This is a genomic window from Dyella dinghuensis (assembly GCF_003977615.1).
Classification (GTDB): Bacteria; Pseudomonadota; Gammaproteobacteria; order Xanthomonadales; family Rhodanobacteraceae; genus Dyella_B; species Dyella_B dinghuensis.
This window is the reverse complement of record NZ_RYZR01000006.1, coordinates 461,374-576,716: the sequence shown is the minus strand read 5'-3', so window position 1 is coordinate 576,716 and position 115,343 is coordinate 461,374. Positions and strand designations below refer to the sequence as shown.

The 115,343-nt window shown below is 60.4% G+C and carries 93 protein-coding genes (2 of these 93 only partly in view); 37 read left to right on the top strand and 56 right to left on the bottom strand.

What is annotated here, in order from left to right; genetic code table 11:
* The 3 genes from EKH79_RS13515 to EKH79_RS13505 form a co-directional block, all read left to right on the top strand.
* On the top strand, positions 1-2,028 hold the 3' portion of the coding sequence (locus tag EKH79_RS13515; protein ID WP_126674338.1) for an efflux RND transporter permease subunit. The gene continues 1,134 nt to the left of window position 1, outside the view; only the last 2,028 of its 3,162 coding nucleotides appear in the window; its start codon lies off the left edge, out of view; it ends in the stop codon at positions 2,026-2,028.
* Positions 2,029-2,270: 242 nt separating this feature from the next.
* Positions 2,271-5,450, top strand: coding sequence for an efflux RND transporter permease subunit (locus EKH79_RS13510; RefSeq protein WP_126674337.1), 3,180 nt, complete (start codon positions 2,271-2,273; stop codon positions 5,448-5,450).
* A gap of 280 nt (positions 5,451-5,730) precedes the next feature.
* On the top strand, positions 5,731-8,901 hold the full coding sequence (locus EKH79_RS13505; RefSeq protein ID WP_126674336.1) for an efflux RND transporter permease subunit: 3,171 nt from the start codon (positions 5,731-5,733) through the stop codon (positions 8,899-8,901).
* 70 nt (positions 8,902-8,971) lie between these two features.
* Here EKH79_RS13505 and EKH79_RS13500 read toward each other — a convergent pair whose 3' ends face one another.
* Positions 8,972-14,833, bottom strand: a complete 5,862-nt coding sequence (locus EKH79_RS13500) for a fibronectin type III domain-containing protein (protein WP_158621251.1) — start codon at positions 14,831-14,833, stop codon at positions 8,972-8,974.
* A gap of 272 nt (positions 14,834-15,105) precedes the next feature.
* On the opposite strand from EKH79_RS13500, the gene EKH79_RS13495 reads away from it, so the two are divergent.
* Genes EKH79_RS13495 through EKH79_RS13480 form a run of 4 tightly spaced genes read left to right on the top strand, consistent with a single transcriptional unit; the run spans position 15,106 to position 17,295 of the window.
* The gene (locus tag EKH79_RS13495; RefSeq protein ID WP_126674334.1) at positions 15,106-15,612 is read left to right on the top strand and encodes a phage tail protein; all 507 of its coding nucleotides are present in this window, start codon (positions 15,106-15,108) and stop codon (positions 15,610-15,612) included.
* Between the two features lie 23 nt (positions 15,613-15,635).
* Complete coding sequence (locus EKH79_RS13490; RefSeq protein ID WP_126674333.1) at positions 15,636-16,163, top strand: phage tail protein; 528 nt, start codon at positions 15,636-15,638, stop codon at positions 16,161-16,163.
* Between the two features lie 38 nt (positions 16,164-16,201).
* A complete protein-coding gene (locus EKH79_RS13485) occupies positions 16,202-16,735 on the top strand; it encodes a phage tail protein (protein WP_126674332.1) in 534 nt (177 codons plus the stop codon).
* Positions 16,732-17,295: a GNAT family N-acetyltransferase gene (locus EKH79_RS13480; RefSeq protein ID WP_126674331.1), complete on the top strand. Its 564-nt coding sequence runs from the start codon at positions 16,732-16,734 to the stop codon at positions 17,293-17,295. The genes EKH79_RS13485 and EKH79_RS13480 overlap by 4 nt, the downstream gene beginning before the upstream one ends.
* On the opposite strand, the gene EKH79_RS13475 is transcribed toward EKH79_RS13480, so the two are convergent.
* From EKH79_RS13475 to EKH79_RS13455, 5 genes are all read right to left on the bottom strand, one after another.
* Positions 17,292-17,585 carry a DUF6916 family protein gene (locus tag EKH79_RS13475; protein WP_126674330.1) on the bottom strand — a complete coding sequence of 98 codons (294 nt, stop codon included), beginning with the start codon at positions 17,583-17,585 and terminating at the stop codon, positions 17,292-17,294. The genes EKH79_RS13480 and EKH79_RS13475 overlap by 4 nt on opposite strands.
* A gap of 150 nt (positions 17,586-17,735) precedes the next feature.
* Entirely contained in the window at positions 17,736-19,058 is a 1,323-nt protein-coding gene (locus EKH79_RS13470) for a hypothetical protein (RefSeq protein WP_233590307.1), read from the bottom strand.
* A 233-nt stretch (positions 19,059-19,291) separates the two neighbouring features.
* Positions 19,292-19,735: a hypothetical protein gene (locus tag EKH79_RS13465; RefSeq protein WP_126674328.1), complete on the bottom strand. Its 444-nt coding sequence runs from the start codon at positions 19,733-19,735 to the stop codon at positions 19,292-19,294.
* Positions 19,736-19,818: 83 nt separating this feature from the next.
* The gene (locus EKH79_RS13460; RefSeq protein ID WP_126674327.1) at positions 19,819-21,852 is read right to left on the bottom strand and encodes an alkaline phosphatase family protein; all 2,034 of its coding nucleotides are present in this window, start codon (positions 21,850-21,852) and stop codon (positions 19,819-19,821) included.
* 209 nt (positions 21,853-22,061) lie between these two features.
* Positions 22,062-23,720, bottom strand: coding sequence for a multicopper oxidase family protein (locus EKH79_RS13455; RefSeq protein ID WP_126674326.1), 1,659 nt, complete (start codon positions 23,718-23,720; stop codon positions 22,062-22,064).
* A gap of 561 nt (positions 23,721-24,281) precedes the next feature.
* Between EKH79_RS13455 and EKH79_RS13450 the strand changes: the two genes are divergently transcribed.
* Complete coding sequence (locus EKH79_RS13450; RefSeq protein WP_233590306.1) at positions 24,282-27,317, top strand: ligand-binding sensor domain-containing diguanylate cyclase; 3,036 nt, start codon at positions 24,282-24,284, stop codon at positions 27,315-27,317.
* 55 nt (positions 27,318-27,372) lie between these two features.
* Here EKH79_RS13450 and glnA read toward each other — a convergent pair whose 3' ends face one another.
* The 4 genes from glnA to EKH79_RS13430 all read right to left on the bottom strand — a co-directional run bounded on the left by glnA (position 27,373) and on the right by EKH79_RS13430 (position 32,532).
* Positions 27,373-28,785, bottom strand: coding sequence for a type I glutamate--ammonia ligase (gene glnA, locus EKH79_RS13445; protein ID WP_126674324.1), 1,413 nt, complete (start codon positions 28,783-28,785; stop codon positions 27,373-27,375).
* A gap of 363 nt (positions 28,786-29,148) precedes the next feature.
* Positions 29,149-29,991: an aldose 1-epimerase gene (locus tag EKH79_RS13440; RefSeq protein ID WP_233590305.1), complete on the bottom strand. Its 843-nt coding sequence runs from the start codon at positions 29,989-29,991 to the stop codon at positions 29,149-29,151.
* Position 29,992: 1 nt separating this feature from the next.
* Positions 29,993-31,009 (bottom strand): glycoside hydrolase family 43 protein, encoded by a 1,017-nt coding sequence (locus tag EKH79_RS13435; protein WP_126674322.1) that lies wholly within the window; start codon positions 31,007-31,009, stop codon positions 29,993-29,995.
* A gap of 38 nt (positions 31,010-31,047) precedes the next feature.
* The gene (locus tag EKH79_RS13430; protein ID WP_126674321.1) at positions 31,048-32,532 is read right to left on the bottom strand and encodes an MFS transporter; all 1,485 of its coding nucleotides are present in this window, start codon (positions 32,530-32,532) and stop codon (positions 31,048-31,050) included.
* Between the two features lie 355 nt (positions 32,533-32,887).
* Between EKH79_RS13430 and EKH79_RS13425 the strand changes: the two genes are divergently transcribed.
* Entirely contained in the window at positions 32,888-33,874 is a 987-nt protein-coding gene (locus EKH79_RS13425) for an endo-1,4-beta-xylanase (protein WP_126674320.1), read from the top strand.
* Positions 33,875-33,889: 15 nt separating this feature from the next.
* Here EKH79_RS13425 and EKH79_RS13420 read toward each other — a convergent pair whose 3' ends face one another.
* On the bottom strand, positions 33,890-36,577 hold the full coding sequence (locus EKH79_RS13420; RefSeq protein WP_126674319.1) for a glycoside hydrolase family 3 protein: 2,688 nt from the start codon (positions 36,575-36,577) through the stop codon (positions 33,890-33,892).
* A 16-nt stretch (positions 36,578-36,593) separates the two neighbouring features.
* Complete coding sequence (locus EKH79_RS13415; RefSeq protein ID WP_199754328.1) at positions 36,594-38,576, bottom strand: sialate O-acetylesterase; 1,983 nt, start codon at positions 38,574-38,576, stop codon at positions 36,594-36,596.
* A 194-nt stretch (positions 38,577-38,770) separates the two neighbouring features.
* Between EKH79_RS13415 and EKH79_RS13410 the strand changes: the two genes are divergently transcribed.
* Positions 38,771-39,853 carry a LacI family DNA-binding transcriptional regulator gene (locus EKH79_RS13410; RefSeq protein ID WP_126674318.1) on the top strand — a complete coding sequence of 361 codons (1,083 nt, stop codon included), beginning with the start codon at positions 38,771-38,773 and terminating at the stop codon, positions 39,851-39,853.
* Between the two features lie 3 nt (positions 39,854-39,856).
* On the opposite strand, the gene EKH79_RS13405 is transcribed toward EKH79_RS13410, so the two are convergent.
* From EKH79_RS13405 to xylB, 3 genes are all read right to left on the bottom strand, one after another.
* Positions 39,857-41,296 (bottom strand): sugar porter family MFS transporter, encoded by a 1,440-nt coding sequence (locus tag EKH79_RS13405; protein WP_126674317.1) that lies wholly within the window; start codon positions 41,294-41,296, stop codon positions 39,857-39,859.
* Positions 41,297-41,446: 150 nt separating this feature from the next.
* Positions 41,447-42,778 (bottom strand): xylose isomerase, encoded by a 1,332-nt coding sequence (xylA, locus tag EKH79_RS13400; RefSeq protein WP_126674316.1) that lies wholly within the window; start codon positions 42,776-42,778, stop codon positions 41,447-41,449.
* Positions 42,779-42,832: 54 nt separating this feature from the next.
* Entirely contained in the window at positions 42,833-44,344 is a 1,512-nt protein-coding gene (gene xylB, locus EKH79_RS13395) for a xylulokinase (RefSeq protein WP_126674315.1), read from the bottom strand.
* Positions 44,345-44,798: 454 nt separating this feature from the next.
* Between xylB and EKH79_RS13390 the strand changes: the two genes are divergently transcribed.
* Both EKH79_RS13390 and EKH79_RS13385 read left to right on the top strand, forming a co-directional pair.
* On the top strand, positions 44,799-48,026 hold the full coding sequence (locus tag EKH79_RS13390; protein WP_233590304.1) for a TonB-dependent receptor: 3,228 nt from the start codon (positions 44,799-44,801) through the stop codon (positions 48,024-48,026).
* Positions 48,026-50,260, top strand: a complete 2,235-nt coding sequence (locus tag EKH79_RS13385) for a cellulase (protein WP_233590303.1) — start codon at positions 48,026-48,028, stop codon at positions 50,258-50,260. Before EKH79_RS13390 ends, EKH79_RS13385 begins: the two co-directional genes overlap by 1 nt.
* Before the next feature lie 131 nt (positions 50,261-50,391).
* On the opposite strand, the gene EKH79_RS13380 is transcribed toward EKH79_RS13385, so the two are convergent.
* The 3 genes from EKH79_RS13380 to EKH79_RS13370 form a co-directional block, all read right to left on the bottom strand.
* Positions 50,392-51,558 carry a XylR family transcriptional regulator gene (locus tag EKH79_RS13380; RefSeq protein ID WP_126674314.1) on the bottom strand — a complete coding sequence of 389 codons (1,167 nt, stop codon included), beginning with the start codon at positions 51,556-51,558 and terminating at the stop codon, positions 50,392-50,394.
* Between the two features lie 82 nt (positions 51,559-51,640).
* Entirely contained in the window at positions 51,641-52,600 is a 960-nt protein-coding gene (gene tal, locus EKH79_RS13375) for a transaldolase (RefSeq protein WP_343192850.1), read from the bottom strand.
* A 111-nt stretch (positions 52,601-52,711) separates the two neighbouring features.
* Complete coding sequence (locus EKH79_RS13370; protein WP_126674312.1) at positions 52,712-53,473, bottom strand: bestrophin-like domain; 762 nt, start codon at positions 53,471-53,473, stop codon at positions 52,712-52,714.
* 159 nt (positions 53,474-53,632) lie between these two features.
* Between EKH79_RS13370 and EKH79_RS13365 the strand changes: the two genes are divergently transcribed.
* Positions 53,633-54,430 carry an undecaprenyl-diphosphate phosphatase gene (locus tag EKH79_RS13365; protein ID WP_126674311.1) on the top strand — a complete coding sequence of 266 codons (798 nt, stop codon included), beginning with the start codon at positions 53,633-53,635 and terminating at the stop codon, positions 54,428-54,430.
* Positions 54,431-54,446: 16 nt separating this feature from the next.
* On the opposite strand, the gene EKH79_RS13360 is transcribed toward EKH79_RS13365, so the two are convergent.
* A complete protein-coding gene (locus EKH79_RS13360; RefSeq protein WP_126674310.1) occupies positions 54,447-55,421 on the bottom strand; it encodes a LysR family transcriptional regulator in 975 nt (324 codons plus the stop codon).
* A 146-nt stretch (positions 55,422-55,567) separates the two neighbouring features.
* Between EKH79_RS13360 and EKH79_RS13355 the strand changes: the two genes are divergently transcribed.
* The 3 genes from EKH79_RS13355 to EKH79_RS13345 all read left to right on the top strand — a co-directional run bounded on the left by EKH79_RS13355 (position 55,568) and on the right by EKH79_RS13345 (position 61,628).
* A complete protein-coding gene (locus tag EKH79_RS13355; protein WP_126674309.1) occupies positions 55,568-56,818 on the top strand; it encodes an efflux RND transporter periplasmic adaptor subunit in 1,251 nt (416 codons plus the stop codon).
* 174 nt (positions 56,819-56,992) lie between these two features.
* Positions 56,993-60,181, top strand: coding sequence for an efflux RND transporter permease subunit (locus EKH79_RS13350; RefSeq protein WP_126674308.1), 3,189 nt, complete (start codon positions 56,993-56,995; stop codon positions 60,179-60,181).
* Position 60,182: 1 nt separating this feature from the next.
* Positions 60,183-61,628, top strand: a complete 1,446-nt coding sequence (locus tag EKH79_RS13345) for an efflux transporter outer membrane subunit (protein WP_126674307.1) — start codon at positions 60,183-60,185, stop codon at positions 61,626-61,628.
* Between the two features lie 138 nt (positions 61,629-61,766).
* Here the strand turns inward: EKH79_RS13345 and EKH79_RS13340 are convergent, their stop codons facing one another.
* From EKH79_RS13340 to EKH79_RS13315, 6 genes are all read right to left on the bottom strand, one after another.
* A complete protein-coding gene (locus tag EKH79_RS13340; RefSeq protein ID WP_126674306.1) occupies positions 61,767-62,924 on the bottom strand; it encodes an AI-2E family transporter in 1,158 nt (385 codons plus the stop codon).
* Positions 62,921-63,229 (bottom strand): hypothetical protein, encoded by a 309-nt coding sequence (locus EKH79_RS13335; RefSeq protein WP_126674305.1) that lies wholly within the window; start codon positions 63,227-63,229, stop codon positions 62,921-62,923. Before EKH79_RS13335 ends, EKH79_RS13340 begins: the two co-directional genes overlap by 4 nt.
* Entirely contained in the window at positions 63,226-63,696 is a 471-nt protein-coding gene (locus EKH79_RS13330; RefSeq protein WP_126674304.1) for an ABC transporter ATP-binding protein, read from the bottom strand. Before EKH79_RS13330 ends, EKH79_RS13335 begins: the two co-directional genes overlap by 4 nt.
* Positions 63,697-63,722: 26 nt before the next feature.
* A complete protein-coding gene (locus tag EKH79_RS13325) occupies positions 63,723-64,094 on the bottom strand; it encodes an ElaB/YgaM/YqjD family protein (protein ID WP_126674303.1) in 372 nt (123 codons plus the stop codon).
* A 71-nt stretch (positions 64,095-64,165) separates the two neighbouring features.
* Positions 64,166-64,321, bottom strand: coding sequence for a DUF1328 domain-containing protein (locus EKH79_RS13320; RefSeq protein ID WP_126674302.1), 156 nt, complete (start codon positions 64,319-64,321; stop codon positions 64,166-64,168).
* A 144-nt stretch (positions 64,322-64,465) separates the two neighbouring features.
* Entirely contained in the window at positions 64,466-65,089 is a 624-nt protein-coding gene (locus EKH79_RS13315) for a YbhB/YbcL family Raf kinase inhibitor-like protein (RefSeq protein WP_126674301.1), read from the bottom strand.
* 154 nt (positions 65,090-65,243) lie between these two features.
* Here EKH79_RS13315 and EKH79_RS13310 point away from each other — a divergent pair, with 154 nt between their 5' ends.
* On the top strand, positions 65,244-66,725 hold the full coding sequence (locus EKH79_RS13310) for an AAA family ATPase (RefSeq protein ID WP_126674300.1): 1,482 nt from the start codon (positions 65,244-65,246) through the stop codon (positions 66,723-66,725).
* Positions 66,726-66,767: 42 nt separating this feature from the next.
* On the opposite strand, the gene EKH79_RS13305 is transcribed toward EKH79_RS13310, so the two are convergent.
* From EKH79_RS13305 to EKH79_RS13285, 5 genes are all read right to left on the bottom strand, one after another.
* On the bottom strand, positions 66,768-68,363 hold the full coding sequence (locus tag EKH79_RS13305; RefSeq protein ID WP_126674299.1) for an MBL fold metallo-hydrolase: 1,596 nt from the start codon (positions 68,361-68,363) through the stop codon (positions 66,768-66,770).
* Between the two features lie 138 nt (positions 68,364-68,501).
* Positions 68,502-69,797 (bottom strand): glycosyltransferase, encoded by a 1,296-nt coding sequence (locus EKH79_RS13300; RefSeq protein WP_158621250.1) that lies wholly within the window; start codon positions 69,795-69,797, stop codon positions 68,502-68,504.
* A gap of 68 nt (positions 69,798-69,865) precedes the next feature.
* Complete coding sequence (locus EKH79_RS13295; RefSeq protein ID WP_126674297.1) at positions 69,866-70,885, bottom strand: YheT family hydrolase; 1,020 nt, start codon at positions 70,883-70,885, stop codon at positions 69,866-69,868.
* Entirely contained in the window at positions 70,882-71,679 is a 798-nt protein-coding gene (locus EKH79_RS13290) for a lysophospholipid acyltransferase family protein (protein WP_126674296.1), read from the bottom strand. The genes EKH79_RS13295 and EKH79_RS13290 overlap by 4 nt, the downstream gene beginning before the upstream one ends.
* A gap of 29 nt (positions 71,680-71,708) precedes the next feature.
* Positions 71,709-72,185, bottom strand: coding sequence for an Lrp/AsnC family transcriptional regulator (locus EKH79_RS13285; RefSeq protein WP_126674295.1), 477 nt, complete (start codon positions 72,183-72,185; stop codon positions 71,709-71,711).
* Between the two features lie 135 nt (positions 72,186-72,320).
* Here EKH79_RS13285 and phhA point away from each other — a divergent pair, with 135 nt between their 5' ends.
* The gene (phhA, locus tag EKH79_RS13280; protein ID WP_126674294.1) at positions 72,321-73,214 is read left to right on the top strand and encodes a phenylalanine 4-monooxygenase; all 894 of its coding nucleotides are present in this window, start codon (positions 72,321-72,323) and stop codon (positions 73,212-73,214) included.
* 45 nt (positions 73,215-73,259) lie between these two features.
* Here phhA and EKH79_RS13275 read toward each other — a convergent pair whose 3' ends face one another.
* The 12 genes from EKH79_RS13275 to EKH79_RS13220 form a co-directional block, all read right to left on the bottom strand.
* Positions 73,260-73,925, bottom strand: a complete 666-nt coding sequence (locus tag EKH79_RS13275; RefSeq protein ID WP_126674293.1) for an SGNH/GDSL hydrolase family protein — start codon at positions 73,923-73,925, stop codon at positions 73,260-73,262.
* 154 nt (positions 73,926-74,079) lie between these two features.
* A complete protein-coding gene (locus tag EKH79_RS13270; protein ID WP_126674292.1) occupies positions 74,080-74,772 on the bottom strand; it encodes an RES family NAD+ phosphorylase in 693 nt (230 codons plus the stop codon).
* Between the two features lie 116 nt (positions 74,773-74,888).
* Positions 74,889-75,287 carry an MbcA/ParS/Xre antitoxin family protein gene (locus EKH79_RS13265; RefSeq protein WP_126674291.1) on the bottom strand — a complete coding sequence of 133 codons (399 nt, stop codon included), beginning with the start codon at positions 75,285-75,287 and terminating at the stop codon, positions 74,889-74,891.
* A gap of 68 nt (positions 75,288-75,355) precedes the next feature.
* Positions 75,356-76,069: a hypothetical protein gene (locus EKH79_RS13260; protein WP_126674290.1), complete on the bottom strand. Its 714-nt coding sequence runs from the start codon at positions 76,067-76,069 to the stop codon at positions 75,356-75,358.
* Positions 76,070-76,111: 42 nt separating this feature from the next.
* The gene (locus EKH79_RS13255; protein ID WP_126674289.1) at positions 76,112-77,890 is read right to left on the bottom strand and encodes a DUF885 domain-containing protein; all 1,779 of its coding nucleotides are present in this window, start codon (positions 77,888-77,890) and stop codon (positions 76,112-76,114) included.
* Positions 77,890-79,539, bottom strand: a complete 1,650-nt coding sequence (locus tag EKH79_RS13250; RefSeq protein ID WP_126674288.1) for a SulP family inorganic anion transporter — start codon at positions 79,537-79,539, stop codon at positions 77,890-77,892. The genes EKH79_RS13255 and EKH79_RS13250 overlap by 1 nt, the downstream gene beginning before the upstream one ends.
* A complete protein-coding gene (locus EKH79_RS13245) occupies positions 79,536-80,150 on the bottom strand; it encodes a ParB-like protein (RefSeq protein ID WP_126674287.1) in 615 nt (204 codons plus the stop codon). The genes EKH79_RS13250 and EKH79_RS13245 overlap by 4 nt, the downstream gene beginning before the upstream one ends.
* 90 nt (positions 80,151-80,240) lie before the next feature.
* The gene (locus EKH79_RS13240) at positions 80,241-80,945 is read right to left on the bottom strand and encodes a helix-turn-helix transcriptional regulator (protein ID WP_126674286.1); all 705 of its coding nucleotides are present in this window, start codon (positions 80,943-80,945) and stop codon (positions 80,241-80,243) included.
* 124 nt (positions 80,946-81,069) lie between these two features.
* On the bottom strand, positions 81,070-81,699 hold the full coding sequence (locus tag EKH79_RS13235; protein ID WP_126674285.1) for a glutathione S-transferase family protein: 630 nt from the start codon (positions 81,697-81,699) through the stop codon (positions 81,070-81,072).
* A gap of 25 nt (positions 81,700-81,724) precedes the next feature.
* Entirely contained in the window at positions 81,725-82,129 is a 405-nt protein-coding gene (locus EKH79_RS13230) for a GFA family protein (protein ID WP_126674284.1), read from the bottom strand.
* 38 nt (positions 82,130-82,167) lie between these two features.
* Positions 82,168-82,437 carry a hypothetical protein gene (locus EKH79_RS13225; protein ID WP_126674283.1) on the bottom strand — a complete coding sequence of 90 codons (270 nt, stop codon included), beginning with the start codon at positions 82,435-82,437 and terminating at the stop codon, positions 82,168-82,170.
* A 10-nt stretch (positions 82,438-82,447) separates the two neighbouring features.
* Complete coding sequence (locus EKH79_RS13220; RefSeq protein ID WP_126674282.1) at positions 82,448-83,068, bottom strand: DJ-1/PfpI family protein; 621 nt, start codon at positions 83,066-83,068, stop codon at positions 82,448-82,450.
* 151 nt (positions 83,069-83,219) lie between these two features.
* Between EKH79_RS13220 and EKH79_RS13215 the strand changes: the two genes are divergently transcribed.
* Entirely contained in the window at positions 83,220-84,236 is a 1,017-nt protein-coding gene (locus EKH79_RS13215) for a class 1 fructose-bisphosphatase (RefSeq protein WP_126674281.1), read from the top strand.
* Between the two features lie 49 nt (positions 84,237-84,285).
* Here the strand turns inward: EKH79_RS13215 and EKH79_RS13210 are convergent, their stop codons facing one another.
* Both EKH79_RS13210 and EKH79_RS13205 read right to left on the bottom strand, forming a co-directional pair.
* Positions 84,286-85,188 carry a 2OG-Fe(II) oxygenase gene (locus EKH79_RS13210; protein WP_126674280.1) on the bottom strand — a complete coding sequence of 301 codons (903 nt, stop codon included), beginning with the start codon at positions 85,186-85,188 and terminating at the stop codon, positions 84,286-84,288.
* Between the two features lie 157 nt (positions 85,189-85,345).
* Positions 85,346-87,403: a M3 family metallopeptidase gene (locus tag EKH79_RS13205; protein ID WP_126674279.1), complete on the bottom strand. Its 2,058-nt coding sequence runs from the start codon at positions 87,401-87,403 to the stop codon at positions 85,346-85,348.
* A gap of 125 nt (positions 87,404-87,528) precedes the next feature.
* On the opposite strand from EKH79_RS13205, the gene EKH79_RS13200 reads away from it, so the two are divergent.
* Positions 87,529-89,295, top strand: coding sequence for a patatin-like phospholipase family protein (locus tag EKH79_RS13200; protein WP_126674278.1), 1,767 nt, complete (start codon positions 87,529-87,531; stop codon positions 89,293-89,295).
* A 9-nt stretch (positions 89,296-89,304) separates the two neighbouring features.
* Complete coding sequence (locus tag EKH79_RS13195; protein WP_126674277.1) at positions 89,305-89,838, top strand: gamma carbonic anhydrase family protein; 534 nt, start codon at positions 89,305-89,307, stop codon at positions 89,836-89,838.
* A 16-nt stretch (positions 89,839-89,854) separates the two neighbouring features.
* On the opposite strand, the gene EKH79_RS13190 is transcribed toward EKH79_RS13195, so the two are convergent.
* The 4 genes from EKH79_RS13190 to aroE form a co-directional block, all read right to left on the bottom strand.
* Positions 89,855-90,391 carry a hypothetical protein gene (locus tag EKH79_RS13190; RefSeq protein ID WP_126674276.1) on the bottom strand — a complete coding sequence of 179 codons (537 nt, stop codon included), beginning with the start codon at positions 90,389-90,391 and terminating at the stop codon, positions 89,855-89,857.
* Between the two features lie 131 nt (positions 90,392-90,522).
* Positions 90,523-90,819, bottom strand: coding sequence for a hypothetical protein (locus EKH79_RS13185; RefSeq protein WP_126674275.1), 297 nt, complete (start codon positions 90,817-90,819; stop codon positions 90,523-90,525).
* Between the two features lie 98 nt (positions 90,820-90,917).
* A complete protein-coding gene (locus EKH79_RS13180; protein ID WP_126674274.1) occupies positions 90,918-92,696 on the bottom strand; it encodes a peptide-N4-asparagine amidase in 1,779 nt (592 codons plus the stop codon).
* Between the two features lie 190 nt (positions 92,697-92,886).
* Positions 92,887-93,723 carry a shikimate dehydrogenase gene (aroE, locus tag EKH79_RS13175; RefSeq protein WP_126674273.1) on the bottom strand — a complete coding sequence of 279 codons (837 nt, stop codon included), beginning with the start codon at positions 93,721-93,723 and terminating at the stop codon, positions 92,887-92,889.
* A 356-nt stretch (positions 93,724-94,079) separates the two neighbouring features.
* Here aroE and EKH79_RS13170 point away from each other — a divergent pair, with 356 nt between their 5' ends.
* A complete protein-coding gene (locus EKH79_RS13170; RefSeq protein ID WP_126674272.1) occupies positions 94,080-94,337 on the top strand; it encodes a hypothetical protein in 258 nt (85 codons plus the stop codon).
* 158 nt (positions 94,338-94,495) lie between these two features.
* On the opposite strand, the gene EKH79_RS13165 is transcribed toward EKH79_RS13170, so the two are convergent.
* Positions 94,496-95,980, bottom strand: coding sequence for a RimK family protein (locus EKH79_RS13165; RefSeq protein WP_126674271.1), 1,485 nt, complete (start codon positions 95,978-95,980; stop codon positions 94,496-94,498).
* 242 nt (positions 95,981-96,222) lie between these two features.
* Between EKH79_RS13165 and EKH79_RS13160 the strand changes: the two genes are divergently transcribed.
* Positions 96,223-96,699, top strand: a complete 477-nt coding sequence (locus EKH79_RS13160; protein ID WP_126674270.1) for a GNAT family N-acetyltransferase — start codon at positions 96,223-96,225, stop codon at positions 96,697-96,699.
* A gap of 47 nt (positions 96,700-96,746) precedes the next feature.
* On the opposite strand, the gene EKH79_RS13155 is transcribed toward EKH79_RS13160, so the two are convergent.
* On the bottom strand, positions 96,747-97,025 hold the full coding sequence (locus EKH79_RS13155; RefSeq protein WP_126674269.1) for a hypothetical protein: 279 nt from the start codon (positions 97,023-97,025) through the stop codon (positions 96,747-96,749).
* Between the two features lie 200 nt (positions 97,026-97,225).
* Between EKH79_RS13155 and EKH79_RS13150 the strand changes: the two genes are divergently transcribed.
* Positions 97,226-97,552, top strand: a complete 327-nt coding sequence (locus EKH79_RS13150; protein WP_126674268.1) for a hypothetical protein — start codon at positions 97,226-97,228, stop codon at positions 97,550-97,552.
* Between the two features lie 9 nt (positions 97,553-97,561).
* Here the strand turns inward: EKH79_RS13150 and EKH79_RS13145 are convergent, their stop codons facing one another.
* Positions 97,562-98,251, bottom strand: coding sequence for a hypothetical protein (locus tag EKH79_RS13145; RefSeq protein ID WP_126674267.1), 690 nt, complete (start codon positions 98,249-98,251; stop codon positions 97,562-97,564).
* 111 nt (positions 98,252-98,362) lie between these two features.
* On the opposite strand from EKH79_RS13145, the gene lptM reads away from it, so the two are divergent.
* From lptM to EKH79_RS13110, 7 genes are all read left to right on the top strand, one after another.
* Positions 98,363-98,581, top strand: a complete 219-nt coding sequence (gene lptM / locus EKH79_RS19150; RefSeq protein ID WP_126674266.1) for an LPS translocon maturation chaperone LptM — start codon at positions 98,363-98,365, stop codon at positions 98,579-98,581.
* An 18-nt stretch (positions 98,582-98,599) separates the two neighbouring features.
* Complete coding sequence (gene dapF, locus EKH79_RS13135; RefSeq protein ID WP_126674265.1) at positions 98,600-99,448, top strand: diaminopimelate epimerase; 849 nt, start codon at positions 98,600-98,602, stop codon at positions 99,446-99,448.
* Positions 99,449-99,520: 72 nt separating this feature from the next.
* Positions 99,521-100,204, top strand: a complete 684-nt coding sequence (locus EKH79_RS13130; RefSeq protein WP_126674264.1) for a DUF484 family protein — start codon at positions 99,521-99,523, stop codon at positions 100,202-100,204.
* A 6-nt stretch (positions 100,205-100,210) separates the two neighbouring features.
* The gene (gene xerC, locus EKH79_RS13125; RefSeq protein WP_126674263.1) at positions 100,211-101,098 is read left to right on the top strand and encodes a tyrosine recombinase XerC; all 888 of its coding nucleotides are present in this window, start codon (positions 100,211-100,213) and stop codon (positions 101,096-101,098) included.
* A gap of 117 nt (positions 101,099-101,215) precedes the next feature.
* On the top strand, positions 101,216-101,749 hold the full coding sequence (hslV, locus tag EKH79_RS13120; protein WP_126674262.1) for an ATP-dependent protease subunit HslV: 534 nt from the start codon (positions 101,216-101,218) through the stop codon (positions 101,747-101,749).
* A 134-nt stretch (positions 101,750-101,883) separates the two neighbouring features.
* Entirely contained in the window at positions 101,884-103,224 is a 1,341-nt protein-coding gene (gene hslU, locus EKH79_RS13115; protein ID WP_126674261.1) for an ATP-dependent protease ATPase subunit HslU, read from the top strand.
* Positions 103,225-103,335: 111 nt separating this feature from the next.
* A complete protein-coding gene (locus EKH79_RS13110) occupies positions 103,336-103,950 on the top strand; it encodes a hypothetical protein (protein WP_126674260.1) in 615 nt (204 codons plus the stop codon).
* Positions 103,951-104,187: 237 nt separating this feature from the next.
* Here EKH79_RS13110 and EKH79_RS13105 read toward each other — a convergent pair whose 3' ends face one another.
* On the bottom strand, positions 104,188-104,874 hold the full coding sequence (locus tag EKH79_RS13105) for a glutathione binding-like protein (RefSeq protein WP_126674259.1): 687 nt from the start codon (positions 104,872-104,874) through the stop codon (positions 104,188-104,190).
* Positions 104,875-105,088: 214 nt separating this feature from the next.
* On the opposite strand from EKH79_RS13105, the gene EKH79_RS13100 reads away from it, so the two are divergent.
* A complete protein-coding gene (locus EKH79_RS13100; protein ID WP_126674258.1) occupies positions 105,089-105,571 on the top strand; it encodes a hypothetical protein in 483 nt (160 codons plus the stop codon).
* Positions 105,572-105,685: 114 nt separating this feature from the next.
* Positions 105,686-106,582, top strand: coding sequence for a ribokinase (gene rbsK / locus EKH79_RS13095; protein WP_126674257.1), 897 nt, complete (start codon positions 105,686-105,688; stop codon positions 106,580-106,582).
* Here the strand turns inward: rbsK and mnmE are convergent, their stop codons facing one another.
* From mnmE to rpmH, 4 genes are all read right to left on the bottom strand, one after another.
* A complete protein-coding gene (mnmE, locus tag EKH79_RS13090) occupies positions 106,583-107,935 on the bottom strand; it encodes a tRNA uridine-5-carboxymethylaminomethyl(34) synthesis GTPase MnmE (RefSeq protein ID WP_126674256.1) in 1,353 nt (450 codons plus the stop codon). It abuts the gene before it with no gap.
* 50 nt (positions 107,936-107,985) lie between these two features.
* Positions 107,986-109,671 (bottom strand): membrane protein insertase YidC, encoded by a 1,686-nt coding sequence (gene yidC / locus EKH79_RS13085; protein ID WP_126674255.1) that lies wholly within the window; start codon positions 109,669-109,671, stop codon positions 107,986-107,988.
* 61 nt (positions 109,672-109,732) lie between these two features.
* Positions 109,733-110,113 (bottom strand): ribonuclease P protein component, encoded by a 381-nt coding sequence (rnpA, locus tag EKH79_RS13080; RefSeq protein WP_126674254.1) that lies wholly within the window; start codon positions 110,111-110,113, stop codon positions 109,733-109,735.
* 11 nt (positions 110,114-110,124) lie between these two features.
* Positions 110,125-110,259, bottom strand: coding sequence for a 50S ribosomal protein L34 (gene rpmH / locus EKH79_RS13075; RefSeq protein ID WP_008211413.1), 135 nt, complete (start codon positions 110,257-110,259; stop codon positions 110,125-110,127).
* A 180-nt stretch (positions 110,260-110,439) separates the two neighbouring features.
* On the opposite strand from rpmH, the gene dnaA reads away from it, so the two are divergent.
* From dnaA to gyrB, 4 genes are all read left to right on the top strand, one after another.
* Positions 110,440-111,783: a chromosomal replication initiator protein DnaA gene (gene dnaA / locus EKH79_RS13070; RefSeq protein WP_126674253.1), complete on the top strand. Its 1,344-nt coding sequence runs from the start codon at positions 110,440-110,442 to the stop codon at positions 111,781-111,783.
* A gap of 244 nt (positions 111,784-112,027) precedes the next feature.
* Positions 112,028-113,128 (top strand): DNA polymerase III subunit beta, encoded by a 1,101-nt coding sequence (dnaN, locus tag EKH79_RS13065; RefSeq protein ID WP_126674252.1) that lies wholly within the window; start codon positions 112,028-112,030, stop codon positions 113,126-113,128.
* Between the two features lie 90 nt (positions 113,129-113,218).
* On the top strand, positions 113,219-114,301 hold the full coding sequence (gene recF, locus EKH79_RS13060) for a DNA replication/repair protein RecF (RefSeq protein WP_126674251.1): 1,083 nt from the start codon (positions 113,219-113,221) through the stop codon (positions 114,299-114,301).
* A gap of 75 nt (positions 114,302-114,376) precedes the next feature.
* On the top strand, positions 114,377-115,343 hold the beginning of the coding sequence (gene gyrB, locus EKH79_RS13055) for a DNA topoisomerase (ATP-hydrolyzing) subunit B (protein ID WP_126674250.1). The gene runs 1,448 nt beyond the window's last position; the window shows 967 of its 2,415 coding nt (coding positions 1-967); its start codon is at positions 114,377-114,379; its stop codon lies beyond the right edge, outside the window.

Here is a 115,343-nt window from a genome sequence, read left to right as displayed (position 1 = left end):
CTGGGGTTCACGCTCAACACCTTGTCGTTGATCGCGCTGGTGCTGTGCGTGGGTTTCGTCGTCGACGATGCGATCGTGGTGATCGAAAACATCGTGCGGCACATGGAACACGGCATGGAGCCGCTGGAATCTGCGCTGCTCGGCGTGCGCGAGATCGGCTTTACGGTCATTTCCATTACCGTTTCGCTGGTCGCCGTTTTCGCCCCGATGGTATTCGGCAACAACACGCTGGTGATGTTGATGCGCGAATTCTCGGTGACGTTGATTTCGACCATCGTGATTTCGGCGCTGGTATCGCTGACACTGACGCCCGCGCTTTGCGGCCGTTATCTGCTGGAGGAAAAACCCGGCGAGCGCCGTCCCGGCAGGATTGAAGCATTCTTCGAACGCTTCGATCGCTCTTTGCTATGCATTTACGAACGCGGTCTGGATTGGGCGATGCATCATCGCCGCGTCATGCGCTGGCAGCCGTTGATTCTATTGTTGCTGACCGTGGGGCTCGCCATCTTCGTCGCGAAGACCGCCGGCGGCGCAATCATGCCGAAGGAAGACACCGGCATGTTGATCTTGCAGATGACGTCCGATGCGAATATCTCGCCGTCCCTGATGGCTACGCGCACGCAGGCCGTCGCCAGCATCATGCAGGCCGACCCGGATGTCGTCGACGTCACGACTATTCTCGGCGGCAATAACAACAATGGCGCGGTGGGCAATCAGTCGACGCTGTTCGTCGATCTCAAGCCGCTTGGCAAAGGCCCGGGCATGCGACCCGATTCGCTGGACAAAGTGATCGAGCGCCTCGACAAGCAATACAAAAAGCTGCCGGATATGCAGATCACCATGCGTGGCCTGCAGTTCCTTGGCGGCCCCAGCAACAAAGGCGGCGGCGAATACGCATTCGATCTGGACAGCACGACCGGTGCGCCACTGCAGGAAGCCACGCTGCGGCTGGCGCAGGTGATGCGCAAGATGAAGCAGTTCAACAACGTCACTACCAGTTACGACAGCATCGGCAAGCAGCAATTGCTGGAAGTCGATCGCAATGCGGCGTCGCGTCTGCAAGTGGGCATGGGACAGATCGATCAGGCGCTCGTCGATGCGTTTGGGCAAAATCCCGTGTCGGTGATCTATTCGGATATCAATCAATACCGCGTGGTGCTGTCGGCCAGCAATGCCGACTCGCTGAGCCCGGATACGCTGCTGAACACCTACGTGCGCAGTACGCAAAACAAGATGGTGCCGTTATCGGCGATGGCGCATATCAAGCCCTTCATTACGCCGATCGATGTGCAACATTTCAACCAGACGGAATCGTCCACGATCAGCTACAACCTTTCCGATGGCATCACGCAAGCCGATGGTTTGAAGTTCGTCGATCAGGCGATGTTTGCGGCGCAATTGCCGCCGGGCGTGACCAAGCGCTACACCGGCGACAATCAGCGCTTGATCGAAGCACTGGAGAACGCGCTGATTGTTTTTGCGGCGGTGATTCTGGTGATGTACATCGTGCTGGGCATTCTCTATGAAAGCCTGATTCATCCGCTCACGATCCTCTCCACGCTTCCGGCCGCTGGCATGGGGGCATTCCTTGCGATGCTGATTACGCATACGCAGCTCACCACCATGTCGGTCATCGCGGTGCTGATGCTGATCGGCATCGTGAAGAAGAACGCCATCTTGATGGTCGACTTTGCGCTGGTCGCCGAACGCGAACGCGACCTGCCGCCGCCCGAGGCCATTCGCGAGGCCGCCATGGTGCGCTTTCGCCCGATCACCATGACCACGTTGGTGGCGATGGGTGCGGCACTGCCGCTGGCGATCGGCTTCGGTATCGGTTCGGAGATGCGCCAGCCGCTGGGTATCGCCATTCTGGGCGGCCTGTTCGTGTCCCAGCTGCTGACCTTGCTCAGCACCCCGGCGATTTATCTCTGGCAGCACGATCGCCGCATAAGCAAGGCGAAGCGCAAGCAGCGCCGGGCGGAGCGACGGCTGCGCAAACTGGGGGGACAGATTCCGGCAGCGGATTGAGTCCGGCCGCCGGATCGTTCGATTCCTGGCCGGCAGTCGCGCCAGCCGGGAACTAAATCGCCCGTGTGTGGACCATGACACGGGCGCCTGTCTTTCGGCACGGCTGGACTTCAGGCACATTTGCAGAGTCGGCCAGGAGGGTATGAAACCGTTATGGATATGACTCTGTACCGTGGCCGCCCCGCCGAGGGCCGGCCCTTAGATCGACTGTGTGCGCCCAACCTGGAAGGGCGTGCCGTCGCATGAATATTTTCGCACCGATCATTCGCCGGCCTGCCGGTACATCGCTGCTCGCTATCGGCGTGCTGATTGCCGGCATTTGCGCGTACATCGAGCTTGGGCTGGCCGCCTTTCCGTCGCTGCAATTTCCGGGCATCGCCGTGGCGGCGCAGATGTCCGGCGCCAGCGCGGAGACCATGGCCACCACGGTCACCGCGCCGCTGGAGCGCCAGCTCGGCCGCATCCCCGGTGTCGAGGAAATCGATTCCGATACCAACGAAGGTGCCACGCAGATCATCATCCAGTTCGACATGGGCACCAATGTCGACCGGGCTGCGCGCGATGTGCAGGCGGCGATCAATGCCGCTATGCCGCAGTTGCCGCAGCAGATGGCGTCTTCGCCGCCGCAGTATTTCAAGTTCGACACCTCGCAGATTCCGGTACTGCTGCTCGAAGTGACGTCCACCAGCATGGCGCCGGACAAGCTTTACGATCTGGCCGACAGTTACATGAAGCCGCTGGTCTCGCAGATCGATGGCGTCGCGCAAGTACAGGTGCAAGGCGGCGCACCTCACGCGGTGCGTGTCTCGCTCAATAGCGCGGCGCTGACCGCCAAGGGTTTAGTCGCCAACGATGTGGCGAACGTGTTGCGCGCTGCCAACGTCACCTCGCCGCAAGGTGTGCTGTCGGACGGCGTACGCCAGATGACCGTCACCGCCAACGACTCGCTGCGCAACGCCAGCGATTTCGCGTCGCTGGTCATCGCCAATCAAAAAGGGATTCCTGTCCATCTCTCTGACGTCGCCACTGTTGAAAGCGGTCAGCAGGATATCTATCAAGCTGCGTGGTTCAACACGCAGCACGCGGTCGGGCTGAACATCAACAAGCGTCCCGAAGCCAATGCGGCGGCGTTGGTGAAGCAGATCAAGGACTCGATACCGCGGCTGAAGGCGACACTCCCCGCCGATGTACAGATCACGCCGATTTTCGATCTCACGGCATCGACGACCTCCGCGCTGCACGAAGTCGAGCTGGCGCTGCTGCTCAGTATCGTGATGGTGGCGCTGGTGATGTTGGTGTTCCTACGCCGCGCGCGGCCGACCGTGATTGCCATGTTGAGCGTGCCGCTGTCGCTGGCTGGCGCGTTCGTGGTGATGTGGGGCTTCGGCTTCACGCTGAATATGTTGTCGCTGATCGCACTGGTGCTATGCATTGGCTTCGTGGTCGACGATGCCATCGTGGTGATCGAGAACATCTTTCGCCATATGGAGGCAGGTACAGAACCGCTGGAAGCCGCGCTGATAGGTGTGCGCGAAATCGGCTTCACCGTCATCTCCATCACACTCTCGCTGATCGCGGTGTTCGCACCGTTGCTGTTCGGTCACAGCGGCCTGGTGATGGTGATGCGCGAATTTTCGGTCACGCTGATTTCCACCATCATCATTTCCGCGGTGGTCTCGCTCACGCTGACGCCTGCACTGTGCGGCCGCTATCTCACGCGCGAACAACCCGGTCAACACGAACCGGGCCGGCTGGAGCAGACCGCCGAACGGTTCGATCGCTGGATGCTGGCCATTTACGAAAAAGGCCTGAATTGGTCCATGCGCCATCGCCGCATCATGCGTTGGCAACCGATCCTGCTGCTGGTGTTGACGGTCGTGTTGGCAGTGGCGGTGGTGAAGACTGCCGGTGGCGATTTCATGCCCAAGAGCGATTCGGGCATTGCGCAAGCGTTCCTGATCGCCGATGCCAATATCTCGCCCGAAAAGCTGACCAAACTCACGCAGACCGTCTACACCACGATCCTTGCCGACCCCGCCGTACAGGACGTCGCCAGCGTGCTCGGTGGCGGAAACAGTGGTGGCAGTGTCGGCAATCAAGCCTCGTTTTTCATCGATCTCAAACCGAAAGGCACCGGGCCGAATGATCGCCATGATTCGGCAGACAAGGTCGCTGCACGTCTGAGCGAAAAGTTCAAGAAACTGACCGATGCCGACGTATCGGTGACGAGTTTGCAGTTGTTCGGCAACAACGGTGGCGCGTTCGGCGGCGCCAAGGGGCAATTCACCTTCAACCTCACCAGCAATAGCGGCGATTCGTTGCAGGAACCCACACTGCGCATGGCGCGCGAAATGCGCAAAATGAAGCAGTTCCGCGATGTGTCCACCAGCTTCGACAGCATCGGCAAGCAGCAGTTGATCGAGGTGGACCGCAACGCGGCTTCGCGCATGCAGGTGAACATGGGCCAGGTCGATCAGGTGTTGTTCGATGCCTTCGGCCAGACGCCGGTGTCGGTCATCTACTCGGACGTCAACCAGTACCAGGTGATTCTGGTCGCCGACAACGCCGATTCGCTGCGGCCGGAAACGTTGTTGAATCTCTACGTGCGCAGCACGCAAAACAAAATGGTGCCGCTCTCGGCCATAGCGCATATCAAACCGTATATCGCGCCGATCGACGTGCAGCACTACAAGCAGCTCGAAGCGGCATCGATCAACTACAACGTCGCCGATGGCGTAACGCAGACCGACGCACTGAAACTCATCGATGTCGCCATGCTCAACGCGCAGGTGCCACCCGGCATCACCAAACAGTACACGGGCGACAATCAGCGGCTGCAGGAAGGCGGCGTCAATTCGTTGCTGCTGCTCGTTGCGGTGATCATGGCGATGTACATCGTGCTGGGCATTCTCTACGAGAGCTTGATCCATCCGTTGACGATTCTTTCCACGCTTCCTGCCGCGGGCATGGGTGCGTTCCTGGCGATGCTGGTGACGCAGACGCAGCTCACCACCATGTCGGTGATCGCGGTGCTGATGCTGATCGGCATCGTGAAAAAGAACGCGATCCTGATGGTGGACTTTGCCCTCGTCGCCGAGCGCGAACACGGGCGCAGCCCACCGGAAGCGATTCGCGAGGCGGCCTTGGTGCGCTTCCGTCCGATCACCATGACAACACTCGTGGCGATGGGTGCAGCGCTACCGCTGGCGATCGGTTTCGGCATCGGTTCGGAGATGCGCCAGCCGCTTGGCATCGCCATCCTCGGCGGTTTGCTTGTGTCGCAATTGCTGACGCTGCTCAGTACACCGGCGATTTATTTGTGGCAACACGATCGCCGCGAGCGCAAAGCCGCGCGCAAGGCACGGCGGGCTGAGAAACGACGCCTGCGCGAATTGGGGCGTCAGATTCCGGCAACGGAATAAGTCTTTACCGCTCTTGAGAACGTCATCCTGGCGCAAGTCAGGGTGACGTTTTGCTACATCTCTGTAACACCCGGAAACAAAAATTCAACGCGATCGTTCGCGCATCCATAACAGATGCACATGCCTTCTGGCATGGACGGACTAAAGGCACATTTGCCGGGCCGCCTGCACGCGTATGAAGTGTTCTGGGATTGACCTTTCACCATGGCATGACGTGCGGCGCGCGAGGTCGTCGCCCACTTCGCCGTCCGGCGGTTGATATGAACCTGGCAGTGAGCGCATGAATATTTTTGAGCCGATCATCCGTCGCCCCGCCGCCACGTCGTTGCTGGCGATCGGGCTGATCATTGCCGGCTTCTGTGCGTACCTGGTGCTGGGTTTGGCAGCGTTTCCCTCCATGCAGTTTCCGGCCGTCACAGTGCAGGCACTGCTTCCCGGGGCGGATGCGCAAACGGTCGCGGCAACGGTGACAGCGCCATTGGAGCGCCAGTTCGGCCGCATTCCCGGTATCCAGCAAATGACTTCGGATGCCAATCCCGGCGGTACGCAAATCCAGATCCTCTTCGACACATCGCGCAGCGCGGATGACGCTGCGCGCGACGTCGAAGCGGCGATCAATGCGGCGATACCCGATCTGCCCGCCGTGATGGCGTTGTCGCCGCCGCAGTTGTTCAAGGCCGACACCACGCAGATACCCGTGTTGCTGATGTCCATGACGTCCACCAGCATGGCGCCAGACAAACTCTACGATCTCGCCGACACGCTGATGCGTCCGGCAATTGCCCAAATCCCCGGCGTCGCGCAGGCACAGCTGATCGGTGGCACGCCGCATGCGGTGCGTGTGTCGCTCAACAGCAGCGCGCTGACGGCGAAAGGACTTACCGCCAATGACGTCGCCAATGTGCTGCGTGCGGCGAACGTCACGTCACCGCAAGGCATTCTCAGCGATGGCGTCACGGAAATGACCGTGAGCGCCAACGATGGATTGATCAGAGCGCGCGACTTCGCGTCGCTGGTGATTGCCAATCAGAAGGGCATTCCGGTACGGCTCTCCGATGTGGCGACCGTGACCGACGGCCAACAGGATGCGTACCAGGCGGCATGGTTCAACAACCAGCACGCGGTGATCTTGCAGGTGATGAAGCGTCCGGAAGCCAACGCCGTGCAGCTCGCGCAAAACATCCGCGTTACGGTACCGCGGTTGCAGGCACTGGTGCCGGCCGATGTGCAGATCACGCCAATCTTCGACCTGACCGATTCCACCAAGTCGACACTGCGCGAAGTAGAAGTGGCGCTGATGCTCAGCGTGTTGATGGTCGCTGCGGTGATGCTGGTGTTTCTGCGCCGTGTACGCCCGACCGTCATCGCCATGCTGAGCGTGCCGTTGTCGCTGGCCGGCGCGTTCGTGCTGATGTATGCGCTGGGCTTCACGCTCAACATGTTGTCGCTGATCGCGCTGGTGCTGTGTATCGGCTTCGTGGTGGACGATGCCATCGTGGTGATCGAAAACATCTTTCGTCACATGGAGCAAGGCACCGACCCACTGCAGGCATCGCTCATTGGTGTGCGCGAGATCGGCTTTACGGTGATCTCCATCACCCTGTCGTTGATTGCGGTATTTGCGCCCATGGTGTTCGGGCATAACGCGATGGTGATGCTGATGCGTGAGTTCTCGGTCACGCTGATTGCGACCATCGTGATTTCCGCGTTGGTCTCCCTCACACTTACGCCTGCACTTTGCGGGATTTACCTGGTGCGGGAGGAATCCCGCGCGCAGCCGGGAAAACTGGAGCGAGCAGTAGAACGCTTCGACCGAGGCCTGCTGCGCATCTATTCCGCCGGGCTGGACTGGGCGATGCGCCATCGCCGGATCATGCGCTGGCAACCGCTGCTGCTGCTGATCCTGACAGTCGTATTGGCCGTGGCGGTGGCGGAAACAGCCGGCGGTACGCTGATGCCGGAAGGCGATACGGGCAAGATCGAAGCGGATCTTGTTGCGGATGCCAACATCTCGCCGGATCTGCTCGCCAAACGCACACAGGCGCTCGAGAAGGTGATGCTGGCCGATCCGGCCGTGCTCGATGTCACCTCGTTTCTTGGCGGCAACAACACCAACGGCGCGGTTGCCAATGAAGCGACGTATTTCATCGACCTCAAGCCGCGCGGTAACGGTCCGGGCCAGCGTCCGGATCCGGCAGACAAAGTCATTGCGCGATTGAACAAGCAATACGAGAAACTGACCGACGTACAAATCACGCTTACCAGCATCGGCTTTTTCACCAGCGGTACCGGCAGCAAAGCAAAAGGCAAATTCGCCTTCGACCTGACGAGCACGACGAGTCAGGCACTTCAGCAACCCACGCTAAAACTCGCGCAAGTCATGCGCAAAATGAAACAGTTCCGCGACGTCAGCACCAGCTTCGACAGCATCGGCAAGCAGCAGCGACTGGAAATCGATCGCAATGCCGCCTCGCGCCTGCAAGTGGGCATGGGCCAGATCGACCAGCTGCTGGCCGATGCCTTCGGTCAGACGCCCGTGTCGGTGATCTACTCGGATCTCGATCAATACCAGGTGATCCTGATCGCCGATGATGCCAATTCATTGAGCCCGCAAACGCTCTTGAACATGTACGTGCGCAACAGCCAGAACAAGATGGTGCCGCTGTCGGCGATGGCGCGCATCCGGCCCTTTATCGAGCCGATCGACATCCAGCATTACAACCAGCTTGAATCGGCAACGATCAACTACAACCTGGCCGACGGCATCACGCAAGCCGATGGCCTGACGCTGATCGATCAGGCGATGTTTGCGGCGCAACTGCCGCCAGGCGTGATGAAGAAATTTACCGGCGACAATCAAAAGTTGGTCGATGCGGCCACCAATGCAGCGATCATCTTCATCGCGGTCATCCTCGCGATGTACATCGTGCTCGGCATTCTCTACGAAAGTCTGATCCACCCACTGACCATTCTTTCCACGTTGCCCGCGGCGGGCATGGGCGCGTTCCTCGCCATGCTGATCACCCACACGCAGCTATCGACGATGTCGGTGATCGCCGTGCTGATGCTGATTGGCATCGTGAAGAAGAACGCGATCCTCATGGTGGACTTTGCACTGGTCACCGAACGCGAACACGGCCGCACACCACCGGAAGCGATTCGTGAAGCTGCACTCGTTCGTTTTCGCCCGATCACCATGACCACACTTGTTGCAATGGGCGCGGCACTGCCGCTGGCCATCGGTTTCGGCATTGGTTCGGAGATGCGCCAGCCGTTAGGCATCGCGATTCTCGGCGGCTTGTTTGTCTCGCAGCTGCTGACGCTGCTCAGTACGCCAGCCATTTATTTGTGGCAACACGATCGCCGTGAGCGCAAGGCCGCGCGCAAAGCACGGCGTGCGGAAAAACGCAGGCTGCGGAAATTGAAGCAATCTCCAGTCATCGCGGGCTGACCATCGCAAGCAAGATAGGCGTTGCTGTTGCGCCGTACTTCCCGCAGGAAAGCACGGCGCAACGTATGTACTACCAGTGCTTTTTCAGCCCGAACCTGATCATCTGATCGTGCGCGTGCGGCTGCATCAGGTAATCGTATTCCGTCGTGATAAGCCAGTCGCCCCACAGGCGCAGATCGCTGCCGAAGCCCAGTTGCGCACTGTTGCCGTTAGCGCTGTACGGATTGGTCAGCACGTTCCAGGAACCCGCGGAAGGAATAAACGCGTAGCTCAACGTGGTATCGGTCGTGCCCTGGAAATCGTGGCCCAATTCGAGTCGGAAGTGCGGAATCAGCACACCCCAGCTCTCTTTGTACTCGGCACTCGCGCGTATCCCCAGAATTGCTTGTGAAGTACGTACCTGTTCGCTTCCGTAAGTAAGCGCGTCCACAGCATCGCCCGTTTCGGAAAAGCTGTTCAAGCGCGACAACGACCATTGCAGACTGCCGTACGGCGACAACAGCCAGTTGTTCCACTTGTATTCGTAGCCGCCCGTCAACGATGCAAACCACTGATCGCCGTTGCGGTGGCCCTGCAGATAATCGCCGTTGTCGGCGTCATGGCGCTGACTGTCGAAGCTCAGACCGCCGCCGCCGAGCACAGCGTCGATATACGTCTTCTCCGATGGGGCAAAGCTGCCGTAAACCGCTGCGCTGTAGCCTTGCGCGATGCTATGCGTGCCGTCGTTGGAAATGTCGCTGTTGTCGTGGTCGTAACCGAGGCTTAGACCGATCACGCCCTGGGTGCCGATACGTTGATCGACACCGGCCGTCACAGCGATGTTGTCGGAATCGAATCCGGCTGCCTGGCGATAAGCATCGAACGATCCGAAGTTTGCCGTGCCGCCAATCCAAACACCCAATCCTTGCGGACCTTTCAGGTTGCTGGCGGCCGTTGGCTGGCTGCTCTGTGTATCCGACGACAGAAGCGTACCGTCCGGTGCATCGGCGGTACCGATGCCTTGACGCATGAAGCCGCTCGCCTGCGGCCACGATGCATTCCCCGGCGCTCCGTTTGTTTGCGGCTGACCCGGCAGCGCGTTGGCACCGCCGCCGCCCAACGGCTTCCCATCAAGGCTGACAGACAAGCTGTTGCTGAAGAGTGAGCCACCGCCATCGTGCAGGTTTTCCAGGCGACCGCGAATATTGTCGAGCTGGCTCTGCGCGAACATCTCCGCTTCCGTCGTTTGCGCATTGATCAGTCCGAGCACGTCCGGATTCTTGGATGGGTCGGGCTGCCTGGTTACCAGCACCAGGACATCGACGGTCACCGGACTGCCATTGGTCGATGCAAGCACCGCCGTGATCTGTACCAAGCCGGTGAAATTGCTCGTCGGCGTAAACGTCAACGCGGTGGGCTGATTGAGCGACACGCTGCCCGCACCGCCAGGCGACTGGCCCAGCAAGGTCGATCCGGTGTAACTGCCCGGAACAATGCTGCCCAGATTCACTGACACCGGTGTGCCGGGCGACGTAATGACCGTCTTGGTATGGCCGGCAGCGCTGCCCGCCGCCGTGACGGTAACAGTGATAGTTGCCGGCTGTGATTCGCCAAAATGATTGGACACGAAGTAAGTGAACGTGTCGGTGCCCACAAACCCGGCTGCCGGCGTGTAAGTAATCTGCTCCCCGTTTGCCGTCGCACTGCCGTGCGAAGGTTGCGTGGCAACGCCGACACCAACGAACGGTTGCGGACCGGTTGCACCGGACTCGGCCTCGATCGACACCGGCGTGCCAGCTGTCGTTGCAACGGTATCTGCTGCAGCTACCGGTACGGCAGATGGCACGACGGTGATCGTCACCGCCGCAGGCGACGACGTGCCACCGGGATTGGTCGCGGTGTAAGTAAAGCTGTCAGTGCCGCCGTAGAAGGTGGGCGAAGGCGTATAGGTGACGCTCTCGCCCGACACCGTCGTCGTGCCGTGCTGCGGTGTTTTCGCGATCGCCACAGAGGTGACGTCGATGCCTGCGATCGCACTGCTCAGATTGATGGTGGCGACGGTGTTGTAGTTGGTATTCGCGCTGACGTTGCTGGCGGTGGGCGGCGGCGGATTGCTGATCGTCACCGCAAGGTTCACCTGCGCCGCGGCGGTATGACTGCCATCGCCGGCCTGGTTAGCCGTAACCGTGCATGTTCCTGCCGAAAGCGTGGTGACCGTGCTGCCCTGAATCGTGCATACCGCGTTCGATGATGAAGCAATCGCAAACACCAGTGGGCTGCTCGAGCCCGTGCCCGTTGCGGATACGGTAAACGTACCGCTCGGCTTGAACACTGGCGCCGCCGGGTTGGCGACAAAATTCGTGATCGCGCCAGTGGCCTTGGGTGTAACGCTGTTGGATGCCGCCGATGCCACGCTCGTTCCGGCTGCATTGGTCGCCGTTACCGTTAAGGTGTACGCGGTGCCATTGGTCAGCCCGGTTACTGTGCAAGGCGATGCGGCGCAGGTACCGGTCAGGCCACCCGGATTGCTCGTCGCGGTGTAGCCCGTAATGGCATCGCCACCGGTAACGGTCGGCGGCGTAAACGTCACGCTTGCCTGCGCACTACCGGCCGTTGCCGTACCGATAGTCGGTGCGCCAGGCGCAACGCCCGCGATCGCGAACGATTGACTCACTTGCGGTGCAGCTAGGTACGTGTTGTTGCCCGCCTGATTCGCGTTGATGGTGCACGTTCCCGGCGTCACCGTCGTCAGCACGCCGCCACTGGTGATGGTGCAGACCGCGGTCGTGCTCGAGGAGAACGTCACCGGCAATCCGGATGTTGCCGTGGCGGTCAACGTTGGCGTGGTGCCGAAATTCTGTGTGCCGGGATTGGCGAAGGTGATCGTCTGATTGCCTTTCGGCGTAATCGCGTTTGATGCGGCCGATGCCGCGCCGGTGCCAACACCATTGGTCGCCGTTACTGTGAACGTATAGGCCGTGCCGTTGGTAAGGCCGGTCACGGTACAAGGTGAATTGGCACACGTGCCGGTGAAACCGCCCGGGCTGCTCGTGGCGGTGTAAGCGGAGATCGGCGAGCCACCCGATGATGCTGGTGCAGTGAAGTTCACCGTCGCTTGCTGGTCGCCCGCTGTCGCCGTGCCGATGGTGGGAGCGCCCGGCACAATCCCGTTGACGGTGAACGACTGACTCACCTGCGGCGCAGCCGAGTAAGTACCATTGCCGGCCTGATTGGCGTTGATGGTGCATGTTCCCGCGGTGATAAAGGTGAGCGTGCCGCCGCTGGTAACCGTACACACCGCTGTCGTGCTCGATGTAAACGTCACCGTCAATCCAGAGGTCGCGCTAGCTGTAAGCGTTGGCGTGGTGCCGAAGTTTTGCGCGCCCGGGTTGGCGAACGTGATTGTTTGTGCAGCCTTAGGCGTCGCACTGTTGGACGCCGCCGATGGTGCGCCCGTGCCTGCCGAGTTCGTCGCCGTCACAGTGAACGTATAGGCAGTGCCGTTGGTAAGACCCGTCACTACGCAGGGAGTAGAGGCACATGTACCCGTAAGGCCGCCCGGGCTGCTGGTGGCGGTGTATTGGGTGATCGACGCACCACCCGTGAATGCCGGCGCAGTGAAGCTGACCGATACTTGCCCCGAACCCGCCGTGGCGGTGCCGATGGTGGGTGCACCCGGCACCACCGTTCCGACAGCAAATGTCTGGCTCACTTGCGGTGCTGTAGCGTAGACACCATTGCCCGCCTGATTCGCATTGATGGTGCAGCTACCGGAATCAAGGAAGGTAAGCGTGCCGAAGTTGGTGATCGTGCACACCGCCGTCGTGCTCGAGGTGAAAGTAACGGTCAGGCCAGACGTGGCAGTAGCCGTCAGCGTCGGCGTGGTGCCGAAATTCTGCGGGCCCGGATTCGCGAACGTAATCGTCTGTGCCGCTTTCGGCGTCACGCTGTTCGATGCTGCCGACGGCGCGCCCGTACCCGCCGAGTTCGTCGCGGTCACAGTGAACGTGTAGGCGGTGCCATCGGTGAGGCCGGCCACGGTGCATGGTGTGTTGGCGCACGTGCCGGTGAGGCCACCCGGACTGCTGGTGGCGGTGTATTGGGTGATCGACGCACCACCCGTGAATGCGGGCGCCGCAAAGCTGATCGTTGCCTGCGCATCGCCCGCCGTGGCCGTGCCGATGGTCGGTGGGCCCGGCACCGCCGGGGCGACGGCAAATGATTGCGAGACCGTCGGCGCCGCGGAATACGTGCCGTTGCCGGCCTGGTCCGCATTGATGCTGCAGCTGCCGGCCGTGATGAAGGTGAGCAAACCACCGCTGGTGATCGTACACACCGCGGTAGTGGTCGAGCTGAAGGTCACCGTCAAACCCGACGTGGCGGTTGCCGTGAGTGTGGGCGTGGTGCCGAAGTTCTGCGTGCCGGGATTGGCGAAGGTGATCGTCTGCGTCGCTTTTGGCGTGACGCTGTTCGATGCAGAGGATGCCGGGCCGGTACCGTCCGCATTGGTCGCCGTGACGGTGAACGTGTACGCGGTGCCGTTGGTGAGTCCCGTTATCACGTGACTGAGCGCGGTCGTACCGGCGTTGGAGTCGACGCCGCCGGCAGGACTGGATGTCACTGTGTAGCCCGTGATGGCCGAGCCGTTGTTGTTGGCAGCAGCAAACGTAACAGTCGCCTGCGCAGGCGTTGTACTTGTGGCGGAGACACCCGTTGGCGCACTGGGTACGCTCGATGGCGTGACACTGTTGGACGCGGCGGACGGCGAGCCCGTGCCCACGGAATTGGTGGCGGTGACGGTGAACGTATAAGCCGTGCCGTTGGTAAGGCCGATCACGGTACACGGCGACGTGCTGCACGTGCCTGTCAATCCGCCGGGACTGGATGTAGCGGTGTAACCGGTGATCGTGGCGCCACCATTGCTGGCAGGTGCAGTGAAGGCCACGCTGGCCTGCGCATTGCCGGCCGTCGCACTCGCGCCCGTAGGCGCGCCCGGCACCGTCGCGGTGGCCACGGTGAGGGTATAGTTATGTGCGCCAAAGTACGTGGTCGGCGTGCTGCTGTCGGCCATCTGCACGGTGAAGTTGAATGCTCCCGCCGCGCTGGGCGTACCGGATAGCACACCGCTTGAGCTGAGCGTCAGTCCACTGGGCAAAGCTCCCGAGCTGACGGCGAAGTTGCTGTACGGCAGGGTGCCACCGGACACCTGGATCGTCTGGTTATAGGGCACACCGACAGCCGGTGCCGGCAAGGGCTGAAACGTGAAAGTCGGCGCAGGGACGTCCAGCGCATAACTCTTGGTCGTACTCAAACCGACCGAATCGGAGATCTTGATCGTGACGTCGAAGCTGCCGTCTTCCGTCGGCGTGCCGGAGAACGTGCCGTTGGAGAAATTCATACCCGGCGGCAGCGAGCCGCTGGTTTCGGTATAGGTATATGGAGCGGTTCCGCCGGTCGCGCTCATGGTGACGGGCGTAAACGCCGTACCTACTTGTGGCGTCGGCAACGATGCTGGCGTTACCGTGATCGGCGATGTCACGGCGGCGATCGATACGGTAACGGTGATCGCCGTGTTGTTGCTGTCCGCGAACGTGAACGAGTCGGTGGTCGCTCCGTCGCCGTTGTTGGTGTAAGTGACGATATCGGTAACGCTGTTTGCAGTGGCCGACCCATGCGACGGCTGCGTGATGATGTTGCCGATACCAACAATGCCGGGAGCGGAATCGCACGCCGACGCGTTGATGCTGATCTCGGTGTCCGATGCCATCGGCGACGTGGATGGCGTGGTGTTCGCATCGGGCACGTTGAAGTTGGGACATAGCGGCGCAACCGCACGCGCCATGCCCGGCCACATCAATGCAATGAACAATAACGCGAGCAAGCCGCGCCAATAGTCGTAACGGCCGACACGGCGCGCCATCGCCGATCCATGCGAATGGAAAACCTGCTGCATATTGTCACCCCTGTGTGGCACCCGCCGCGTCATGGTGGCGGGCGCACTGACGAATATCGCGAAACAGTCGTTTGGCCGTCTCTACGCATATGCGTGTCTACGCAATGTGAAGACGGCGTATACGGACTATACAAACATCACGATCATGTCACATCGCAAGTGGATCATACCGCTCCAACCGGCGAATACTTGTCAAGCAGGCATCGATGGGATCAGAGTTGTAGCAGGCGGCACCGGCTCGGTCGCATCGCCTTCACCAGGGGGAAAATTTCATGGCAGAAGTTTTTATCGGGCAAGTCATGCTCAGCGGATACAACTTTGCGCCCAGAGGTTTTGCGCTGTGCAATGGACAGACCTTACCCATCGCGCAAAACAATGCGCTATTCGCTTTACTCGGCGTGCAGTTCGGCGGCAACGGCGTCAGCACTTTCATGCTGCCGGATTTGCGTGGGCGCACACCTCTCGGCAGTAACGCCAACTATCCGGTGGGAACCGTGGCCGGCGTTGAAAACGTGAGCCTCACGACGCAAACACTGCCGCAGCACACGCATCTGGGCTACGGCACGACCGTGGCAGGCACGGAGCGCAATCCGGTCAACAACTTTTACGGCAGCGTCGCAAGCGAAGCGTTGTATGCCCCGGCTAGCGGTTCGCAGGTGTCTCTTAACGCCGCCACGTTATCGACGACCGGTGGCGGACAGCCGCACGCAAATATGCAGCCTTTCAGCGTGATCAATTTTTGCATCGCGCTAAACGGCGTCTTTCCTTCGCGTAACTGATACCCGCGCATCGGAGCATTGCCATGAGTACACCTTTCGTCGGTGAGATCCGGCTGTTTTCCTTTACCTTCGCCCCGGTCGGCTGGCAGTTGTGCGACGGGAGCCTGCTAAGCATTTCCTCGAACGAAGTGCTGTACACCCTGCTCGGCACTACTTACGGTGGCGACGGCGTTTCCACCTTCGCGGTGCCCGATCTGCGCGGACGCGTCCCCGTTCACCAGGGCACCGGCAACGGCCTGACGCCGCGCGTGATCGGCCAGATCGCAGGCACAGAGAGCGTCACCATCCTCAATGCACAAATGCCCGCGCACACGCATCCGTTTATCGCGGCCACCAGCATTGCGACCCTCAATGCGCCAGCGGCGACCGCGGAGCTTGGCGGCCTGGGTGCCGACACCATGTATTCGGCGACGAGCGCCGCCACGATCGTTTCGCCGGCGAGTGCCACGGTCTCGCAGATTGGCGGCAACCTTCCGCACGACAACCTCATGCCCACACTCACCGCGAGTTTTTGCATCGCGTTGAGCGGGATATTTCCGTCGCAGGGCTGATCGGCGCTGTTTTCCGCGCGCCACAGGGAGAATTCAGCATGACTACACCGTATCTCGGCGAAGTTCAGATTTTCGGTTTCAACTATGCGCCGTATCAATGGGCGATCTGTGCTGGGCAGCTTATGCCCATTCAGCAAAACACCGCATTGTTTTCACTGCTCGGCACCAACTTCGGCGGTGACGGCAAATCCAATTTCGGTCTACCGAACTATGGCGGCACCACGGCGTGCGGACAGGGACAGGGGCCAGGGCTCACCCAGCGCGTCGTTGGTGAATCGTTCGGCAGCGAAAGCGTGACCTTGCTGCAGTCGGAAATACCGGGGCACAACCACACTCTGAACTTGCACGGTCAGCAGGATCAGAGCCTGCGCCATGGCATACCGGCAAATGGCGATTTCTTGCTGCTGCCCGCCAACGCCACGCCATTCGTTTCGCAACCACAGCCCAACGTCAACTTTGCGCCGAGCATGATTGGCACCGCAGGGCAGGGCCAGCCGCACGAAAATCGTCAACCGCTCCTCGCCTTGAATTTCTGCATTGCGTTGTCAGGCCTGTTCCCGCCGCGGCCGTGAGCGCACTCTCGCTGAGCGATCTGGAGTTTCCGCCATCGCGCCAGCCCACGATCCCGTTTTCCGAAGCCCTGCGCCAGCGGGGCTTCGGATGGCGCTCAGCGGAACAAGGCGACGTGGACTTCATGCGCCGCTTGTATGAGACGCTGCGCGCGGATGAAATGGCTTTGATCGCATGGCCCGAGAACACTCGCGCATCTTTTCTCGACAGCCAGTTCGTTCTGCAGCATCGGCATTTCACCACGCACTTCGAGCACGCTGAGTTTCTTGTGCTGGAGCACGCAGGGACGTCTATCGGCAGGCTCTATCTGCTACGCGCGCCGCCGCGTTGGCTGATTGTCGATATCGGATTGTTGCCGACGTGGCAGAACCATGGCCTGGGCGGGGCGCTGATACAGCAGCTGCAGCAAGAAGCGCGCAATGCCCGTGCACAGGGATTGTCTCTACACGTTCGACTCGATAATCCACGTGCCCATGCGCTGTATCTGCGGCTGGGTTTTCAAAATGAAGGTGTCGATGGCATGCATTTGCTCATGCATTGGGATGTGCCAGCGGCCACTTAGTTGAACACGGCCTGATACACGAATCCGTCGTGATTGCGCGCTACCGGCACCAGAAAAATGCCGAAATCGCCGATGCCCGGGCTCTCCATCTGATAGATGCGCTGCGGGAACAACACGGCCGAGGCGTGATGAAACAGGAGCGAGAAAGGCGACCGCACCGCACCCTGCATTGTCAGTGCCGGTAACGGCCTTGCCTCGACCAAAACGAACGGCGACTTGCCGTGCCCAAGATCGACCGTGAAAGTCTCATTGATGCGACTGGCGAAATGTTCGAGCGTGAGAATCTGCATGGCCACACCCCCTGCGGTTCTGCAAAACGTAAGTGTCGCATGGAAGCAACGAACACGACAGCCTGCGCAGAACGATACGCACGTAAATACGCCGGAGAGGATCATGCCGGTCCGATCGGTATCGCGATCAGACCGGCATGAATACAGCGCTTAGTGCAACTGATTGAGCGACGGATCGCGCTCGACCTTGAACACCTTGGCCGGCGGTGTAATCGACTTCATCAGCTTCAGCTTGTTCTTCGTCTGCTGGCAGGCATTGCCGCCTTGAACGAACACGCCGTCCTGCGTGCACTTCCAGTCGTAGAAATTCTGGATGCCGCCAGCGAGCTGCAAGCTGAAATCGGTGCTGAGTGCACCGGTGTCGAACGGCTTTCCTGCCGGTTCATTCTGGAACCAGCGCATCCACTCCTTCGAACCAACCGGTGGCACTTTGTCGGGCGCCTGGAAAGTCGGATTCATCGGCGACAACTGCGGACTTTCCGCGGTCATGTGACAACTCAGGCAGGCACTCACCGGATTGTCCACCGGGCCATCCAGACGTCCGTTCCAACCGAGATGCGTTGGCGGTAACTCGGAAGTCTTGGCATTGATCGCCGTCTCCATGATCGTCGGATTGATCTTGGTCACCGTCGGTTGCTTGTTGGTGTAATCGTTGCCGGTGTTTTCCGGATCGTTGCCCCACATCAGCCCGACCGGCACCAGGTTGTCCCAACTCGGTTTACCGGTGATCTGGCCGTTGTATTGGAACGTTCCGAAAATCCAGCCCGTGCCGGGAATGCGCGTGTCGCGGATGGCAAAGTCCATCTGGATCAACGCCACGTTCTTGATCTCGCGATTGGCCGAATCGAAGCTATCGGTCACGTAGGCTTGCCACAGCACCGGATTCACCAGGAACGGCACTTGTTTGAGATCGACATCCGCGAACAACGGTTTGCACACCACCGTGCCGTTGTGAAAACTGTTCGGTTGCGATGTCACGCTCGGGTCGGGATTTTGCGGATCTTTCCACACCTGGCCGATGGTGTAACCGCCGATATCGTTGTAGATGCCCACGGCGAATGTCTGACCGGTGGTGATCTGCGTCTGCGCCAACTGCTTCGACTGGATCTGCGCTTCTTTGGTGAGCCCATGGATGCCTTCGCGTCCCAACGGGCCGTAGTGCTGCCAAGGTGCGTGATACCAATTGCGGACCTTGTTGTTCTGCACATACCAATCGCTTTCGACATTGCCTTCCAGGCAGTACTTCTTTACTGCATCGACGTACACGCGCCACTGTTCGAAGTCGTTGGTCAGCTTCGGCGGCAGCAGTTTGAAGAAGGCCGGAAGCGGCCCGGTGGGAAGTGTTTTCGGATAGTTCTGGCTTAGCTGGAAGATCGGCCCGGTGTAACTCGCGGGCGGCTGGTATCCATAGTCCGGAAAGGTGCCCGCATGTGCGGCACCCGCCATCATCACGAGCGCCGCGACGGCACTCATGATCCTGCTTTTCTCGAAAAGCATGATGTATCCCCTGTTGAACGTGTGATTCCCTCACACGAGTGTTACGCCCCTGTGCGAACGGTGTCCGGCGTAGAAAGGACATACGTCCGCGGTTTAGCGGGCATAACATCACCATACACGTGTGGGGAACACGTGAATTTCGCGCGAACCGAATGTGTAGGCGATTTGCTTACGTTTTTGACGATGCAGTTACAGCGCAAGAACTTTTTTCAGTCGCTCGGACCGGTACACGCCGCATAGCGCTGCGCCTCGATCTGCAACGCATCTTGACCGTTCAACACGACGTCGCCGGTGTAGTGCATCGCCGAATCGAGATCGATATGGCCGTTGCCGGATTTTCCCGAGCAGGTGGCGTTCCATGCCAGCGTCGTGCTCGTGCGGTGTTCGCCGGAGCGTTGGCATGTGGGATCGGGCACCAGCACGTCGACGAATACTTTCCACGGATCGGCGCCGTCATCGAGGCATCGCCATTTCACGATGGTCTTGTCGGCGTGACCGCCAGTGACCGTGTGCATGGTGATTTTCCACAGGCCGGGCATCGCCTGAAAATCGCCGGGATCGGCATGCGCATTCGAGCTGATGGTCTGCGATGCGCTGACCAACAGCAAGGCAGCAAGCGGATTGGACCAGCGGCGCAGATAGCGTGATGTCATGGGTATTCCGTGTCTCGCGTTGCGAATTCAAAAACGCACATGCCCTGCCCACCGAAGCGGGCAGGGCATGCGTTGAAGCTTACTCAGTTCTGCGTGGAAGCAACGTTGCCGTTCCAGCCACGATGGAAGTCGAACATATCCATCAGATCGCCGATGGCAGGTGCATTGACCGGCACATACGGATTGTTCCCGAACTGGATCGGATTCGGCAGATTGTCGCGGCTGCGGCCGGAAATCGTTTCATCGATACCCCAGTTGGCTTCGACGAATTTGTCGAACGACACGTGATCGAAGTAGGTGTGCACCACGCGGCCACCGGTGGAGTACTTGGAAACCACGAGCAGCGGAATGCGCGTACCGTCGCCGAAGAAGTCGATCGGCTGCACATAACCGGAGTCGTAGTAACCACCACCTTCGTCGAAGGTGATCATGATCGCGGTGTTGTCCCACAGCGTCGGGTTGGCCTGCACCATCTGCACGATCTTCTGCACGTAACCTTCGTACAGCTCCAGCTTCGACGAAGCCGGGTGGCCGTCCAGCAGTCCGTCCGGCTTAGCGATCGCCACGGCCGGCAGCGTGCCGTTCTGGATGTCGGTGTAGAGGTTGTTGATGTCCTGGTTGTTCGCGCGCAGGGTCGGATTGGTCATGACCTGCGTGGAGTACAGGAACGGATCGCAGATGTTGCAGAACGTGCCGGCTTCACCGGATTCCGTACCATTCGACCAACCTTCGCCGTAGTACTTCCAGCTGACGTTGTGGCGATTCAACAGCAACGCGAGGTTCTGCTGCTTGGTCGGCGGAACGGTGTACTGATCGGCGCCCAGCGGAGCGGCAACACCGGTGCCCAGGTAACCCGGGTTGTAGTTGTTCACCAGATAGTAGGCGCCAGCTTTGCAATCGGTGCCGCGGAAGGTGTGATACGGCAGGCTCTTCAGATAGCTACGAACCGGTGCCACGCCAGGTTGCGTGTCATCCGCGCAGTTCACGTAGGAACCACCGCTGTAGCCATCCTGCACCCACCAGTTGTTGGTGCCCGACTGCGAGTTCGGATTTTCGATCTGGTTCGACGGCGGCACGGCAGGGTTGCCGTTGGCGTCGGCGTAATAGATCGCGTCACCGAAGCCGAGCATGATGTGGTTGGCACCCGTGCCGCCCATCACCGACTGGTGGAAGTTGTCGCTCAGCGCATACTGCTGGGCCAGTTGCTTCAGGTACGGTGCATCGCCCTGCGCCATGTTGAGGAACTGCATGGAGGTCGAGCCTTCACCGGTGCTTTCATCCGTGAAGTTCGCCGGCTGCGTGACGCCATTGTTGCCAGCGCCCATCGTCACTTCGACCCATGGGAACAAGTCGGCGCGGCAACCGCTCGGGTTGGCACGTGTTGCGTTGTGCGTGTTGCAGTCCAGCTGCTGCCACATCTGGAAGAAGCGATGCACCGGACTGTTGGCATAGTCGTTGTAGCTGATCGACGCGTGCATGCTCACGGGAGCATTCGTCAACGTCGCCGGGAAGCGCGTGTCGACGACATCGTTCGGCAGACCGGTGCCACCTTCGGCAAGTTCCGCATAGTCAGCCGTCGGCAATGCGGGTTCGATGGCTGCTGCCTGCGCGGCCGAAGCGAGGTATGGCTGCGTCGGTGCGCCGCCTGTATTCATCTGCGGCAGGTTGGCATAGGCGCTGGTGCGCGTCGGCGAGTTCGAGTAATCGCCAGTCTGGCTTGCCTGCCACTGTTCCGCCTTCGCGACGTTCGGACCCGGCGTGCCGTCGGCCTTTACGATGCCTTCGGACAGCAGGTTGTTGACCGTCTGGCCAGCGGGCGGCGTGTACGTCGCAAACACGTGATCGAACGTGCGGTTTTCACCGATCAGCAGAATGACGTGCTTGATCGGCGTGCGCGTGCGATTGCTGTTGTCCTGACCCGAATTGGGGTTGTACAGCGTTACTACACCGCCGGGTTGTCCATTCACCGGCGTGGTCGCTGCGTTCGGCACTTTGGCGCGGAAAGCAGCATCGTTGGAAGTGTTTGAGGTTTGTGCGTTGGCCAAACCGACAATGCCGGTGACGAGCGCGCACAATGCAAATGGTTTCAAGCTGGTACGGCCAAACTTCGTACGCATGTCTGGTGTCTCCTGCTGGCATTCCACGAAAGCCTGCAATCGAGTAATCCCCCTGATTACTGCTTGCGAACATCTCGCCCCTCGCAAGCGCCGAAGAGTGTGCGCTGCGTACATGACGTAACGTTGGCAGGAGCGCGACATAGCGTCGCGATCTGATGACAGTGGTGCGACAAGCGTGATGGTGCACATACTTTGTATTGACGTCCCTTTTACGAATGCGCCGGCAAAACTTCATATGGACGCATCATTTCGTTGTCTTCGTGCTCGAGAAAATGACAATGCCAGACATAACGGCCCGGCTCGCCTTCGAAACGCATCGCAATGCGCGTGACCATGCCCGGATCGGCGCGAACGGTGTCTTTCCAACCTGCCTCATGCGATTCAGGCATAACGGCCGGTCCGGTGAATTTCAATTCACGATGCGAATTCCACGCAAAGAGATCGAAGGGGCGACGGTCGATAATCTGAAAGCGCACGAGATGTAGATGAATAGGATGCGCGTCGCCGCTCAAATTGACGAAGCTCCACGTTTCGATGCTGTTTTGCAGCGGCTTCTCGGAGATCGGCTCGTGCCAGCGCTTGCCATCCAGCAACATCGTCATGGCGTAGCCATTGGCGTCGTCGATTTCGTTCAGCGTCATCACGCGACGTTGTGCTGCCGAGGTCACATCGATACGCGGCACGGCTTTTAGTGCGGCTGGCAATACGGAAGTGTCGCGAACGCTCTGGCTACGCACGCGGAATTCGAGAATGCCCTGCGATTGATGACGAAGCTGCACGCTCTGGCCGGCGAGGCTTGAGAAATCGATCACCACATCGGCGCGTTCGGCGGGATACAGCTCGACGCGATCGCGTTGCAACGGCGCGGCCAGCAAGCCCTGATCCGTCCCGATCTGCTGAAAGACATGATCGTGCGAGAGCGAAAGATCGAAGAAGCTGAAGTTGGCGATGTTGACGATGCGGAAGCGATAGCGCCGCGGCTCGACTTCGAAATAGGGAAAAATCTTGCCGTTGCACAAAGCCAGATTGCCGTTGCATTGCATCACCCACGGCGCGGACGGATCGTCGGACACCGGGTAATACAGCTGTCCATCCTGCGCGACCAGCCGGTCGCACAGCATCAACGGAATGTCGTAATCGCCTGCTGGAAGATTGAGTGCTTTTTCTTCGTCGTCGCGCACGATGAATGCACCGGCGAGTCCGGCATAGATATTGAGCCGCGTGATGCCCATCGCGTGATCGTGATACCAGAGCGTCGCGGCATCCTGGCCATTCGGGTAGTGATAAAGCGCCGAGCGGCCTGGGGCATACCAATCTTCCGGATAACCGTCGCCATCCGCTGGAACGCGCGCACCGTGCACGTGCGTCACGACGCGTACTTCCGGCTTGTCTTTTTCCGCACCGTGAATGGTGTGATCGATCGGCAGGAAGTGTTTATCGGGCAGCGCGTTGACCCATTCGACGAGCAGCGGCTCATCGCGCTTCGCTTCCAGCGTCGGCCCCGGAAACGAACCGTTGTAGCCCCACATCGGCGTTGCAGGAATGTCGCGGTGGAGCTTGGCTTTGAACGCGCGCATGTCGATGCGGTAATACGGCAACTCGCGACCCGGATAACGCGGATGCGTGCGCGTGCCGGTGGCGCGCGCAATCGGCGGCACGGGCAACGGATCGACAAAGCGCGCCAGCGATGTGGGATTGATCAGCGGCACCTTCGGCGATGCCAGCGTCGGCGCACTGGTTCGTGCCGCCATCGGCATCGTCATCGGCGGTGGTGTGAACGCGCGTGCGGTGCGCCAAAGATCGGCCAATGCCACCGCGCCGACCCATCCACCTGCCCCGCGCAGAAATCCGCGTCGCGTTATCGCCATGTGTGTACGGCCCCAGCAAACAAGCCCCTGAAAGAAACATCGAGGTGCGAAAGCGCCAGCCTGAGGGCATCCAGTGCTCGAGTCATCCAGCCACCCTAAGAGGCGCGAGTGACAAAAATGTTGCAGCGCAACTCTGTTACATGAAACAACAGCTATCTGTTACATGAAACAGGAAGTAAGCGATGTGAGCGGGACATCTTAAATCGCCAGCTCTGGTTGCTTCGCGCGGGAAATCCACCCCTTTCACCGGTCAAGCCGCCCACCGGCGATCAATGAAACGTTTGTTCGCAAGAAAATCCTGCGCGCCGTGTGACGACGGTCATGCCGGATCGCCTTGCGAAAGGCGTTCGTTTTCGCTAACGCGCCCACTATGATGGGTTCGTCTGTCATCCGGCGTAGTCGGATGGTAGGTGGCACCGTTATCAAGGGGTTGCTCTAGCCGGTCGCGCGACGCATGAGGCAAGCGTGGAGAGCAGGGGTTTTTCAGAGGGGCGGGGTGATGCGTTTTAGTGACGTCGCAGTTCGGGGTTACCCGGCTGCATGATGCGCGATCGGACGTCCATGCTGAGCCGGGCATTGTTTGCCTGGCTGTCATGTCTTTTTGTTCTGGCGCTGCCACTTCATGTTGCGCTTGCCGGCGACGATCCGTGGGCGCCTCTGGACATCCCCTGGTTCGATCGCCTGAGCGTGAGCGACGGGCTGCCGCATTCCATCGTCACCTCCCTGGCCCAGGACCAACGCGGGCTGATGTGGATCGGCACCATGGGCGGCCTTGTTCGCTACGACGGTTATCGCTTGCAGACGTTCAGCGACGCATCCGGCCATACCGCCGAACTGCCAGACGCCTATGTGCGCTGTCTGCTGGCGCTGCCGGATGGAAGCCTGCTGATCGGTACCAATGCCGGTGGCCTGACCCGCTTCGATCCGCAGAGCGATCGGTTTGTCACCTACCCCATCGGTAAAGGCGGCACCAGCGACCGCAAGATTTACCAGATGTCGCGCGACGGCAACGACGGCGTGTGGCTTGCCACCGAGCGCGGCCTGGATCACCTGGATCTGCGCACCAACCGGATTGTTTCCGTCGTTGGCGCAGGAGGCGCGATTTCGCCGCGCAACTTCGGTGTACTGGAGGATCGCGAAGGCAACGTGTGGCTCGGCAACGACCACGGCCTTTTTGTGCGAACCGCAGGCAGCAAGGCGTTTGTTCGCCCACCGCATCCGCCCGGTATCGTCGACACGGTCTTGAAGGATGGCATCTGGGTCATCCATGAAGACAACGAAGGAAGACTGTGGGCGGGCAGTACGCAGTCGGGTGCGGTGTATCGGGATCGCGATGGCACCTGGCACGCCCTTGCCGGTTACAGCGGCTACGCGGCGAACAACGAGCGCCGCTCGACCGTGCGCGATGTGCTGGAAATCGGCCCGAACACGATCTGGCTGGCGACCGATGGCAACGGCATCCTGGTCTATTCACCCGACACAGGCAGCTTGCGGGCCTTGGCACATGATGCCGCGCTGCCATCTTCGCTGCCCGGCGATTCGCTTCGCGCACTGATGCAGGATCGGGCGGGAAACGTGTGGGTCGCCACCGATCTGGGCGTGGCTCACACGCAACCCAATGCGCGTTCCGCTTTCACGATCCTGCCAGCCGTCACGCAAAGCGCGCAGGGACTGGCCAATACGAATGTGCGCGGCATTTACGTCGATTCCAGGCAGCGAATCTGGCTCGGCATGAGCGCGGGCCGGGTCGACATGATCGACCTGAAAGCCGGACGCATCCAGCATCTGCAGCTTGGCGGCAATCAGACGCATCGCGACGTTCAGGCCTTTGCCGAAATGCCCGACGGTTATCTTTGGGTGGGCACGCAGGGCATCGCGCGTATTTCACTCGACACGCTGACCGTGCAGGATTCCCTCATTCCAGCGATCGACGACAAGCCGGTACTGCATCTGCTTGCGGACGGTGAGAACCTGCAAATCGCCACGTACGACGGCGTGTATCGCTACGACATCAACACGCATGCGTTGATGCATTTCAACCATAAGGTCAACGATCCGCAGAGTCTTGCCAGCGATACGGTGCGGCGCATCGAACGCATCGGTCACGATGTCTGGTACCTCACGAGTCACGGCATCAGCATTGCGGCGGACATGACGCAAACCGATCACTTCAAGAATGTGATCAGCGATGCCAACGATCCGAACAGTCTTCCGAACTTCCTGGTCAGCTCGGTGGCCGAAGATCCGCAAGGTCACCTGTGGGTAGGCACGTATGGCGGTTTGGCCATGCTGACGTCGCATGACGGCGACGCGCCGTATCGTTTCAGCAGCATCGGCATGGCGCAGGGTTTGAGCAGCGACAACATCAATGCCGTGCAATCGGACGACAACAGCAATTTGTGGGTCAGCCTGACCGGTGGCGTGTCGCGCATCGACGGCAAAACGCACGCCGTGCACAACCTGAGCAGTCGCGATGGTTTGCGCATACCCAGCTACATCTATGCATCCGCGGCACGTGCACCGACGGGCGAACTGCTGTTTGGCGGTCTTGGTGGACTCACCGTTATCCGCCCCACCTGGCAGCCGCCGGAACGGACGCAAGATGCGCCACTGGATGTGACATACGCCGTGATCAACGGCAGTCCGCTTCCCTTTGGCCAGCTGCCCAAAGCCAACGATGCGCTGAAACTCAAACCGCAAAATCGCAGTTTGCGCGTCGATTTTGCGCTGCTCGATTATCAGGCGCCGTCGGAAACCAGCTACAGCTATCGCATGGAAGGTTTCGACGACGACTGGATCGACGTGCCGCGCGGCAGTTTGCCAAGTGCGATCTACACCAACCTACCGCATGGCAAATACAGCTTGCACTTGCGTGCGACGACGCAGGGTTTGCGTTCACGTGTCGTCGAAACGACGCTGCCGGTGATTGCCGAACCGCGCTGGTATGAAACCGTAACCGCCCTGATCGTCGCAGGCGTCTTGCTGCTTGCGGTGCTGATGGGCGTGGTGCAACTGCGTACGCTCTATTTGCGGCGCCAAGCGGTGTATCTGCAAAAGCAGATCGATCTGCGCACGCGCGATCTCATCACCGCCAATGAGCGTCTTGACGAGCTGGCGAGCACGGATGAGTTGACCGGCATTCTCAACCGCCGGCGCTTGCTCGAAATGGCCGAAGGATTTCGCCAACTGGCCGAAGACGGCAACGTCTGCGTCGCATTGCTCGATCTGGATCGCTTCAAGCGCGTCAACGATACCTACGGGCATCTGGCGGGCGACGAGGTGATTCGCGCCGTCTGCCGAACCATTCTTTCTCACTGCCGCGACGGCGATGTCCTGGGTCGCTATGGCGGCGAAGAGCTGCTGGTTTGCTTGCCCAACAGCACGATCGAAAAGGGCATGACGGTAGCCGAACGTATTCGCGAAGCGGTTGCCGCCGAAGCCGTTGTGCACGATGGCCGATCCATTCCCGTTACCACCAGCATCGGTGTGGCCGCATGGCGCGAAGGCGAAACGCTGTCGCAATGGTTGATCCGCGCCGATAGCGCGCTATATGAAGCCAAGGGACTCGGCCGCAACCGCTGCGTGGCGGCTAAGTAAAACAACGGGCGCCGAAAAGCGCCCGTTGTCTTGCACACCTGCAATGTAAGCGCGATCAGATCGCGTAGTACATCTGGAATTCCAGCGGATGCGTGCTGGCGCGGTAACGCGTGACTTCCTGCATCTTCAGTTCGATGTACGCGTCGATGAAGTCGTCGCTGAACACACCGCCGGCCTTGAGGAAGTCGCGATCCTTGTCGAGCGCATCGAGCGCTGCGTCGAGGCTGGAGCACACCTGCGGAATGTTCTTCTCTTCTTCCGGCGGCAGATCGTAGAGATCCTTGTCGGCCGGCGCACCCGGATCGATCTTGTTCAAGATACCGTCCAGGCCCGCCATCATCAGCGCGGTGAACGTGAGGTAGCCGGACTGCATCGGATCGGGGAAGCGCACTTCGATGCGGCGACCCTTCGGGTTCGACACGAACGGAATGCGGCAGCTGGCCGAACGGTTGCGTGCGGAATACGCCAGCATCACCGGCGCTTCGAAACCCGGCACCAGGCGCTTGTAGCTGTTGGTGGTGGAGTTGGCGAACGCATTGATCGCGCGTGCATGCTTGAAGATGCCGCCGATGTACCACAGCGCTGTCTGCGAAAGACCGCCGTAGAGATCGCCCGAAAACAGATTCTTGCCGTCCTTCGACAACGACTGGTGCACGTGCATGCCGCTGCCGTTGTCGCCGACGATCGGCTTGGGCATGAAGGTGACGGTCTTGCCGTTCTGGTGCGCGACGTTCTTGATGACGTACTTCATCGTCATCAATTCATCGGCCTTCTGCACCAGCGTGTTGAACTTCACGCCGATCTCGCACTGGCCCGCATTCGCCACTTCGTGATGATGCACTTCCACCACCTGGCCCAGCGATTCCAGCACTTTGCACATGTCGGCGCGCAGATCGTTCAGCGAATCGACCGGGCTCACGGGGAAGTAACCACCCTTCACACCCGGACGATGGCCGCTGTTGCCCTCGTCGTATTTGAAGCGCGAACTCCACGCGGCTTCCTGCGATTCGATTTCATAGAACACGCGGCCCATGTCGTTCTGCCAGCGCACGGAATCGAAGATGAAGAATTCAGGCTCCGGACCGAAGAACGCGGTGTCGGCGATACCGGTGGACTTGAGGAATGCCTCGGCGCGCTTGGCGATGGAGCGCGGGTCGCGGCCATAGGCCTGCATGGTGCTCGGTTCCAGCACGTCGCAATGCAGAACGAGCTGCGTGTGGCCGCTGAACGGATCGAGGTAGGCCGTGGCCGGGTCGGGCAGCAGCACCATGTCCGATTCGTTGATGCCCTTCCAGCCCGAGATCGAGGAGCCGTCGAACATCTTGCCGTCCTCGAAGATCGACTCGTCGATCGTGTGCGAGGGGAAGGTCACGTGGTGGTGCTTGCCGAGCATGTCGGCAAAACGAAAGTCGACGAACTCGACGTCATGTTCCTGGATAAGGTCGAGTACTTTTTTGACGGCGGACATGGGGAAACCTCAAGATGGGTTGAACAGCACGCGTGCATATTGGCAAGCTTCGTACCAACTGCATAACGCTTTCAGAATCAGAAAGTTAAATTAGGTTACGCGGCAAAACGAAATACTTTTGCACCAAAATAGGGCGTTTATTGTAATGCTTTGGTGCACGCTGACCCAGGCCGTCGAGCACCGCTCTCAAGTATGTACGCTCTTCGCAAACTTTGCTGTCGCATTGAGAGGCTCGATCGCTCCAGTTTGCTCCCGAAGTGCTAAAGCGGATATCGCGGGCGGTGCCCCCACCTAGTGGGGCGCTCCGGGCGGATAGTAGAAATCACGAATGACATTCGTTGTATCTGATCGCGCCCGATCGTCTCAGTCCCGGCTTTTCGCCTCGCCAGTCAGCCACTCCAGCGTGAACCATGTCGAGGCCGTTGCGCCGGATGCCAGGGCGACGGGATCGAGGTTGAACGCGTCCGGTGGACCACTTTGTGGTTCCACGCAGGTGGTTTGTACCGGCTCGTCGTAAATCACCCAATGATCGCCATCGGATGCGAGGCGCAGCGTTTGTACGCCGCGATGCAATAACACCGGATGCGTGTTGATGAAACAGTCGTCCCATGGACCGGGCGTTGGCGGTTGCAACGGGCGCACGGCGATACCTTCGCCATCACGCGGATACATCGCATCGGGCCGAAACTCGATGGCATCGGGTTTGACGAACCATGGATGCCATCCGAGCACGGGTTTTGGCATCGCTTGCGCGCCAGCAGTGACGGCGAGTTCCAGCCGCAAGGTGCGGCCTTCTATCGCGATGCGCTGGCGTGCGGTGCCACCGAATGGCCAGCGCTCGTCCTCGGGCAACGGAAGTATCAATTCGATTTGCGTCGAGGTATGCGCCGCTACCTGCCACGGCAAGACGAAGCCGACGCCGTGGATAGCATGCGGGCCCAGGTTGATCGGCAACTGGTAGGCCTGCCCGCCGAAGCGGAAGCGGCCATGCCGAATACGCCCAACCCACGGCAACATCGGATAACTGCCCCAGGCGATGGCAGCAGCGTTCGCATCGCTGTGGCTAGCGAGCCATGTGACGCCTTCGCACATGATCTGCGCAATGCGGCCGCCGGCATGCGGCGCGATGGTCACCGCAAGTGTGTCGTTGCCGATGTGAATCAATTCGCCCGGCGGCAGCGACTGTTGCGCAGCGTCGCGTGCCACGTCACTTGCCATACGGGTGCAACGTCTCGATGCGGCCGTCGTCGTCATAGCGCAGCTCGGTGACTTTGATCGAGCGCAAGTGCGTGACGCCATCCGACAACAATGCGTCGTGGTAGTACAGCCACCATTTGCCATCGAACGCCACGATGGAATGGTGCGTGGTCCAGCCCACCACCGGCGTGAGAATCACGCCCTGCCACGTGTAGGGGCCATACACGTTGTCCGCGGTCGCATAGCAGAGCAAGTGCGTGTTGCCGGTGGAATAGGAGAGGTAGTACTTGCCGCGATATTTGTGCAACCACGGCCCTTCGAAATAGCGGCGCGCATGATCGCCGGCACGTAACGGCTGACCGTGTTCGTCGAGGATCACGATTTCGCGCGAGGGTTCGGCGAACTGTTTCATGTCGTCGCTGAGCCGGGCGATGCGAGGACCGAGCGCGGGTTCGTCGTCGGCCGGTTCCGCGTTCGTTTGCGCGTATGCATTGTCGCGATAACTCTGCAGCTGGCCACCCCACAAACCGCCGAACGCCATGTAGTACGCGCCATCTTCGTCGCGCAGCACGGCAGGATCGATGGAATAACTGCCGACGATCGCTTCCACTTCAGCCTTGAAAGGGCCTTCTGGCCGGTTGCTCACCGCGACGCCGATCTGGAACAGGCCATCCGCACGCTTCGCCGGGAAATAAAGGTAGTACTGGCCGTTTTTATAAGCAGCGTCCGGTGCCCACATCTGCTTTTCTGCCCACGGCACGTCTTTGATGTGCAGCGCGACGCCGCAATCCACCGGCGCACTCATCGGCGTGTCCTGCCGAAAGACGTGATAGTCCTCCATGCAGAAATGACTGCCCAAATCGTCGAAGGGCACGCCACCTTCGATGTCGTGCGAGGGATAGACGTAGAGCCTGCCTTCGAACACGTGCGCGGAGGGGTCTGCCGTGTAAAGGTGTGTCACCAGTGGCTGCGAGATGGCGCGTTGCCGGAAGTGATCGAGTTCGGCGGGACTGAGGTCGTCGGACATGGCGGCAGTGAGTCGATGAAGAGTCGATGGATGAGTGGTTAAGCCGCAGCGGTTTGCAGGCGGCGCGTAGCCAGTTCCTGCTCGATGTGCGTCTCGGTGCGCTTGTCGATCTTGTAGAGGAACAAAAGCGCCACGCCGAGCAGGAAAGGAATGGAGCAATACACACTCACCGCCAGCTTGATGCCGTGCACTGCGTCAGGCGATTGCACGGCGTGATCCGGCACGTAGCCGTAGATGGAAAGGATCTGCGCGACCAACGCACCGCCGATCGAAAGGCCAGCCTTCAGTCCGCACAGAATGGCGGAGAACACGATGGCCGTCGCGCGACGATGATTTTTCCATTCCGAGTAGTCGGCCACATCCGCCACCATCGCCCACAGCAGCGGCGTCGTAATGCCGTAGAAAAAGCCGTGCAGCATGTAGGACAGAATCACCAGACCCACCGACTGCGGCGAATACAACGCAAAGGCCAGCAGACACACCGTGGAAAGCAGCAGCGCACCGCCGAACACATCGCGCTTGCCGTAGCGCTCCGCCAGCCGGCGCGAAAAACCGATGCCGATGATCATGCAGAGGATCCCACCTGCGCTGAACAGACTGAAAGCCGACGTCGGAGCGTCCTTCGGCCACTGAAAACCGGTGAGCCCCACGCTCACCAACAGCGCGTTCAAGCCGCCGATGAAATGGTTGAAGCCGATGTTTTCCAGGAAGCGTGCCAGGTCATCGCCGTCCAGGTAGTACTTGAAGTAATACACATACATGCCGCCCTTCAGTGCCAGCGTGACGAACACCAGCACCGTCAGCGCCAGCATGATCTGCCACGGGCGATTGACAGCGAGATCGGCGAGATCCTGCCGAATGCTGGAGCTTTGCGCTGCCGTCGATACGACGCGTTCGCGCGTGGTGAAAAACGTAATCAAGAAAAATATTGTGCCCACCACCGCGAACAACGCCATGACGTGTTCGAAACCCGCGGCCTTGTCGCCATGACCAAGAATCAGCACCAGCGGCAGCAACAACACCTGGATGATGAACTGCGCAATCATCACCGCCACGAAGCGATACGACGAAAGACTGTTGCGTTGATCCATGTTGCCGGTCAGCACGCCACTCAACGCCGAATACGGCAGATTGTTGGCGATGTAGATACCCATCAACAGCGTGTAGCTGGCGAGCGCATACGCCACTTTGCCATGCTCACCCAGATTCGGTGTGCTGAAGGCAAGCAACGCGAACACGCCAAACGGAATCGCCGTCCATAACAGCCACGGTCTGAACTTGCCCCAGCGTGTATGCGTGCGATCGGCGACCAGCCCCATCACCGGCGTGAACACGAACGCGCCGAGCAAGCCGACAGCAAAGATCACCGTGGCGGCCGTTTCGGCGGGAATGCGGTACACGTCGGTGTAGAAGAAGGCGAGAAAGCTCACCAGCGTCTGGAAAATCAGGTTGGCAGCGAGGTCGCCGAGGCTGTAGCCGATCTTCTCCATCACGGAGAGTGCTTGCGAGTTGTCGTTGCTCATGCGCGCCGATACTGCCTGTTGGATATCGGTCCGCGCGAATGCGCGGCGCCGGAACTGTGCCCCCGTGCGGAGCCATCCGGTCCGCCGCCCTGATCCACGAACGTCGGCAGCCATGGGTGGCCGCCAGCTCTGACGGAACACCAGAAAGGTAGCGCTAACAATCAGACCGGACACGCTGCATGGCAGCAATTTCCATGACTTCTTCGGCTAAGTGAAAACGCACCGGATACGGCGTGCCTATTGCTGCGTTGCATGTGACTTTGGCGCGCGTTGCTGCAATGATTGGTAGCGCTACCATAAATCCACGGCGCGCACACTGCCGTCAGACGATGAATCCATGTTCGGGGGAAGGATCATGCGCAAGACCATCATGAGGTTTTCGGGCCTATTGCTGTTGTTGCCGCTTGCACTTCACGCACAACAAGGACCGCTGGCTGCGGGCCAGCCGAAGTTTCTGGGCTGTACATACAGCGCCAAACAAGCACAAGACTTCGCCAACTACTGGAACAAACTCACGCCGGAAAACGCCGGCAAATGGGGCAGCACGGAACCCGTGCGCGGCCAGTTCGATTGGACGGCGCTGGATGATGCGTATCACTTCGCCAAATCGCACGGCATTCTTTTTCATCTGCATGTGCTGGTATGGGGCCGTCAGCAGCCGACGTGGATGCTACACCTGCCGCCGGACGAGCAACGCAAGGAAATCGAGAAGTGGATGGATGCCGCAGCGGCGCGTTATCCGGATGCGGATTTCGTCGAAGTGGTGAATGAATCGCTGCATCACCCGCCAAGCACACGTTACGAGGACGGCGGCAACTACCTGCAGGCGCTAGGTGGTAAGGGCGCCACCGGTTGGGATTGGGTGCTTATCGCCTTCCGGATGGCGCGCCCGCGCTTTCCGCACGCCAAACTGCTGATCAACGACTACAGCATCATCAACACACCCAGGGATACGGCGCGTTACCGCTCAATCATCGAACTATTGCAACACGATCATCTGATCGACGGCATCGGCGTCCAGGCGCATGCCTTCGAAACGCATGGCGTGTCTGCGACAACCTTGCGTGCCGACCTCGATACGCTGGCTGCCACAGGCTTGCCGATCTACATCACCGAGATGGACATCGATGGCCGCAACGACGCGACGCAACTGCGCGAATACCAGCGCGTGTTTCCCTTGTTCTGGGACGATCCTGCGGTAAAAGGCATCACGCTGTGGGGATTCCGCCCCGGTTTGTGGCGCGATGCGCAAGGCGCCAATCTCGTCCGCAAGGACGGCAGCGAGCGTCCTGCGCTGGTATGGCTGCGCGGTTATGTGCGTGCAGAACATCCAGCGCAGTAACGCGCGCCATGCAAGTTACATGTGCACTTCGAACGGCGCGTGCTGGCGGATGTCGGCGCTGGATGCGCCGATTTCCACTTCATAGCGTCCCGCATCGACGGCGTAGCCGCGTTTCTGTTCGTCGTAATAGTGCAGGTCGCGCGTGGGCGTGATGTCGAAGCTCACGCGTTTGTGCTCACCCGGCTTCAAGTGGATGCGTGCGAAGCCACGCAGTTCGCGGTTGGCACGTGCATGTGGCGCATCCAGTGCGCGCAAGTAGAGCTGCACCACCTCGTCGCCTTCGCGCGCACCACTGTTGGCGACATCCACCGAAGCAGTAAATGTTTCGTCGGCGCGCAGACGATTGTTTGTCAGTTGCAGCGCCGAATAAGTAAAGCGCGTGTAGGACAGACCATAGCCGAAGGGATAGAGCGGCGTGCCTTTGAAGTAACGGTACGTGCGGCCGTCCATGCGGTAGTCGTCGAAGGCAGGCAGTGTTTCGTCGCCCTTGTAGAAAGTCACCGGTAGGCGGCCCGCCGGATCGGTGGTGCCGAACAATGCATCGGCTACCGCCGTGCCGCCGCGTTGGCCTGGATACCAGGCCATCATGATCGCCGGTACGTGTTGTTGCGCCCAGTCGACCGCCAGCGCGGAACCGCTGGTCAGCACCAGCACCACAGGTTTGCCTGTGGCTTGCAGTGCTTCCAGCAACTTTTCCTGCGTGGCGGGCAGGCGTAGATCGGTCCGATCGCCGCCCGCAAAACCGGGGTAGCTCACGTCCATCTGTTCGCCTTCCAGCTCGGCGGTGAGGCCGCCGACGAACACGACCACGTCGGCATTGCGTGCAGCATCCAGTGCTTCGTCGAACGGCGGCTTGGCGTTCGGCAAATGCCACGCAAGTTGCACGTTGTCGTTCTTGTTGTTCTTGGCGTATTCGATGCGCAGGTCGTAAGGCTGGCCGGCTTTAAGATCGAGTTGGACCTGCTTGGGTGTTTTGGCAGTGTCGCCAACATCCCAACCATCAAGCACCAGCTTGTTGTCGATGTAGATACGGAAGCCGTCGAGCGCGGCGGCATCCAAGGTGTAGTGGCCGGAGACGGGCGGCAGCAGTTGGCCGCTCCAGCGCACGCTGAAGTTGTTGGTCGACAGCGCTTTTTCGGCAGGCAGTTCTCCCTGCATCACCATGTCGTCGGTGGGTGTGGCGTCGTCCCAGCGAAAGTCGATGCTTGCGTCGGTGCGGGTGACCACCGGTGTGGTGTTGAATCCTTCGCCGCGGAAATATTCGGCCTTCAATCCGTGCTCATCGCTGGTGGCCGAGGGACGCAAGTAAGCCGGTACGATCAGCATGGCATCGCCATGGCCGCCCATGCCTTCCACCAGTTCCGCGCCACTCGCATAGGTGACTTGTGCTTGCGGTACGGCTGCGCGGATACCGGCGAGAATCGTCACCGGGGCTGCCGGTGTACCGTTGTAGTTACCGAGCAGCGCTCGAACGCTGTCGGCGGTAGGCCCGATCACGGCGATGCGCTTGACGTCGCGCGAAAGCGGCAGCAGGCCGTTGTTCTTCAGCAGCACCAGCGATTCGTCGGCCGTGCGCTGCGCAAGTGCATCGTGTTCCGGCGCCTGGTTTACCGAGTAGGGCAGCTTCGACCACGGCACCATCGCGGGCGGGTCGAACATGCCAAGGCGCATGCGTGCGGTCATCAAACGCGTGACCGCTACGTCGATGTCGGCTTCGCTCACCAGACCCTGATGCACGGCATTGACCAAGGCAGCGTACGTGTCGCCGCAATCGAGATCGTCACCGTGTTTCACCGCCATCGCGGCGGCTTGCTCGGCCGTGCTCACGACCTTGTGATACTTGTAGATGTCTTCCACGGCGTCGCAGTCGGATACGACATAGCCTTTGAAGCCCCAGTCGCGCCGCAGGATGTCTTGCAGCAGGAGCTGGCTGGCCGTCGCCGGTTCGCCGTTCACGCGATTGTAGGCGCCCATCACCGCATCCACCTGCCCTTGCTGCACGAGTGCCTGGAAGGCGGGTAGGTAGGTTTCGTAGAGATCGCGATCGGACGGATGGACGTCGAAGTGATGGCGCGTGGATTCCGGCCCGCTGTGCACGGCGTAATGCTTGGCGGTGGCATCGAGCTTGCGATAGTGCGCATCGTCGCCTTGCATGCCTTGCACAAAAGCAACGCCCATGCGCGAGGTGAGATAGGGATCTTCGCCGTAGGTTTCCTGTCCACGGCCCCAGCGCGGGTCGCGGAAAATGTTGATATTGGGCGACCAGAAGCTGAGCCCTTGGTAGCGCTCGTGCATGCCTTCGCGCTGAAACTGGTTGTACTTGGCGCGCGCTTCATCGCTAATGGCGTTCGCTTCCGTCTTCAGCAGCGCCGGGTCGAATGTCGCTGCAAGACCGATCGCTTGTGGAAACACCGTCGCCTGTCCCGCGCGCGCGACGCCGTGCAGACCCTCGCTCCACCAGTTGTAAGCGGGAACACCGAGACGCGGAATTGCCGGTGCGGTGTTCTGCATCTGCGCGACTTTTTCTTCCAGCGTCATGCGCGCAACGAGTTCGGCGGCGCGTTGCTCGAAGCTTTGGTGTGTGTCCAGCCACGGCGCCTGTTTCGCTGTGTTGATTTGCGTTGCAGTGGTTTGTGCCGTCGCCGACGCAGCGAGCGTAGTCAGCAGGATGGCGAATGTGCGGGAAAGTGTCGTAGTGCTCATGGGATTCATTCGTTCATCAATGCGTGGCGGAAAAGTCGAGCTGGAACGGGCCGGCGGGCAGACCCGCTTCATCGTAGAGATTGACGAGCGGGCTGTCGGCCCACGCGTAGCGCACGCGCGTGGCAGCAGGCACCGAAGCATGCAGGATCACTTCATGATCGTTTCGAATCTCCGCATGAGCGGAACGGCAGCTATCGTCTTGGGTACCGCATAGTTCGAAGCCGAGCAAGTCATCGCCGCCGTGAGCGAGCAGCTTGCCACTGATGTCGCCGAAGCTGACGACGACGGCATCGCCTTCGTGCCTCGACGAAAGCGGGATCGGACCGGACGGCGTCAGCGCTTCGCCATACACCACGTGACGCGCCGCGCGCGCCAGACGGCGGCCCAGTTCCTGTTTGTTCGCTGGATGGATGTCGCTGTGCTCGCCAATGTCGATGGTGATGGCGATACCGCTGTGCGCGTCCTCCTGCGCCACCAGCCGCTGCGCCTCGCGCAGAGCCGCGCTTCCGCTTACGACAGGATGTGTTGGCACGGCACCGTAGTTGGCTATTTGCACGATCAGCAACGGCAGGTTGGCGCCGAAGCGCGCGCGCAACTCATCACGCAGCGCTTCCAGCATTTTGCGATAGTTGCCGGCTTCGCCGGTGTTGGATTCACCCTGGTACCACAAAGCGCCGCGCAAACCGTAATGGCCGAGCGGCGCGATCATGCCGTTGTACAGCGTCGTCTTGCCCGAAGCCGACAGCCAGGGCGCCAACGGCGGCGTGCCCGCCGCGAGCGGCACCTTGCGGTATTGCCAACCCGCATCGTCGAGCGGCACGGACGATCCATCTGCAAAATGCAGTGCACGCGTCGAGGCCGGCCCGATGATGCCGCCGCCTGCATAGGTATTCAGCGCATTCACCACGATCACGTTGTCGCCCGCGTGCAGCAAACCGTTGGGCAAGGTGTAACGGCGATCTGCACCACCGTAACTGCTGCCGACACCGCGGCCGTTCACCCAGGTTTCGTCGACTTCATCGACATTGCCGAGCCACAGCGTCGAGGCCTGTGCAGCTTGTGCCGCAGTCAGCTTGACGGTGGTGCGGTACCACAACATGCCGTTGAAGCTGGCCAGTTCCGGCAAACCCCATTGCTGGTAGTCGCCCATCGCATGCGGCGCTTCGTGCCAGCCATCGTTCGACGCGCCCGGTCGCCATGGTTCATCACTGGCGGCGGGTTCGCCCTTCGCTGTATCCGGCAACGCGCGCCACCATCTCGCCCAGATCTCGCCCCACGTTGCGTTGGCGGCTTGCGGATCGTTGGCGTATGTCGCGAGTACGTCCAGCGCCTCGTCGTAGCCGCCGGCCCCGCGAAGCGAAGCGGCATCCAGCCATGCCTCGATGCGCGAACCGCCGAGCGATGCGTTGATCAATCCCTGCGGCACTTTTTCCGTCTTCTGCAATTCGCGCGCGAAGTAGTAGCACGCAGCGGAGAAATTCGGCACGTTTTCTGACGTAGCGGGAAGCCACGGCGCGGCTCCGCTAAAGCTATCTTGAGCGGCGGGCGTGGCCGTTTGCGGGACACGCAACATGCGAATCGAATCGTTATGCGCCTCCCCGATTTCACCGTCCGCATTCAACGTGCGCCGCACGGGCAGTTCCATGTTCGATTGCCCGCTGCACAGCCAGACATCGCCAATCAGGATGTCGTTGGCCGTTTGGGTGGCGGTGCCCGAATGGACCTGCAGCGTGTACGGGCCGCCGGCTTTTTGCGTGGGCAGTTGCGCTTGCCAGTCGCCGTGCTTGTCGGCGCGAGCGGTTACGTGCTCGCCAGCAAAATCGACCTGAACCTGCGCGCCGGGTTGCGCATGGCCCCACACCGGAATGGGACGGTCGCGTTGCAGTACCGTGTGATCCTGGAAAACGGGTGCGAGCAGGGCGGGGTTATCGTCGGCAGCCTGTGCGCCGATGGCGACGCACAACAGCACAAGCATCAGGGCCGTGCGCGGCTGACGCATCAAAACGTGAGGCAGGATGAACTTCACCATGCGTGATGTCCCGGTGTGAAAAGAAAGAAGGGGTGTCTGGCTGCAGCCAAGCGAATGCGTGAATGGCGCGATGCGCGCCGCCCAAACCAAGCCGTCGATGGGTGTATCGCTACCACCATGCAGGGATTTGTGGGCAGAATGAACCGAAGCATCCCGGGCATCGCATGCCCACACATCGCTTCAGGGAAAGCCTCTTGCAGAAGTCCACAAAGAAATCGATACGCCGCAAAGGTCACGCGGTCACGATCGGCGAAGTCGCCAAACGCGCCGGTGTGTCGCCGATGACGGTGTCGCGCGTCGTCAACGGCACTGGCAACGTGCGCGAATCCACGCGTGAACGTGTGAAGCGCGTGGTGAGCGAGCTGGACTACACGCCCAACCTCGCCGCCAGCGCGCTGGCCACCGCGCAGGGCACGCGCATTGCGCTGATCTATTCCAATCCCAGTACCGCCTATCTGAGCGAATTGCTGGTGGGCGCGATGCGCGGCGTCACTCGTTCGGCGGCGCAGCTGGTGATCGAGGCGTGGAACGAACGCGATCCCGATGCCGAACGCGCTGCCGCGCGTGCGTTGGCGCGAAGCGTGTCCGGCGTGATCCTGCCGCCGCCGTTGTGCGAATCGGACGTCGTGGTCGCGGAACTCGTGCGTGCTGGCGTTCCGGTGGTGGCGATTGCTTCGGGCCGTCCGCGTACCGGCGTTTCCAGTGTACGCATCGACGACTTCCACGCCAGCCGCGAGATGGCGGCTTACCTCATCGGCAAAGGTCACACGCGCATCGGCTACATCAAGGGCGATCCGAACCAGACAGCAAGCCAGTTGCGTTACGAAGGTTTCCTCGCCGCGTTGCACGATGCGGGCATCAAACCGGATCGCGCGCTGGTGCAACAAGGCCGCTTCACCTATCGCTCGGGCCTGCGTACCGGCGAAAAGCTGCTCGCGCAGCGCAAGCCGCCTACCGCGATCATTGCGAGCAACGACGACATGGCGGCTGCCGTCATTTCCGTCGCACATCGTCGCGGGCTTGATGTGCCGGGCGATCTTTCCGTCGTGGGCTTCGACGACACCTCTGCCGCCACCACCGTCTGGCCGGAACTGACGACGATTCGACAGCCGATTGCGGCGATGGCCGATTCGGCCATCGACATCCTGCTGCGCGCGATTCGCGGCAGGGAAGAAGCCAAGGTGATGGTCGATCACATGGTTGCGCATGTGCTGGTCAAGCGAGGCTCGGTGGCTGCACCGGAGTAAGCCTCAGCCTTCCATCTGCTCAAGTTCCTTGCCGCGCGTTTCGCGCACCCAACGCGACACGAAATACACCGATAGCGCCGCGGCTACGGTGTAAATGCCGTAGGCGCCAGCGAGGCCGATGCCGGCCAGCAAGATCGGAAACGTCACGGTGATAAGGAAGTTGGACGACCACTGCGCCGCACCTGCTACCGCGAGTCCCGAGCCGCGGATCTGATTCGGAAACATCTCGCCCAGCATCACCCACATCACCGGACCCCAGGAAAGATTGAAGAAGCACACGTAGGCATTGGCTGCGACGAGCGCCAATTTGCCCATACCGGGAGAGAGCGCGAGTTTGCCCGCAGCGTCCAGTGAAGCACTGGCGAAAGCCACCGACACCAGCGCGAGCGTGATGGCCATGCCGACCGAACCGATCCACAGCAGCGGTTTGCGCCCGATGCGATCGATCAGAAAGATGGTGACGATGCATGCACCGATGGACAGCGCGCCGGAGATCACGTTGATCAGCAACGCGTCGCTTTCGGAAAAACCAACCGCCTGCCACAGCACCGCGCCGTAGTAGAACACCACGTTGATGCCCACCAGCTGCTGGAAGGTGGCCAGGCCGATGCCCACCCACACGATGGTGCGCAGCTTGCCTTTGCTCTTGTCGATGAGATCGGAGAGCCGGGGGCGATGATGATCGGCGGACAACGACGCGTCGATCTCATCGAGCTTGATCGATGCCGCAGCGTGGCCATAGAGCTTGGCGAGCACAGCGAGCGCCTGTTGCTGGCGCTTCTTCACCACCAGGAAGCGCGGGCTTTCGGGAATCGTCAGCAACAGCAACAGAAATAACGTGGAAGGAATCGCCTGCATCCAGAACATCCAGCGCCACGCGGCCTGGTTCAACCACAGCGGTTCGGTGGATGCGCCTGCTGCGCGTGCCAACAGGTAGTTGCTCAGGAAGGCGCAGAACAATCCGCTGATGATGGCGATCTGCTGCATCGTGGCGAGTCGTCCGCGATAGCGTGCCGAGGCGACTTCCGCGATATAGGCCGGCGACATCACGCTGGCCGCACCCACGGCAATGCCACCGATCACACGTGCTGCCACGAAAAACACGGCGCTTCCCGCTGCGCCTGCCGCGGTCGCCGAAAGCAAAAACAGTATGGCTGCGACGATCAGCACCGTGCGCCGCCCCCAGCGGTCTCCCAATCGACCTGCGAAGAACGCACCGAATGCGCAACCCAGCAGCATCGACGCCACTTCGAATCCCACGCCAGCGGAGCTTGATTGAAAGGCCTGCTTCAAGCCATCGACGGTGCCGTTGATAACGCCGCTGTCAAAGCCGAACAGAAAGCCGCCGATGGTGGCCACGCAACTGATGAGGATGATGAAACGTGTGTTCTCCGCACCGTCGTTCTCGACGTCAGTGGCAGGAGCGAGCGTGATGCCATGCATGAACTTCCCCTCAGTTGCGACGCAGTGGATTCGCTGCGTGCGGGTTGCAGTGTTGCTTGGTTGGATCGGTGCCCACCCCCGTGGGCGCCTGGATCTTCCGATGCGATACCACCCTGCGGCGGTATCGCATCGATGTCAGTGTTGCAGTGCTTAACGCACCAGATACTGGTTTAGCAGGTTTTCGTAGCGTTCCTGCTTGCCGCTGATCTGTTTCGGTTCGCCGCTTGATGCCGCCAGCGCAGTGAGATCGGTGAGCTTGAGCTTGCCGCCTTCGAAATCTTTGCCGGCGCCGCTGTCGAAGCTGGCGTACCGCTCCTTGCGCCATTGTTCCCACGGCGACTTCGTCAGCAGCGCGTGCGCCACTTCCAGACCGCGCGCGAACGCATCCATGCCGCCGATGTGCGCAAGGAATAGATCATCCAGATCGGTGGACTCGCGGCGCACCTTCGCATCGAAGTTCAAACCGCCTTGCAGGCCGCCCTGACGCAGCACCACCAGCATCGCGCCAACGGTGTCGTACAGATCGCTCGGGAACTGGTCGGTGTCCCAACCGTTCTGAGCGTTGCCGCGATTGGCGTCGATGCTACCGAGCAGGCCGTGATCGGAAGCGACCTGCAGATCGTGTTCGAACGTGTGGCCTGCCAGCGTGGCGTGATTGGCTTCGATATTGAGCTTGAAGTCTTTCTCAAGACCGTGCTTCAGCAGGAAGCCCGCGACAGTGCCGCTATCGAAGTCGTACTGATGCTTCATCGGCTCCATCGGCTTGGGCTCGATCAGGAAGTTGCCCTTCAGGCCGATGCTACGGCCGTAGTCGCGCGCCATCGTCAGGAAACGCGCGAAGTGTTCGATCTCGCGCTTCATGTTCGTGTTGTGCAGGCTGGCATAACCTTCGCGGCCACCCCAGAACACATAGTGCTCGCCGCCCAGTTCCACCGTGGCATCCAGCGCGTTTTTCACTTGCACGGCGGCGCGCGTCACCACGTTGAAATCCGGATTGGTGGACGCGCCATTCATGTAACGCGGATGCGAGAACAGATTGGCCGTGCCCCACAACAGCTTCACGCCCGTGGCCTGCTGGCGTTCTTTCGCCATCGCGACCATGTGCCTGAGGTTTTTCTCGTACTCGCCGATGTCGTCGGCATCCGGCGCGAGGTCAATGTCGTGAAAGCACCAGTACGGCACGCCAAGCTTGGAAAAAAACTCGAACGCAGCGTCTACTTTTGCTTCAGCAGTGGCCAGCGGCGTGGCAGCGGCCCACGGAAAATGACGCGTGCCCGGACCAAACGGATCATGACCGGCATTGCAGAACGTATGCCAGTAACACACGGCGAAGCGCAGATGCTCGGCCATCGTCTTGTCGCCGATTTTCTTGTTGGCGTCGTAATGCTTGAAGGCCAGCGGGTTGTCCGAGTCGCGGCCTTCGAAAGTGATTTTGCCGATGCCAGGGAAATATTCGCGCTTGCCGATGAAGGGGGTACTCATGCTGAAAATCCTGTCGATGCCGATGTGAGGTGGCTGGAAAAGTGGAAACGCGGATCAGCCAGACGCAGGCTGACGCTCCGCATACAAAGCTTTGGCGTCATCGAGATGACGCAGGAACTGTCGATAAGCCGGCCGGTAAGCCGCGACGGCCTGCGCGTCGGGATACGTGGCAAGCGCCGTGTTGAGTTGCACGTGTTCGCGGGCGATGGCGGCAAGATCGGCGTCGGCGTTGCTGGTTTTCTCCAGCGCCCACAGTGCTTGCAGTGCGGCACCGAGTGCAGCGCCTTCGGCTTGTGTGGGCACTTCCACCGGCAGCGCGAACACATCGGCCACCATCTGCCGCCACGTGGCGCTTTGGCTGCCGCCACCGGTCAGGCGGATCGCGTCGAATCCCATGCCGGCCGCCTGCAACAGGTCGTAGCCGTTGCGCAGTGCATACGTGGCGCCTTCCATCGCGGCGCGGTAGACGTTGGCGCGGGTGAAGTTGTTCAGATCGAGATTGAACAGGCCGCCGCGCGCAAGCGGCAGATCGGGCGTGCGCTCGCCGTTGAAGAACGGCAGCATCACCAGACCATGGGCACCGGGTGTGGTGTCGGCCATGACGGTATCTCCGTCGCGCGTGCTGAAGCCGAACGCTTTCGCCACCGCTTCGGTGGCGACCGTGCAGTTCATCGTGCAGATCAGCGGTAGCCAGCCGCCGGTGGAAGAGCAGAACGCGGCCCAGCCGCCCGCTTCGTCCACAATCGGTTGCGCAGCATAGGCGAACAAGGTGCCGGAGGTGCCAAGGCTCATGCTGAGCACGCCGGGCGTCACGTTGCCCGTGCCGATCGCAGCCATCATGTTGTCGCCGCCGCCGGCGGAGACACGCACGCTGCGCGGCAAACCCAGTTCTTCGGCGATGACCGGCGAGATAGTGAAACTCGCATCGGCCGCAACCAGCGGCGGCAGCAACGCGGACAGATCGCGCTGCGCGTCCGTGGCGGCCAGCAGCGGTTTGGACCATTGGCGCGTGCGCACGTCCAGCCAGCCGGTGCCGGAGGCGTCGCCGTATTCCATCCAGCGCTCGCCGGTGAGCCAGAAGTTCACGTAATCGTGCGGCAGAAGAATGCTGGCCAGCCGCGCATACGCTTCCGGGCGGTGCTTGCGCGTCCACGTCAGCTTGGAAGCGGTATAGCCGGCGAGAATAGGGTTGCCGGCAAGCTTCACGCACTCTTGCGCGCCACCCACCGTATCCATGATTTCCGCGCATTCGGCTTGCGTGCTGGTGTCGCACCACAACTTGGCGGGCGCCAGCACCTTGCCGGCAGCGTCCAGCGGAACGAAACCGTGCTGCTGGCCCGACACGCCAATGGCCGCCACCCGCTTGCGCAGGGCGGGGTCGAGTTTGGCGAAGCAGGCGCGGATCGCGTCGATCCACCACGCCGGGTGCTGCTCGCGGCTGCCGTCGTCGCCGGCAATCAGCTCCAATGCCTGCCCATGGGTGGCCACTACGCAGCGATCGGCAGGATCGTAGACGACCAGCTTCACGCTCTGGGTGCCGGCATCGATACCGACGACAAGACTCATAGAGGGTTATCCGTAACTAAAAAAGTGTTAGCGCTACCAAAAAAACTAAATGAAAGACGGCAGACTGGCAAGGAGACGATCCTTGTTCATGATTTACTGTTTGAGCTGATACGTGTCATGACGCGATGCGGAAGGGTCAGGGTACAAACGTGATGTGACGCTACGGTGCAAGGTTTTTGCATCACAACAAATTCGTGTTGTGCGCGATGCGCGAACAGGGCAAAACGCATTTCATTGCGGCAACCGCAAATGAAGAAACATCAAGGCGCGCCTGCAATTTCGTAATTGTCTGATCTCGTGCCATCCGATTCACTACGCAAACGCTGGATAGGGCACAAACGCGGAATCCGTCACATAAGGTTCCGCGTGGGGTCCATCGTAAATATCAAAAAACATCAAAAAACGAGCAAGCGGCATGCGCCGCGGGCGAATCATGCACGAGGGGAGCGCTAACATGATCGGCAAGAAGCAATCGTTGCCATGGCAACAGCGACGCACGAATCCGCTTTCGGCGGCTTCGTTGTCCAGCGTTCGATTGGCAAGCGCCATCGCATTGGGACTGGCCCTGACGTACGCGCCAGGTGCACTGCATGCCCAGGATGCGAACCAGACGACGACGGCGCCGGCACCGCAGACCAATGCGACCGGCCAGGCCGCCAACAACAGCAAACCGGCCGACAAGACCAAGGCCAAGACGAAAGACCAGAAGGACGTCCAGGACCTGGACGGCGTCACGGTGACCGGCATTCGCGCGAGCTTGCAGACGTCGCAGTCGCTGAAGCAGAACGCCAGCCAGATCGTCGACTCCGTCACCGCGACGGATATCAACGCCCTGCCCGACCGCAGCGTGACCGAAACGCTGCAGCGCATCAGCGGCGTGACGGTGGACCATTATCTGGCCGATGACGACCCGGACCATCCGTCCGCCGAAGGCAGTGCCGTGCTGATCCGCGGCCTGCCCTACGTCGCCAGTTTGCTCAACGGCGGCGAAAGCTTCTCGGCCAACAACGGCCGCGCGCTGAGCTTCGAAGATGTGCCGGCCGAATTGATGGAAGGCGTGGATGTCTACAAGAACCCGTCGGCCGAAATGATCGAAGGTGGCATCGGCGGCACGGTCGATCTGCGCACGCGCCAGCCGTTCGACTCACCGGGTCAGGTGATCGGCTTCTCCACCGGCGTCAACGAAGGCGACATGGAGAAGAAGAGCAAGCCCTCCTCTTCGTTCCTGTATAGCAACCGCTGGAAGACCGAAAACCTCGGCGAATTCGGCGCGCTGCTCGACGTGTCCTACTCCGAGCTGGCGTCGCGTTCCGATGGCGTCCAGGTCAACCCTTATGTGCTGGAGCCGGCCGACAATCTCGGCAATTGCGGCAATGTTCCGTGCGAACCCACGTCGGCCAACGGCAACGTCGCCATTCCGGGCGACATCAACTATTACCAGATGGACATGCAGCGCAGGCGCACCGGTCTGTATGGCGCGTTGCAGTGGCGTCCTACGAATGATCTGGAAATCTCCACACGTTTGTTCCGCTCCATCTACAACCTGCAGTGGGTCGAGCACGAAGTTCAAGCCAACGAAGGCAACTATTTCAACATGGTGCCGGTGCCGGGCACGACGTTCGACTACAACGGCAACGGCGTCTTCCAGGACGGCGACATGGTGGCCAATTCGTGGCAGGGCTACGACCCCACCGCGAAGGCAACGTTGAACACGGGATACCCGCCGATCGGTGGCCCGAACTACTACGCGCTCACGCGTGAGCAAACGCAGTTCACGCGCACTACCGACTGGTCCACCGACTTCAAGTACAACCTCAACGATCACATGATCTGGTCGGGTGCGGTGCAGTTCGTCAAATCCACCTCCAACGAAGTGGACTTCACGGTGTACAACCAGTTCTTCATGCCGCCGGCCAACGTCAACGTGTCCGGCACGCCCGGCATGACGCTGTTGCCGAATCCCACGTACGCAACGATTCCGTCCAACACCACCAATCCGAACAGCCTGACCAACTACTCCAACTATTATCTCGGCGCGGCGCTGGATCACCTGGAATACGACTACGCGATGGAGCGTGCCTTCCGCACGGATCTCGAATACGACTTCGTGGACAACAACTGGCTGCAGTACGTCAAGGTCGGCGTGCGCGCAACCACTCACGACACCTACAGCAACAACAACAGCAGCAGCTACAACTGGGGTCCGATCAGTCAGGTGTGGCAGGGCTCGTCCATCTACAACGGCGGTACGCAGCCGCTGGACTGGGCCAACAACGTCCCGGCGTGGATGGAACAGCAGTTCACGATGAGCGACTTCTTCCGCGGCCAGGCGAAAGTCCCCACAACGCTGATCTTCCCCAGCACCGCGCTGGTAGGCAATTACTACGGCGCGATCTCCTCGTTGCGTGCGCTTGAATTGGACGGCGGCGCCGGTGGTTGGTGCCCGCAGTTCTTCACGTCGGCCGACGGTTGCACGCCGGCGTCGGGCATGAGCGCGGACTACATGCACGAATCGACGCAAGCCGGCTACGCCATGCTGTACTTCGGCAACGACAACGCGCTGGGCATTCCCTTTGATGGCAACATCGGCGTGCGCTTCGTCCGTACCAGCCTGAACGCCAACGGCTCGGTGACGTATCCGTCGTCGGATGCGATCCAGAACCCCACGGGTATCACGCCGGCCCAGATGGCTTTGTTCAACGGCATGACCACGCCGATCAACGGTGCCTACGACTATCACAACGTACTCCCCAGCCTGAACCTGCGCTTCAAGCTGACCGACGATCTGCAGTTGCGTCTGGCCGCGTCCAAGGGCATCACCCGCCCGGATATCAGCGAACTCAATTCCTACATGGTCATCGGCAGCTCGTGGACGTCGGCGGGCACCAGCTCGACGAGCCAGTCGGCCAAACTTGCCGGCTTCACCGCGACCTCGGGCGGCAACCCGGACCTGAAACCGCTGGAAGCCAACCAGTTCGACGCCGCGCTGGAGTGGTACTTCGCGCCGACCAGCGAGCTGTACGTCACGCTGTTCAAGAAGGACCTCTCCAACTACACCACGACCGAAGTCCATCAGCAGATTATCGACGGCGTACCCGTGGCGGTGAGCGGTCCGACCAATGCAGGCAAGGGCACCATCAAGGGCGCCGAGTTCGGCTACTCGCAGTTCTTCGATTTCCTGCCCGGCGCGTTCAAGGGTCTGGGCGTACAGGCCAACTACACCTTCCTGCAGAGCAGCAAGGTCTATAACACCACCTCGTGCGATCCGAACCACGGCAACGGCTCGTGCTCGGCCAACGATGTGGTCACCAACCCCGGCCTGCCGATGCAGGGCTTGTCGCCGCACAACTACAACATCACCGGCATGTACGAATCCGGTGACTGGTCGGCTCGCCTGGCCTGGTCGTGGCGCAGTCGCTACCTGATTACGCCCGTCGATTCGGGTGACACCTACCTGCCGATGTGGAACGCGTCGTCGGGCCAGCTCGATGGCTCGGTGTTCTACCACCTCAACAAGAACATGCAGGTCGGCCTGCAGGTGAACAACATCACCAACACCGTGCAGCGCGTGCTGATGGGCCCGACCAGCTACGTGAACGGCTACGTGGACTGGAATCTCTACACGCGTGCGCTGTTCATGACCGACCGCCGCTACGAGCTCGTGTTCCGCGCGAGCTTCTGATGATTACCCCCGCAGACAAGGCAAGCCGCTGGATGCTTGCCTGTCTGCTTTTTACCTCCGGCATGTGTGCGCATGCCAGCGATGCAGCCATCGCGTATCGCTTTGCCAATGTCCGCATCGGCGGCGGCGGTTTCGTCAGTGGATTGCTTTATCACCCCAGCGCAAACGATTTGCTCTACGCACGCACCGATGTCGGTGGTGCGTATCGATGGGATCCATCACACACGCAATGGATTCCGTTGCTCGATTGGCTTTCTGCCAGCGACAACAATCTCTACGGCGTGGACAGCGTCGCGGTCGATCCAAGCGATGCGAATCGGCTTTACCTGCTGACCGGCACTTATACCTACCCCAGTGCAGGCAATGGCGCAGTGCTGACTTCCACCGATCGCGGCGCGCATTTCACGCGCAGCGATTTACCGTTTCCGGTGGGTGGCAATGAGCAGGGCCGTAACAACGGCGAACGTCTGGCCGTCGATCCGAACGACGGACGCAGCTTGTTTCTTGGTTCGCGCACGGCTGGCTTGTGGCGCAGCATCGATCACGGCATGCACTGGAAACAGGTGCGCGATTTTCCCGCGATTGCTACGAGCACCGGCACGTTGGCAACCCACGGATCGCGCACGCAGCCGGTGGGCATTGTGTTCGTGGTTTTTGATCCGACCAGCGGCAAACCAGGCGAAGGAAGCCGCACGCTGTATGCCGGCGTGTCTACCCAAGACACCAGCCTCTACCGCTCAACCGACGGCGGCGAGCACTGGACGGCAGTCGCCGGACAACCCGTTGGTCTGCGACCCAATCACATGCAGCGCGCGGAAGATGGCGCGTATTACCTCACTTATGGCGATGAAGCCGGACCGGACAGAATGCACGACGGCTCGGTATGGAAATATACGCCGGCTAACGGGCAATGGACCGACATCACGCCATTACTACGCATAGCAGGCCAGCCCACCGGCTACGGGTGGAATGCAATCGCTCTCGATGCAAGCCATCCGCAAGTCTTGATGACGGCGACGTTTGCGCATTACACACCGAAGGACCTGTTGTTCCGCAGCACCGATGGCGGACAACACTGGCATGACGTCTTTGCACATTCGCAATTCGACACCGATCATCCCGTTTGGTTGAAGGAACACACGCCGCACTGGATTGCTTCCATCGCCATCGATCCGCACGACGCCGATCGCGCGTGGTTCGTTACCGGTTACGGCGTGTGGGCGACGCACGATCTGCGACAGGTCGATCACGGTGGCACAGTGCACTGGCAGTTTCTCGATGACGGGCTGGAAGAAATCGTCGCCAAAGCGATCATCAGTCCTGCTACCGGCGCGCACTTGATCAGCGCGATGTACGACATGGATGGTTATCGCCATGACGATCTCGATGTCGCACCACCGCAATTCAATGCGCCGCCGCGCTACACCGATGCGGATGATGTGGATGACGCGGGCAGCAAACCCAACGTGATCGTGCGCAGCGGCTGGTTGCGCACGCCGGCCGGCGGCGCCGTTCGCGCCGCGTATTCCACCGATGGCGGCAATCATTGGCACGCGTTCGCGAGCGAACCGGCCCATATGGAAGGCAGCGGTGGCGGCAGTATTGCTATCGCGGCCGATGCCAGCCGCGTCCTGTGGTTTCCGCGCGATGCAAAGCACGGTTATCTCACGAACGACTTCGGCCAGCACTGGCAGGTGATCGACGGACTGGAAGGGCATGTACGCGTGGTCGCAGATCGCGTCGATCCCCATCGCTTCTATGCAGTCGATGCAGAACAGAAAACGATTTTCACCAGCCATGATGGCGGCGTGCACTTTCAACCAATCCATGGCGCGATGGGCCAATTCGCTTCCAAGGCTTCGCATCTGCGTCTGCAAGCGGCGCCGGATGCAGCGGATCAGTTTTACCTGTCCAGTCACGACGGACTCGTTCGCGGCAGCGACGATGGAGCCTTGTCCACCACCGCTGGCGAACTGACTAGCGTGGATGCCTTCGGCTTTGGCATGCCTGCGCCTCAGCACTCGCAAATTGCAATCTACGCGGCGGGAAAGCGCGGTAACGAACAAGGCATCTTTCGCTCCGTCGATGGCGGCCAGCACTGGCAACGCATCGACGACGACGCACATCGCTACGGAGCCATCAGCATGATCACCGGCGATCCGCGCGTGTTTGGCCGCGTTTATTTCGGCACCAGCGGACGCGGCATCGTCTATGGCGATCCAGCAGAACCGTGAGTCGCCCATCGCATGTATCTGCCAACGCGCCGCCACCTGATCGGATTGTTCTTCATCCTCTTCGGCATGTTCGTCGTGGGCGTGATCCTGACGGCCGCTCTGTCGCCACCGCGATAAACAACGCAAATGCGTCAGACGCGCAGCTTTTCCAGATACTGTTTCGGCGTGCAGTCGAACTCACGCCGGAACACCGCGTACATGTATTGCAGCGACGTGAAGCCACTGCGCACGGCCACATCCGACAGCGAGATCGACGGATCGGCCAGCATATGCCGCGCTGTTTCCAGCTTGTGCTCCAGAATCACCTGATGCACAGATTTCTTCAGCTCGCGCTTGAAATGTTCCTCCAGCGGCGTGCGTGAAATACCGACGTAATCGGCAACCTGTTCGGTCTTGATGCCCATGCAGGCGTACTGGCGGATGTAATGCCGCGCGCGCATCACATACGGGCTCACGATGCATTGATGCTGGCTGCTGGCTTGCACATTGATGCCCACCGGCGGCACCAGGATGCGCGTCGTCGAGCAATCGCCACCGTGCAGCATCTGATGCAGCAGTTGTGCGGCGGTGCGCCCCATTTCTTCGGCGCCCTGGATCACCGACGTCAGCCGGATGCAGCTGAGCATCTGCACGATCGGGTCGTTATCGATACCGACAATGGCAACTTGTTCCGGCACCGGCACGTCGGCCACGATGCACGCTTGCAATAGTTGTCGTGCACGCGCATCGGTGGCAGCGATGATGCCGATGGGCTTGGGCAGTGAACGTACCCATTCGGCGACATCTTCCTGCGCGCGGCCCCAGCCGCCCGCGTTGGTCGGCGAGCCGTGATAGATGATGCCGTCCAGGCCATCGTCGTCCGTCATCTTGCGAAACCAGCTCTCGCGCTCGTACGCCCAACGATTGCCCGGTTCCGGCGGCTTGCCGAAGAACGCGAAACGTTCCAGACCGTGCTCGATCAGATGATCGTAAGCGGTGCGCACCAGCTTCTGGTTGTCGGTGGCGACGTAGGGAATGTTGCTCGGGTAATGCGCTTCGTTGGCATAGGAGCCGCCCACCGCGACCACTGGCAGCGGCAGCGCCGAGACGGCCTCTGCCACGATGGGATCGTCGAAGTCGGCGATGATGCCGTCGCCGCGCCACAGGTGGATACCGGCGGTGCGGCTGCGGAAATCTTCTTCCATGAAGAGATCCCACTTCACGCGCGTGAAGGTGAGATGCTGACCGATGCCCGTGATGACCTGCCGGTCGTAGACCTTGTTGGCGTTGAACAGCAGCGCAATGCGATAGGGCGACATAGGAGCGGTCAATTCAAAAGCAGGCCGACGGCGACCGGTCCAACGCTGACAAGGGCAGGCGACTCAGTCAATCCCACTTTCCTCACAGCTTCGCGGCTAGCAAGGCCTCCAGCTTACGCTGATCCGCCGCGAACTTGCGGATGCCGTCGGCGAGCTTGTCGGTGGCCATGGCGTCTTCGTTGTGGCCCCAGCGGAAGGCGGCTTCGTTGATTGGCGCAATGCGAGGCTCGCGCGTGCCGTTATCGCTCAGCGCGCGCGCCAGCGGATTCTCGTCCTGCTGCAGCTTTTCCAGCAGGTCCGGACTGATGGTGAGACGGTCGCAACCCGCCAGCGCCTGGATCTGGCCGACGTTGCGGAAGCTGGCGCCCATGACGACGGTGCTGAAGCCATGCTGCTTGTACCAGCTGTAGATGCGGCGCACCGACTTCACGCCGGGATCCTCGTCGGGTGTGTAGCTCTTGGTAGCGGTATTGGCGACGTACCAATCCATGATGCGGCCGACGAAAGGCGAGATCAGGAACACGCCAGCCTCGGCGCAGGCCACGGCCTGCTCGAAGGAGAACAGCAGGGTGAGGTTGCACTGGATGCCGCGCTTTTCCAGCTGCTCGGCCGCACGAATACCTTCCCAGGTGGAAGCGATCTTGATCAGGATGTGTTCGCGCTTCACGCCGGCCTGGTCATACATGCCGATCAGGCGTTCGGCCTTGGCCATCGTGGCGTTGGTGTCGAAGGACAGGCGCGCGTCGACTTCGGTAGAAACGCGACCGGGCACGAGTTTCACGATCTTGCAGCCCACCGCCACGGCCAGATGGTCCCCGGCGTCGACCAGTTGCTGCTCACGCGAGTTGCTCTGCGACTTGGCCCACGCCACCGCTTCGTCGATCAGCGGCGCGTAAGCCGGTATTTCAGCGGCCTTGAGCAGCAACGACGGATTGGTGGTCGCATCCACCGGCTTGTAACGGGCGATGGCTTCGATGTCGCCGGTGTCGGCGACCACGGTGGTGTACTGGCGCAATTGTTCGAGTTGTGTGCTCACGGGTATCGGCCGGGTCGATGGATAGAGCACCTATTGTCCGGGCTGCCCGACATAGCGCACAAGACATTCCGCCGACCCGGTAATGTCTGGTCTCTTTCAACAGCCAGCTGCGCCGCATCACCCGCCGATATGACTTAGCGCCTCCCGCAGCGGCGCGACGGAAATATTGATAAACCCGTCGAGCGGCGTATCCATTTCCAGAATGACGTAGATCGCCCCCGCAGCCGAAAACGCACACATCACGAAGAAGAAGATCAAGGTGTTGTTGTGCGGCGAGAACAAGCCGAATGCGGCAAAGATGATCGAAAGCCAGGTAACGAGCACGAACAATAGCGCGATCGGAATCGAGCCGCGTCGTTGCAGCAGCGCAAGCCAACGTGCGGCGAAAACGTCATCGGCCAACTCCATGCACCGCGATTGAAGATGTTCTTGCAGCATTGTTTTGGGTGTAAGCCCGGCAAGCTCATGCTGGAAATGATGGATTTCGCCGACCATTTCGGGCGTTTCCAGTCGCTGTAACTCGCTTTCCCTGCCCGATCCCAATACGTCGATCCACTTGGCGTAATTGATTTTCAGTTCCTGGCGCAACGGCATCGTTTCCGGGCCGTATTCGGCGAGGTTGCGATCGAGCTGGATGATCTTCACGGCGTTGCGCACGAGATCCGCGTTCACCGTATCGAAGGAATTTTTCGCCGAGGAAATCAACAGGCCGAGCACCAGTGCGGCGATCGTAGCGATAAGACCGGTGGCGAGTTTGATCGTACTGGTCGATTCTTCGTTGAGATGGTGATCGGGCAGATGCGTGCGCCACCACAGGCCCAGCATGGCCATCGCAAATACCCAGACGAAGACGACTAATGCAATGAGCAGATGAACCATGGGCCCTCCGCAGGCGAACGCACTTGTTACGTCGTTCCCGAACAGTCCGTGACGACGATCCCCCGATCGGCCGCCAACTCCCCGACTTGCAGCGCGATGGTACTCCGCTCGCCAAGCGGTAGCGCAAGCTATGCTTCAGATATCTGAGGGAGAGATCACGTGCACGATCTGATCCGCGTCCTGCTGCTGGGCATCATCGAAGGCGTGACCGAATTCCTGCCGATCTCCAGCACGGGGCATTTGCTGATCGCCGAAGATTTCGGGCTTGGAGCACGGTCGGATCTTTTCAACGTCGGCATTCAGGCCGGCGCCATCCTCGCGATAACGTTGATTTACTGGAAACGTATCTGGCAGCTGCTCACGCAGTGGCGCGAGCGCAGTAATCGCGACTATCTGTGCAAACTTCTCGTGGCGTTCCTGATCACCTGCGTGCTCGGCATCGTCGTTACGCATTACGGTTTCAAACTACCGGAAACGATCACGCCCATCGCCTGGGCATTGTTGATCGGCGGGTTCTGGATACTCGCGGCGGAAGCGGTCGCTGCGCGGCAGGCCGACCGAAAAGACATCACGTGGCGCGTCGCGATACTCGTCGGCATCGCGCAAATCGTCGCAGGTATTTTTCCCGGCACATCGCGTTCCGGTGCGACGATTTTCACGGCCATGCTTGCCGGCACGAGCAATCGGGCCGCCGCAACGGAATTTTCGTTCCTCGTCGGCATTCCAACGATGTATGCCGCAACGGCTTACGAGTTGCTCAAAGTGCTGAAACATGGCGGCGCAGCGCACGAAGACTGGACGGCCTTGATCGTTGGCTTCGTCGTTTCGCTGGTCGTGGCATTTATCGTGGTGAAGTGGCTGCTCGGCTACATCCGCACGCATCGCTTCACGTGGTTTGCGATGTATCGCATTGCGTTGGGGGCTGCGTTGTTGCTGCTGATTCCCAACGGCGCCTAAGCTCACCGGCAACGCATTACTGCGTACGCGTCGCCGGCTTTTCCTTCTTCGGCATAAACGATTCGACAATCGGCCCCGGCGCCACCTGGCAGACCGATTCGAACGGACGCTCGAACAACTCACGCGCCCATTCGATAAACGCCTGCACACGCGCCGACAGATGTTTCTTCTGGGGATAGACGATCCATACCGATTTACCGGTGGAAACCGTGTCCGTCATGATCGGTTCGAGTTTTCCGAAATCGAGCATGCAGGCGGCGAGCACGTGCGGCGCCTGGATGATGCCCAGCCCCGCCACCGCAGCCTGGATCACGGATTCGCCGTCGTTGATAAGCATGTGCGCATCGACGTCCACATCGACGCGGCCAGTCGGCGTTTCGAACTGCCACTGACGCGGACGGCCGTTGGGATACACGTAGTTGATGCAGCGATGATTTTTCAGATCGTCGATGGTGGTCGGCGAACCGTGCTTCTGCAGGTACTCCGGCGAGGCAAGCAGCACATTCCGGAAGTAGCCGATCTTGCGCGCGATAAGGCTGGAATCCTCCAGCTCACCCATGCGGATGGCGCAGTCCACGCCTTCCTCGTTGAGGTCGTAGGGGTAGTCGCACATCATCAGTTCGAGCCGGATATCCGGGTAGCGGCGCTCGAAGTCGCTGAGCTGCGGAATGATCGCCGCACGTCCCACCGAGACCGACATGCCCACTCGCAACTTGCCTTTGGGTTTGCGGTTGGCGTACCCCAGCGCCTCGGTCGCCTCGTTGAGATCGGTAAGGATCTCCTTGCAACGTGCGTAGAACGAGGCCCCATCGTCGGTTAAACGCAGGGCACGTGTGGAGCGGAACAGCAATCGGGCACCCAGATGCTCTTCCAGACGGGATACCGCGCGGCTGACACCCGACGGCGTCATGCCCAATTGGGCAGCCGCCGAGGCAAAACTCTTGGCTTCGACCACACGAACGAAGGCGGATATAGCTGAAAAGTCTTCCATGGGACCGATTATGCACCCATTCGTGACTGAGAGTCACGAGTCATATGATTACTAAACGGGTTTTCTATACTGGTTAGTATACCTAATATTCCGTTCCCTGATCGTGCTGCATTGCGGCACGAAGGTATAGAGAGGGAGCGAGAAAGATGTTGAAGAAAACCATTCTAGCCAGCCTGGTCGTTGTCGCGATTGGCGGCAGCTGGGCTCTTTTAGGCAGCCACGGCGCGCATGCCCAAGCCGCCGCGGGCGCAGCCCTGCCCCAGGTCACCGTGGCCGAGGCGATGGTGCGCCCGGTCAGCGACAGCGCCGATTTCACCGGCCAGCTGCAGGCCGTCGACACCGTCGATGTGCGCCCGCGCGTGGGCGGCTACGTAAACTCTGTGGAATTCAAGGAAGGCACTGACGTGCATCAGGGCGATGTGCTGTTCCGCATCGACCCGCGCCCGTTCCAGGCGGAAGTGGACAGGCTGACCGCCAACCGCGCGCAAGCCCAGGCCCAACTTGGGCTGGCGCAGGCCAATGCGGCACGCGCGAAGCGTCTGCTTGAACAACACGCAATTTCGCAGGAAGACGCCGACAGCATGAGCACCGGCGAACAAAGCGCGAACGCAACGCTCGCCGCCGCCACTGCTGCGCTTGCCACCGCAAAGCTCAACCTGGATTGGACACAGGTGCGTGCACCGATCGATGGCCGCGTAAGCAACGCGCGCATCATGCCGGGCAACCTGGTGACCAGTTCGGATGTGCTGACCAGCGTCGTGTCGATCAATCCCGTCTACGTATATTTCGATGTCGATGAACAAACGTGGTTGAAACTGGATCGTCTGCGCCGCGATGTTGCCAAGAACGGTGGCGCCGCACGCATCGAAGCAACGATGGGTCTGGCCGATGAGCAGGGTTATCCGCACATCGGCCGCATCGACTTTGTCGACAACCAGGTGCATGCGAACTCCGGAACCATGCGCCTGCGCGCGGTATTCGACGACGAAGGCGGATTGCTGACACCCGGTTTGTACGCACACGTGCGTCTGCAAAGCGGTCAGCCGCGTCCGCGTTTGCTGGTCGATGATCGTGCCGTGGGCACCGATCTGGGCAATCAATTCGTCTATGTAGTCGATGCGAAGCACAAGGTGGAGTACCGCAAGGTCGATACCGGCCCGCTGTTTCACGGATTGCGCGTGATCGATAACGGTTTGAACGCGGGCGATGTCGTCGTCATCAACGGTTTGCAGCGCGTACGTCCTGGTGCAGAAGTGACACCGCAACAGGTCGCGATGGACTCACGCCTCGATCCGCAAGACAAAGCACTGGTCGATGCGGCAGCCACCAATCTGGATGGCAGTGACACGCGCACCGCGCAGGCGAATACCGCTACGCCAAAGCACCCGCAAGGCTGACGCCTTCTTCCCCTCCCCTTTGGGGAGAGGACCGAGGTGAGGGGCGGCTCTTGCGACCGAACCGCATCGAAGCCCTCGCGTATTGAACGCAAACGCAAAGCCAGCCCCTCTCACCAACCCTCTCCCCGGAGGGGAGAGGGGGCCTTTACGGCAAGAACGATCGAGAACCAAACCATGAAAAACATTGCCCAGTTTTTCGTTGATCGGCCAATCATGGCTGCGGTGCTGTCGCTGATCTTCGTGATCGCGGGAAGCATCGCCGTCTTCAAATTGCCGATTGCCGAATATCCCGAAGTCGTGCCGCCCACCGTGGTGGTGCACGCCAGCTATCCGGGCGCCAACCCGGAGGTGATTGCCGAAACAGTGGCCACACCGCTGGAAGAGCAGATCAACGGCGTTGAAGGCATGCTTTACACCTCCTCGCAGGCCACCAGCGACGGCACGATGACGCTGACGGTGACGTTTGCGCTCGGCACCGATCTCAACAACGCACAGGTCGAAGTACAGAACCGCGTGGCGCAGGCACTGCCGAAGCTGCCGGAAGAAGTGCAACGCCTTGGCGTGACGACGCAGAAGAGTTCGCCCGACCTGACGATGGTCGTGCATCTGACGTCGCCCGATAAGCGTTACGACATGCTCTATCTGTCGAACTACGCACGCCTGCACGTGAAGGACCTGCTTGCTCGCCTCGACGGTGTTGGCGACGTGCAGATTTTCGGCGCCGGCGAATACAGCATGCGCGTCTGGCTGGACCCGCAGAAGCTCGCCCAACGCAACATGACCACCGGCGACGTCGTGCACGCGATCCAGGAGCAGAACGTGGCCGTGGCGGCCGGTGCGCTGAATGCGCCGCCGGTGCCGGGCAACACGGACTTCCAGCTCAATATCAACACGCAGGGCCGCCTCAGCACCGTCGACGATTTCCGCAAGATCATCGTGCGCACCGATGCCGATGGCAGCGTGGTGCATTTGAGCGACGTCGCACGTGTCGAGCTTGGCTCCGATCAATACGCGCTGCGCAGCCTACTCAACAACCAACCGGCCGTCGCGATTCCGATCTTTGCACGCCCGGGTTCCAACGCCATTCAAATCTCCAATGAAGTTCGCGCCACCATGGCCGAGCTGAAGAAGGAGTTCCCGGAAGGCGTTGACTACAGCATCGTTTACGATCCGACGGTATTTGTGCGCGGCTCGATTGAGGCCGTCGCTCATACGCTACTGGAAGCGATCTTCCTCGTCGTGCTCGTGGTGATCCTGTTCCTGCAGACGTGGCGCGCGTCGATCATCCCGCTGGTTTCTGTGCCGGTTTCGTTGATCGGCACATTCGCGGTGATGTATCTGGTCGGATTCTCGCTCAACGCGCTATCGCTGTTTGGCCTGGTGCTGGCGATTGGTATCGTGGTCGACGATGCCATCGTCGTGGTGGAGAACGTCGAGCGCAATATCGAACTCGGCTACACGCCGCGCGAAGCGACGCGTCGCGCGATGAACGAGGTGACAAGCCCGATTGTCGCCACGGCACTCGTGCTGTGCGCCGTGTTTATTCCGACCGCGTTTATCAGCGGCCTGACCGGCATGTTCTATCGCCAGTTCGCGCTGACAATCGCCATTTCCACCGTGATCTCCGCGTTCAACTCGTTGAGCCTGAGTCCGGCGCTCGCTGCGGTGCTACTCAAAGGTCACGACGCACCGAAAGATCGCCTGACGGTGTGGATCGACAAAGCCTTTGGTTGGCTGTTCCGTCCTTTCAACCGCATGTTCCATCGCGGATCGGATCGCTACGTCGGCGCCGTGCGTCGCATCGTCGGCAAAGGTCCGGTGGCGCTGGTGTTGTATGCCGGTCTGATCGGCCTGACGTGGGTTGGTTTCAGCCATGTGCCGATGGGCTTCGTACCTGCGCAGGATAAGCAGTATCTGGTGTCGTTTGCGCAGCTGCCTGACGCTGCGTCGCTCGATCGCACGGAAGATGTCATTCAGCGCATGTCGGCGATTGCCTTGAAGCAACCCGGTGTCGAAAGTGCGGTGGCATTCCCCGGTCTCTCCATCAACGGTTTTACCAACAGCACCAACGCGGGCATCGTGTTCGTGACGTTGAAGCCGTTTGACGAACGCCGCGATCCGTCGTTGTCAGCCGGTGCGATTGCCGGGGCGCTGAATCAGAAGTTCCTGTCGATCCAGGATGCGTACATCGCCATCTTCCCGCCACCGCCCGTGCAGGGCCTCGGCACGATCGGTGGTTTCCGCCTGCAGGTCGAGGATCGCGGACAGCTTGGTTTCGATGAGTTGTACAAGCAAACGCAGAACCTGATTGCGCAGAGCCAGAAGGTGCCGGCGCTGGCTGGGTTGTTCTCCAGCTATCAGGTGAGCGTGCCGCAGATCGATGCTGATGTGGATCGCGAGAAAGCAAAAGCCGAGGGTGTAGATCTGGCCGATGTCGATCAAACCATGCAGGCGTATCTCGGCTCGCTCTACGTCAACGACTTCAATCGCTTTGGACGCATCTATCAGGTGAACGTGTCGGCCGAGCCGGGCTACCGTCACGAACCGGAAGACATCTCGCAATTGAAGACGCGCAACGCGAAGGGCGACATGATCCCCTTGGGTTCGTTCGTGACGGTGCATCGCACGGCCGGTCTTGAACGCGTGATGCATTACAACGGTTACGTGACGGCCGAAATCAACGGCGGCCCTGCGCCAGGCTTTAGCTCCGGCCAGGCACAGGCGGCGATGGAAAAGCTGGCGAACGACAATCTGCCCAATGGCATGAGCTACGAATGGACCGAACTGACGTATCAGCAAATCCTCGCCGGCAACACCGCAGTTCTCGTGTTCCCGTTGTGTGTGCTGCTGGTGTTCCTGGTGCTGTCGTCGCTGTATGAAAGCTGGTCGCTGCCGTTGGCGGTGATCCTGATCGTGCCGATGGTGTTGCTCTCCGCGATCGCCGGTGTATGGCTGTCCGGTGGTGACAACAACATCTTCACGCAGATCGGCTTGATCGTGCTCGTTGGTTTGGCGTGCAAGAACGCGATTCTGATCGTGGAGTTTGCGCGCGAACGTCAGCATGAAGGCATGAGCCGTCACGAAGCGGTGCTGGAAGCGGCTCGCCTGCGACTGCGCCCGATCCTGATGACGTCGATTGCGTTCATCATGGGCGTCGTCCCGCTGGTGACCTCGCACGGTGCCGGTGCGGAGATGCGTCACGCGATGGGTGTGGCGGTGTTCTCCGGCATGCTCGGCGTCACCATCTTCGGCCTGATCTATACGCCTTTGTTCTATGTGCTGATCCGCGCCGTGGTGGAACGCCGCGAAGCGCGCAAGAAACAACAGCACGCATCCACGTTGCCCGCTTTGGAGGGCCATTGAGATGACACGCTTTATTCGTAATACGGCACTGTTTGCCGCCCTCGCGCTGGCCGGTTGTGCCAGCGTTGGGCCGGATTACAAAACGCCGGCAACGCCTGCTGCTAATGTGCAGGGTGTCGATGCGGCACGCGAGAATGCCGATCAGTTCCAAGCGCAATGGTGGCAGCAGTTCAACGACCCGGTGCTGGATGCGTTGATTCAGCGTGCCGCGAAGGGCAGCCTGGATTTGCATATCGCAGTCGCGCGACTCGATGAATCGCGCGCACTGCTTGGCGGCGCCAAGTCGGACCAGCTGCCGACCATCGATACCGATGTCGCCTATAGCCGCGCGATTGAACAGCAACCCGGCTTTACGACGCAGCGCATACCGATCAAGACGTACGAAGCGGGTTTTGACGCATCGTGGGAAATCGATCTGTTCGGTGGCGTGCGGCGCAACGTGGAAGCCGCGCGTGCCGACGTGGGCGCAAGCGAAGCGTCATTGCGCGATGCGCAGGTGACGTTGTTTGCGGAAGTCGCGCGCAATTATTTTGAGTTGCGTGGCACACAGCAGCGGCTCGCCATCGCCCAGCGCAATATCGACAACCAGGCTGATACGTTGAAACTGATTCAGGCGCGTGCGCAGATCGGTACCGCGTCGGAGCAGGATGTCGCCAGCGCCAGCGCGCAGTTGAGTGCGGCACGAGCGCAGTTGCCAGTGCTCGATACGCAATCCAAAGCATACGAATATCGGCTTGCCGTGTTGGTGGGCGAACGCCCGGGTGAATTGGACGTCGATGTATCGCCTGCCACGTTCAAACCGATCGCGACGGTGTTGCCGATTGGCAAGGCCGAGGATGTGCTATCGCGCCGTCCTGATGTTCGCGTCGCCGAACGGCAATACGCCGCAGCCACAGCGCGCATCGGTGTAGCGAAAGCCGATTTCTATCCGCATATTTCCATTGGCGGTTTCCTCGGCTTCCTGGCCGGGCAGAGCAACGACTTCGGCGGTCCGGCCTCGCGTGCGTTCTCCATCGGCCCGAGCATCACGTGGTCCGGGCTGAATGTGGAGCGTGTGCGTTCCAATTTGCATGCGAGCGAGGCGCGCGCCGATGAGGCGCAGGCGAATTATCAACGCGCGGTGCTTTCGGCTATTGAAGATGTCGACAATGCTGTGGTTGGTTACAACGCCGAGCATGAGCGCGTGGAACAGTTGATGGCGCAGAGCGAACAGAGTCGGCGAGCGGCGGATCTTGCGCGTATTCGCTACAAGGAAGGCGCTACGGGTTATCTGGAGTTGCTGGACGCCGAGCGCGTGCAGCTGGCGGCGGAAGATGATCTGGCGCAGTCGGAGACGGCCATCGATACGCGAGCGGTTTCGCTTTATAAGGCGCTCGGTGGTGGATGGCAGGCTTGCAACGACGCGAGTTGCACGCAAGTAGCCAACGCTGTCGCCACCGCACAATAATTCCTCACCGTCATTCCGGCGCAGGCCGGAATCCAGTGGCGATACCAGTGGTGTATTCCTCACGAATCGAGCGTGAGGACACTGGATTCCGGCCTGCGCCGGAATGACGAGCAGGGATGTCGCAGCGTGACACTAGTGTTAGCGCTGCACCATCCGCGCAAACCATTCCCATCCGCGCACGCGTTCGGCAATCAGCTTCGCGCTGGTCAACATCGGCACCGCCAGCAACGCACCCGGCACACCCCACAACCAGCCCCATACCAACAGCCAGATAAGAATCGCAATCGGGCTGATACGCATGCGCCGCCCAAGAATCATCGGTGTGATCATGTTGCCTTCAACCGCAGTCACGCCTGCAAAGCACAACGCAGGAAGAATGCCGTGCAGCAAGTCGTCGAAATGCATCAAGCCGACCAGCAGCAACATCGTCGTCGTAACGATGGCGCCGACGTAGGGAATGAAGTTGGCGAGCATCGCCACCGTTCCCCACAGCAACGGATCGGGCACGTTCAACAAAAACAGAATGCCTGAGGTGATCATGCCTAGCGACACGTTGATCACCACCGTCGTAAGAATGTAACGCGACACTTCCGTCTGAATACCGCGCACGATGGAAACCGCATGGCGCTTGTAGCCAAAGCTTGGCGCGATCTCGACGAGTCGCCGCAGCAGCAAATCGCCGTAAATCAGAAAGAAAAACACCAGCAGCAATACGGTGAGGATCGCGGCGAGTACTTTCGGCGCATTGGAGACCACGTCCCACACACTGAATGCGACATCGGATGGATTCGGCTGCCCGGACTGCGTGCGTGGCGGCGCGTGTCCGTTCACGAGTGTTTGCGTCGCGCGATTGGCCGCTTCCAACGGCTGCGCCACATGTTCGAGTTTCAACCCGAAGGCGTGGATCGTTGTCGGTGCGTTGTGAACCCAGCCCACGGCAGGCTGCGCAAGCATGCTGACGCCCGCGCCGATGGCGGCAATCAACGTGATCATCAATACGATGGCACCCAGCCAGCGCGGAATGCGATGCCGTGCACCGGCCGCAACGATCGGATTGAGCGCGAGGCCGATAAAGGCGGCCAGCACTAATGGAATCACCAACGCCTTGACCAGGGCGGCGGTATAAAGCAGCGCCAGTATCAGCATGGCGTTGAGCGTCATGCGGATTGCACGCAGATGCTTGCGCAAGCGATGCACGCCTTGCGTGGCTTGCTTGACCTCTTTGGTGACCTGCTTTTGCGCGACGGCGGTGTCCTGTGCGCCGCCCGGCAACACCGTCGGTTGCGGGCCGCTCATGCGTCGTCGCTGTCGGTGTCGGTGCTGCCGCCGTCCATGCCCAATTCGGCGATCAGCCGGGTGCCATAGGCGACCGCTTCCGCGATCCCGCCGCTCAGCATCGATGCCATGCCCGGCACACGCAGCGGTCCGACACCCAGTGTGCCAAGCACGAATCCGGCACCTGCGGCCGTTCCCACCGTCATCAAAGGATGCCGATATCCGCGTTCGAGCAGCGCCGCAGCGGGAATGGCCACCTCATTGCGATGCGCCGCGACGCGCTCGCGCGCCTTGTGCACTCGTTTCAGCTGTTTGAACAGACTCATGCGTCACCCTTCCCCTTGCCGGCTTCGACGTCCTGCTCAGCCCTTTGCAATGTGTCGTGCATGATCGCACGCCATTCCTGCCGCGTGCCGGGCAGGCTCATCCAGTGCATGCAGCGACGGAAGAAGACAATCGCGCCGACCAGGAACGCCACTTCCAGGAACGCCAGCACGACGAAGGCGAGAATCCACGAACCCAGCCATTTGGCCAGCACCAGGCCCAGTAAACCCAGCAGCGTGAGACCCAGCCCGACGCCCGTGACGGTTGCAGCCAGTCCGGCGACGAGCAGCCATGAGACGGCCGCGCGCGCCAGCCCCAACTCGGCAGCCAACAGATGCAGTTGCGCACCGAACAGCTTGCGCACGCCCTGCGCAAGCTGCACTAATTCACTGATCAGACCGCTAGGCGGCGGTCCCTGCGGTGGCTCGGCCTGTCCGGCCACCTCTTCCTCGCGCACGGAATCGTGCATCGCCCGCCCCCGTGCTGGTGATTCGCTTAACGGCGAAGAATGCGGCCAAGCAGCCAGCCGGCGCCAAGCGCGATGGCTACGGACTGCACCGGTTTTTCGCGAACGTAGTCGCGCACTTCATCCAGCCATTCGTCGGCGCGATCTTTGGCCTGATCGTAAACCTCGCGTCCGCGTTCGGCCGCTTCGCTTACTTTATCGGTGGTGCGATTGGCCGCGTTCGCTGCCTTGTCGGTGGCCTTGTGCACACCTTCCTCGACATGGTCCGCCGCTTTGGCGAATTTTTCCTTGCTGGTGGCTACCGCGTCGGACGTGGCTTGCTTGATGCGTTCGGCGCCGTGGTCGATGCGGCCATGAATGCCATTTTCTTGTGCCTGGATTTCCTGGACTTCTTTGGTCATGACGTTCTCCGATTGCAGGGTTTTCACTCTACCTGTTTACCGCCTTGTTGGATGAACCGCCGCTGCCCCGTTCAGGTTGATCGCCGGAAGAACGCGATCACGGCAAGCGCCAGGAACAGGACGAACAGCACCTTGGCAATCCACGCGGCGGTACCGGCAATGCCCGTAAATCCTAGAAGGGCGGCGATGACAGCAATAACCAGAAAGACCAGGGCGTAATGCAGCATGACGGCATTCCTCATGAAGCCAGGGGCGTTCAACACCTGTTGCCCCCCGACTCCATGTGCCATAAAGCGTGCCGTCTGCATGTGAAGGCTGTTTAGGACGCCTTCTACCTTACGGTTACGTTCATCCTTACGGTCACATTTGCCTCACGCGGGAACGCGGGGGTTGAGGCTGTATGTACCGGTAAGCGTCGCGTGGGCCAATACATGGCCTTCCATCGCTTCGCGCAATTCGGCGAGCGTGAAACCTGGTTTCACCGGCAACGTTTCGGTATCCAGCGCGTAGATACTGAAGTGATAGTGATGCACGATGGTGTCGTTCCATGGCGGGCACGGGCCGTCGTATCCCAGATACGTGCCTTCCATGTTGATATCGCCGGCAAACCAATCGGTGTAGCTGTTGACGCCTTGCACGCTGCCCGGCGGCCCGAATGGTTCGTGTTTGCCGTGCGGCGTGATTTCGTCGCTGCACGATCCGTCCGCGAGTTCACCGCATTCGACCGGAATATTCGCCATAAGCCAATGCACGAATTCCACGCGCGGCAGATCGGCAGGTATTTCGCGGCCTTCCTTGTTGACGTCGTCTGCTTTGCTCGGTACGTCCGTATCGATGCAGGTGAGCACGAACGAACGCGTACTAGCCGGGGCACCTTTCCATGCCAGATGCGGATTGTTGTTGTCCGACAGCTCGATCGGCTTGGCGAGGCGCGCAAACGCAAACTGGGGTGGGATCGGTTTGCCGTGCTCGAAATGGTCGCTGCGTAACTGCATGGAACTCTCCCGGATGCATTGGAAAGTAGTCACCTTGGGGCATCGGCGGCGTCCTGCAAGTCGGAGAACACCGCAAGCAAGCCGCAAGTTTACGCCCGGCGCCATGATTCGGTCGTGACAGCTCTGCTACCGTATGTCTCCGCAGGGAGGAAGCATGAGCGAACTTGATGACCTGACCACGCTGGTGCGTGCTGCCACGCCTTTGCTGGTCATAGAAACGGTAGACGAACAGCGGGTGATCGACTGCTTTCAGCACGTCATCGCCCAGGCTTTATATCCGCTGTGGAGCTGGACACTTACGGAGGGTTTGCAGCGTCTGGACTTCAACGGTCCGCGCGACCAGCAGGTGGCGCCGGACGCCACCGCTACGCTCACCGCCATTCGCGGCACGGAACAGCGCGGCATCTACCTGCTATTCGATTTCATGTCGTGTCTGCAATATCCGATGACGGTGCGGCAGGTGCGCGAAATCGTGCAGCGCGAAAACTCCGCCGCTCACACGCTTGTGCTGGTTGGCGCAAAAGTCGAGTTGCCGCCGGAACTGGAGGCGCTCTGCACGCGCGTACCGCTGGCGCTGCCCGATGTTAAAGAACTGGCGGGCATCCTGCGCGGCGAAGCCGCCGCCTGGCAGCGTGAAAACAATCGCGCACTGCCGGTGGATAACGACGCGGCGCGCTCCATCGTGCGCAATCTTATCGGCCTGACTGCCACCGATGCGCGAAAGATCGTACGCAAGCTGATCTACAACGACGGCGCGTTGAATGCCGACGATTTGCCGGAATTGATGAAAGCCAAGTTCGAGCTGCTCAACCGGTCTGGTTTGCTGCATTACGAATACGCTACGGCGAACTTCGCCGATGTGGCAGGCGTCGATCATGTGCGCGACTGGGTGCAACGGCGCCGCGCCGTATTTTTGAATCCCGACCCGAATCCGACGCTCGATCCGCCGAAGGGCGTGCTTCTGCTTGGCGTGCAGGGTTGCGGCAAGAGCCTTGCGTCAAAAGCTGTGGCAGGCGGCTTCGGTGTTCCCTTGATTCGCCTGGATTTCGGTTCGCTCTACGACAAGTACCAGGGCGAAACGGAGAAGAATCTTCGCGAAGCGCTTTCCAGCTGCGAAGTACTTTCACCGTGCGTGCTGTGGATCGACGAAATCGAAAAGGGTCTCGCCAGCGGTGGCGGTGACGACGGCGGTGTGTCGCGCCGCGTGTTGGGCTATCTGCTCACATGGATGGAAGAGCGCAAATCGAAGGTATTCATTGTCGCCACGGCCAATGCGGTAAACGAATTGCCCGCGGAATTGTTGCGCAAGGGCCGCTTCGACGAAATTTTCTTCGTCGATCTACCGCGACCCGAAGTGCGCGCCGCGATCTTCGGGATGCATCTTAAGAAACGAAAAATTGCTCCGGACGCGTTCGATCTGAACGCACTCGCCGCCGCGAGCGACGGCTTCTCCGGCGCGGAAATCGAGCAAGCGGTCGTTAGCGCGCTTTACGACGTAGGCGGCAATGCCAGTGCGCTGGATCAGAACATCCTGCTCAATGCACTGCATGAAACCAAGCCCTTGTCCGTGTTGATGCACGAACAGGTTCAGGCATTGCGCGAATGGGCAACCAGCCGCTGCGTGCCAGCCGATTGATAAGCTGCGTCCTTCCCCGCACGCCGGGGAAGGACGCAAGCATCAGCTTGCCGTTTTATTCGCATTTTCCGGCTTCATCGCCTGGTCGACAAGATGCTGCACATCCGCCCATGGTGTCGGCCCCTGATGCATCGCATACACCGTGTTGACCTGCAGATGTTCGCGCGCAGCGGCTTGCAGCACTTCGACCATCAGATCCGGATCGTAGAGCGTCTTGTCGTCGTTGATGACCAGCGTGTCGCTCGCATAAAGCAATTTGTGTTCGGGGAAATAAACCATGTACTGCCGCTCGGTCGACGCACCGCGCAGCGGATACAGCTCGACGCGATTGGCACCGTGACCGATTTCCAGCCGATCGCCCACGACCACCCAATGCGGTGTCTTGGGATTGGATTGAAGCGCATCGGGTTGCAACCGATGCGGCGCACTCACCACCCGCTCCACGATCGGCTTGTTGAGATCGAGCACGTACACTGGAACGTTTTCGGCGACAGCTTCCCGCACACCGGCCATATGTGGCCATGAATCGGAGGTGCTCAACACGCCTTTGATGGGTGCATTCGGATATTCGTTGCGCACCTTGGCAAGAATGCCCTTCACATAGCTCGCTGAAATCGGCGCTTCGAGCACGATTACGCCATCGTCCTGCTTGATGATCGTCGTATTCCAAGAGCCCTGATAAAGCTCGACGCCGGGCGCAAGTTCGGTGCGCTTTTTATCGCTGAACTCCCTGTTCCAGCCTTTCGACTGAGCGCTCTTTGCCGCAACGGCGGCATCCATCGCAAACTTCTTGTCGTCAATGGCGACATTGAACGCAGGATCGAGTACTTGCGTGGACGCGTACCACACGCCATTGCGTTGATCGATGCTGTTGGTGGGATACACCACGCCTTGCACCACATGCCAGTTGTCGAAATAAATGCGCTGGTCGACATCGCCCCAGGCGTACCACATGTCCTTGAACGTGCGCGTGCGCTCCATGGCGTCGGGCAGGTGGTTGTAAGCGTTCAGAAGTACCTTGACCGGCACACCCTGCCAGGTGAATTCAACAACGCTGTGCGGCGTAGCCCGCAACCATTGCGATGGTGCGTAATGCAGATCGCTTGCCGCGGCCGCGTTAAGCAGCAGGCGTTCAGGCCCTAGCGTGAGTGTGTCGTTCGCGTTGTCCAGATCGGCCAGCGAACACGGCGAGTCACCCTGCTTGCTGTGATAGACGCCGCCCTGCTGTGCCGTGATCAGGGTGATATCGAGATCGGCTTGATGCGGATCGGATTCGGGCCAGGTCATGTGCACATCGCGAACGATGCGCTGCTTGTCGAAATCGACGACAACCTTGTCGCGCTCATACGAGGTGATGAACGGTTGCTGCCGGTACGACTGCTCCGACAGCACGGTGTGCCCGATGACGTCGTAGCTGGCGCTGTGAATGCCGATGAGCCGTCGCTCACCGCCCATCGCATCGATCGCTTGCTGTACACAGACCTTTGCGTCGACACGATCGCAACCAGGATGTCCTGATCCTTTTACCGCATCGCCATCTTGCGGAAGGCTCGCGGCAAAGGCAGGCGCGGCCATCACTAGCGCAATCAGTGTTGGGGCAACGGTGCGACATGTGCGACGGTCAATGCGACGATCCATTTCAGCTTCCCCGGCGACGCCCCGGACTTCATGTACAGGGGCAATGCCGCGAAAACTACGCCCGTGCCCTGCACACTCCCATCTGCAGAAAGTCACGTTTCGAGGGTGTCTCTTGGCAGGGTGCGCGCAGGCAAGTGGCTAAAAGCGTTCGCGCAAATTGGCGTCGATCAGGTCCGCGGCAACGGTGTCGCCGTGTTCGGCATGGATTGCTTCGGCACAACGCCATGCACGTTGCGCGTAAGCCGGATCGTCGAGGAGATCTTTCAACAGCGGCATGGCGGTATCGCCGCGGTACTCGCGCGCCGGTAGCGCATGCGCCACGCCCAGACGTTTGAGTCGTTCGGCGTTGTCGTATTGATCGAAACCGTGCGGTACCACCAGCATTGGCCGGCCAGCGCGCAGCGCTTCGGTGCTCGTGCCGATGCCGCCATGATGAATGATCGCCGCGGCATGCGGAAAAACAGCCGCGTGCGGCGCGTAGTCGACGGCGTGTGCGTAGGAAGGTAGCGTGTCCGGTAGCGAAGCACGTATGTCGGAGGAACCGGTAAAGAGCAGCGCGCGACGTCCCAGCTGCTCGCAGACTTGCAAGCTTTCGCGCAGAAAATCGGCGCCAATGTGGACAGCGGTGGAACCTAGCGTAAAGACCAAAGGCGGCGAACCCGCGCGCAGAAACGCTTCAAGCTCGCTATCCATCTTCGCGCCCGGTTGCGCGTAGTGCGCAAAGCCAGTGATACGCAGTTGGGGTGGCCAATCCGGTTGCCGTGAACCAAGCAGTGGCGAAAACAACGCCAGGGCGCAATCGGGCGAATGCTGACCATGCTGAAGCGGATGGCCAAGCTTGGATTCCGGTCGCAATCCAAGTTCGCGCCGGAACGCGCGCACGGGGCCCGTCCAGCTGCGCAAGCGCATCAGCGTCAACCACTGCAGGATGCGCTTGCCTCGCAAAGGACTGTGCGTGAGCGCATCGATCCAACCTATGCCCACGATAGGCGGTTCATAAATCGATAATACGTTGGATGGCGCAAGGATGGCCGACACCCAGTGCAATCGCCCGGACGCGCTAAGCGTTTCGCCAAGGATCTGACCGGCAAAGGCCAGCGTCGAGGTGATGAGTGCGTCGGCATCCTCGCAAATCAATTGCAGCTTGGTGTAGCTCTCGCGCACGTCGGTGCCGGCGAGATCGCGTATTAGCAAACGCGGTCCGTGTACGGGATGAAAGACGCGTTCGGTAAACGCGGCCATGTCATTGGGTTGCGGCATGCCGCTGGCGTTGGCGAAGCGCATCCCCGCTTGCTCTACCGCCGCGCGATGCATGCTGTGCGTGGCAACGGTGACGCGATGCCCGCGCGCCTGCAACGCCAACCCGACCGACAGAAACGGAAACAGATCGCCCAATGACCCAACCGTGTTGATAACGATATGAGCTGAGCGCATGCGCGTCATAAGCCGTGATGTTGAGTGCGAAGTGTAACGGGCGAGCCGTTAGAACTCATGTGACCCTGTCAGGCGAACGGCGACTGGCCGGCGGCGATCGCATTGAAGCGCTCGGCAATGTAATCGTCGCAAAAACTTGTCATGTCCCAGCCGCGGATAAAGCCGCAATGGCCGCCGTACGGGGAGATATCCAGCTCCACGTTGCTCGGCAATTCCAGCTTTTCGAAGGCATCGATGGGGATCACCGGATCGTCGCGCGCAGTGAGGATCGTGGCCGGAATCTGCATCGCCATCAGTGCACGGCCTGCGACCGAATAGCCTTCCAGATACGCTTCAAGCGAACCGAAATCCGTATGACGCAGCACCATCGCTTCGGTCAGGCCGCGCAGATTTTGCTTCAGTTCCTGCAACTCGAAATACTGACGCTGCGGAAAGGCGGCCTGCTTCATACGCAGCGAGCGGCGCCATTTGTTCATGAAATACGCCTGGTAGAACCATGGCGCGGTTTCTTCGAGCGAGAATAGGCCTTCGCTTGGATCGATGATCGGACATACCGCCAGCGCATAACTCAGCGGAATGCCGAGCGATGGCGCACGCAACGCAACGCGCAATGCAAAATTGCCGCCGAGCGAAAAGCCCGCAATCGCCATCGGCCGCGACGGCCATCGCTTGGCGATATCGCCCACGGCATGCGCGACTTCGTCGATACGGCAGGAATGAAAAAGCGCTTCGTTGAGTGCGTGACTGTCGCCGTGATCGCGAAAGTTGAGGCGGAAGACATCCCACCCATCTGCCAGCAAACGGCTGCCCGTCTGCAGCACATAGGTGGAGTCGACGCTGCCTTCCCAGCCGTGGAACAACACGGCGAGACCTCGCGACGCAGGCTGTGTTTTTTGCGCCGTGTACGCACCCGTCAGACGGACTCCGCCACCGCCATCCACCATCACCGGCTCCGCGCCTTCCAGCACGGTATACGCGTTGCGCGGCAGCAGCGTGCGGCGTACGCCGCTCGAAGAAAGCATCGTCTGGATATGGCCGCTTTTCAGCGGCCACGGCGGGTTAAAGTCGCGTCCTTGCGGTAACGTCATGCGCGATCCTCGAGCGAGGCGGCGATACGCTCGCGCGCCAGTTCGGCCATGCGTCGCCGGCCATCTGCGTTCGTTGGTACCGGCTCCAGGAAATGCACCTCCGCATCCATGGATGGCCCACCGAGCATACGCAGAAAATTCTGCATGAAATTTTCGTGCTCGCGAAAGCCTGCATCGACAATGCGCTTGCCATCGCGCGCGAAACGCAGTGCGACGGGTTGCACGGGCACATCGGCATCCAGCGCCGCCTGAAAAATGCGTGCGTGGAAAACTTTTAGCACACCGTTATGACCGGTGCCGCCTTCCGGAAACACGGCGACGGAACGGCCTTGGCGCAGGCGATCCACCATCACCTGCATCACCGCGGCCAGCGAGTGATTGCTGCCGCGGCGATGGAAGATCGTGCCGCCGCTTGCCGCGAGCCAGCCCACCAGCGGCCAGCTGGCAATTTCAGCTTTCGCAACAAAACACGCCGCGCGCTGACTGTGCAGCAGCTCGATGTCGATCCAAGAAGTGTGATTGGCAACGAACAGCGCCGCATCGCGCAGCGGTTGTCCGAAACGCACGGAGCGCAAACCGAAGATGCGCATGAGTGCGGTGGACCACCAGCGGATCATTCGATGCGCAAACGGCTCGCGGCCGTTTTTCATCACGGCGTTGCGATTCCACGTAAGGATGAATCCGCACAGCATGACGCCGAGCACGATATGCAGCAGCAACAACGGCACGCGCCACACATAACGTAGCGGGCGCAGCAGGTCTCGGTCCGGGGTAGATACGGCTTCGATACTCATCAGCACATCATTTTAACGTTGTTCGACGCCTAACGCTCTAGTTGACCGAGCGGCAAAGAGGGCGAACGTTTAACCGTTCGCAAAACAAAGCTGGAATTGACGTCGGCGACGCCTGCATCGTTCAACAATTGATCAAGCAGGAAACGCGAAAAGTGCGCGAGATCGGCCACGTAGACATGCATCAGGTAGTCCATGTCGCCGGTGAGAGCGTGGCAGGCGACCACTTCGTCCCAGCCCGCCAGCCGTTCCACGAAGCGATCGATCGCCGTGCTTTCATGCCGCGCCAGCTGCACGCGCACAAAGGCCTGCAGCCCCAGACCGACCGATTCCGGGTCGATCTGCGCCGCATAGCCACTGATCACCCCCTCGGACTCCAGCCGTTGCAGGCGCCGCAGACAGGCCGAGGGCGACAGGTTGACCCGTTCCGCCAGCTCAGCGTTGGTGACGCGGCCTTCGGCCTGGAGCACGGCCAGCATCCTCAGATCGGTGCGATCCAGGTCGGCCATTGCACGAATCTCCTGTGAATTTTGATATTTGTAGTTGAATATTGCACAGATTGGGCGTGAGTCAACAATAAAACAACCATTTTGTGTGCCCTGCGCCGTATGCTTTTGATTGACGCCGTAAACCCCGGAATCGCCATGGAAAACATCCCTCCCCGCCGCGTAGAGCATCAGCAGACCGACCGCGGGTACGTGCCGGTTTACGCCACAGGCGTGGTCGAGCAGCCGTGGGCCGATTACTCCCGGACCGATCACGAGGTATGGAACACGCTTTATAAGCGCCAACGCGATCTGCTGCCGGGGCGTGCGTGCAAGGAATTTCTTGCGGGCGTCGAGCGCTTCGGACTGGGCGACGGCGGCATTCCGAAATTTGCCGACCTCAACAAGGTGCTCAGCAAGGCTACCGGCTGGGAAGTGGTGGCCGTCGAAGGTCTCTTGCCAGATGAAGTGTTCTTCGATCACCTGGCCAACCGCCGCTTTCCGGTGAGCTGGTGGATTCGCAAGCCGGACCAACTGGATTACCTCAGCGAGCCCGATCTTTTCCACGATCTCTTCGGTCACGTGCCGCTGCTGCTGAATCCGGTCTTCGCCGATTACATGCAGGCCTACGGCCGCGGTGGCATGAAGGCGTTCAAGATCGGGCCGGAGGCGCTGATGAATCTGACGCGCCTGTACTGGTACACGGTCGAGTTTGGTTTGATCAATACCGACGAAGGCATGCGCATCTACGGCGCGGGCATCGTCAGCTCGAAGGGCGAATCGATTTACTGCCTGGATTCGGCCGCACCCAATCGCATCGGCTTTGGTCTCGAGCGTGTGATGAGCACGCGCTATCGCATCGACACGTTTCAGCAAACGTACTTCGTGATCGATAGCTTCGAGCAGCTGTTCGAAGCCACGCATCCTGATTTCACGCCGATCTACGCAAAGCTCAAGGAATCGCCCGCACACGCTGCTGCGGATGTGCTTGACGACGACCGCGTGTTCAATCGCGGCACACGCGAAGGGTTTGCGAGCAACGCTGACGCGTAGTCGCGATGGCGCGTCATACCGGCATGCGGCGTGACGCGCTAACGATCAATGACCGTGCGCATCCGCCCACGGCCTGATGATGCCGATCCACAGCTCGTAGCCCGTGCGATTCATATGCAATCCATCCGGGCCGAACCATTTCCATTGCGGCTGTCCATCCGCGCCGAGCATCGGCGTGAATATGTCCAGATACGTCACGTCTTTTTGCGTGGCGGCATACGCCCGGATCAGCGCGTTCGATTGCTTGATCTGCGGCAGCAAAGCCTTGAATGCCATGCTCGGCTTGGTCGACACGAAGGCAATCGGCACGCCCGGATCGACCGCGCGCGCTTTCTGCACGAACGCCGCAAATTCATCGCGTACTTGTTCGGGCGTCAGTCCTTCATGCAAATCGTTGTCGCCGGCGTACATCACGATCGCGCGGGGATGATAGGGCGCGACAATCCGATCGGCGAAATAGGTGGAATCGCCAATGACGGAGCCGCCAAAACCACGGTTGATGACCTTCAATTCCGGGAAATCCGCTGCCAGTGATTTCCAGTGCTCGATCGAGGAACTGCCGATGAAAAGCACCGCATTTTGCGGCGGCGGATTCGTGCGATCGGACGCTTCAAAGGCCGCCATGGCGGGTTCCCAATAACTGTGCGGCGTGACAGCCGCGCAGGCGATGCACGGAACGAAGGCAAGCAATAGCGATAGCAGGACTTTCATGGCGCTCCCGGAAATAACTTGTGGCGGGCGAGGTGAGCATACCCGCACGCAATAAACGCAAAGGTTTGCGACGCGATAGCGGTTGCTTGCTCGATCATAGATCGATAGCACAGCAAATGCCGAACGTGCGTCAATGCTGCGTGAGCGATGGCAATCAACGCCGCTCGCGTTTCATCTCGCTTACTTCGAGCACGTTCGCAATGCGATGGCCGTCCCAGCGATAGATCAGATGCTGTGCCTGCACGCAGGGCGCCACGACATCGGGATAAAACGCGGCGACGCATTCGCCACCTGCGTGACGCACGCTGTCGTAGACGATGCCATTCGAACCCGCTGCACGCAGTTCACGCGCAAGTTTTACGCTGGCGCTGTAGCTCACCGGATCGTGCGCTTCGGGCCAGCCGCCGCGAATGTCGTGCATCTTGCAGTCGATGCTGGTGCGATAGCAGCGCATTTCCATTTCGCAGGCCGGTTCCGCGGTTGCCGCAAGAAAGATTTCGCGGTGATACACCGTTTCTTCCACCGCCGTGATGACATTGCGCGCCGCGTAGAACACACCCCACGTGCCATCGGAAAAGCGGCTGCCTTCGGGATTCAGATGCGTGAACGCCGCCATCACCGGTGTCGATCCCGGCCCACTGATGCGCCGATCCGGCGGCACCAGCTTCATGATGTCGGCTTCTTCGCGCAAACGCGGATTGGTCATCGCCTCGATCGCGAACACCGCGTCGAGATCGGCCGGATTGGCGATACGATCGAACAATCCTGCCGGCGGAAAACGGCTCGGCACGATGCGATACGCCTGGCTCCAGCGAATGCGTCGAATAGGTGGCGTGTCGTTTGGCATAGGAATTCCGTGGCACGAACCGCGCCGTTTCAAGTGCTTCCCTGTTCGCCTTGAAATACTGCCGTATCGCGTTCTCGTCGACTGCGACGAGCAGCGCTTTTTACGTGCGCAACATCTCAGTTCCAGCCGCGCTGCGCATCCAGATACTGACGTACGACATACAGATCCGACACGTTGCCCGAGAGCATGCGCTCGATCGCGGAGTGGCCGCCAAACAGTGCCGACTGGTTGGGTTTGTGCAACCACGCATCGGCCTGCGCAGGATCCGGAAAGAGGATCTGCAACGCCTTATAGATCCCTAAGAGATAACTGATGCGCTCAAGCGTATCGCGCCCCAGCACGCCGTCCTGCTGACGCTTCCACTTGTAGAACGTCGATTCCGGTGGATCGCCGAGCAGTTTGCGCTGCTCGGCAATGCGCAGATTCCAAAGCTCGGCGAGCTTAAAGAAGGTCCGCAGGGCAGGGCCGCCAAGCTCTTCGGCGGGGGTTGTCCTGGGCAGGGCATGGGCAGTCATGGCTAACTCTCCCAATAAAGTTCAAGGACAATATACTTTATTGGTGAAGTTTTCGCCAGTAGGTTTGCTCACGAATTGCCCGGACCCGCGTGGGGGCAAGCGATGCTATGTGCCCACGGCTGCCCAAATCGGCCGGGATAAAGCCCCAAACAAATGCGGTCGCCGTTTTTTGCGTCCTCATAGCGCTCATAGTCGACACGCAGATTCGAACCATCGGAACGCGGACCCCACGCCTGCAGCTCCAGGTAATACTTGCGCTCCGATTTAGCGTACGAAACGTGTTTGCCAATGACCTGCGTCTGAAAGACCTGCGGCGAGGCATGATCCATGAAGCAATTGCTCAACGCTAACAAACTACCGCCATAGATCCATGCAACTGGCAGGAAAATCAGTGCGGCGCCGAACGTTTGGAAAATCGATGCGTCTGGTTTGGAGACTAAGTAAAAGAAGGCAAACCACATCGGTAACCCGACAAACAGCCCCCATTCGATGACACCGCGCGAACTGATCAAACCCAGGTCATCGAGGGCAAACGATGCCAACGCAATCGTAGCGATCACCATGGGACCCGCGGCCGATCCATCTCTCCGGGTGCGCAGCGCGACCGCGATTTCACCTCGGTATCGCAGTCCTACTACCAGTGCGCACCACGGTATGACCGCGCAAATGACAATCGCCTTGAGCCGCATGCCGGGAACCCAAAATCCGGCCAGAAGGGCAAGAAGAGAGATGAGTGCCAGCCAACGAAAAGTGCTGGTCGTCGCCGCTGTTCCTTCAGACATGTCTCCCCCTGTTATCGACATGCGTTCGAGCCAGACGCCACGTCAGTGTTTGGCGCTGTCCTTCTCGATCAATGTGTAATCCGGCTCCGGGCCGCCCTCTGCAATGAAACGATCGATGCGTTGCTCCAGCACAGGCAATGGAACCGAACCCGTCGTCAAAATCGTGTCGTGAAACGCACGGATATCGAACTTTGGTCCCAGCGCTTTTTCGGCTTTCGCGCGCAATTCCAGAATTTTCAGATAACCCAATTCGTAGGACAGCGCCTGTCCGGGCCAGCTGATGTAGCGATCGACCTCGTTGGCGATTTCGCGATCCGACAGCGCGGTGTTTTGCGTCATGTAGTCGATGGCCTGCTGGCGTGTCCAGCCGAGGTGATGAATGCCTGTGTCGACAACGAGGCGACATGCGCGCCACATCTGATAGGTGAGAAAGCCGAAGCGCTGGTAGGGCGTTTTGTAGATGCCCATTTCGTTGCCGAGATATTCCGAATACAGGCCCCAGCCTTCGCCGTAAGCGGAGATATAGCCGTTGCGGCGAAACGCGGGCTGATCGTTTTCTTCTTCGGCCAATTCCAGCTGCAATGCGTGGCCTGGATACGACTCATGCAGCGTCAACGCCGGCATGTTGAAGAGCGGACGCGAAGGCAGGTCGTAGGTGTTCACCAGATAGACGTCCGGACCACCGCGGCCTGACGTGTAGTACGGCGCGATATCCGCCGGCACCGGCTCGATGGTGAAGCGCTTGCGCGGCAGGTGGCCGAAGAACTTGCCGACCTGGCCATCCACTTCCTTCGCCACCCACGCTGATTTGTCCAACAGTTCCTGCGGCGTCTTGGCATAGAACTGCGGATCGGTGCGCAGGAAATGCAGGAACTCGGCGAAGCTTCCCTTGAAACCGGTTTGCTGCATGGTCTGCAGCATTTGCGCGTGGATCTTCGCAACCTGATCCAGGCCGATCTTGTGAATGGCATCCGGATCGAGATCGAGCGTGGTGTATTCGTGTATCTGCTGGCGATAGTAATTCTTGCCGTCAGGCAAGGCTTCGGCTGCCAGTGTCGTGCGCGCTTGCGGCACGTATTCGGTGCGGAAGAATGTCAGCAGCTTTGCGTACGCAGGAATGACGCCCTGGCTGATCTTCTGGCGCGCATCGGCCTGAATGGCGGCGGCCGTGACGGCGGGGATGCTCGATGGCATGTGCAACAGCGGCTGATAGAAGCTGGTTTGCGTCGGATCTTTCACATCCGCCACGGATGACATGGACTGATCACGGCCCGCCAACACGGCACGCGGCACCGTGAAACCACGCTTCAGGCCCATGCGCATGTTGGCGATCTGCTGATCGAAATACGCAGGCACCTGACCCAGACGATCGACGTAGTGCCGATAATCGCTTTCATTGCGAAGATCATCGCTTTGCAGATCGTCGTTCAACTCGCTCCAGAACGCCGAATCGCTGTTGAACGGCATCTGCCATTGCTGGAATTGCTGATCGGCAATGAAGTTGCGGATCTGTTCGCGATACACCGCGTAGTTCACCTGATCGGCGGGCGTCAGCTGCTTGACGTCGATAGCGTCGAGCTGGCTCATCACCTTGCGCCAATAGTCGAGGCGCTCCTGCTGGCTTTGCGCATCGACCTGATCGAGTCGGCCGTTGTTCGGCTGCGGTTCGCCAGACGTGGAAACACCAGCCTGACCCGTGCGCCACGCCCACTCCTGCTGATAGATCTGCTTGAAGCGCGCGTCGGCGTCCTGTTGCGCGAAGGCAGGCAGCGTCAGTGCGAGGCCCAGTGCGATAAAGCCGATACGTGATGCCGTTTTCACTACGCGTGATTCCCCGTGGGTGGTGGCGTGGCGGTGAATGCCGAAACCGCATCTTCCACGCTCCAGTTGTTGAGCGCTTGTGGCGAAAGCTGGGGCAGGTTGGCGCGCAGCAATAAGGCGCGGGTTTCGTCTTTCAGTCGTGCGACGCGAAGAATCACGCTGCGCGACTGCAGCCAGCTGGCAAAGTCGCCGAGGGCTTCCAGCGAGGTGCTGTCCAGATCGGGCGATTCTTCCAGGCTCAGGATGACCTGCTTGAGCCCGGTTCGCTGTTCGACTTGCTGGCGCGCTAGGGCCATCACCGATTCGGCATTGGCGAAGAACAAGGGTTCTTCGGGGCGAAGTATCAACAAACCCGGCGGTTGCACCGCATCCGGATGTCGCTCGACATCGATAAAGTCGTGACCGTCCGCCAGCCGCCCAAGCACGCTCAAGCGCGCCGCGGCGAGTTGGCGCAACAACATGATCAAGCTGAAAGCGATGGCGACAAGCAGACCGTTGAGAATGCCGAGCGACAGCACCGCAACGACCGCGGCGAGTGCGATCAGACGATCGCGCTTCCACTGTAGATAAGGTTTAAAGACCGACACGCGCCAGGACTTGCTTACCGCGTGGATGACGATCGCCGCGAGTACAGCAAGCGGAATGCGTTCGATCCATCGCAGCAACAACGCCACCATCAGCAGCACGCTTGCACCGGCGATCAAGCCGGCCAGACGCGATTGCGCACCTGCCGCTTCGTTCGCAGATGTACCCGAATAACCCGCGCCCACCGGCATACCATGGAACAAACCGCACAACACATTCGCAACACCCAGCACGAGCAAATCGCGATTAGGCTGCACCGGATCGTTATGCTTTAGCGCGAAACCACGGATCGAGCTGTACGACTCGGCATACAGAATCAACAACAGCGCTGCCGCCAATTCCACACTTGGCAACCACTGGCCGTTTGCCGGCCATGTGGGCATCGCAAGCGTCATGTGCAGATTGATGGTGCCTGTCAGCGGCACCCCATGCGCTTCCAGCCAACCGGATGCGATAACGCCGAGCGCAATTACCAGCAGACTACCCGGCAAGCGTTTTGCCCGCTCGCACACAAACAGCAACGCGAGTGCAAGCACGCCCGTCATCAATATAAAGGCGTTCACTTGATTGCTCGTTCGCACCAGCTCCGCGACCAGCAACGGTAAAAAATCGCCATGCAGATCCGGCCAGCCACCCAGATGTGGCAACTGCTTGAGCGCGATGACAATGGCCAGTCCAAACGTATAGCCGCGCAACACGGGACGCGCGATCAGATTCGAAAGACTGCCCAATCGCGCAAAACCCGCGATCAGGAAACAGATACCGCCAAACAACACCAGTGTCGCCGCGATGGCGACACGCGCTGCCACCGCGCCGCCTGCAAGCGCCAGCGTTCCGGCGGCAAGCACCGCGGCCGATGACGATGTCGACGACACAATCGCAAATCGGCTGCGCCCCAACAGTCCGTAGCAAATCAACCCTATGAACAGCGCAATGACGCCCGCCTGCGGCGGCATGCCGGCAATGCCCGAGTACGCAACTGCTTCGGGCACAAGCAAACCGGCAATCGCCAGACCCGCCAGCACATCGGCGATGCGCGAGGACGAGGCCGCCGTGGCGTTCATTGAATCTGCCCGCTCCAGCCCGGCAGATACGCCGTGTCGTGCGCATGCGCCATCAGCAGCGCGTCTTGCAACACTTTCGGCGTGACGTTGCCGCTCTTGAGCTTCATGTTGCGCCGGAAGAAATCGGCCCAGAGAAATTCCGAGTAAGGTGTTGCATCTTTCGAATAGCCGCCCGCAAGACGCACGCGCGCAGCAAGCGTACGGAACGGATCGTCCGCCATATCCTTGAGCATCTTTGGAATGGCATCGTACGTCTGCCGTTGGCCGTGTTGATCGTACGGATGCGCCCAACGATTGAATTCCATCGTGTGCCAGAACACGGGCGGTTCCAGCCACGAAAAATCGCGCTGGATCATCACCGGCACTTCCTTGACGCCTTCTTCATATAGCGCCAAACCAAGGTGATGATGATCGACGATGAAGACCTGATTCTTCGGACCCAGCACACCGGGAAACCAGTGTTGCGCCAGCAGGTCCTTGCGCTTCTTTTTACCGAGCTTTTCCCACTCGGAACGCTTGTCCGCGACTTCGGCCCTGCCTACGGTCATCTGCGTCGGGCGCAGCTTTCCCGGCGCGATGGACAACAACGGATGACGCACGCCTGACGACATGACTCGACTCCTGCGATAGCCCTGGTCCACGCAGGGTAACCGAAGCACGGAGTTTGGGGGATGGGGCGCAGGAGTGCCGAACGACGGCTGCTATTCCAGACCCGAGTAGTAGCCGCGCATGGCCTGAAGGTAAGCCTCCAGATTGCGGCCGGTGGGGCTTTCGAACACTTCCCCGGTCTCTTCGAGCCGGGCGATGCGATCGGGCCGGAAATTGCGGAAATCGCCACGCAAACGGCACCACGTTCCGAGTGTCCATTTACCGCCCCAGAAAGCGAGGCACAGCGGTTCGACCTGGCGCTCGCTTTCGCGCCCGACTTCGTCTTTGTAGATAAGGCGCAGCACGCGCTGCGTTTCAATCGATGCGTGCAACTGATCGATGCGCGCAGCAAAAGCGGTGGATTCTTCGTCGCGCCAGATCGGTGCGTAAATACGCGTGCGCGAGGAGCGCTCGCGCAATTCCGGTGGCAGCACCGCTTCAATTTTCACCAGCGCCGCTTGTGCACCGGCCGCCAGTTTCTCGCCGGCAAAGGCGCGGACAAAGCGCGTGCCGACCACCAGCGATTCGAGTTCGTCAGCGGTAAACATCAGCGGAGGGATGTCCGAGCCTTTGCGCAGCACGTAACCGACGCCCGCTTCGCCTTCGATCGGTACGCCTGAAAGTTGCAGGTCGGCCACGTCGCGGTAAACCGTGCGCAGCGAGACGCCCAGCGTTTCGGCAAGCTGTCGCGCTTGCAACGCAGTACGGCGCCCACGTAGGGCATTAATGATGAGAAAGAGGCGGTCGGCGCGACGCATTGCCACATGATCGCCCACGCGGCGGTTATGAGCCAGCGTCCGAAGTCACGTGTCATCGTCGCAGTACGTGAGACAGACATGGGCAAGCTGCCGGTATGCATGATCGTCAACCTGCCCGTGCCGCTCAGGCAGCCGCCTGTTGCGCGGCGTATTCGACATCTTTCGCTGCGGCGCGCTGGATTGCGGGCCGCGTGACCACCCGATCGATGTACGTACGTACGGCAGGTGTTTCCGGCATGATTTTGAACAGCGCCATCCAATGCAACGCACCGCCCCAGAGCACATCTGCTGCGGTGAATCGCTCGCCCAGCAGGTAAGGGCCTTTTTCGAGCTGGCCGGTGACCGTGTTGTAGACGTCGTCCCACGTACCGTACGGCGATGTGCTCGGCGCAACCGGTTCGCGCTTGGAAGAGCGATCGACGACAGCCGGCTCGAACGACGAACCGTAATAGACCAGCCAGCGCACATAGGGCCCGCGCAAAGGATCGCCAAGGGCCGGCGCCAATCCCTTTTCGGCAAACAGATCGGCGAGATAAAGGAACACGGCCGGTTGTTCGGTGATCAGCGTGTCGAGATGACGAATCGCCGGCACCTTGCCCATCGGATTGATGTGCCGATACGCCGACTGCCGCTGCTCGCCGGATTTCAGATTGATCAGGTGCAGGTTGTAATCCACACCCAGTTCTTCGAGCAGCGCGAGCGTGCCGCCCGAGCGGCTGTTGGGTGCGTGGTAGAAATCGATTTTCGATGTCATGACATAAGCTCCGCGTCGTAATGAGTCACAGATGTCGTGTTTCGGCAGGCGTCGATTGCCAGTTGTTGTTGCGGCCGTCGCTGAAATGCATGGGCGCTTCGATCAGTTCGACCGGCTCTGCATCGTCGAGGCTTGCCAGATAAACGCTGTAGAAATCGCCGCCCAACACATCGAGATGACCTTTACCGAACACGCGCACACCGCAGCGGCGGCAAAACAGGTGATGCATCATGTAGGAGCCGAACTGGTAGTCGGTCATCTCGTTTTCGCCGCTGATCAGGCGAAACGCTTCGGGTTTGACGATCACACCCCACTGCCGCGTTTTCGCACATATCGAACAGTTGCAGCGTCCCGTACCGTGCGCGAAGTCGATATCGGCTTCGATCTTCACCGCACCGCAATGGCAGCTTCCGTGATAAGTCTTTTGCATGTCGACGTTCCTGTTGAGTAGATCGCGTTACTCGCGTTTCAGCGATGCAACTTGGCGCTGGGTTTGATGGAAGGCCCCGCGACAAATCTCGCGAAACGCGCCAAAAGACCGGTGAAAGCGGCAGCTGGCGTGACGTGCAAGACGCGCGTGCGTCTTGGTTCGAACGCCGGCACGAGATGAATCACCTTGCTGCCTTTGACGGGCGGCTTCGGTTCGGCACCGGGCGCCTTGTATTGCCCATCCATCAGCAAACCGCGCATGTAGAGCGGGCGATAGGCCATCAGGATGCGATGAGTCAGATTTTTCATGACGAACTCCTCACGCGGCGCGGATGATTTCAGTGGGTTCACCCGCAAACCACGGCGGTGGAATGGCGTGTTTGAAAAGCCGATACCAGTGATGCCGATCGCTGGCGCTGTACAAATCCAGCGTGTGGATGATTTCGCGTGCGAATTCCACGCTGCCCAGATGACTGGCGGTGATGACGCCGCCATCGCTGACCGCGAGCACGTTCGCGTCGTATTGCTCGTGGCCTTTGTACGCAGGCACTTCGCGGCCCAGATGCGCCGCCCAGTTGGCGGTGTGCCGGCAGTGATCGATCAAACCGGCGCGTGCAAGCACGAGCACGCCATCGTCGATCGCTGCCACCGGCGCACCCGCGTCGTGAACGCGACGAGCCGTGCGGGTGATTTGCTCGCTGTTTGCCGGCAACCATACGTGACCGCCCGGCAAGATCAGCAACGCCACCGCATCCAGATCCAGCTCGTCCAGGCTGCAATCCGGTGCCACACGCAGGCCGCTCAGCGACGTCACGCTTTCGCGGCTGAAACCGACCGTGTACACCTCCCAGTCGCCCGGCCGGCGGATTTCGCTGAGTGCCAGCGCCACCTGCCAATCGGCAAATCCTTCGAAAACCAGCACATAAACCGTGTCGCGCATGATCGCCCCTCCTTTTTCGATGACATGAAGCTTGCGCCCCACCTACTGCCAGCGTGTTGTCAGCAGAAGGATCGAGGCCGGTTCAGCCATATCGCTGGCGCGCCGGAGGCGGACCCGGGAAAATGGCGGTCTCTTTACCTACAGGTCCGCCATGAAGCCCATTTCGCTGATCCAGTTCCTGATCGAGGAACGCCGTGCCGGCCGTGTGAATGCCGAACTCTCGCTGCTGATCGAAGTGGTCGCCCGCGCCTGCAAGCGCATCGCCGTGGCAACCAACAAGGGCGCATTGGGTGGCGTGCTGGGCGAAGCGGGCACCGGCAACATTCAGGGCGAGGCGCAGAAGAAGCTGGATGTGATCTCCAATGAAATTCTGCTCGAGGCGAACGCGTGGGGCGGCCAGCTTGCGGCGTGCGCGTCAGAGGAGATGGAAGATCCGCAGCCGATTCCCGATATGTATCCGAAGGGCCATCATCTGTTGCTGTTCGATCCGCTGGATGGCAGCTCGAACATCGACGTGAACATTTCCGTCGGCACGATCTTCTCGGTACTGCGTTGTCCCGATGGCATCACGGAACCGAAGGCGGAACACTTCCTGCAGAAGGGCACCACGCAGCTCGCGGCAGGTTATGTCGTGTACGGTCCGGCTACGGTGCTGGTGCTGACCTTCGGTCACGGCACACACGAGTTCACGCTCGATCGCGAAGTGGGCAGCTTCACGCTCAGCCGCCGCGCGATTCAAATCCCGGAAGAAACCGGCGAATTCGCGATCAACATGTCCAACCAGCGTCACTGGGAACCACCGATGCAACGCTACATCGGCGAACTGCTGGCCGGCACGGACGGTCCGCGCGCCAGGGATTTCAATATGCGCTGGGTCGCGTCGATGGTCGCGGACGTGCATCGCATCATCACGCGCGGCGGCGTGTTCTTCTATCCGCTGGATGCGAAGATCAAGAGCAAAGGCGGCAAGCTGCGTCTGATGTATGAGGCCAACCCGATGGCGTTCATCGTCGAACAGGCCGGCGGCGCTGCGACCACCGGCCGCGAGCGCATTCTCGATCTTCAGCCCACAGGACTACACCAGCGCGTGCCGGTGTTCCTCGGTTCGAAGAAGGAAATCGAAGTCGCCACGCACTACCACCTGGTCGCCGACGGCGCGCAGTGTTAGGCAAGACCTCGATGTGCGAAGCGCGATCTTTTGGATCGCGCTTCGTTATTTACTTCGTCATTTCTGCGTTTGCGGGCGTCGTCATTTCGCCATAACGCCGCTGCCGCATCCACTTCGTGACGATCCACTTCTCGCCACGCGTGACCGGCGAGCCGCCGTGCAAAGTGAGGCGATCGAGCTGGTTCTTGCTGTTGGTGTATTCGAAATAGACGGCTGAACCTTTTTTCGGCACGACTTCCAGGCCCACGTCGGGAAAGATGGTGGTGCCGCCCTCTTCCACATCGTTCAAATACATCACCAGGGTGGAAACACGCTGGCCGCCGATGGTCATTTGCACGTGGCTGCCTGGATCTTCCGGCGGAAAGTAATCGAAGTGCGGCTTGTATTCGCCGCCCGTGCCGTAGTGCAGCACCTGCAGGCCTTCGCCGTGATCGGTGGGCCAGCTCATGATTTCGGCTACGCGCTGATCGATGCGTGCGATGAACGGATCGGCATTGAGTGCGAAGAAAGTGCCTTCGCTGCTGCGATCAGCGATGACTTCGTGTTTGCCGGTCAGCGGATCTACCGTGGTGGAACGATGCATCTTGTCGGCGGAACGGCGGATCATTTCATCGCATTCGTCATGGCTCAGCACGCCGTCGAGCACGGCGATGACCGGCCGGTTGGTGCGCATGGCGACGCGCACTTCGCGGTCGGATGTTCGGATGATGTTGCCAGCGGGCAGACGCGGCTGTTCGTAGATGAAGCCGGTCGCGGCTTTTGCGTGCGGCTCGGCAGGCGTGCTGAAGGGTGAGCTGTTGGTCATCACGCCGTTGACTGCCGCGCGTGCGAAGACCGGATCGAAGCGATTGCGCACCATGTCTTCGATCAACGATTGCGGTGCGCAGCCGCGTGCCAGGTTCTCACGTATCCAGTTGTGCCACTCGGAAGGCAGATGGGTGATGGCGTTCATGGCTGATCCCTGATCAACGACCGTGTCGGTTGGCGGTTACCGATGACGATACTGACAGCGCGTTTCCCGGCCGATTGTGACTCGGTTTGCTGCCTCGTGGCGAGCCTGCCACGCGCCCGGGCGCCCCACTGAGTCGCAGGGGGGCGCCCGCAAAAGCTCACGCCAGACCGTGGCTGCGCAGTAAGGCTTCCGGCTCGGGCTTGCGGCCGCGGAAGGCGATGAAGCTCTCAAGTGCGGGGCGGCTGGCGCCGACCGCGAGAATTTCCCGGCGGAAACGCTCGCCGGCCGTCGCGTCGATCACGCTTTGGCCGGTGGTGGCCTTTTCCTCAAAGGCCTCGAATGCGTCGGCGCTGAGCAGCTCCGCCCACAGATAGCTGTAATAGCCGGCCGCGTAACCGCCCGCAAAGATGTGGCCGAACGCATGCGGAAAACGCTGCCATGCCGGCGGATGCAGCACGGCAACTTCGCTACGCGCCTCTTCCAGCACTTCGAGCGTGCGTGCGCCTTTGGCGGGGTCGTATTCGAGGTGCAAGAGAAAATCGAACAGCGCGAATTCGAGCTGGCGCACGAGGAACAAGCCCGCGTGAAAATGGCGTGCAGCGAGCATGCGCTCGAACAATTGATCCGGCAGCCGTTCGCCGGTCTCCCAATGCTTGGCGAACAGATCCAGCGCTTCGCGATTCCAGCCGAAGTTCTCCATGAATTGGCTGGGCAGTTCCACTGCGTCCCATTCGACGCCATCGATACCGCCCACCGAAGGCAGCGGCACTTCGGTCAATAGATGATGGAAACCGTGGCCGAATTCGTGGAAGAGCGTGAGCGCATCGTCGTGCGTGAGTAACGCAGGGCGGCCTTCCGTTGGCGGCGCAAAGTTGCAGGTAAGGAAGGCAACCGGCATTTGCGGCGTGACGCCGTCGTCGAACCGCGCGCGGCACACATCCATCCACGCGCCGCCGCGTTTTCCACCGCGTGCGTAGAGATCGATATACGCACCGGCGAAGATGCGGCCGTCTTTGTCGACCACATCGTAGTAGCGCACGTCCGGATGCCAGACATCGACGCCGTCGCGTGGCGTCAAGGTGATGCCGTAGAGGCGTTGCACCAAGCCGAACAATCCGTCGATGACGGCGGGTAGTGGGAAATAAGGTTTGAGCTGTTCTTCGTCGAGTGCGTATTGCTTCTGCCGCAGCTTTTCGGACGCGTAAGCGACATCCCACGATTCGAGGTTATCGAGCTTGAGCTCGCTCGATGCAAACTCGCGCAGCGTCGCCAGCTCTTTCTGCGCAACGGGTTTGGCACGCGCAGCGAGATCGCGCAGGAAGGCTAGTACTTCATTCGTTGCCGAGGCCATCTTCGTGGCCAGCGATTCTTCCGCCGCGTTGGCAAAGCCCAGTAATTGCGCGGCTTCATGACGTAACGCCATGATCTGCTCGATACGCGCGGTATTGTCGTATTTGCCCGCATGCGGGCCCTGATCTGATGCCCGAGTTTGATAGGCCCAGTAAACGCCTTCGCGCAGTGCGCGATTGTCGGCATAGGTCATGACCGCTTGCACGCTGGGTTGCTTCAGCGTGACGAGATAACCATCCAGGCCCTGCTCTTTCGCGTACTGACGCAGCACCGCGCGGCCGGACTCGGGAATGCCCGCCAGGTCACGTTCATCGGTGACGTGCTGGTGCCATGCATCGGTCGCGTCGAGCACGGCGTTGGAAAATTCGGTAGACAGCCTGCTCAATTCCACGCCGATGTCGCGGAAGCGCGAACGCGCGGGTTCTTCGAGTGCGACGCCGGATAGCTTGAAATCACGCAGCGCGTGCTCGACCAGTGCGCGTTGTGCGCGCGTCAAAGCGGCAAAATCCGGCGCATCCGCCACCGCTTGCACGGCTGCATAAAGCTCGCGGTTCTGGCCCAGCTCGATGGAATGCTCGGTGAGCTTTTCTTCCGCCGGTCCATACACCTTGCGCAACGCTTCGCTGTCGGCGACCGAATGCAGGTGAGAGACCGGCGACCATGCGTGTGCGATGCGTTGATCGAGCCGTTCCTGCGGCAACATCACCGAATCGAAATCGCGCGGCGCGCCGGGTGCTGTCAGTACGGCGATACCCTCGCGGCTATCCGCCAGCAGGGCATCGATGGCCGGTGTGATCTGGTCGGGCTGGATCTGCGAAAACGCCGGCAGCGCGCCGTCGGCAAGCAGTGGATTGTCTTGGCTCATAGAAGCTCCTTTAGACCTGACAGGGTGCTGTCGGCGTGAACTGAAATCAAGCGCAGGAGCCTGCGTTTTTCGGTTTTGGGTACCGAGATACACGGCGTCATCGCGGGCGTCGTACCATCGCGCACATGTTGCCTGCCGATGTCCCCGCCCTGATCGCTCGCATTCCCCTTTTCGCGCATCTGAATGCTGCGCAACGGGCGGCCCTTGCCGAACATCTGCGCTGGATCTGCCTGCCCGGCGGCCAATACCTGATCAGGGCAGGTGAAGTGGCGGAGGCGCTGTATTTGTTGCGCAGCGGCAGCCTGGGTGTGTTCGACGGTCCGACGGATCTTATCCGGCAGATTTCAGCGGACGACTGCCTGGGCGAGGTGAGCCTGCTCAGCGGCGAAGCGTTCCGTTACAACGTGCGCGCATTGCGCGATTCGGAATTGCTGCGCCTGGATCGCGACATGTTCGAGCATCTGATCGAGCAACATCCGCGCGCCATGCTCGACGTCGCACGACAGGCGATGGATCGGTTGCTTCGCCGCGAACGTCACGCCGAATCGCCGGATAAACCGCGCACGTTTGCGATTCTCCCTGTGGACGAAAATGTTCCGGTGCGCGGTCTGGCGATGCAGCTGGCGCAGGCGCTGGAAGCGTATGGCGACTGTATCGTGATCGATGCCGAGCACGGCGCCACGCGCGGCAGCGACTGGTTTGCGGAGCGCGAAGCACAGGCCCGGTTCGTGATTTATCTGGACAGCACCGGCGATCCATCCTGGCGATTGCGCTGTCTGCGTCAGGCCGACGTGTTGTTGCTGCCCGCACTCGCCGCGCAGCCGGCACGTCCCTGGCCGGAATCGGCGCCCGGGCATCCGGCGCGCGTACGCCATCGTCCGCGGCATTTGTTGCTGATCCATCCCGCACACCGTGTTTTGCCGGGGTCTGCGCGGCGTTGGCTTGGGGTTTTCAGCGGGGAAATCCATCACCACCATGTTTGTGGCGAAGGTGATGTTCCACGCATTGCCCGCTTGATCAGCGGTCACGCTCGCGGTCTGGTGCTCGCCGGTGGCGGTGCTCGCGGACTGGCGCATCTCGGTGCGTTACGCGCATTAGGCGAAGCAGGACACGAGTTCGACGCTATTGGCGGCACGAGCATCGGCGCGATTATCGGTGCGGGTGTCGCGAATATGTGGAGCATCGACGACATGACACGCATTTATTACGAAGCGTTCGTGCGTGGCAAACCGCTGTCGGACTGGACGCTGCCGTTTGTCGCGCTTACGCGCGGACGCCGCGCGGCGATGATGTTGCGTCGTGCATTTGGTGCGATCGATATCGAGGATCTGGAACGCCCGTTCTTTTGCGTGTCGACGAATCTGTCGGGCGAGGGCAGGGTCGTGCATCGGCATGGACCGCTTTGGTTGTGGTTGCGTGCGACCAGTTCCATCCCCGGCATTTTGCCGCCGGTGCTGCATCGCGGACATGTTTATGTCGATGGCGCGCTGGTCGACAATCTTCCGACCGATGTAATGGCGGAGGATGGCATCGCGCATATCACCGCCGTGGCCATTCGCGCGGACATTGCGTTGCGTGCGCAATCGGAAGAATTCGCTACGCCACCGTGGTGGCGTTTATGGATGCGCCAGCGGCGCGGCACGGGTTGGCCCGGTCTGGTTTCAACGCTTACGCGTGCGGCGATGGTCAACAGCGAGGAAACCAGTCAGCACTGCATCGAAGCCGCCGATCTGCTGATCACGCCGCCGCTGGAACACGTGAGCATGCTCGACTGGAAAGATTGGCAGCTCGCGGTGGACTCGGGTTATCGCGAGGCGCTTCGCGTGCTCGAACAACAGGCGCGTGGCATCCATTCACCTGCAAGCGGCGCGGACATGACCGTCGCCGGATAGAATACGTACATGAATCATTTACGCAGTTTCAAGGGCGTTATGCCCAAGCTTGGCGAGCGTGCCTATGTCGATCCTGCCGCCACGGTGATCGGCGATGTGGTGCTCGGCGATGATGTATCGATCTGGCCGAACGCCGTGTTGCGCGGCGATGTGCACTACATCCGCATCGGTGCGCGCAGCAACGTGCAGGATGGCACCGTCATTCACGTCACGCACGATGGCCCGTATTCGCCCGGCGGTTTTCCGACCATTGTCGGTGAAGGCGTCACGATCGGGCACGCTGCCGTCATCCATGCGTGCACGATCGAGGACTACTGCCTGATCGGCATGCACGCCACGGTGCTCGATGGCGCCGTGATCAAGAAATACGGTTTTGTGGCGGCTGGCAGCGTGATTCCGCCCGGCAAGGTTGTCGGCGAGCGTGAGTTGTGGGTGGGCAATCCAGCCAAGTGCGTGCGCCAGCTGTCTGACAAGCAGATTGAACAGCTGCACTACTCGGCCGATCACTACGTGCGGCTGAAGGATGTTTATCTCGCGGGTTGAACCGCGAGGCCTGTTATCAGTAGTAGCGGTTGGCCTGACCGTTTGCGGCGGCTTGCTGCGACTGGATACGCGCCGCTTCCGCTTCGTGCGCACGGCGCTCGATCACGCGCTGCGCATCGAGCACGCTGCCGAGTAACGCCAGCTTGTAGTTGTGCGGATCGTACAGGCGCAGCAGATAAAGCTCGCGCTGCGCTTCATCCAGATCGCCTGAATTGATGGTGTTTTCAACCACGTCGCACGCGGGCTTGAATGCGTCTTTCAGGCGCTGGATCGCGATGCTGTTGTCGGGATCGAGCTGCAGCACGCTGGCGTAGAACTCATACACGTTGCTGCCGACCGGTGCGACAAGGTTCTTCTGCTGGTAGGCCGTATCGGCCAGGCCGAGCATCACACCGACGTCGCTGCCGTCGTTCGCCGTGTGTCCGACAGACTTCGGAGCGCTTATGGAGGCGTGCGCATACCAAAAGGCCCCGCCTGCGATCGCGACGACCGCGGCAAGTACCACGAACAGCAAGCCGCCCCGGCGAGGAGCGGTGGATGGATTAGAGGACATGACACTCGCACTGACGAAGGCTTTGAAGGCGGTGGCTCGTGATCGAGCAACCGCCGCTATCGCGCCAGAGTAGTCCTACAAAATGTCACAAAAATGACTCAACCTGTCGTGTATGACAGATTAGTCACGTATCAATGGAAATCGCCGCCGATGATGCGGCCATCCTTGTCCTGCGACGGGAAGAAGCGTGTGTTGTCGTAACGCACTTCCATCGTGCTGATAGTGCCCGGGAGCATCAACAACACGCCCGGGTACATCGCCTTGAACTGCTCCGGTGTCGGATGCGTCGCGATGAAGGATTCAAAGCCCTGCAGATTGCTCACACCTTTCTTGTCCACTCTCGTGCCGTCCGGTCGGGTGGCGTGATGACAACCGGCAAGCGCAACGGCCACGCCAAGAACGGAAAGGGCAAGCAAACGGGTACGCATCGGCAAAGACTCCGGGGAGCAAAAAACGAGGGTCGAATGCCGGCAAAACTAGCATGCCGGCGCCACTGCGGTCATCCGCAGCGGCGCCGGCCATTCAATTACCAGCCCAGAAGGCCTTCACCCTGATAGGGCGAACCATCGGGTTCGGTGAACCAGAACACGCGATTGTGCTGGCCCGGGCAACCCTTTCCACTGCTGTAAGCGGTCACAACGTCGTTAGCCGCCGAGACACTGGCGCGATAGCACCCCCCCAGCGAATCGCTAAACGTAAAGTCTTGCTTACTGTTCTGACCGGCGTGGCTGATGATGGCGTAGGTGGGGCTGTAGTCGATCGAGTCCGACCCCTCATGGTGGTTGTGCACATCAGCCGCGTACAGCGGGAAGCCGTCGATGGACAATGCGGTGTGTTCGTCGAAACCCTGGCGGATGGTGGTCACCACCGTGGAATCGCCCGCACTGTCGGTGAAGGTCTGGTTGCTCTGCATATACAGCGGGTAGCGGAAGCTCTGGCGGAATTGACCACTGACAAACGCGCCGATCTTGCTGGTGCTCACACCCTCGACCGAGCTGAGCTGCTCACTGGTCTGGTCATAGGTGGTGGCGGTGATGTCGAAGATTTCCGTGTTGGCGAAGGACACCGTCTGATCCACCGTCGTGTCGACGCGGCCATGCGACGTATTCACATAGCCCTTGATCACGAAATGACGGCTCAGGTTCGTGGTTACGTTGCCGGTGGTGTTGCCGGACGAATCGGTGCTGAGTGTGCTGCCAATCGTCGGATTGGGCGCTTGGTTTGCCAGCGTGTTGCTTACCACCTGGCCACTTACTTGCGACGCATGCGGATCCTCATAAACCAGCAAGGCTGCGGTGGCCATGAAGTAGTAGTTGACGCCTGCCAGCGTCAGCGTCACCTGATGCGGCGAACCATTGCTGAGCACGCCCGCAAAGGGCGTGAGATCGACGCGATACGGCAGGAAATTGAGCGTCTGCACGCCCGGCGTCGGCTTCCAGATGAACAAGTCGGCGCCACCGGTGAAGATCCACGGATAGACCGGCGCTACACCCGCCGCCTGGCCGTCGATGCTGATTTCGGCTTCACGGAAATTGCCGCCACCGCATTCGCCGGTCTGGGCCTGGTACTGATTCGGCACACAGGTGTACCAGAACTCATCGGGCGTGCTCTGGCCCTGGGTGAACACATCCAGATACGCGCGTTCCACGTTGCGCGGCAAGGTCAGCGTGGCCGTCATCGTGTTGGCACCTGCCTGCAGAAGCACCGTGCTGCCTACCGGATCGCTGCCGATCGGATACACCGCGTCCGGCACATTCGCTGCTGGCGCCACGACCGAAGCAGGATAGAACAGCAACCGCGCGCTGCCGTTGATCACACCGGTGTATTGGCTGTTGACGATATTGCCGATATCGGCCTGCCCCTGACCCGCATTGCGGAACAGCGCACTGTAATCGGTCAGATCGCGTTCCACATGCCAACTCGGCGCAAGCGTGGACGTAGGTTCCTGCGTCGTACCGAAGAACAGGTTGACGCCGCCGAGAAAGATCGTCGCGCTGCGGTCAAATTGAACACCGGCGGTCACGGAGAAATCGGCTTCCAGCACGACCTTGGACCAGTGCGTGCCGCAACCGGTCGGCGGCGTATAGCTGAAAGGCCGCGTGTTGAAGTCATCGAAGGTGTCGTTGCTGAAAAGCTGCACGACACAGGGTTGGCCCGGTGGACGGGGCACGGTGGGATCGGCGACGGTAACGTTGGCCGTGCCGACTGGACTGCTGTTATCCGGCGCGGCTTGCGCGGCACCGGTAAAAAACAACGCAAGCCCGGCAATGGCCAGGCAACGACTGAACTTCCCCTTCGGCAACATTTGCGCAACTCCCCGCCAAGTGATGCCCCCTGTCCGGCCACGCTAGCACGGGCCGAAATTTAGACGTGTCAAATCGAACGCCTGTTTAGACGTCCAAAAGTCCCTATTCACGAGGCGTGAATGGTGTTCATGAATGCAACCTTGTTGCACTACAACATATGCCTGCGAACACCGTCACAATCGGTGCCGTTTACGCCTTTGTTGCACGCAACATCCGGTACACCGGTTCCGTCTCCGGCCGCTTGCCGTGCCACAGTTCGAAGGCATCGGCGGCTTGTTCGACCAGCATGCCCAATCCGTCATGCGCGTAACGGACACCGGCAGCATGGGCCCAGGCGAGAAAACCGATGGCCGATTTGCCGTAGCCAAGGTCGTAACAAAGCGCGCGCGGTGCAGCGAGTGAGAACGGTAGCGTCAGCGACTGGCCGAGCGTACCGGCCGATGTTGCGTTGATGATCAGATCGTAGCTGCCGATGTTGTCGAGATCTTCCCAATAACGTGTGTGTACGCGGTGTGGTTCGCCGATGGCATCGGCCAATGCGTCGGCAGCATCCGGCGAACGATTGACGATGGTGAGCGACGCGATGCCCGCATCCATCAACGACCACGCCACACCGCGCGCTGCGCCGCCCGCGCCGAGCATCAGTGCATCGTGACCGCGAAGATCGATGCTGTGACGTTCAGTGATATCGCGCACCATGCCCGCGCCGTCGGTGTTATGCGCGGCGATACGTCCATCGGGTAGGCGCGTGAGCACGTTGGCACTGCCTGCATTCGTGGCGGCTTTTGTACGCTCATCGGCCAATGCGAAGGCAGCAGCTTTGTGCGGCAGCGTGACATTTGCACCACGGCCGTCTTCGTGTTCGAAGAAATGTTTGACGGCATCGGCGAATGCAGCGGGCGCCGCATCGATGGTGCGGTAATCGAGCGCGATGCCGAACTGCTGCGCGAACGCCTGATGGATCTGCGGCGACAGGCTGTGCGCAATGGGATGGCCGAAGACAGCGTACTGGCGGGGATGGGTCATGCATGGCTCCTGCGTAGAGCATCTATTGTACGAGCGGCGCGTGGGTGGGGCCTCCGTGAAACGCCACTGCGCCTCGAACAATCCCCTCTCCCCTCCGGGGAGAGGGTTAGGGTGAGGGGACGGGCTTGCGACCAACATGTCGGCATCCTTCGAGCGCGGCTTCGCATGTTTCCGGCGACAGTACGACGCAGCGCGAGATTGACCCCTCAGCGCAGCCCTCTCCCCGAAGGGTAGAGGGAGTAAGTCGCGGAGATTCGAAGCGCATCAGATCGTCAAAAAACAGCACCGCCGCAATCGCAGGCTATGAGATCGACCATCGGCACGCTTGATCCATCGCCCGTTCCGGAGTTGTGCCCATGCGCCCCCAGGTTGTCGACTCGAATCCTCGTGCCCGTCTGCTGATCGCATCGTTGCTATGGCTGTCGGTCGGTAGCGTGCTGCTGCTCACCACGCTGGTTCCCGCCCACACCGATTTTCTCGGTTGGACGCCGATGTTCTGGCTGTTGTGGGCACCGCTGGCTGTGACGCTGACACTGGAGCCCAAGTTGCCGCGCCGATTGCTGGCGCTGCGCCGCTCACGCCGTCGCACTACGGCGCATTTGATCTGGAACTAAACATCTTCCGCTTGGCAGTGGAGCTACGCGCAGCCGGAGTGCTGCGCTGAGGGATGATCGCCGGCTTGTTAAGGGAGTGGTCGCTTGCCGATGATCAGCGCGAGGGAACGCGTGCACGATTCCGGTCTTCTCATGGATGAGGCGACCGGAATAACCCGTCAGGCATTTATACCCAGACGTTTGCGCTCCATCCGACGCAAAAACTCCTGCATGATGCGGCGATAAAGATCTTCGCCGAGATAGTCATCTTCCACACCCGCATCGATCGACGGATTGTCGTTCACTTCGATGATGACGGCTTTATCGCCGACCTGTTTGAGATCGACGCCGTAGAGGCCATCGCCGATCGCGTTGGTCGCCTTGAGTGCGAGCTTCACCACTTCCGCAGGCGCATCACGCACGGGAATGGTTTCGGAGTTGCCGGTTTTCGCGGCGCCTTTCGCGCCGTGGTTGTAGATCTGCCAGTGACCGCGCGACATGTAGTACTTGCAAGCATAAAGTGGCTCGCGATTGAGCACACCGATGCGCCAGTCGAATTCCGTCGCGACGAATTCCTGCGCCAACAGCAACGCACTGTGCTGAAAGAGTTCGCTGGTGGCCTTCTCGAGCGCAACGCCGTTTTCGACCTTGACCACGCCGCGCGAAAAAGAACCGTCGGGAATTTTCAGCACCAGCGGAAAGCCGAGTTTTTCCGCAACTTCTTTCATGCCTTTGACGTCATCGCGGTACAGAATTTCCGTGCGTGGCACGGCGAGTTTGCGCGCGACCATCAGGTCATTGAGAAAGATCTTGTTCGTACAGCGCAGGATCGAGCCGGGATCGTCGATCACGATCATGCCTTCGCGTTCGGCACGATGCGCGAAGTTGTACGTGTGGTTGTCGCTGGCGGTGGTTTCGCGAATGAAGAGACCGTCGTATTCGGCCAGACGCTGATAATCGTTCTTGCCGATCTGATCGACTTCGATACCCAGTTCCTTGCCAGCTGCGACGAAGGATTTCAGCGCCTTCTTGTTCGACGGCGGCATCACTTCGTTGGGATCGACCAGCATGGCTACGTCGTAGCGATACAGGCGCCGTGCCCGCGGCTTGCGCCATAGTTTCTTGGAGAAGCGATCGAGCTCATCCGCGAAGGCGTCTTCCTGCGCATCGTCCAGCGTGTGCAGACCCACCGGCTTGATCGATGCAATCCGCCACACGCGCTCGCGCTCGAATTCGATGCGCAGCAGCGGGCACGGATACATTTCGAACACCTGCCGCGCGAGATCCTGCAACGTCGGCGTCGAGGTTTCGCCAAAATGGACCAGGATGCCGAAGTCGGTGGTGTCGCGCGCGCCCTCGGGTAGAAAGTTCGTGAGCTTGGCGTTGAGGTCGTCGATGGCCAGACCGTACAGCGACCGCTTTCGCAAATCGTTCACGGTGCGCACCGAAGGCATCACGCGATGTCCACGCGCTTCGGCCAGCAGCGAGACGTAATAGCCCGTGCCCAGATACTTGTAGCTGCGGCAGAGGTTGATCACGTGGGTGCGCTCGTCGTCGCCGCCCACCGGTTCGCGCAGGTAATCCATCGCGGTGACGACGTCGACGGACGGATAGTAAGAGCCCCAATCGGAAGCTTTCTCGACGACGATGACGAGTCGGGTCATGACACCTCAAGTGGTGGACCGGCGGAAATGACGTCGTCACGTAGGGAACGGGGCGGCGCAGCGCAAGGTGGCAGTGTCTTTCACCACGGCGGAGCGCACAAGGGTTGGCACTGAACACATACCAACGGGTGACCTCTGCGGGATGCTTTCCCGGACGCTCTGCACTAGAGTGCGCCGCTTACTGAAATTCCAGACCATCCCGTGTCCGGACCGCCCCGGCACGTTTTGACGAGAGCTCCTTGATGACGCCATCGCCAGCAACCGCCGCCGTGCGGGTGCGCCGTGCCGAACTTTCCGATCTCGACGATCTGGTTGCGTTGGAAGAAGCGACCTTCGATCACGATCTGGTGAGCCGTGCGCAGTTTCGCCGTCACCTCGACAGCGACAGCGCACGTGTGCTCGTGGCCAGCGCCAATCACCGCCGCTTTCTGGGCACGGCGCTGGTGTTTTTCCGCAAGGGCAGCCGCGTAGCCCGGCTGTATTCGATTGCCAGCCTGCCCGAAGCGCGCGGCAAGGGTGTAGGCACGGCATTGATCGACGCGGCGGAAGCGGCCGCCGTGCAGCGCCGTTGCAATGCCTTGCGCCTGGAAGTGCGCACCGATAACGATGCGGCCATTCGCCTTTACGAGCGGCTCGGTTATCACCGCATCGGCCCGGTGGTGAAAGGGTTTTACGAAGACGGCTCGCACGCGTTCCGCTACGAGAAAAAACTCGCATAAAAAAGCCTCCCCGAAGGGAGGCCTTTTGATGTCTTCACGTCACCCGCTTAGTGGTTGGCGTTGGAGACTTCAGCCGCCTGCTTCAGTTCCTGATTCGCCTGATCGAGCAGGTCTTTCGCCTTCTGCGCATGACCGCCCAGGTCGAATTCGTTCGCCTGCTGGGCAGCGACGATGCTCTTGTAAGCGGCGTCGGTCTGCTTCTGGGCGCGAGCGAGGTTCGGATGGCGCTTGGCGCTGACGTTGCGAACCGGCTGTTGCTGGGCCATGGCGGCGGATGCGACGAACGTCAGGCCAGCGAGCATGACGACGGATGCGATGCGTTTCATAAGTGTCTCCCCTCGTGCGAAACAGGTTGATGGAACGCTGAATCTAGCATTGCCCGATGACACCGCAAACGCGGCATTTCTTGCGATTTATCCACTGGCGCGTGAAGCAGTCCGTTGCCATGATGTGCATCGACGCAACGCGTGGGGACGCGAGGCGAAGCCTTTCGCGAGGCTTGCAATCAAGGACGGGGAACAGGGACATGATCATCTGGGGATCGCGCGGGCAGAACGTTGTTCTGGGTGTCAGGGAACATCGTGATTGCGAAAAGTGCCAGACCAATCGGCCTTTCAGACTGATGCTGCAATACCGGTACGGGCACCTGTATTACGTTTTTCGATGGGTGACGCAAAAGCAGTATTTCCTCGCCTGCGACGTCTGCAAGCGCGGATGGAAACTCGATACGAAGAAGGTTGAAAGCGACTTGAAGGCCAATCCCATTCCGTTTGGTGATCGATACGGCTGGGCTGCGTTGCTGGTGATCATTGCCTTGGTCGCGATCGTCGCCCAATTCAGTCAGCCGCATTAATGGTATCGGTCAGCCGCCCAGCGGCTGGCCGATGCGTTGTGCCGTGGCATCGTCCGGGCGCGCAACGAGCGCGCCTGTTCGCATCAGGCTCACGCTGTAGTGGCCGCCGTCGACCAGCGGCAGGTACGCGCCGCTGCCAAATACCGTATCGACCTCAGGCAGCCAGCGCGGAAACTGTTTGCGTAGATCGAGCAGATCCAACGGACCCGCCTGGCCGAAATCGATGACGGTGCGTGGACCATTCATTTCTTCGTTGGCGTCGTCGAAACGTCCGGAGATGCGGTCGAGGCGATAAAGCGGCGGCAAACCCGCCAACATCGCGGGTAGTTTCCACTTCAGAACGATGGCTTCGATGCGAAAATCATCGCCCGCGAGCATGAACTTGCGCGTGGCGGTGTCGGGCCAGGTAACGGTGACCACCCAGCGCTGTGGCGCGAGAATCTGCGAGTCGAGTTGGACGACGGGCGCCTCCTCGTCGAGGAAGCGGTAACCACGCAGCGAGAGGGCCATACCGGCGATGCCAACGCCCAACACGATGAAAACCACCAGCAGCAGCGTGTGACCGGCCACGGCAAAGTGACGCCGTTCGTGCAAACGCTGGCGCGCCGCCACCAGCTGCACAAGCGCTATGAAAAGAACCACGGCGGCCAGAATGGCCAGCAGGGTCGAGGGCAGACGCAGCAATTCGTTCCAGTTCATGAAGTACTCCAGGTGCTCGCATATCCGTTGCGTGCGCGCATGATAACGGTGCAACCGTGATCGCCTGGTAGCTTGGCTATACTGCAGCCGTTTCCCGAGGAATCCCGCACCATGCGCCGATCGATCCTGCTGCTTCCTGCCTGCCTCGCGTTGTCCGCGCTCGCCGGCTGCGGCAACAAAGGGCCGTTGTATTACCCGCCTGCTGCACCGAAGCCCGCACCTGTACATAAGCCCGCTCCGGCGCCCATACCGGCACCGGCTCATAGCAGCACGTCTGAGGCACCCGCCAGCGCAAGCAGTGTGGTGACCAAGCCGCTGGGCGGAAACTGAGTACCTCGACAGAAGAACATGGCCATCCGCTTCACCAAGATGCATGGCAGCGGCAACGATTTCGTTGTCATCGATAGCCGCGACGGCGCGCTTGCGCTGGATGTCGCCGTCATTCGAGCAATGGCCGACCGTCATACCGGCATCGGATTCGATCAATTGCTCAGCGTGGAACCCGCACGCGATGGTTCCAGCGCGTTTTATTACGGCATCTGGAATGGCGACGGTTCGCCCTCGGGACAATGCGGCAACGGCGTACGCTGCGTAGCGGCATGGTTGCATCGCGCGGGCGCGCTACCGCTTGGCGAAACGGTACGGATCCAGAGTCCCTCCGGACCGGTGGCGGTACGGATGCTCGACGCCCATCAGGTCACCGTGGACATGGGCGAACCGATCTTTGATCCGGCGCGCATTCCGTTCGATGCGCCGCATGTTACGAATCGCTACGTGCTGGACGTCGATGGTCAGCCGGTGGAAATCGGCGCCGTCTCCATGGGCAACCCGCATGCGGTGGTAGTGGAAGATGCGGTGTCGTCCAAGGCCATGGCTCGCCTGGGGCCGGCTCTTACCGCTCATCCGCGTTTTCGCGAAGGGGCCAACGCAGGCTTCGTGCAGAAGTTGAGCCGGCAGCATCTGCGCTTGTTCGTGCATGAGCGCGGCGCGGGCTGGACGCAGGCATGCGGCACCGGGGCGTGCGCGGCCATGGCGGTGCTACGCCATCGCGGCGAGGTGGACGAACGCGTGCAGGTCGACTTGCCCGGCGGCAGCCTGCACATCGAGTGGTCCGGACCGGGTCAGACGCTCTGGATGACCGGTCCGGCCGCGTTCGTATTTGAAGGCGAATGGCTGGATCCGCAACGCGATGATTGATGCGCGGGCGCGTCCATCGCACACTCGGGCCTGGCGGCTCGCCGCTCCTGCATTCCGATCGAGGTTTCGCGCATGACCAACGCCCTGCTCGACGAAACGATGAAAGCCAGCGATGTCGCCGCCTATCTGCGCGAGCATCCAGACTTTCTCAGCGACTATCCGGAATTGGCGAATGTGCTGACGATGCCACGCGAACAGGGCGCGGTGGCTTCGCTGGCGGCCTATCAGCTGCAGGCGTTGCGCGACAAGAACGCCGAACTGGAACGCCGGCTCAGCGAGCTTACCGAGATCGCCGCCGAAAACGAACGCCTGATGCATCGCGTGCACGATCTCAATGTCGCGGTGCTGCGTGCCAATACACCGGCCATCGCTGCGCGCAGCGTGGTGGTGAAATTGCGCGAAGACTTTGCCACCGACCAGGTGCGTCTGGTGCTGTTCGGCAATCTCACGCTACCGCCCGCCGAATGGCTGCAGCAGGAACCGGGTGGCCGCGCAGGCATGCCTGAATTCGCGGATTTCCTCGCGCATCATGAACCTATTTCCGGACGCCTTTCGGCCGAGCGCCTGTATCGCCTGTTCGGTCAACACGCACCCGACATTCGTTCGGCGGCGGTGATGCCGCTGGGCGAATACGGTTTGCTGGCGATCGGCAGTCGCGATGCCGATCACTTCCAACCCGGCATGGGCACGATGTTCCTGAAGATGATTTCCGCGACCGTCACCGCATCGCTAGCGCGCATGCAGGACGGCGCCTGAGCCGCCGTGAACGCACAAGGCCAGATCGACGCGTGGCTCACACGGCTGGCCCATGAACGCCAATCATCGCCGCATACGATCGACGGTTATCGCCGCGATCTGACGAAACTGACAGCGTTTATGGAGAGGCAACAAATTGCCTCGTTCGACAAGCTCGATGCCCATCGCATGCGCGGTTTCATCGCGTCCGAACATCGCGCAGGTTTGTCGCCGAAGAGCTTGCAGCGCCTGCTTTCCTCATGCCGCAGCTTGTTTCGCCAACTCACACGCGAAGGATTGCTGGCGCACGATCCGCTGGCTGGCGTGCGCGGTCCCAAAGTGCATCGCAAGTTGCCGCAGGTGCTGGACGTCGATGAAGCAACGGCGCTCGTCGAAGGCGATGGTGATGACGCGCTCGGTGTGCGCGATCGCGCGATGCTCGAGCTTTTCTATTCGTCGGGCTTACGTCTTTCCGAATTGATCGGCTTGCGCTGGCTGGATCTGGATCTCGATGCCGGCGAAGTGCGTGTGTTGGGTAAGGGCCGCAAGACGCGCATCGTTCCGGTCGGTCGTCACGCCATCGCTGCGTTGCGTGCATTGGGTGAAGCAGAAGGCCGTGCGCCAGAGTCACCGGTTTTTCGTGGACGAAACGGCGCAGCGATCAGTCCGCGCACCGTACAGGCGCGCATGAAAACGCTGGCCATGCGTCAGGGTTTTGCCAAGCACGTGCATCCGCATTTGCTGCGTCACACGTTTGCCAGCCACATGCTGGAGTCGTCCGGCGATTTGCGCGCGGTGCAGGAGTTGCTCGGTCACGCCGACATCGCCACGACGCAGATCTATACCCATCTGGACTTTCAGCATCTGGCCAAGGTTTACGACGCCGCGCATCCGCGCGCGCGGCGCAAAGGCTGAAGATGCTCCGACACCGGCCCTGATCGGGCCCGCGGGCAGCCGACCCGCCGCCGAACGCCTTGGTTTCGGGCCCAACGGCCCCACCTTTGCGGACCAGGCATTCTTTCGGAGATTTCCATGGAATCGTTCCATGCCACCACCATCATCTCGGTGCGCCGCCAGGGCCGCGTCGTGATCGGCGGCGACGGTCAGGTCACGCTGGGCAATACGGTGATGAAGGCCAACGCCCGCAAAATCCGCCGTCTTGGCAAGGGTGACGTGCTGGCCGGTTTCGCCGGCGCCACCGCGGACGCTTTCACCCTGTTCGAGCTGTTCGAGCAGAAGCTGGACAAGCACGGCGGCAACCTCACCCGCGCCGCCGTCGAAATGGCGAAGGAATGGCGCACCGACCGCCGCCTTGGCCGGCTCGAAGCCATGCTCGCGGTCGCGGACAAAGAGGCATCGCTGCTCATCTCCGGCAATGGCGACGTGCTGGAACCCGAGCACGGCTTGATCGCCATCGGTTCCGGTGGCCCGTATGCGCAATCGGCGGCACTCGCGCTGATGGAGAACACCGATCTCGACGCGCGCGCCATTGTCGAACGCGCACTGAAGATTGCCGGCGACATCTGCATCTACACCAATCACAACACCACGATTGAAGAGCTGTAAGCGTCTTCAAAACCTACAAAAATGTCGTCATGCCGGCGTAGGCCGGCATCCAGTAACTGCAAAGGTGGTCGACACTGGATCCCGGCCTGCGCCGGGATGACGAAGTAAACCACTCTGTTTTTCCGGTGACCCTAATGTCCGAACTCACTCCTCGTGAAATCGTCAACGAACTCGACCGTTACATCATCGGCCAGCACGACGCCAAGCGCGCCGTTGCCATTGCGCTGCGCAATCGCTGGCGCCGCATGCAGCTGGACCCTTCGCTGCGCGAAGAAGTGACGCCGAAGAACATCTTGATGATCGGCCCGACCGGCGTCGGTAAAACCGAAATTGCGCGCCGTCTGGCGTCGCTGGCCAATGCGCCGTTCGTCAAGGTGGAAGCGACGAAATTCACCGAAGTGGGTTACGTCGGCAAAGACGTCGAATCCATCGTGCGCGACCTGGCCGATGTCGCTTACAAGCTCACGCGCGAGCAAGCGATGAAACGCGTGCGCACGCAGGCGGAAGATCGCGCGGAAGACCGCATTCTCGATGCGCTGTTGCCGCGCCGTCAGTCGCCGACCGACTGGAGTCACGATCCCGCGCCCGCATCATCGCTCGAAAGCGACACGCGCCAGAAACTGCGCAAGCAGCTGCGCGAAGGCGCGCTGGAAGATCGCGAGATCGAACTCGATGTCAGCATGAACGTCGGCGTGGAAATCATGTCGCCGCCCGGCATGGAAGAAATGGGTCAGCAGCTGCGCCAGATGTTCCAGAACATCGGCGGCGGCAAGACGCAGAAGCGCAAGCTGGCGATCAAGGCGGCGCGCCCATTGCTGATCGAAGAAGAAGCCGGCCGCCTGCTCAACGACGAGGAAATTCGCGCGCAGGCGATGGAAGCGGCTGAGCAGAACGGCATCGTCTTCATCGACGAGATCGACAAAGTCGCGCAGCGTTCCGAGTGGGGCGGTGCCGGCGTGAGCCGCGAGGGCGTGCAGCGCGACCTGCTGCCGCTGGTTGAAGGTTCCACCGTGTCCACCAAATACGGCCCGATCAAAACCGACCACATGTTGTTTATCGCCTCGGGTGCGTTCTCGCTGGCCAAGCCATCGGACCTGATCCCCGAGCTGCAAGGCCGCCTGCCGATTCGCGTGGAGCTGTCGGCGCTATCCGTGGACGACTTCAAGCGCATCCTGCGCGAGCCGCACAACGCGTTGACCAAGCAATACGTCGCCTTGTTGGGTACCGAGGGCGTGTCGCTCTCGTTCGACGAAACCGGCATCGACCGGTTGGCCGAGGTCGCTTACCAGGTGAACGAGCGGACCGAAAACATCGGCGCCCGCCGGCTTCACACGGTGATGGAGCGCCTTTTGGAGAAGATCTCCTACGAAGCTGCGGACAAATCCGGCGAAAACTATCTGATCAACGCCGAATATGTCGACAAAAACCTTGGCAGCCTGGTTAAGGACGAGGACCTGAGCCGTTATATCCTCTGACGGCGGGTGATTTCCACCAAGTTATTGTTATCTATGGATTATATTTCGGAGCAGTGGACGCTTATCAGGCTGTAAACATGAGGTCCGACCCCCTCTGGTAAAATATTGACCATGAGTAACGTTATTGAGTTGAAGACCACTGGCCAGCGTGCGCAGCTCCGCGAAGCGCAACAGAGTCAGCAGATGGTGCGTCTATGGCGCGGCGAATTGGAACACGGCAGCTTCTGCGGTTACGTGGGGAGTGTCGGCCGGGAATTTTTCCTGTTGTGGGTCGTCGGTGACGGCATTACCTACGACGGCATGTATGTGATGCGGCATCGCGACATCAGCGAGCTGGAAGCACCCGACAAGCATGCGGTCTTCATGGAGAAGGCGCTGACACTGAAGAACATGGTGCCGCGTCCGCCCCGTGCGTTCCCGCTCGACAACATCCGCGACGTGGTGCAAGCCGCCAGCGCGATGGCGCCGGTGATCGGTATCCATGTCGATAGCGAGGACGAAGCCGAGGTCTGCTACATCGGACGGCTCGTCAGCGTCGAGGAAGACGGTTTCAACATGCAGGAAATCACCCCGGATGGTGAATGGCTGCTTGAAGCATCGTTCTTCGGCTGGGACGAAGTGTCGACCGTGACGATGGAAGACGGTTACGCGCAATCGCTGCTCGCTGTGGCTGGCGCACCGCCGCCGCTTGTTCACGGCGATTCCGATGTAGGTCGGGCGCACTGAGTTGGATCAAAAAACCCGCCACATGGCGGGTTTTTTATTGATGCATCCACCCAAACCGAAAACGTCATTGCGTTACACAAGGCTATAACTTTCCTCACCGTCATCCCGGCGCAGGCCGGGATCCAGTTTTAATACGTCGTGCGCAGCACTCAATACAAATAGATTTCGTGTCCTTCGGACGCGTATTTCGACTGGATCCCGGCCTGCGCCGGGATGACGGTGAGGTTTTGACTAGCTTCATCTCTGAAACAAATTGCGCCGCGCCTCCTCATCCGTCCGCGCATCCAGCTTTCCTTTGATGTCATCGCCCATCGCATACGCGCGACGCGTGGCATCGCGTTCCTGGATGTGATGGAACCAGCGTTTCACATGCGGAAAGTCATCGAGGTTGATGCCTTGATTGGGATGCGACACCGTCCACGGATACGCCGCCATATCGGCAATGGTGTAGTCCTTGCCCGCGATGAAAGCGCGTCCATCCAGACGCTTGTCCAGCACACCGTAAAGACGACGCGTTTCGCGCTCATAACGCTCGATGGCGTAGGGAATTTTTTCCGGCGCATAGCGATTGAAGTGATGATTCTGCCCCAGCATCGGACCCAGACCACCAACCTGCCAGAACAACCACTCCATCACCGTGGTTCGCCCGCGCAAATCGCTGGGTAAGAAGCGGCCCGTCTTTTCGGCGAGATACTGAAGAATCGCGCCCGACTCGAAAACACTGATTGGCTCACCGCCGTCAGCTGGCGATTTGTCCACGATCGCGGGCATGCGATTGTTCGGCGCAATGCTCAGAAAGGCCGGTTCGAACTGTTCGCCCTTGCCGATGTTCACCGGTTTGATGGTGTAGGGCAGGCCGCTCTCTTCCAGAAACAACGTGATCTTGTGGCCATTCGGAGTCGGCCAATAGTGCAGTTCGATCATGAGAATCTCCAACGCGCAAACAACAAGCGTCGGGGTCGTGGCGAGTGGTTTCAAGGTCGCGTTTTCTTTCGCCAATCCGTTGTTTTGCCGACTCGCAGGCAAATACCTGCGTTCACACGATGTCGTCCCGGTAAACGGCAAGCTGCGTAGTTCGTTTCCTGCCATGCAGTCTCGACAGATGCCTCACTACGGTTCTATCGCCCGGAGAAATCCCATGAACACCTTCGCTTCGCGTTTTACCCTGCTCGCCCTCGTGCTGAGCGCCGTCAGCCTGGCATCTGTGACATTTGCCCAGGACAGTAGCTCTTCTACCGGTTCGAGCAGCGCGCCGCCTTCCGCTCAACCGATGCATCAAGCGCCCGATCCGCAAAAACAGGTCGCCCGTCTCACCAAGCGGCTTGGGCTGAGCGACGATCAATCGTCCAAGCTGCTGACGATTATTCAGAACAGGCAGCAGCAGATGAATGCCATTCGCGGAGACAGCTCGCTTTCGCAGCAAGATCGTCACAGCAAGATGCGTTCGCTTCAGCAAGACAGCGATTCGCAGATCAACGCTGTGCTGACTCCTGCACAGCAAACGCAGTATGCAAACATGAAGCAGATGCAGAAGCAGCGTATGCAGAATGGGCATGGCCAGGATTCCTCGTCGGGTGAATCCAGCGGCGGCTCGAGCAACGGCAACAACGGCGGCAACTGATCGCTCTCGCGATACGTACCGGTGCAACGCCGGTACGTATCGCTGCGATGACTATCGCGTCGAAGCGTCTGCGTTTACGCTCTGCAGAACACACACGTTCTTGCGAGAGCACCCATGACTCGTATCGTCGTCGTCGGCAGCATCAACATGGACCTTGTCACCGTGGCGCAGCGTTTTCCCGCGCCCGGTGAAACGCTGCTTGGCGAGCGCTTCTTATCGGTTCACGGCGGCAAGGGTGGCAATCAGGCTGTAGCGGCCGCGCGGCTGGGTGCCGAAGTTCACATGATCGGCGCCATTGGCGACGACAATTTCGGACAACCGCTGTGCGATGCACTGGCCGAAGAGGGCGTCCACGTCGAACACATCGCGCGTATCGAACATTGCAGCAGCGGTACCGCCTCCATCACCGTTTCCGGCGGCGAGAACCAGATCATCGTCGTACCTGGCGCGAATGCGCAATTAACGCCTTCGCATGTTCTCAAGGCAAAGGAACTCATTGCGCAAGCCGACGCCGTGCTCGTGCAAATGGAAATTCCGCTCGAAACGGTGGAAGCCACGTTGCGCGTCGCGCATCAGCAACATGTTCCCGTGATTCTCAACCCTGCACCGGCGCAGCGGCTTCCGCCGGAATGGCTGCAGCTCGCACGCTACATCACGCCAAACCAGCACGAGCTGGCGACCTTGCTTGGTGCCGATCCGTCCGAGGATTTTCGTACGCTGATGCGCCGCGCACCGTGCCCGGTCGTGCTGACACGCGGCGCCGAAGGCGCGTGGTTACGGGAGCGGGGCGAGCCGCAACATCAGCCAAGTTTCGGTGTGAAGGTTGTCGATAGCACCGGTGCGGGCGACACTTTTAACGGCGCATTCGCCGTCTTCCTGCACGAAGGTTTGGATGTCGCTGTGCGCAAGGCCTGCGCTGCAGCGGCACTTTCGGTCACGCAATTGGGTGCGCGTGCTGGCATGCCTTATCGCGCTGACGTTGAGGCGCTGCTAGCGCGTCAGTCGACCTGACTATTTGCCGATGCAGAACGAGCTGAAGATAGCGCCAAGCAAATCGTCGCTGGTGTAGGTGCCAGTGATTTCGCCCAATGCGTGCTGTGCTTGACGCAGCTCTTCGGCTGCGAGCTCGCCCGCGTGCGTGTCTGCGAGCACGCGCGCGGTGTGATCGAGGTGAGCGGAGACTTGCTCGAGCGCAAGCACATGGCGGCGGCGCGCACTGAATGCACCTTCTCCGCTGCCCGATCCGGCCAGTTGCTTTAAATGGTCACGCAATGCTTCGAGGCCGGTTTCTGTTTTCACCGAAAGCCATAACCAGCATGCGTCTGCTCGATTTTCGGCGCGAGCACGAGCACCGCCAAGATCGATCTTGTTGACGATGACGATGCGTTCCACCGACGACGGCAAATCGTTGAGCCACGCGAGATCACCGTCTGCGTGTTCGGCATCGGTGACGAGCATGACGACATCGGCACGTTCGCGTTCGCCGTGTGCACGACGTACGCCTTCGCGTTCGACCGGGTCATGCGTTTCGCGCAGTCCGGCGGTGTCGGCCAATTCAAGCGTGATGCCGTCAAGCTGGATGCTTTCGCGCAGCACGTCGCGCGTCGTTCCTGCGATGTCGGTAACAATGGCGCGTTCACTGCCCGCCAAGGCGTTTAGCAAACTGGATTTTCCTGTGTTAGGCCGACCGACAATCGCGACACGCAGACCGTCGTTGAGCCGGACACCGCGCTGCGCTTCACGCAGCAACTCGGCGAGATCAGCACGTAGCGCTGCCAGTTGTTGCGCAATCGCCGGATCGGCGAGGAAGTCGATTTCTTCTTCCGGAAAATCGATAGCGGCTTCGATGTGTACGCGCAGCGCAATCAACGCGTGCAGCAGCGCCGTCACTTTTCGCGAGAAAACACCGTCCATCGATTGCAGCGCGGCGCGCGCACCTGCATGCGAGCGCGCGGCGATCAGATCCGCAACGGCTTCAGCTTGTGCAAGATCGAGTTTGCCGTTGAGAAAAGCCCGTTCGGTGAATTCGCCAGGTCGCGCAAGCCGTGCGCCGAGTTCGCACACGCGTCGCAACAGCGTATCGAGTAACACCATGCTGCCGTGACCTTGCAGCTCGAGTACATGCTCGCCGGTGTAGGAGGCGGGTGCGGGGAAGTGCAGCAACAGCCCGCGATCAATCAACTGTCCATCGGCATCACGAAATGCCGCGAAGTGCGCGTGACGCGGCTTAGGCGGTTGCCCGATCAGCGCTTGCGCTATGGCAGGAACGCGCGGTCCGGAAACACGCACGATGCCAACGCCGGCCGCACCCGAAGCGCTGGCGATCGCGGCGATGGTCTCTTCATGGGGTGCGTGAGCGGTCATCGCGTATCAGCATAACCGCGACGGGCGGCACATAGCCGCCCGCGCATGAATCAGGCGGTAGCCTTGGCGGCGGCCGAGTCGTGGCGGCGCATCATCCACCATTGCTGCAGCAGACGGCACAGACCGTTCACGACGTAGTAGAGCACCAGGCCGGACGGGAAGAACAGGAAGATCACCGCGAACATCAGCGGCATGAACTTCATCATCTTCTGCTGGGTGGGATCCATGCCGGCCTGCGGCGGCATCAGCCACTGCTGCGCCAGCATGACGATGGTGTAGAGCACCGGCAGCACAAAGTACGGATCGGCGGCGGAAAGATCGTGGATCCAGCCGAAGAACGGCGCTTGGCGCAGTTCCACGCTATCGCGCAGCACGTAGTACAGACCGTAGAAGATCGGAATGGTGATCAGCAGCGGCAAGCAGCCAGCGGCCGGGTTCACCTTTTCCTTTTTGTACAGATCCATCATCGCCTGCTGCATCTTCTGGCGATCGTCACCGTAGCGTTCTTTCAGTGCATCCATGCGCGGTTTGAGCTTGCGCATCTTCGCAGCCGATTCGAACTGCGCGTTGGTGAACTTGAATGTGACGAGGTTGATCAGCAGCACCAGCAGAATGATCGACACGCCCCAGTTGTGCGTGATCTTGTCGAGCTGCGCCAGCACCCAATGCAAAGGCTCGGCAAAAATTTTGAGCATGCCGTAATCGATGGTCAGCTCAAGACCCGGAGCGATGGTCTGCAATTGATCCGGCAGCTTCGGACCCAGATACAGCTGGGCCGAACTGGTGGCTTGCTGACCCGCAGCGACACTGATTTGCGGACTCACCGTGCGAATGACGTAATGTGGTGCGGCACCGTTGTTGTCGACGATGGAGCTAGAAAACGTATCGGCTTCCTTCGTCGGCGGAATCCACACGCCGAGGAAGTACTGCTGCATCATGCCGACCCAGCCACCGGTCGCCTGGGCTTGCAACGGTTCTTTCTGGAATTTGTCGTACGCGAGCTTGTTGAATTTCTGCTCGGGGCTGTACCACACCGCGCCGAAGAAGCCGTAACGCGACTGATCGGAAATGCGCTCAAGGAAGTTGTGATACACCGGCACCGGGCGATCGACACGCTGCAGCTGGCGATACGCATTGCCATCCCACGTCTTACCGCTGCCGTTGTCGATCTGTTGATCGAGATCGATCACGTAGCTGCCACGATGCAGGGTGTAGCGCTTCACCACCTTGATGCCGGACGCGTCCGTCCAGATGAGATCGACGTTCAGCGCATCTTGGCCATCCGTCAACGCGTAACTGGTCTGCGCGACCTGGAACACGGCGCGATGATCCGGCGCCGCGCCGTCCGCGCTGACCAAACCGCTCTGCGCCGCGAAGTAGTCGCTCGCGTTGTCGTCAAGCAGACGAATCGGCGCAGGGTCCGGATTCTTTTTCGTGCGCGGCGTGACCGGATAATTGAGCAGCTCCGAACGCACGATGCTGCCACCGCGCGTGTCGATGGTCAGACGCAATACGTCGGTGGTCACCGTAATGAGTTGCGCAGCCGTGGCTGTGCCATCGGCACCGGTATTGGCGATGGTGGGTGTCGCACCGGATGCATTGCCGCTATCGCTGCTGACTGCCGCTGCCGTCGGTGTGCTGACCGGATGCGGTGCGTAATCCTGATCCCAGGCCTGCCAAAGCAGATAGGCCACGAAAAACAGGGCAATAACCAGCATGGGGCGCAATTGATTCATCGCGTAGCGATCCAGTGAAGGGCGCCGCGACGGCGGCCCGCATAAATGAAAAGGTGGGAGATCAGCACGCCATTGTGGAGGTGTCGCCGTCGCGCTTCAACGGCACGAGCTTGCGCCACAGGACATCGAGCTCGGCGAGCAGCTCCGGGCCGGGGACGCCAGCGGCCTGTTCGCGGGCCATCACCACCACATCGAAGGGAGGGAGTTGGGTGCGGACACGACGAAACGATTCGCGCAGCAGCCGTTTGATGCGGTTGCGCTCGACGGCACGCTTGGAAACCCGTTTGGAAACAGCCAGCCCAAGGCGGGCGTGGCCGAGGTCGTTCTGCTGGTAGCGCACAGAAAAACAGCGGCCGCCGAGGCGGCCGCTGGCTTGTCGCAAGACGGCGAAGTCACCGGCTCGGCGAATCCGCGTCTCGCGCGGCAGGCCGGCGGGACCCATATGCGCGAGGCTTATGGGATCAGGCGCTTGCGGCCCTTGGCACGACGTGCATTCAGAATCTTGCGACCGTCGGCTGTGGCCATGCGGGCACGAAAGCCGTGGGTGCGGGCGCGCTTGAGCTTGCTGGGCTGGAAGGTCCGCTTCATGGCTTCCTCCTAATTAATGGGTGAAAAGACTTGGAATTATGCGGAATGATCCCGGTTCGTGTCAAATAGCACTTTGGCGGCTACTTGTGGATATCCATGTGGATAGTTGACGAGTAGGTGCTGCTAGACTTCCCGGTCCACCCCGCGCGAACGCGCATTTGCTGTGGCTGAAAAGTATTCATGAGTGATCTGTGGCGGCGCTGTCTGGAGCGTCTTGAAGGTGAGTTGAGCGCCGAAGACCTGCATACGTGGCTGATGCCGCTGCAGGCCCGCGATGACGCGGACGGCTTACAGCTTTTCGCACCTAACCCCTACACACTGGAAGCGGTCCGCGATCGTTACCTGGGGAAGATCGAGACGGTTCTGGCGTTACTTACAGGTCACGCACTCTCCGTTCGTCTGGAAGTGGGCTCAAGCGCTGCAGCGGTCACCAACGGTCACCGTCCGACGGCGGCCGCGCCTGCACGCGCGGTAACGGCACCGGAACCGGCCGCGCCGAACTTTACGCACAACCTGGACCCGCACTACACCTTCGAAACCTTTGTCGAAGGCAAGTCCAACCAACTGGGCAAAGCCGCGGCAATGCAGGTCGCGCAAAATCCCGGCCGCGCTTACAACCCGTTGCTGTTATATGGCGGCACCGGTCTGGGCAAAACCCACTTGATGCACGCTGCCGGCAACTTGATGCGCGAGCACAACCCGCATTGCAAAGTGCTCTATCTGCGTTCCGAACAATTCGTCGGTTCGATGATCGAAGCGTTGCGCACGAAAAGCATGGATGAATTCAAGCGCCGCTTCCGTTCGGTGGATGCGCTGCTGATCGACGATATCCAGTTTTTCGCGGGAAAAGACACGACTCAGGAAGAATTCTTCCACACGTTCAATGCGCTGTTCGAGTCCAAGCAACAGATCATTCTCACCTGCGATCGCTACCCCAAAGAAGTGGACAAACTCGAGCCGCGCTTGAAATCGCGTCTTGGTTGGGGCTTGTCGGTGGCGATCGAGCCGCCGGATTTCGAAACGCGTGCAGCGATCTTGCTGGCCAAGGCGCACGAGAAGGGCGTGGCGGTGAGCGAAAACGTGGCGATGCTTTTGGCCAAGCGCATTCGCTCGAACGTGCGCGATCTGGAAGGGGCACTCAACACACTCGCCGCGCGTGCCAACTTCTACGGCAAGCCGATCACTACGGAATTTGCCGAAGAGACCTTACGCGATTTGCTGGCCACGCATGCGCAGGCCGTTACGGTGCCGAACATCCAGAAGATCGTGGCCGAATATTTCGGCGTGCGTCTGCAGGATCTTCTTTCCAAGCGGCGCGTGCGTTCGCTGGCCCGGCCACGGCAGATGGCGATGGCGCTGTCGAAGGAACTGACCGAGCACAGCCTTCCGGAAATCGGCGAGGCATTTGGCGGCCGCGACCATACCACGGTGCTGCACGCCTGCCGAACCATCCGCAAGTTGTCCGAGACCGACACACGCATGCGCCAGGATTGGGAACAGCTTATCCGCACGTTGACGGGTTGATCGAGCTCATTGAATAAGCGCTTGAAAACCGGCAGGGTATCCTGTGGATAATATGGTGATGCTTTGAGGCTCCAAAGTTATCCACCGCCGACGCACAGGCGGCGGGTGTTTCCGAGCACAAGGGAATTTTACTTAACTAATTGTTTTTGATGGATAATTTTCGGTTATCAAGTTATCCACCGGCCCTGCTACAACCACCACTCTTCTTTTAAAAACAGAACTGCAGGATAGGGAAAGCACACACATGCAATTCAGCATCCAACGAGAAGCTCTGCTTAAACCCTTGCAGCAGGTCGTCGGAGTGGTCGAACGTCGCCAGACGTTGCCTGTATTAGCCAATCTCCTGGTGAAAGTGGCCGACGGCAAACTCTCCTTCACCGGCACGGATCTGGAAGTGGAGATGGTGGCGTCCACGGATGCCGACAAACTTGTCGACGGGGAAACAACCATTCCCGCGCGCAAGCTTTTCGACATCGTTCGCGCACTGCCTGATGGTGCAAAGATCGAGCTGAAGCAGAACGGCGATCGCGTTGCATTGAACGCGGGCCGTAGCCGTTTCACGCTCGCGACTTTGCCTGCCACGGAATTTCCGACCATCGATGAAATCGAACTCGTCGAACGCGTAAGTCTTCCGGAAGAAGTGTTGCGCGATCTGATGGAGCGTACGGCGTTCGCGATGGCCAATCAGGACGTGCGTTACTACCTCAACGGCATGTTGCTAGATCTGCAGGAACACGCACTGCGTTGCGTTGCGACCGACGGTCATCGCCTTGCTTTGAAAGAAACGCATCTGGATAGCAAAGTGACAGCGCGTCGCCAGATCATCATTCCGCGCAAAGGCGTGAATGAGCTGGTTGGTTTGCTTGAATCGGGCGAAGGTACGGTCGAGCTTGAATTTGGGCGCAATCACTTGCGCGTTCGTCGCGGACAAGTGGTTTTCACGTCGAAATTGATCGATGGCCGTTTTCCTGATTACGAAGCGGTCATTCCGCTCGGTGCAGACAAGCGCGCGACGCTGGATCGCGAAGTTCTGCGCGGCGCATTGCAGCGCGCAGCGATTCTTTCGAATGAGAAGTACCGTGGCGTAAAGCTGGAATTCTCACCGGGCAAGCTGCGCATCGTTGCGCACAATCCCGAACAGGAAGAAGCCGTCGAAGAAGTTGAAGCAGAGACCGGTGTTTCTGATCTGACAGTGGGCTTCAATGTCGGTTATCTGCTTGACGCCTTGGCCGCCTTGCGCGGCGACAAGGCGCGGTTGAGCTTGCGTGATGCTCAGTCGAGCTGCTTGGTGCAGGAAGACGATAACGAGCAGTCGCGGCACGTGATCATGCCGTTGCGTCTCTGATCGTACGCATGGATTCCATTCTTTTCGCACTGACTTGTTCAAACGCCGGAGCCCTAAGCTCCGGCGTTCTTGTTTTCGAGATCTGATCACATGAGGCTGGAACGTTTGCAGCTTCAGGGGCTGCGGTGCATCGCCGATGCCAGCGCCGATCTGGACGCGGGCTTCAATATCTTCGTGGGAGCTAATGGTGCGGGGAAAACCTCCGTGCTTGAGGCGGCGTTTCTGCTTTCTCATGGGCGTTCCTTCAGAAGCGGTGCCAGGGACGTCCTCTTGCAGCGCGGTGCACCAGGCTTGAGCATTTTTTCAACCGTGCGCCACGATAACGGTGATCTTGCCCGGCTTGGCCTGGGTCGAGCAGGGGCTTCCCGCTGGGACGCCCGCCTCAATGGCGAGGACGTACCTATAGGGCAACTCATTCGAGAGTGCGCTGTTGTCTGTTTCGAGCCGGGTTCTCATGCGCTGATCGCGGGAGCGGCGGAAGAGCGTCGCCGGTACCTGGACTGGGGAGTGTTCCACGTGGAACAGGAATTCCTCCCCACGTGGCGTCGCTATCAAAGAGCGCTGAAGCAGCGGAATAGCCTCTTGCGGACAGATGCGTCTCTTGACGACGGATTGTACGGACCGTGGGAACAGGAGCTTGGCCGTAGCGGCTCTCTTATCGACGCGTGGCGCCGCAGATATCTTGAGGCATTGGTGCCCAACCTGCGAAACGAGGCGGCCCGGCTGATTCCAGAACTCGGTCAGGTCGATCTGCGCTATCGCTCGGGTTGGCCTGAAGGCGAGGATCTGTCCGCAACGCTCGCTTCTCAACGGGGCCGCGACCAGGGCAGAGGTCACACCACGGCTGGCGTCCACCGGGGCGACTGGTCCTTGTCGTTCGAACACGCGCCGCAGCGCGAGCACCTGTCTCGCGGCCAGGAGAAGCTGGTCGCCCTCGCATGCTTGTTAGCCCAGGCTCGGGTCGATGCAGCGCATCGCGGTGAATGGCCGATCATTTGCCTGGACGACCTCGCTTCCGAGCTCGATCTAGCCCATCAGACCGCCGTGCTGGATAGCCTTCTGGAGGCTCCAGCGCAGGTGTTGGTGACTGGGACAGAGATTCCGCGGGCCCTCCAGGGGTCGTCAGTAAAAGTGTTCCACGTGGAACAGGGTCAACTGTCGCCCCTGCTATAATCGGAAGGTTGCATCAAGCCCGGCCACTATGGCGCCGTACCGGGCGGTTCTTTGGCGCCGGGAAACGGTTATTGCATGAACGCATCTTACGATTCGAACAGCATCAAGGTACTCAAAGGTCTGGAAGCGGTGCGCAAGCGCCCAGGCATGTACATCGGCGATACCGATGACGGCACTGGCCTTCACCACATGGTGTTCGAGGTCGTTGATAACTCCATCGACGAAGCCCTGGCGGGTTATTGCGACCATGTCATCGTGACGATCCGCGACGATGGTTCGGTCAGCGTCGTCGACAATGGCCGTGGCATCCCGGTCGACACGCATCCGGAAGAGGGACGTTCCACGGCCGAAGTCGTGATGACGGTCCTGCACGCCGGCGGCAAGTTCGACGCGAACTCCTACAAGGTTTCCGGCGGTCTGCACGGCGTGGGCGTTTCGGTGGTCAACGCGCTCAGCGAACATCTCTGGCTAACGATTTATCGCGATGGCCAGGAATATCAGCAGGAATACGCACACGGTGAGCCGCTGTATCCAGTGAAAGCAGTCGGCCCATCCGATAAACGCGGCACCACGGTGCGTTTCCAGCCCAGCCCGCAAACCTTCACCCACATCGAATTCCACTACGACATCCTGGCCAAACGCCTGCGCGAACTGGCCTTCCTCAATTCCGGCGTCACGATCGATCTTTACGACGAACGCGGGGAAGGGCGTCACGATACGTTTGCCTACGAGGGCGGTATCCGTTCCTTCGTGCAGCATCTGGCGCAGCTGAAAACCGCACTGCACCCGAATGTCATCAGCCTCAGCGCGCAACAGGACGGCATCACCGTCGAGTTGGCGATGCAGTGGACCGACTCCTACCAGGAGACGATGTTCTGCTTCACCAACAACATTCCACAGCGCGACGGCGGCACCCATCTGACGGGTTTTCGTGCCGCGCTGACACGCGCCTTGCAGGCCTATATCGAAAAGGAAGGTCTGGCCAAGACCGCGAAAGTCACGCTTTCCGGCGATGACATGCGCGAAGGCCTGATCGCCGTGC

What these genes read in the sequence shown, in the direction of transcription:
- EKH79_RS13510 (WP_126674337.1), top strand. Translation starts at nt 2,271, where the DNA reads ATGAATATTTTCGCACCGATCATTCGCCGGCCTGCCGGTACATCGCTG.
- EKH79_RS13505 (WP_126674336.1), top strand. Translation starts at nt 5,731, where the DNA reads ATGAATATTTTTGAGCCGATCATCCGTCGCCCCGCCGCCACGTCGTTG.
- EKH79_RS13500 (WP_158621251.1), bottom strand. Translation starts at nt 14,833, where the DNA reads ATGCAGCAGGTTTTCCATTCGCATGGATCGGCGATGGCGCGCCGTGTC.
- EKH79_RS13495 (WP_126674334.1), top strand. Translation starts at nt 15,106, where the DNA reads ATGGCAGAAGTTTTTATCGGGCAAGTCATGCTCAGCGGATACAACTTT.
- EKH79_RS13490 (WP_126674333.1), top strand. Translation starts at nt 15,636, where the DNA reads ATGAGTACACCTTTCGTCGGTGAGATCCGGCTGTTTTCCTTTACCTTC.
- EKH79_RS13485 (WP_126674332.1), top strand. Translation starts at nt 16,202, where the DNA reads ATGACTACACCGTATCTCGGCGAAGTTCAGATTTTCGGTTTCAACTAT.
- EKH79_RS13475 (WP_126674330.1), bottom strand. Translation starts at nt 17,585, where the DNA reads ATGCAGATTCTCACGCTCGAACATTTCGCCAGTCGCATCAATGAGACT.
- EKH79_RS13470 (WP_233590307.1), bottom strand. Translation starts at nt 19,058, where the DNA reads ATGAGTGCCGTCGCGGCGCTCGTGATGATGGCGGGTGCCGCACATGCG.
- EKH79_RS13465 (WP_126674328.1), bottom strand. Translation starts at nt 19,735, where the DNA reads ATGACATCACGCTATCTGCGCCGCTGGTCCAATCCGCTTGCTGCCTTG.
- EKH79_RS13460 (WP_126674327.1), bottom strand. Translation starts at nt 21,852, where the DNA reads ATGCGTACGAAGTTTGGCCGTACCAGCTTGAAACCATTTGCATTGTGC.
- EKH79_RS13455 (WP_126674326.1), bottom strand. Translation starts at nt 23,720, where the DNA reads ATGGCGATAACGCGACGCGGATTTCTGCGCGGGGCAGGTGGATGGGTC.
- EKH79_RS13450 (WP_233590306.1), top strand. Translation starts at nt 24,282, where the DNA reads ATGCTGAGCCGGGCATTGTTTGCCTGGCTGTCATGTCTTTTTGTTCTG.
- glnA (WP_126674324.1), bottom strand. Translation starts at nt 28,785, where the DNA reads ATGTCCGCCGTCAAAAAAGTACTCGACCTTATCCAGGAACATGACGTC.
- EKH79_RS13435 (WP_126674322.1), bottom strand. Translation starts at nt 31,009, where the DNA reads ATGTCCGACGACCTCAGTCCCGCCGAACTCGATCACTTCCGGCAACGC.
- EKH79_RS13430 (WP_126674321.1), bottom strand. Translation starts at nt 32,532, where the DNA reads ATGAGCAACGACAACTCGCAAGCACTCTCCGTGATGGAGAAGATCGGC.
- EKH79_RS13425 (WP_126674320.1), top strand. Translation starts at nt 32,888, where the DNA reads ATGCGCAAGACCATCATGAGGTTTTCGGGCCTATTGCTGTTGTTGCCG.
- EKH79_RS13420 (WP_126674319.1), bottom strand. Translation starts at nt 36,577, where the DNA reads ATGAGCACTACGACACTTTCCCGCACATTCGCCATCCTGCTGACTACG.
- EKH79_RS13415 (WP_199754328.1), bottom strand. Translation starts at nt 38,576, where the DNA reads ATGCGTCAGCCGCGCACGGCCCTGATGCTTGTGCTGTTGTGCGTCGCC.
- EKH79_RS13410 (WP_126674318.1), top strand. Translation starts at nt 38,771, where the DNA reads ATGCCCACACATCGCTTCAGGGAAAGCCTCTTGCAGAAGTCCACAAAG.
- EKH79_RS13405 (WP_126674317.1), bottom strand. Translation starts at nt 41,296, where the DNA reads ATGCATGGCATCACGCTCGCTCCTGCCACTGACGTCGAGAACGACGGT.
- xylA (WP_126674316.1), bottom strand. Translation starts at nt 42,778, where the DNA reads ATGAGTACCCCCTTCATCGGCAAGCGCGAATATTTCCCTGGCATCGGC.
- xylB (WP_126674315.1), bottom strand. Translation starts at nt 44,344, where the DNA reads ATGAGTCTTGTCGTCGGTATCGATGCCGGCACCCAGAGCGTGAAGCTG.
- EKH79_RS13390 (WP_233590304.1), top strand. Translation starts at nt 44,799, where the DNA reads ATGATCGGCAAGAAGCAATCGTTGCCATGGCAACAGCGACGCACGAAT.
- EKH79_RS13385 (WP_233590303.1), top strand. Translation starts at nt 48,026, where the DNA reads ATGATTACCCCCGCAGACAAGGCAAGCCGCTGGATGCTTGCCTGTCTG.
- EKH79_RS13380 (WP_126674314.1), bottom strand. Translation starts at nt 51,558, where the DNA reads ATGTCGCCCTATCGCATTGCGCTGCTGTTCAACGCCAACAAGGTCTAC.
- EKH79_RS13370 (WP_126674312.1), bottom strand. Translation starts at nt 53,473, where the DNA reads ATGGTTCATCTGCTCATTGCATTAGTCGTCTTCGTCTGGGTATTTGCG.
- EKH79_RS13360 (WP_126674310.1), bottom strand. Translation starts at nt 55,421, where the DNA reads ATGGAAGACTTTTCAGCTATATCCGCCTTCGTTCGTGTGGTCGAAGCC.
- EKH79_RS13355 (WP_126674309.1), top strand. Translation starts at nt 55,568, where the DNA reads ATGTTGAAGAAAACCATTCTAGCCAGCCTGGTCGTTGTCGCGATTGGC.
- EKH79_RS13350 (WP_126674308.1), top strand. Translation starts at nt 56,993, where the DNA reads ATGAAAAACATTGCCCAGTTTTTCGTTGATCGGCCAATCATGGCTGCG.
- EKH79_RS13345 (WP_126674307.1), top strand. Translation starts at nt 60,183, where the DNA reads ATGACACGCTTTATTCGTAATACGGCACTGTTTGCCGCCCTCGCGCTG.
- EKH79_RS13340 (WP_126674306.1), bottom strand. Translation starts at nt 62,924, where the DNA reads ATGAGCGGCCCGCAACCGACGGTGTTGCCGGGCGGCGCACAGGACACC.
- EKH79_RS13335 (WP_126674305.1), bottom strand. Translation starts at nt 63,229, where the DNA reads ATGAGTCTGTTCAAACAGCTGAAACGAGTGCACAAGGCGCGCGAGCGC.
- EKH79_RS13330 (WP_126674304.1), bottom strand. Translation starts at nt 63,696, where the DNA reads ATGCACGATTCCGTGCGCGAGGAAGAGGTGGCCGGACAGGCCGAGCCA.
- EKH79_RS13325 (WP_126674303.1), bottom strand. Translation starts at nt 64,094, where the DNA reads ATGACCAAAGAAGTCCAGGAAATCCAGGCACAAGAAAATGGCATTCAT.
- EKH79_RS13320 (WP_126674302.1), bottom strand. Translation starts at nt 64,321, where the DNA reads ATGCTGCATTACGCCCTGGTCTTTCTGGTTATTGCTGTCATCGCCGCC.
- EKH79_RS13315 (WP_126674301.1), bottom strand. Translation starts at nt 65,089, where the DNA reads ATGCAGTTACGCAGCGACCATTTCGAGCACGGCAAACCGATCCCACCC.
- EKH79_RS13310 (WP_126674300.1), top strand. Translation starts at nt 65,244, where the DNA reads ATGAGCGAACTTGATGACCTGACCACGCTGGTGCGTGCTGCCACGCCT.
- EKH79_RS13305 (WP_126674299.1), bottom strand. Translation starts at nt 68,363, where the DNA reads ATGGATCGTCGCATTGACCGTCGCACATGTCGCACCGTTGCCCCAACA.
- EKH79_RS13300 (WP_158621250.1), bottom strand. Translation starts at nt 69,797, where the DNA reads ATGCGCTCAGCTCATATCGTTATCAACACGGTTGGGTCATTGGGCGAT.
- EKH79_RS13295 (WP_126674297.1), bottom strand. Translation starts at nt 70,885, where the DNA reads ATGACGTTACCGCAAGGACGCGACTTTAACCCGCCGTGGCCGCTGAAA.
- EKH79_RS13290 (WP_126674296.1), bottom strand. Translation starts at nt 71,679, where the DNA reads ATGAGTATCGAAGCCGTATCTACCCCGGACCGAGACCTGCTGCGCCCG.
- EKH79_RS13285 (WP_126674295.1), bottom strand. Translation starts at nt 72,185, where the DNA reads ATGGCCGACCTGGATCGCACCGATCTGAGGATGCTGGCCGTGCTCCAG.
- phhA (WP_126674294.1), top strand. Translation starts at nt 72,321, where the DNA reads ATGGAAAACATCCCTCCCCGCCGCGTAGAGCATCAGCAGACCGACCGC.
- EKH79_RS13275 (WP_126674293.1), bottom strand. Translation starts at nt 73,925, where the DNA reads ATGAAAGTCCTGCTATCGCTATTGCTTGCCTTCGTTCCGTGCATCGCC.
- EKH79_RS13270 (WP_126674292.1), bottom strand. Translation starts at nt 74,772, where the DNA reads ATGCCAAACGACACGCCACCTATTCGACGCATTCGCTGGAGCCAGGCG.
- EKH79_RS13265 (WP_126674291.1), bottom strand. Translation starts at nt 75,287, where the DNA reads ATGACTGCCCATGCCCTGCCCAGGACAACCCCCGCCGAAGAGCTTGGC.
- EKH79_RS13260 (WP_126674290.1), bottom strand. Translation starts at nt 76,069, where the DNA reads ATGTCTGAAGGAACAGCGGCGACGACCAGCACTTTTCGTTGGCTGGCA.
- EKH79_RS13250 (WP_126674288.1), bottom strand. Translation starts at nt 79,539, where the DNA reads ATGAACGCCACGGCGGCCTCGTCCTCGCGCATCGCCGATGTGCTGGCG.
- EKH79_RS13245 (WP_126674287.1), bottom strand. Translation starts at nt 80,150, where the DNA reads ATGTCGTCAGGCGTGCGTCATCCGTTGTTGTCCATCGCGCCGGGAAAG.
- EKH79_RS13240 (WP_126674286.1), bottom strand. Translation starts at nt 80,945, where the DNA reads ATGCGTCGCGCCGACCGCCTCTTTCTCATCATTAATGCCCTACGTGGG.
- EKH79_RS13235 (WP_126674285.1), bottom strand. Translation starts at nt 81,699, where the DNA reads ATGACATCGAAAATCGATTTCTACCACGCACCCAACAGCCGCTCGGGC.
- EKH79_RS13230 (WP_126674284.1), bottom strand. Translation starts at nt 82,129, where the DNA reads ATGCAAAAGACTTATCACGGAAGCTGCCATTGCGGTGCGGTGAAGATC.
- EKH79_RS13225 (WP_126674283.1), bottom strand. Translation starts at nt 82,437, where the DNA reads ATGAAAAATCTGACTCATCGCATCCTGATGGCCTATCGCCCGCTCTAC.
- EKH79_RS13220 (WP_126674282.1), bottom strand. Translation starts at nt 83,068, where the DNA reads ATGCGCGACACGGTTTATGTGCTGGTTTTCGAAGGATTTGCCGATTGG.
- EKH79_RS13215 (WP_126674281.1), top strand. Translation starts at nt 83,220, where the DNA reads ATGAAGCCCATTTCGCTGATCCAGTTCCTGATCGAGGAACGCCGTGCC.
- EKH79_RS13210 (WP_126674280.1), bottom strand. Translation starts at nt 85,188, where the DNA reads ATGAACGCCATCACCCATCTGCCTTCCGAGTGGCACAACTGGATACGT.
- EKH79_RS13205 (WP_126674279.1), bottom strand. Translation starts at nt 87,403, where the DNA reads ATGAGCCAAGACAATCCACTGCTTGCCGACGGCGCGCTGCCGGCGTTT.
- EKH79_RS13200 (WP_126674278.1), top strand. Translation starts at nt 87,529, where the DNA reads ATGTTGCCTGCCGATGTCCCCGCCCTGATCGCTCGCATTCCCCTTTTC.
- EKH79_RS13195 (WP_126674277.1), top strand. Translation starts at nt 89,305, where the DNA reads ATGAATCATTTACGCAGTTTCAAGGGCGTTATGCCCAAGCTTGGCGAG.
- EKH79_RS13190 (WP_126674276.1), bottom strand. Translation starts at nt 90,391, where the DNA reads ATGTCCTCTAATCCATCCACCGCTCCTCGCCGGGGCGGCTTGCTGTTC.
- EKH79_RS13185 (WP_126674275.1), bottom strand. Translation starts at nt 90,819, where the DNA reads ATGCGTACCCGTTTGCTTGCCCTTTCCGTTCTTGGCGTGGCCGTTGCG.
- EKH79_RS13180 (WP_126674274.1), bottom strand. Translation starts at nt 92,696, where the DNA reads ATGTTGCCGAAGGGGAAGTTCAGTCGTTGCCTGGCCATTGCCGGGCTT.
- aroE (WP_126674273.1), bottom strand. Translation starts at nt 93,723, where the DNA reads ATGACCCATCCCCGCCAGTACGCTGTCTTCGGCCATCCCATTGCGCAC.
- EKH79_RS13170 (WP_126674272.1), top strand. Translation starts at nt 94,080, where the DNA reads ATGCGCCCCCAGGTTGTCGACTCGAATCCTCGTGCCCGTCTGCTGATC.
- EKH79_RS13165 (WP_126674271.1), bottom strand. Translation starts at nt 95,980, where the DNA reads ATGACCCGACTCGTCATCGTCGTCGAGAAAGCTTCCGATTGGGGCTCT.
- EKH79_RS13160 (WP_126674270.1), top strand. Translation starts at nt 96,223, where the DNA reads ATGACGCCATCGCCAGCAACCGCCGCCGTGCGGGTGCGCCGTGCCGAA.
- EKH79_RS13155 (WP_126674269.1), bottom strand. Translation starts at nt 97,025, where the DNA reads ATGAAACGCATCGCATCCGTCGTCATGCTCGCTGGCCTGACGTTCGTC.
- EKH79_RS13150 (WP_126674268.1), top strand. Translation starts at nt 97,226, where the DNA reads ATGATCATCTGGGGATCGCGCGGGCAGAACGTTGTTCTGGGTGTCAGG.
- EKH79_RS13145 (WP_126674267.1), bottom strand. Translation starts at nt 98,251, where the DNA reads ATGAACTGGAACGAATTGCTGCGTCTGCCCTCGACCCTGCTGGCCATT.
- lptM (WP_126674266.1), top strand. Translation starts at nt 98,363, where the DNA reads ATGCGCCGATCGATCCTGCTGCTTCCTGCCTGCCTCGCGTTGTCCGCG.
- dapF (WP_126674265.1), top strand. Translation starts at nt 98,600, where the DNA reads ATGGCCATCCGCTTCACCAAGATGCATGGCAGCGGCAACGATTTCGTT.
- EKH79_RS13130 (WP_126674264.1), top strand. Translation starts at nt 99,521, where the DNA reads ATGACCAACGCCCTGCTCGACGAAACGATGAAAGCCAGCGATGTCGCC.
- hslV (WP_126674262.1), top strand. Translation starts at nt 101,216, where the DNA reads ATGGAATCGTTCCATGCCACCACCATCATCTCGGTGCGCCGCCAGGGC.
- hslU (WP_126674261.1), top strand. Translation starts at nt 101,884, where the DNA reads ATGTCCGAACTCACTCCTCGTGAAATCGTCAACGAACTCGACCGTTAC.
- EKH79_RS13110 (WP_126674260.1), top strand. Translation starts at nt 103,336, where the DNA reads ATGAGTAACGTTATTGAGTTGAAGACCACTGGCCAGCGTGCGCAGCTC.
- EKH79_RS13105 (WP_126674259.1), bottom strand. Translation starts at nt 104,874, where the DNA reads ATGATCGAACTGCACTATTGGCCGACTCCGAATGGCCACAAGATCACG.
- EKH79_RS13100 (WP_126674258.1), top strand. Translation starts at nt 105,089, where the DNA reads ATGAACACCTTCGCTTCGCGTTTTACCCTGCTCGCCCTCGTGCTGAGC.
- rbsK (WP_126674257.1), top strand. Translation starts at nt 105,686, where the DNA reads ATGACTCGTATCGTCGTCGTCGGCAGCATCAACATGGACCTTGTCACC.
- mnmE (WP_126674256.1), bottom strand. Translation starts at nt 107,935, where the DNA reads ATGACCGCTCACGCACCCCATGAAGAGACCATCGCCGCGATCGCCAGC.
- yidC (WP_126674255.1), bottom strand. Translation starts at nt 109,671, where the DNA reads ATGAATCAATTGCGCCCCATGCTGGTTATTGCCCTGTTTTTCGTGGCC.
- rnpA (WP_126674254.1), bottom strand. Translation starts at nt 110,113, where the DNA reads ATGGGTCCCGCCGGCCTGCCGCGCGAGACGCGGATTCGCCGAGCCGGT.
- rpmH (WP_008211413.1), bottom strand. Translation starts at nt 110,259, where the DNA reads ATGAAGCGGACCTTCCAGCCCAGCAAGCTCAAGCGCGCCCGCACCCAC.
- dnaA (WP_126674253.1), top strand. Translation starts at nt 110,440, where the DNA reads ATGAGTGATCTGTGGCGGCGCTGTCTGGAGCGTCTTGAAGGTGAGTTG.
- dnaN (WP_126674252.1), top strand. Translation starts at nt 112,028, where the DNA reads ATGCAATTCAGCATCCAACGAGAAGCTCTGCTTAAACCCTTGCAGCAG.
- recF (WP_126674251.1), top strand. Translation starts at nt 113,219, where the DNA reads ATGAGGCTGGAACGTTTGCAGCTTCAGGGGCTGCGGTGCATCGCCGAT.